Source organism: Streptomyces sp. NPDC093795 (assembly GCF_044764665.1).
In the GTDB taxonomy this organism is placed as follows: Bacteria; Actinomycetota; Actinomycetes; order Streptomycetales; family Streptomycetaceae; genus Streptomyces.
This window is the reverse complement of record NZ_JBIWIO010000001.1, coordinates 848000-941817: the sequence shown is the minus strand read 5'-3', so window position 1 is coordinate 941817 and position 93818 is coordinate 848000. Positions and strand designations below refer to the sequence as shown.

Here is a 93818-nt window from a genome sequence, read left to right as displayed (position 1 = left end):
CCGCGCTACCTGGTGACGGTCCGAGGCCTGGGCTACAAGTTCGAGCCGTAAACCGACCTGGGCCGAGGCGGCCGGGCGGAGTCCGGCACAGCGTCCTGAAGCCCGTGAGGCCCTCCGGGGCCGAGCGGTGCGAGGGGCGCACGCGGGAGGAGCTCGAACCGGACCCGGGCGCCCCGCGCTACCTGGTGACGGTCCGAGGCCTGGGCTACAAGTTCGAGCCGTAAACCGACCTGGGCCGAGGCGGCCGGGCGGAGTCCGGCACAGCGTCCCGAAGAAACCCTCGGCGTGTGTACGCGTGAAGGGGCGCCCCCGGCCGGGGGCGCCCCTTCACGCGTGTCTGCCCGGCGTCAGTGGCCGGCCGAGCCCGTGGCCTCGCCGCCGTGCTCGGCGCCGTGCTCCGCCTCGCCCGAGGGCGTCGCGGAGGCGCTGGGCTTGGTGCCCGGCGGGGCCGGGACGATGGACGGGCCGAAGTCCTTGAAGTAGCTCGACGCCGGGACGACGAAGGCGCTCAGGCCGACGTCGCCGGTCCGGCTCAGCTTGAAGACGACCTTCTGGGCGTCGCCCTTGCGGGTGGCCTCCGAGCCGTTCTCGATGGTGGCGGTGGCGTTGCCCGCGCCGCCGATCACGACCGAGCCCCTGGCCGGGATGCTGATCGGGCCGGTGCCCGTGGCCGGCTTCAGCGTCACGGTGGCGTTGCTGCCCGGGAGGCTGATGGCGTCGAGGGTCTGCGGCTTGTCCCCGTTGTTGAAGACGGTGGCCGAGACGACGGCCGGACCCTTGACCCCGGCCTCGGGCTGGGTGATCACGAGCGCGTTCTGGATCTTGACGTCGTCCACCGTGACGGCGGCGTTGTCGGGCCGGACACCGAGCGTCTGCGCGTCGTTGCCCGCCCCGCAGGCGGACAGCGCGGCGATGGAGAACACGAGGGCGGTGGCGGCGAGGGCGCCGCGTCGAAGGCTGCGGCTCACGGCGGCGGCTTCTCCTAGGACGTGAGGACGTGTGGACGGGCTGGGGAACCAGGGCCGACTAAAGGTGCGTCAGCGCGCTCAGGTTACCGAGCCGCACTCTCCGTCCCGCACCCGACCCGCCCCTAACCGGCCGCGGCCCTCTCCGGTACGCCTCCGCCGGGGCCGACCCGCCCTGACCCGCCCGCCCCGACCCGCCCCGGTCACCCCGACCCGCCCCGACCCACGCCGCCCCCCGCCCCGCCCCGACCCCGTCTTCCGTCGGAAGTCGGCCGGTGTGGCCGGATCGCGATCCATTGACCTGTTGTTCACATAACCGCCTTGATCAATTCGAGGACCGCCCCGCATTCCCCTGAGCCGTGCCTCCGGAAAATCCCCGACCCGCGTCGACTGATCAATTACGGAATCACCCCGCGATGCATCCGTACGGGTGAACGATCCTCGAACGGAGTAGGCGGAGAGACACGTTCCGAACCCGACAAATCGGGGCATCGCCCCTCCTCGGCGGTGCTCCGAGTAGGTGTAACGTGCGCGTTTCTCTCCGTCCGCGCAGCCGCTCCGACCTGCGAATACCGCCTTCCGGAAGCCCTCCGCAGCACGTTCGTGTTGCAGTTGTCAAGCCCCGAGATATGCCCTGACCTGCGAAAACGCCATTCAGAAGCGGCCGTTTCCGTGTTACCCTGGATAGCCACGGAAGGGGTACCTGTCACATGACGTTCAAGGTTGGCGACACCGTGGTCTATCCCCATCACGGGGCCGCGCTGATCGAGGCCATCGAAACTCGCCAGATCAAAGGCGTGGACAAGACCTACTTGGTGCTCAAGGTCGCGCAGGGCGACCTGACTGTTCGCGTGCCGGCGGACAATGCGGAGTTCGTCGGAGTCCGCGACGTGGTCGGTCAGGACGGGCTGGACCGGGTCTTCGAGGTGCTGCGCGCGCCGTACGCCGAAGAGCCGACGAACTGGTCCCGTCGTTACAAGGCAAATCTTGAGAAGCTCGCCTCCGGCGATGTCATCAAGGTCGCCGAAGTAGTCCGCGACCTGTGGCGGCGCGAGCGCGAGCGGGGTCTCTCCGCAGGTGAGAAGCGCATGCTCGCCAAGGCCCGGCAGATCCTGGTCAGCGAGCTGGCGCTCGCTGAGAACACGAACGAGGACAAGGCCGAGGCTCTCCTCGACGAGGTCCTCGCGTCCTGAGCGTGCTCTGACGACATCCGAGCGCGCTACCAAGTGAAGCAATGCCGTGGTGCCCGTTGGCGTGCTGTGATCCACACAGCGCTGCCGCCGGGCGCTGCGGCATGTTCGCGTACGCATGCGGACGTACGCGCGGCGAGCCCGCACACGGTCACGACGTCACGTGTGCCCACCGCCGAGAAGGAACCCGCACCCCCTGTAACGTCCGAACCCCTGTGCTCGGGCGGCACGCCTCGACCGTCGTCACGGAAAGGGCCCGGTCAAGGCGGAACGTCCGGCACGGTGGAGGCCATACCCATGTCGGCCGCGGAAACAAACCTGCCGGAGTGCAACCGATGTCAGACGAAGCGCGTCCTCCTCGTACCGCCGTGGTGATCCCGGCGGCCGGCCGGGGCGTACGCCTCGGGCCGGGCGCCCCCAAGGCGCTGCGCACGCTGAGCGGCACCCCCATGCTCATCCACGCCGTCCGCGCGATGGCCGCCTCCCGCGCGGTCTCGCTCGTCGTCGTGGTCGCACCCCCCGATGGCGCCACCGAGGTCAAGAACCTCCTCGACGCCCACGCCCTCCCCGAGCGCACCGACTACCTCGTCGTGCCCGGCGGCGAGACCCGCCAGGAGTCGGTACGCCTCGGGCTCGACGCGCTCCCCGAGGGCATCACCACCGTCCTCGTCCACGACGCGGCCCGCCCGCTCGTCCCCGTCGACACCGTGGACGCCGTGATCGGGGCCGTACGGGACGGGGCCGTCGCCGTCGTCCCCGCGCTCCCCGTCGCCGACACCGTCAAGGAGGTCGAACCGGCCGAGAAGCCGGGCGACCCCGAGCAGGTCGTCGCCACCCCCGTCCGGGCCCGGCTCCGCGCCGTCCAGACCCCGCAGGGCTTCGACCACGACACCCTCGTCAACGCCCACGCCACCATCGCCCTCACCGGCGAGGGCGCCACCGACGACGCCGGCATGGTCGAGAAGCTCGGCGCGCCCGTCGTCGTCGTGCCCGGCCACGAAGAGGCCTTCAAGGTGACCCGCCCCCTCGACCTCGTGCTCGCCGAGGCCGTACTCGCCCGCAGGAGGGCCAACGATGGCTTCTGAGAACCCGCTCATCCCCCGCACCGGCATCGGCACCGACGTCCACGCCTTCGAGAAGGGCCGCGAGCTCTGGTGCGCGGGCCTCCTCTGGGAGGCCACCGACAGCGACGGCTACGGCCTCGCCGGGCACTCCGACGGTGACGTCGCCGCCCACGCCGCCTGCGACGCGCTCTTCTCCGCCGCCGGCGTCGGCGACCTCGGCGCCCACTTCGGCACCTCACGCCCCGAGTACTCCGGCGCCTCCGGCGTCACCCTCCTCGCCGAGGCCGCCCGGATCGTCCGCGCCGAGGGGTACGAGATCGGCAACATCGCCGTCCAGGTCATCGGCGTCCGCCCCAAGATCGGCAAGCGGCGCGACGAGGCGCAGAAGGCGCTGAGCGAGGCGGCCGGCGCACCGGTCTCCGTCTCCGGCACCACCACGGACGGGCTCGGGCTCACGGGTCGCGCCGAGGGCCTCGCGGCGCTCGCCACGGCCCTCGTCTACCCCGTACGGCAACCGGATCCGTACCGCGACCGTTGAAAAACGTCATCGGAGACGGGCAACAGGTATCGGGGCACTACCACACGCCCACTACCCTGGAGTGGTGACTATTCGCCTGTACGACACCAGCGCCCGGCAGATCCGTGACTTCACCCCGCTCATGCCGGGCTGCGTCTCGATCTACCTCTGTGGCGCCACCGTCCAGGCGGCCCCGCACATCGGGCACATCCGGTCGGGGCTGAACTTCGACATCATGCGCCGCTGGTTCGCGTACCGCGGCTACGACGTCACGTTCATCCGCAACGTCACCGACATCGACGACAAGATCATCACCAAGGGCGCGGACCAGGGCCGCCCCTGGTGGTCCATCGGCTACGAGAACGAGCGCGCGTTCAACTCCGGTTACGACGCGCTCGGTTGCCTCCCGCCGACGTACGAGCCCCGCGCCACCGGGCACGTCCCCGAGATGATCGAGATGATGCGCGGGCTCATCGAGCGCGGCCACGCCTACGAGGCGGACGGCAGCGTCTACTTCGACGTGCGCTCCTTCCCGGGCTACCTGGAGCTGTCCAACCAGGACATCGACGACCTGCGCCAGCCGTCCGAGGACGGCATCACGGGCAAGCGCGACCCGCGCGACTTCGCGATGTGGAAGGCGACCAAGCCGGGCGAGCCCGACTGGGAGACCCCGTGGGGCCGCGGCCGGCCCGGCTGGCACCTGGAGTGCTCGGCCATGGCCCACAAGTACCTCGGCTCCGCCTTCGACATCCACGGCGGCGGCCTCGACCTGATCTTCCCGCACCACGAGAACGAGATCGCCCAGGCCAAGGCCTTCGGCGACGACTTCGCCTCGTACTGGGTGCACAACGCCTGGGTCACCATGGCCGGCGAGAAGATGTCGAAGTCGCTCGGCAACAGCGTGCTGGTGTCCGAGATGGTGCGGAACTGGCGGCCCATCGTCCTGCGCTACTACCTGGGCACCCCGCACTACCGGTCGATGATCGAGTACAGCGAGGAGTCCCTGCGCGAGGCCGAGTCGGCGTTCGCCCGTATCGAGGGCTTCGTCCAGCGCGCCACCGAGAAGGCCGGGGCGGCCGTCGCCCCCGCCGCCGAGGTGCCGCCGGCCTTCGCCGAGGCCATGGACGACGACCTGGGCGTGCCGCACGCGCTCGCGATCATCCACACCACCGTCCGCCAGGGCAACAGCGCCCTCGCAGCGGACGACAAGGACGAGGCCATCGCCCGCCTCGCCGAGGTCCGCGCCATGCTCGGCGTCCTCGGCCTGGACCCGCTCGACCCGCACTGGGCCGAGGAGACCGGCGGCGGCGAAGAGCTCCACGGCGTCGTCGACACCCTCGTACGGCTCGTGCTCCAGCAGCGCGAGTCGGCCCGTGAGCGCAAGGACTGGGCGACCGCGGACGCGATCCGCGACCAGCTCACCCAGTCCGGCCTCGCCATCGAGGACAGCCCCGACGGCCCCCGCTGGACGCTGGGCAACCGTTAGAAGACGTGCCGCTCGGGACCCCGGGCGGCACACTTCACTTACAGACCTTGTACGGAGGCCGAGTACGCCGACGTACGCAACACCCAGGATGAGAGTAGTCATGGCCGGGAACAGCCAGCGCAGGAACCGTCGCACGTCCAACAAGAAGGGTGCGACGGTCGGCAGCGGTGGCCAGCGGCGCAAGGGCCTGGAAGGCAAGGGCCCGACGCCCAAGGCCGAGAACCGCAAGGGTCACAAGGCGTTCCGCGTCTCCAACGCGATGACCCGGAACGCGGCCAAGCGCAAGCCCGTCGCCCGCCGCGGCGGCAAGGGCCAGTCGGAGATGGTCGTCGGCCGCAACCCGGTCTTCGAGGCCCTGCGCGACGGCGTGCCCGCCTCGACCCTGTACGTGCAGCAGTTCATCGACAACGACGAGCGCGTGCGCGAGGCCCTGAACCTCGCCACCGGCCGCGGCAACATCAACATCATGGAGGCGCCGCGCCCCGAGCTCGACCGGATGACGAACAACCTGAACCACCAGGGTCTCGTCCTCCAGGTCCCGCCGTACGAGTACGCGCACCCCGAGGACCTCGCGGCCACGGCCTACGACCACCAGGAGGAGCCGCTGATCGTGGCCCTCGACGGCATCACCGACCCGCGTAACCTCGGTGCGATCGTCCGGTCCGTCGCCGCCTTCGGCGGGCACGGCGTCGTCGTCCCCGAGCGCCGTGCCGCCGGCATGACCGCCGGTGCCTGGAAGACCTCGGCCGGCACCGCCGCCCGTACCCCGGTCGCCCGCGCCACCAACCTGACCCGCTGCCTGGAGGCGTACCAGAAGGCCGGTCTCGCGGTCGTCGGCCTCGCCGCCGACGGCGACCACGAGGTCCACGAGCTGGAGGCGCTGTCCGGTCCTGTCGTCATCGTCGTCGGCTCCGAGGGCAAGGGCCTGTCCCGTCTCGTCGGCGAGACCTGCGACTTCCTCGTCCGCATCCCGATGCCGGGCGGCGCCGAGTCGCTCAACGCCGGTGTCGCCGCCGGTGTCGTGCTCTACGAGGCGGCCCGCCGCCGAATGGCGTAACACCCGGGAGTGCCACCCCCGCGCACCACCCGGCCCCGGCCGTGGCGTTGATCTTGACGGGTCTCGGACATTTGCGAGCCGTCAAGGCAGTGTCCTAAACCCAGATCACTCGGTTAGATGAGTGTGGACACCAGAACGCCCCGGCCGGGGTTCGACGATCAGCCCGCGTTGAGCATGGTCAAGGTGGATTCCGATCCCGCCCAGGTGATCGTGAACCACGCCAGCTTCCGTGTGCGGCTCGCGCCGGCTCCGCAGCCGAAGTTCGGCGCCGGCGCCCGTACCGCAGCCCTCTCCGGGGCCGCGGCCGGAGCGGGCGGACCGCGCCGTCGTCCCGTCGTATGGACCGGAAAGTCCTCACCGGGCGCGACCGGCCTCCTCCAGGCCGTCCGCGAGTCCTCGGTCTCCACCCTGGAGCCGGGCACGGGCCACGGAGGCCGCCCGGGCCGCCCGGGCCACTCCGGTCTCGACGGGGGGGCCACCCAGGCCATCCCGCGCATCGACGACACCATGCCCGTCCCCGTCGTGCCCGCCGACTCGGGGCCGCTGCTGCCGCCGATGCGCCGCGCCGAGGGCGCGTACGACGAGCTGTACGAACTCCGTCCCGGGACCGGCGGACCCGGATCGTACGAGGGTGAGTACGGGAGCGCGTACGGGAACGCGTACGGGAACGCGTACGACGACGAGGAGACGGCGCAGGGCCGGCCCGCGCAGCGCCACGGGCAGGACAGCGTCCGGCACGCCTACTACCCCGGCCGCCGGATGAACCTCGGCGTGGTCCTGCTCCCGCTCCGCGTCTTCCTCGGCTTCATCTCCATCTACGCGGGCATGGGCAAGCTCTGCGACCCCGTCTACTTCGACGGCGGCGAGCGCGGCTCCATGGTGAAGTGGCTCAACTCCCTCCACCCGTGGGCCCTCGCCGAACCCCTCCGTGACTTCGCCCTCCAGCACCCCGTCGGCGCCGGACTCACCGTCGCCTTCCTCCAGGTCGTCGTCGGCGTCCTCACCGTCCTCGGACTCTGGCAGCGCGTCGCCGCCGTCGTCGGCGCCCTGCTCTCCGCCGCGCTCCTCCTGACCGTCAGCTGGAAGACCGTCCCGGTCTACGACTCCGCCGACATCATCTATCTGGCCGCCTGGTCGCCGCTGATCATCGCCGGAGCCCCCGTCTACTCCCTCGACGGCCGTCTCGCCGGAGAGGCCTGGCGGACCCTCGGCCCCCGCGCCGACCTCTGGGACCTGCGCCGCCGCGTCATGCGCCGCAGCATCCTCGTCGCCTCCGTCGTCGTCGGCCTCACCCTTCTCGTCGGCTCCGTCCTCGGCGGCGCCGTCCGTTCCACCGAGATGGTCACCGTCCCCGGCCCCAACGACGACCCGATCAACCACCTCCCCGGCCAGCCCCTCCCCGCCGAGCCGACGCGCAGGGCCCCCTCGAAGACCGTCGCGTCCACCGAGCCCGAGCCCACCGCGACCAGCGAGGCCCCGGCGGAGCGCGAGGAGACGCGGGAGGCGACCCGGCCGGCCGAGACGACCCGCGAGTCCACCAGGACCCAGGAGCGGCGCCCGACCGCCACCCAGGGCAGCGGCAGCACCGGCGGCACCAGCAGCCGTACTCCCACGCAGTCCAGGCCGGAGCCCCCGCCGACCACCAGCGACACGCCGACCACCACCGGCGGCACGACGAGCGGCGGCTCCACGGGCGGCTCGACCGGCGGCTCGACCGGGACCCCGTCCGAGAGCGGCTCGACGACGGGCGGCGCGAGGAACCCGATCGGCGGCCTGCTGGGCTGAGGCCGCGTAGACGTAGACAGAAGGGAAGGGCGGCACCGCTTCGGCGCGGTGCCGCCCTTCTTGTCGCGTCGTGTCTCAGCCCCTCTGGGCGGCGAGCTCCTTCGCGGCCTCGGTGAGGTCCTTGGCGGTGTCGATGGCCCTCCAGTAGGCGCCCTGGGGGAGCGGGAAGCCCGCCAGGCGCCGCTCCCGCGCGAGCCGGGGGAACGTGGTGCGCTCGTGGTCGCCCAGGTCCGGGAGGAGCTCCGTGAAGGCGGCGGAGAAGACGTACACGCCGGCGTTGATGAGGAACGGCGACGGCGGCGACTCGATGAAGTCGGTGATGTGCCCGAAGGTGTCGGTCTCGACGGCGCCCCACGGGATCCGGGGGCGGGCCAGGGCGAGCGTGGCGAGGGCGTCGCGCTCCGCGTGGAAGGCGGCCATCTCGCGCAGCGAGAAACGGGTCCAGATGTCGCCGTTGGTGGCGTACCAGGGCTGGTCCGGCGCGGGCAGGTGCGCGGCGGCGTACTTGAGGCCGCCGCCGCGGCCCAGGGGCTCGGTCTCGACGACCGTGGTCACCTTGAGGGGCAGTTCGGCGCTCTCCAGCCACTCCTGGAGCACCTCGGCGAGATGGCCGCAGGAGACGACCGCGTCGGTCACGCCCTCGGCGGCGAGCCAGGAAAGCTGATGGCCGATGATCGGGGTCCCGGTGCCCGGGATCTCGACCATCGGCTTGGGGCGGTCATCGGTGTACGGGCGGAGCCGTGAGCCCTGGCCGCCCGCCAGGACCACGGCCTGCGTCGGAGAGGTGGTGTGCATACGGGGAACGATAGGCGCCCCGTACGACCGACTGCCGGACGTGCGACGGCGGCCTCAGCCCGCGCGCATCACGCCGGTGGCGTACGAGGTGTCGCAGACCGGGCGGGAGAAGGACTGGGCGCGGGACGGGCCGTACTGCTCGACGGCGGCGCGGCCGAGGGAACGGGCGATGGACATGCAGTGCTTGGCGAGGGAGGGCCGGTTCTCCACCTCGCGCTGGAGGTGGGTGAGGGCCGTGCCGGGGTCCTTCTCCTGGAGTTCCGCGAGGAGCTGGTCGCGCAGGATGTCGTGCGGGGCACGGGACTTGGCACGGACGGAGACCTCGGAGGAGGACGCCGTGAGCTGGGTCTCGGCGTCCTGGCCGGCCCACGGAACGGCGGACACCGCGAGCGTTCCCGAGAGCACCAGGACGATGGGCAGGACGAGGGCGAGAGAGCGGCCGATTCGGCGGGCAGTGTGCGTCACGCAGGCGAGCGTAGCGGGCGGTAGTGATTTGGCGACATTTAGTCACTCTCGCGGGGGATGGTTCGAAGCGGCTTTTCGAATCCCGTGTTGACGCGGGGGGTGAGAGCCGCCCGGGAATGCCGGGATCTGCCGGGGTCTACCGGGATCTGCCGGGGTTTCGCGGGGTAAACCATCACTTAGACCAACGGCCCCGCATCTGCAAGAGACACGGGGCCGGGGAGAGGTCGTCGTAGCCGACCGGGGGCGGGGGCGGATCAGTCGCTGAGGCGCGCGCCCGTGGAGGTCGAGAAGACGTGGAGCTCGGAGGCGCGCGGCACGACGTGCAGCGTGGTGCCCTTGGCGGGGACGTCACGGCCGCCGACGCGGACGACCAGGTCCTTGTCCTCGCCGCCGACGCGGGTGGAGCCGTACACGAAGCCGTCGGAGCCGAGCTCCTCGACGACGTTGACGGTGACGGCGAGGCCGTCCTTGCTCGTGGCACCCGAGACGTCGAAGTGCTCGGGGCGGACGCCGACGGTGACGGTGGTGTCGCCGTTGGCGGACGCGGCGGCGATGGCGTCACGGGTGACCGGGACGACGCTGTTGCCGAACTTCACGCCGCCGTCGACGATCGGGACCTCGATCAGGTTCATGGCGGGGGAGCCGATGAAGCCGGCGACGAAGAGGTTGGCGGGCCGGTCGTACATGTTGCGCGGCGAGTCGACCTGCTGGAGCAGACCGTCCTTGAGGACGGCGACGCGGTCGCCCATGGTGAGGGCCTCGGTCTGGTCGTGGGTGACGTAGACCGTGGTGATGCCCAGACGGCGCTGGAGGCCGGCGATCTGCGTACGGGTCGAGACACGCAGCTTGGCGTCGAGGTTCGACAGCGGCTCGTCCATGAGGAAGACCTGCGGCTCACGCACGATGGCACGACCCATGGCGACACGCTGACGCTGACCGCCGGAGAGCGCCTTCGGCTTGCGGTCGAGGTACTCGGTGAGGTCGAGGATCTTCGCGGCCTCTTCGACCTTGGCGCGGATCTCGGCCTTGTTGACGCCGGCGATCTTGAGCGCGAAGCCCATGTTGTCGGCGACGCTCATGTGCGGGTACAGCGCGTAGTTCTGGAACACCATGGCGATGTCCCGGTCCTTGGGCGGCAGGTGCGTGACGTCGCGGTCACCGATGCGGATGGAGCCGGCGTTGACGTCCTCGAGACCCGCGAGCATGCGCAGGGAGGTCGACTTGCCACAGCCGGAGGGCCCGACGAGGACGAGGAACTCGCCGTCGGCGATCTCGATGTCGAGCTGGTCGACGGAGGGCTTGGTGGCACCGGGGTACACCCGGGTCGCCTTGTCGAAAGTGACGGAAGCCATGGTGATGTGTCCCTTCACCGGCAGGAACGTGCCGGACGATCCGAGTAAAGGAAGGATGGAGGTCTAGTCCACCAGGGTGAACTCCAGGCGACGCTACCTGGCGATCCGGCATCTGTCAGTACTCCGAAGCCAGTGAGATTTCCGACCGCCTCCCGGACGACGTTGGTTACACTGCACTCGCTGCCTCCTTAGCTCAGCTGGCCAGAGCACCGCTCTTGTAAAGCGGGGGTCGTCGGTTCGAACCCGACAGGGGGCTCCAGGTAGGACACGCGAAGACCCCCAACCGATCTTGGTTGGGGGTCTTTGACATCTACGGGTGACATCAACGGTGACGGTCAGGGGCGGTCGGACCTTGGATGCCGTCGTGTGAGAGGCCGCTCCATCGAGCGAACTCAGCGGCCATCCCGCGGTTCGTTCACTCCGCGATCCGGGAGGCGGCCATCTCCCACGGGGTCGGCTCCGCCACGTCTTCGTACTCGTCGGCGTCTTCCCGGTACCACCCTGTCCCGGCGAGCCAGGTTTCGAGCCACTCGGCCAGGCTTCCGGCATCGATGAACCAGGCGGCGGCTCCGTCGTCCGTCATGGCGTTCGGGTCGAAGAGGAGGACCGTGGCGGTCTCGCTGAGGCAGTCCACCGCGGCGTACATGGCGCAGCCCCAGTCGAGGATCGGCAGCACGCCCGCCGGCCAGTACGGTGCCTCGTCCTCGGCTGAGGCGGATCGTTCGGACTGGTACTCGCTCAGCGCCGTACGCCCTGGCCCAACCAGCGGAAGGAGCTGGTAATCGGGGCCGTAGCCACCGTTGGCGACCTCCCGATACAGGCTCGCCAGCAGGGGTGGGAGGGCGAAGCCGAGAACGGCCTCCGCCTCGGCAACCTCCTTGGCAGTGGCGGCGGGAGGCAAGGCCGTAGAAGTGGCCTTGGCCTTCGCAGCTACGCGGGCAACGAGATCTTCGATGGCTATCACGTTCGGGATCCTGTCAGGCACCTACGACAAGAGCGCCGTCCTGTCGGGTCTCGCCTTGCAGGTGCCATCAGACGCACAACGCCCTGATCAGGGGAGAGGCGCCAGGGAAGACGCGAAGACCCCCAACCGATGCTGGTTGAGGGTCTTGGCATGAAGCGTCATATCAACGGTGGCGATCGGGCCGCTTCCGCTTGAGGAGTCGGTCCATGTGGCTGATGGCCTCGCGCTGGGTGTCCTGGACGACGTGGGTGTACACGTCCATGGTCAGGCTGATCTGGCTGTGCCCGAGGATTTCCATCACGACGCGAGGCGCGACCCCGGCCGCGGTGAGGAGCGTCGCGCAGCCGTGCCGGGCGTCGTGGAGCCGGATGAGCCGGAGGCCGGCCGCCTCGCTGACGCGGACGAAGGAGCGGTGGACGTTGCGGGGCTCGACGGGACGACCGGTGCGGGTGGCGAAGACGTAGCCCGTGGCCGACCACTCCGTACCGGCCGCTTTGTACGTCGCCTTCTGACGTATCCGGTGCCAGCGCAGGGGAGCCAGGCACATGGCGGGAAGCGGGATAGCGCGGGAGCGACGTCCCTTGGTCTCGTCGTTGTAGAGCACTCCGCGGCGCCGCTGAACCTGCTGGCGGACCAGGAGGACGCGGTTCTCCAGATCGATGTCGCTCCAGCGAAGCGCCAGTACCGAGCCGAGCGCCAGCACTCAACGCGGTAAGAGTTTCCCTACTTCATCAAGCACCCGGCTGCGCTCCGCTCCGCCGGCGGGATTCCCGGCTCCGCTCGGGGCGCCGCTCCTGCCTTCGGCCCGCTCCGCCCCCGCTGCGCCGACGCCCGCCCCTGCAAGACGGGATAGGCCAAAGGGTATGAGTCCGAGCCCCAACGCCGTCGGTTTCTCAGGTCACCGACATGCCTCCGGCGGGGGCGCTCAGGCTCCGGGATGGGAGTTGGGGGGCGCGCAGGGAGGCTCCGACGGCATGACTCATAGGTGCCCATGGTGAAGGCATCCAGAGCGCAGCAACCTGATCGAAGCCAGGCGAACCCAGCCCTTGGGGGGCCATCATTCTGCCATGGCAACTACACCAAACCAGCTGACCGATCTGCGCAAAGTGTTCTACCAGTGCCGACTGGGACGAGATGACCTCGATCGCCTATTCGCTATGGCTTGCGAAGGAATAGAGACGCCCGACGTCAAGATCTCAACGGTTGCCAGCAGTACGCGGTACTGGGAACAATCCCTGGCTGACCTATTCTCGCTCGTCCAGTCCCATGCACCAGAAACTGATGACGGATGGTCCAACCTCAGCCTCGAAGCAAAAACACCGGGCGGCGAACGGCTCGTTTCTATAGTGATAGACACCGAGCGGACCGAGTTCAACGTCTCCGGTTCCGACGCGGTATGGGCTTACGGTCAATCTGCGCGACTCGAAAACTTCCTCTCAAAAAGAGGCGCCGTTACTCAGTCTCCGAGGTACGAAACCAAGGTATCACTGGTCTTCATCTCGTTCTTCTTGCTCCTAGGTGCATTTGTCTTCTTTGTCGATTCAGGCGAAGATACGGTAGCCGAATGCGTCAGACAGGCTCACAAGGCAAAAGAAAACGCCTTTATCGTAAATTCTATCATTGGCGCCCTGATGGCATTTGGACTTGGTGGCGCAATCATTCAAATACTGAAGAGGAGAGCACTCAGGGCACAATTGAAGGTTAACTCGACAATCCCTTCAGGCGGGTGGTGGTTTCGACTTTCCGCAGGAGAAAGGATCGCCGCCATCGGCATACCCGTTGCAATCCTTGCTGCAATTGGGGCTCTAATGTCTGGCTTCAGCGATGTCCTAGGAAAATAAAATGGGGGCTCCGAAGAGCCCCCATCCCTTGGCTGTTCGACTAACTCCGAGCCCTCAGAATCATCAGGATGATCCCGATGAGCATCAGAGAAATCGGTTCCATTGCGGACTCCCTCAAGTCGTGCCCCTCAGGGCGGTGTATGCAGGGAGCCGGCGCTGTTGCCAAGTAGGGTGATTATGCACCAACTAGCCTTGTCAGTCACAGGCTTCAGGAAGTTGCTGTGCTGATCATGCGGCAAGCTCGGATCAATCAAGGGAGCAGAGGGCCACGGAGACGGGCGGGCAACGGGACAGTGCATCGATCCACGCTGGACCTGCCGAGGCACACCTTGAGTGGGCACCTGCGTGATCCCAAGAGATTGTGGTAAGCCACGGGAGCCGACGTACCTGGCAGTGACCGACAGCGAAGCCCGTGTGCCCACATCGCTGTCGGATGAGGTCCAGCGGCGCCTCGGTTGGGTGCGGCCTATTTGTGGACCGGTCAGGTTCAGCCGCAGCCTCCTAGGCCTCTGACCTGCACAACTACTTCAGACGCACGGGGCCTCCGGAGCTGTGTGTCGTGAGCGGCATCATGGTCTCCATGAATTCCGGACCCGTACATGGCCCCATCGAGAGCACTCGCGTCACGGTGACGGATGGTGCCGCACTCATGTTCACGTGGGACGCGGACTCGCGGATCGAGGTGCGGAACCTTGGGGGCGAGGTTGTCATCGAGGCGAATGCCGCAGGCCTCAAGACGCTGGCTGGGCACCTGCTCGTACTGGCCGGCGACGGCGTCTCCGACGGAGCGCACCTCCACCTCGAAGACAGCAACGGTCTGGAGGACGGCTCCGTCGGCTTGGTGCTGGAGCGGAGCGATGAGGAGTAGCGCCTTCAGCGGGTAAGCCTCTCGGCCGGGTGGAGGTGATCGCCCCGCGGCGAGATGCGGTATGCCAAGTAGGGTGCCGCGCATGACCACTTCCCCGACGAGGGCCATCTCCTCGCCCGGGAGAAAGTCCATCCGGTCTTGGAGCTGCCCAAGGAGCAGCGTCAGTGCCTCGGACGGGTTGGGGTGGATGCGTGTCGGGCGGATGGGTTGTAACGCGTCGCGGTGCCGGGATGGTTGGGGGTACCGCTCTCTGGTGCGCGCGATGGCGTGGCGGATACGGTTGAACATGCTGATCAGCTCCTATCGCTGATGGCCAGGTCCCCAGACATCGCCTGTCGCGGGGACCGCTTTGTTCACGGCGGCCCAGAGGGTGCGGCCGCCCAGGCTGGTGGCGAGGAGACCGAAGCGGTCTGCCTCTGCCATGACTTCCAGGACCTCCCGCCATGTCTCGGTGGGGAGGGATCCCGGTACCTCCGCTTCGATCGATGTGTGTCTGGCGTGCTCCTCCACGCGTGTGGTGAGCCCGACGGCAGATAGCCGGGCGGCGAGGGTCTCCGCGCTTACTTCTGGAGCAGGCACAGGGAAGCCTCCGTCACCGGCGATCACTTTCAGTAAAGCTAGTTAACTAGATTAGAGCTAGTGGACTAGATTTTCCATATGTCTGAGCAGCCGCCCTATCTCCGCATCGCCGACGAACTGCGGCGGCGGATCGCGGAGCACGTGTGGACTCCTGGAGATCGGCTCCCCTCTCGGGCCCAGATCGGCCAGGAGTGCGGGGTGGGCGAGAACGTCGTTCGCCGCGCTCAGGAGCTGTTGATCTCCCAGGGGGTGCTGGAGGGGCGGGCGGGATCCGGGACCTACGTCGCCGAGCCCCGCCAGCGGGTGCGGGTGGTGCGGTCCGCGGCGCGCGAGCAGCCCGACGGGTCGCCGTTCCGGGCGGACATGAAGGCCGTCGGGCGGAACGGTGGCTGGGAGAGCCGGACCGATGCCAAGGTGCCCGCGCCGGCGGAGATCGCTGCGCGGCTCGGGATCGGTGAGGGCGAGATGTGCGTCCGGACCGTGTACGAGTTCCTCGCCGACGGGCGGCCGGTTCAGCTGTCGACGAGCTGGGAGCCGTACGACCTCACCGGCGGGACCCTCGTCGTCCTTCCCGAGGGCGGACCGCACGCGGGGGTCGGCGTCGTGAACCGGATGGCCGAGATCGGCGTCACGGTCAGCCACGCCGTCGAGCAACCCGAACCGCGGCAGGCCACCGCCGAAGAGGCGTCGCTTCTCGGGATCCAGAAGGTTGCTCTCGTCACGCACATCCGGCGGACGTACTACAGCGACCAGGGACGACCCGTCGAGACTGCGGACATCGTCGTTCCTGCCTCCCTGTGCGAGATCGTCTACGAGGTCCCCATCAGCCGTTGAGGGTGGTCAGGTCGCCCGAGCCGGGTCTCATGGCTGCCTACCATGGCGGCATGGATGAAGTACGGGGCCAAGGACCGTTGAACGACGCAGAGGTTCAGCAGATGAAGAATCTGCTGCGCCGTTACTGCGCTCATGACCTGGACCAGTGGGAGGCCCTTCAGACGGAGACACCCTTTGGGCCTGTCTACCTCTTCATGGCGAACGCTCTTCCGCAGGGGTGGGATCCAGCGATGTTCCGAGCGTTCTAGGCAGCCCTGCCCGCTGCGCGCGTCAGGGAGCGCCAACCTGTGCTTCCACCGCCACCCCTCTGCGCCCTCGCGGTGAGCCGGATTTGTGGGCACCGTGCGAGAGATGCCCACGGTGGGCCCTGGAGGGGAGACGGGATGACGCAGTCGAAGTGCGGAGCTCCTACACAGAGCGGCGGCCGGTGCCAGAACAAGGCGGTCGTCGGGACCTCGCGGTGCGCCAAGCATCAGGGACCGTGGTCCACGTACGGGGTGGAGCAGCGGAAGAAGAAGGAAGCCGAAGCGAAGATGCGGAAGCTCCGGAAGAAGCGATGACGGAGGCTGCTGACTCGCACGGCTGACATCTACGGCTGACATCAACGAGCCCGGACGTGGGCGGTGTCGGGCGGTCGGCAGTGGCCTGGTCGGAGACCCAGGCAGGCCCCGGACGGGCTGTCCGATCGAACTTGTAAAGCGGGGGTTGTCGGTTCGAACCCGACAGGGGGCTCTGTTTTTCCCGCTCGGACCTGGGGTTTATCGCCAGGGGGGACCTACTCGGCCTCGGACGTCCCGTCCGGGGCCGTTTGCGTGCGCGCGGGACGAGGCGGGCGGTGGCCTCCGCGATCGCGAGATCCGCTTAGGGGAGCAGGCTCGTGTACGTGTCTGCCGTGATGGCGATCGAGGAGTGACCGAGCATCTCCTGGATGGCCTTGAGGTCGGCGCCGGCCGCGTGGGCGAGCGTCGCCGCGCCGTGGCGCAGGTCGTGGAGCCGGACCGGCGGGAGGCCGACTCTCCTCGTACAGCTCGATGAAGCGGCGGGTGACGTTGGCCGGGTGGAGGAGCTCGCCGTTCGCGCGGGTGAAGACGCGGCCGGTCTCCACCCAGGCGGTCTCCCACTTCTCGCGGTCCGCGTCCTGCTGGGCCCGGTGGCGGCGCAGGACCTCGACGGTGTCGGAGTCCAGGGCGATGGTGCGTGCGCCCGCGTCGGTCTTGGGGCCGTCCTCGTACACCTCCCAGCCGTCGACGACGAGCTGCGTGGCGACGGTGATGAGGCCGGCGTCGAGGTGGGTGTCGGTCCACTTCTGCCCGCACGCCTCACCGCGCCGGAGCCCGCGGAAGGCGACGAGGTGGAAGAGGGCGTACAGCCGGTCGTCGGCGGCGTGGTCGAGGAAGAAGCCGGTGTGCTCCGGAGTCCAGACCATGACGGGCGACGGCCGCTCGCCGGTCCGCTGCCAGTGCAGGACGCGCTCCGCCGTCCAGACGAGCGCCTTGGGGCGCTTGCCCGCCTCCAGCTCGACGTGGGCAGCCGGGTTGAAGGTGATCAGCTGCTGGGCGATCGCGGAGTTCAGCGCGGCGCGCAGCGTGGAGCGGATGCGATGACGCGTGGCCGGGCCGACGATCCGGCGGTACGGCTCCATCTCGGAGATGGCCGCCTTCATCGCCTTGCGGCGGGCGCGGTGGTCGCGGCCCTTCCACAAAATTCGGGAGAGCTCCTCAATCGTCTTGCGGCGGGCGAGGTTCCCTTCGGCTATCTCGACGTATGCCTCGGCTATGGCCTCGAACATCCAGCGCATCTACGAGGACCTCGGCATCCCGCTGGAGAACATCGAGGTCTCCCACTGGCGCCTGATCGCCTGATGACCGGCGCGTGAGAGGGGCGGCCCGGGGCAGCTAGCGGCCCCGGGCCCGCCCGCTCGTGCCCGATCCGACGGGCTCCTGGCCGGGTACGGAACTGGCGGGAGCCCAGCGGACGGCGAGGACCGAGCCGAGAAGCCCGACAGCAACCAGGCCGAGGCCGGCCACGGCGAAGGCGAGGCCCGGACGGTGCGCGGCGAGCGCCGGCACGAACAACATCGAGGCCGTCCCGGCGGTACGGATGACCGTGAGATCCACGGACATCAACCGCAGCTGGTGGGCAGGTGGAAAACCCGATAGGTGAGTGACGAGAGCGACTTGGACGAACGGATTAACCGCCCCGAGCAGCACGGAGAGCGCCGGCAGCGCCGGGACCGAACCGGCGAGCGCGATCGACGCGAGGGCCGCGCCGGAGACCGCCCAGGCCACGCAGTAGAAGGCCGGCAGGTTCGGCGGCAGGCGGAGGTTCCCGGCGAAGCCGTTCGCCGCGAGCGCTCCGGCGCCGGTGGCGGCGAGTGCGGCTCCGTACGTTCCGGCGCCGGCGCCGAGGTGGAGGGTGATGAAGGCGGGCAGTGCGAGGGCGACGGTGTGGGCGGCGATGCCGAGACCATGGATGCCGATCGCGACCGCCGTGTCCGGCCGGCCTCGCAGCAGCATCCGGGCCTGGACCGGGCTCGCCTCCTTCTGCGGAACACGCTGCTGCCTCACCACGCTGCTACGACGACCCAGGACGGCGAGGGCGGCGGCGGAGACGAGGAAGGTGGCTCCGTCCAGCAGGAACAGCGAGCTCATCGGGATCACGGCGAGCAGCAGTCCGGCCGCGCCCGGTCCGGCGATCCGCGCGATCCGACCAGGTACGGCGGCGGCGCAGTTACTCGACGGCCCCCGACACCATGGTGACGGGCGCTAGTTCGGGCAGAGCGGCCGATCTCTCGGGCTGTGTGGATACGGGCCGCGGGTGCGGGCGACCATGGGCGTCCGTGAGGCCGAGCTGCGCGACCGCGTCCAGCAGCTCGCCGCCTCCGCCGGCGCAGCCATCGGCGACCGGATCGTCACCGAGAAGGTGTCCAGATTCGGACCGGACGAACTCCGCACGCTGGCCCACAAATCCACCGGCCTCACGAACGCCGTGACAGCGTGAGGACGATGCTGCCTATGATCGCGGCGACCAAGCAACCTTCACCGGTTGCTCACATGTAGCAGGTAGACAGGGGGAAGGACATGAGCACGAGATCTGGAATCGCTTCCATATCTACAGTGGTGTCTCTTGTTCTCGCTGTCCAAGTACCAGCCGTGACGGCTGACGCTCGGACACAAAACGCAGCTGTGGGGAACCATGCCGCTGCGGTGACGGAGGCTTCTGACCTCCAGGCGGCCCGTCTGGCCGCAGCCCTCGGGGGGCGTAGGGTCGAGGCACTCGCCGAACGGACGGCGGACTCTACGACGTGGGCCAATCCGGACGGCACCCTCACCACGGAAACTGCCTCCGCGCCCTTCCGGGTCAAGGAAGCAGGCGTGTGGAAGCGCCTCGACACCACACTCGCCGATACCGGAACCCAGGTCGAGCCCGAGACCGCAGTCGCCGACGTGACATTGTCCGACGGCGGCACAGAGGACTTCGCCTCGGTATCGCGAGGAAGCCGTACCTTCGGGCTTGACTGGCCCACATCGCTACCCGCGCCCCGGCTCGACGGCGACACTGCGGTCTACGCGAACGCCGTGCCCGGCGGCGATCTGCATGTGACCGCCCTGCCGCACGGGTTCTCGGAGTCGCTCATACTCCACGAGCGTCCGACCGCACCGGTGGAACTCCGGCTCCCGGTCACGCTCGACGGCATGCACCTGAGGAAGACGGAATCCCGCCACCTGCGCCTGGAGAGCGAGACCGGGGCCTTGGTCGCCAGCGCCCCGGCCCCACGGATGTGGGGGGAGGGCGTCGACCCCAAGTCCGGTGACCCTACGCACTCGATGGAGATCGCCACCTCCATCGAAGAAGGCGCTGACGGCACCGTTCTCGTGCTGAAGCCCAGCATGGAGTTCCTCACGGATCCCGATGTCGACTACCCGGTGAACATCGACCCCACCACCACGCTCGGCGCGTCCACGGACACCTGGGTGGCGACTAACTACCCCGATTCCCAGCGAGGTTCCACCGAGCTGAAGACGGGAACGTACGACGCCGGCACCACCAAAGCGCGCTCCTACGTGAAGTTCGACGTGGCGAGGTACGCGGGCAAGAACATCCTGAGCAGCGAATTCCGGCTGCACTCGTACTGGTCGTCGAGTTGCTCTGCCGCCGGTTCGGGCGTTGCCGTCAACCGGATCACTGCCAACTGGGACCCCAGCGGCGTGACCTGGGGAGCACAGCCGGCCACAACGGCTACCGGCGCCGCCGTGTCCAAGTCTGCCTACGGGTTCAGTTCCGCCTGTCCGGCCAACTTCATGCGCTGGAACGTGGGCGACATCGTGCAGGCATGGGCCGACGGCGCGCCCAACTACGGTCTGCAGGTGCGCGCGGTGAACGAGGCCGACTCGCTGAGCTGGCGGCGTTTCCGCTCGTCCAATTTCGTGGACGGTTCGCAGGGGCCCACGGAGCCTGCCCTCGTCGTGACCTACAACACCAAGCCGGGGGTGGCCACGCCGGTGTCACCGGCGAACGGGGCCGTGACTGCGGACACCACGCCCACCCTGCAGGGGAAGGCCACTGACGTGGACGGAAACCCCGTCCGGCTGACCTTCGAGGTATGGAACAAGGACGGCACCGCCAGGGTGACGACCGGCAACTCGGCCTTCGTCTCCCCAGGTGCCGTCGGTTCCTGGACCTCCGGAGCGCTTGCTCCCGGCGTGTACAAGTGGCGGATGTCCGCGTACGACGGCACGGACTGGAACGGAATCTGGAGTCCGTGGAGCGTGCTGACCATCGACACCTCGACGCCCGCCGCGCCGTCGGTCGCCTCCACTCTGTATCCCGCCGATGGACTGTGGCACGGAAACGCCGGCCAAGCAGGAGCGTTCGCCATCTCCGACCCCTTGGGTAAGGCGGTGACGGCGGAGTACTCCCTGGATGGTGGCGAGACGAACTCCACCGCGCTCACGGGCGGCAAGGGAACGGTCAGTCTCACACCGTCGACCCGAGGCGTCCACGTCCTTTCCGTACGGGTCAAGAACGCAGCCGGAACCTGGTCGGAATCAACCGCCCACACGTTCTATGTCGGTAACCTCACCGGAAGTCTCGACACGTCCTTCATCGCAGAGTTGGCTGAAACGCACTTCTCGCAGGCTTTGCACCCCGCGGACGACGCTGAATATGTCGAGCCTCCCGCCAGCGAGGAGTACCCTGCGGTCGACGACACCCCGGCAGGCTACACAGAAGAGCTCGATCCCGAAGTTGTCGAGACCGAGGAGTCTGCTCTCAGCCTTCCCGTGGTGGAACTTCCCGCAACGGCTGACGCAAGCATTGTCGGAACCGGCGTGCACGGTGATTCACAGACCGTGCTGGACATGCCGGCAGGGAGCGCGGCTCCTGCCGAGTTGAGCGAGACCGGCCTCATTGTGTATCCCAATACGCAAACTGACGCTGACACACTCGCGATTCGGACGTCAGTCAACTCTGTTGAGACGTTCCACCTTCTGCGCAGCCCTAATGCGCCGACGAGTTACTCCTACAAGTTGACCCTCGAGCCAGGCCAGAGCGTCATCGAGACCGGAGACAACGGCGTCCTTATATCGGACCCGACAGGGAATGTGACCTCGATCACCGCGCCGGCGGCACTGGACGCGAAGGGGCAGTCCATTCCGGTCTCCCTTCGGCTGGTCGAAGGAAACGTCACTGTCGCGCTGAATCCTGGTTCCGGTCAGGTTGTTTCGTACCCGGTGCTGCTGGACCCGGGCTACTCGACTGTTTACATGACGCCTGCGGAACAGCGGTACTGTGTACTGAATCCCATCGACTGCCTCTGGGTGAAGAGCTCTGCAACGGTTGCCCGTGACCAGGCGGAGAGGTGGTACCCGCGGCTTACCCTGTACCAGGGCACTGGCGACGCTTTCCGGCACTGCTACTGGAACGCGCGTATGGAGATTCGTATGAGCACGGACGACACCTATGAGTTCGCTACCCGTCATGAGTCGGATTCCTCCGGCAATGATAAGAAAATGGACATGTTCAACAATGCCGTCGGCCGCCAGATCGGCAGGAGGTATACGGGCGTGGTTGACTCCAATACAAAGGTTCGCGACGGGTGTCGGAATGCTCAGAAGCGCGGAGACCTGCAGATCATGAAATATGGCGTTCTCTTTAGGAGTAACAGTTGAAGATGAAGGCTCTTCGCTCGATCGCCGCAGGTGTGCTATTTCTGCAAGTGGCCTATGTGGTAGTAGCGAAAGTCCTTTTCGTCGTATTCGCAGAGGACACCTCAGAAATCGACCACACGGACCCGCCCGCAGCCGGAGGGGTACTCTATCTGCTTGCCGAAGTGGCGGTGATCGGGGTGCTGCTCGCTGGCGCCCTACTGCTCTCGGTGCCCGGTAAATTTAGCCGGGTTCCCCGATGGCTCAAGCGGGTTCTTCTCGGGCTCGCTTTCCTCGTGGAGTGCGTGATCATCGCGGCTGTCCTGCGGAACATCATCACGAACAGTTTCGGACCTGATGAGGTCCTGAACGTGATCATGATCATCCTCTCCGCCGCCGCAGCATTCGTTTCGGCGATTGAGGTGTTCCGGGCAGGTGCGGCGACCGCACGGAGCGGGGTCTAGGTCACTTCCTGAAAGACTGCCCCATGCCCTGCCCCACGCCTTGGTGATCTCGGTGTGGGGCAGGGAGTCTCCCTGGGGGGAGTGGGCGATGCTGGTGCGGCTGTTGACGGTTCCCCCTGGGCCCTCGCTTTTCCGAGTCGGGCGGTGGCCAGGGCAGGTGCCGCGGTGGAATCGCCGGGTTCCACACGCTGGATTTCATCCGATGGGATGCCTCGTCGGATCGACCTCGATCCGTGGACCGCGGTGCTGTCCGTGCGTGAGCAATGCGTGAGCGGACGGTCCGGCACGGTTCGGTTTCGTTTGGATCGCGCGGTACCGCTCGGCCCGTCTGACCAGGTGGTGCCGGACGGAACAACACCGTCCGGCACCACCCGTCCTGCCCCCGCCAGGACTTGTAAAGCGGGGGTCGTCGGTTCGAACCCGACAGGGGGCTCATGGCGAGGGCCGGCGCGGGGGAGGTTTCCCCGGCGCCGGCCCTTCTGCATGATCACGGCCGTGCCAAGCTAGCCATGTCGGCGACATGACTGCCATGACTTGGCGGAGCCGAGCAGGTCCGCAGGCCCTGATGTGGTTCACAGTGTCTGGGAGACCATCGGAAGGGACTTCGACCTTGACGCACACTGACCCGCTCACCGAGACCCTGGCGAACGCCCGCGTCCTCCTCTTCGACTTCGACGGCCCCGTCTGTGACGTGTTCGCGGGGCTATCGGCGCCCGAGGTCGCGAGGGAGCTGACCGTGCTCCTCTCCGCCCAGGACGAAGCCGCGGGCGCGAAGGCCGCCGAGACGGACGACCCGATCGAGGTCCTGCGCATCGCGCACGAGGCCGACACCGAGCTTGGCCAGAAGATCGAGCAGGCTCTGACAGCGGCCGAGGTGCGAGCCGTCGCGGTGGCGGGGCAGCCGACCCCAGGAGCGGCAGAAACACTCCAGGCTGCACGTGCGGCGGGTCGAGGGGTAGCGGTCGTGAGCAACAACTCGGCTGCGTGCGTACGGGCCTTCCTGGAGCTGCACGGTCTGGAGGAGTACGTCACGAAGATCGTGGGTCGCCCCTCGGAGCAGCCGCACTTGATGAAGCCGAACCCGTTCCCGCTCATCACGGCAGCCGAGCAGATGCACATCGACGTCACGAGCTGCACCCTGATCGGGGACTCCCTCACGGACATCCAGGCGGCTCACGCAGCCGGGGCGACGGTCATCGGCTACGCCAACAAGCCGCACAAGGCAGATCTGTTCGCCGAAGCACAGGCCGAGGTCATCACCGAGGACATGCACGCCATCGCCGACGCACTCACCACTGCGTAGCCGAGGAGCAGCGGGGGAGCTGTTACAAGTTTTCTCTACCTCATCAAGGCACCAGCCGCACACGGCGCGGTGCGCGCGGCCCGGCGCCCGGGCCTGCGCTCCTGTCTACGCCCCGCTCCAGCCCGGGCGCCGTTCGCGCGCCTGCGGCTTGGGTTGATGGGCAGCAGAAACAGTCGTACCCCCGCCGTCACGGATGACGGGAGCGTGAGGCGACCGCACCACCGGGAATGGGCGGGCGGGGAGCAGCTGTTGCCGCGATACGGGGAAGGCCGGTGTGGTCGCTCCGCGTCGGTACCGGTATCACCGTGGTTGATGAGCATGTCGTCTGGACACCAAGACCTGTACCCGCTCCACGACGTGTGGGTCGACGGCAGACGGGATGGAAGTTGGGGGAAGGTGGGTGCTGGCGCTTGTCAGTGCACCAACGAAGCCCGGATGCGCTCGATGGCCTGCAAGACCTCGGCTCGATTCTTCGCGCTCTTGATCCAGTCGGGCAGCCGGGCGACGAGTGTCATTTTCTTGTGGGCCTCCGCATCCGAGGGGGCTCGCTCGCGCAACGCTGCCTGTACGTACCGCTTGATCAGGTCCAGACGCTCGGGGTTGTAAGCCCACAGCCAGCCATGCCGCGTCTCAGCCTGCAACCACAGCGGCAGGCCGAAGTACGGGTCCGTGGCCTCCCCAGTTCCCCGGAAGAGACGGAGGCCGCCGGCGGCCTCACGCGTCATGCCGCACGCCCGACAGACGAGACGACGTTTTGCGAACATCGAAGAACTCGCGTCCCCGGACGCGGATGCAGTCGGGGCTACGTGCGCGATCCCAGCGCACTTCGGGCAACGCACGAGCACATGATCAATGAAGTGGTACTTCGTGTGCCGGGAGTCCCGGAACCGCTGCGGCGAGGACATGCAGCCAGTATGCGATCCCGCGTATGCCAGCGAGGGAGGACCGTGCCCCATCCGCGCCCGATCGGGCGGGAAACCAAGGGGAACAACGGTGGCGTTGCCCGGACCGAGTTCTCTGGTGGCACTGGGCTGACCGCCAGGACGAACCACTGGAGCGCTGCCCCATCCCTAACTTGTTTCGCTGACGCCCACTGTCGACAACAACGGGCTTCGGGCAGCAGACAATGGCGACATGACGTTGACGATCTGGGTCGATGACTGGCAGATGCAGTGCTGCGGAGGGAGCTTCGCGCCAGGGGATGTTGTCTCGTGGACGCTGCTGGAGGTCGATCCGGAGGACTATGCCGACGTTGTCGGTAGCGAACGTGCGGATGAGATCGACTTCCGCGAGGAGCATCACGGTCAGGGGGAGGGGCAGGCGCCCACCTCGGTTGAGGTGGTGTCGATCGTCGAGGTGCACTGCCGCTTCGGCGTACCCCCGGGCGCTACGGACAAGGTGAACTACCCCGTTCCGGGCACGACCGTTCTGGTGCCGGTCAAGGCGGCGGACGGGTGGGCGAAGGCCAGGCCGGACGTTGGCTTCGCGGGCTACCTGGTGACCGCGCGGCGTGCCTCTGACGAGCCCGAAGACGCGGCTATCCCGATCAAGCGGTAGCTCGCCTCAGCTCCGCAGGTCTGGCCAGCCGTCCCTGTTGGAGTAGCTCTCGACGCAGTACCGGGTGGAGCGGTCCCACTCCTTGCCGGTGGCCAGCTCGTACGCCTTGTCCGGTACGTACAGCAGCCACTCGCCGTTGCGCTCGCCGGCGGTGTACGGGGTGAACTTGTCGGCGTCGAAGAAGACGCTCTCCCACACGGCCTGACCCGCGGCCACCACAGCGCAGCGCGCGTACAGGAACACGTCCGATGACTGCGGGAACGGGCTGCCGAACCGGCCCGTCAGGTCGACCAGGGGCAGGGTGCCAAACTTCTCCTGGTCCAGGCGGTAGAGGGCCTCGGCGAGGCGTTCCGCGAAACCGCTGATGTCGGTCACGGGACGGCGGCTCAGCTCCTCAGCGAGGCGGTGGCAGCTCTCTTCAGTGGCTTCGCTGTTCAGGGTGGCTATCAGTGCCCAGAAGTCGGCCCATGACATTCTCACGGGCGCAGGATGTCAGGCCGGTCTGACATCCACGGGTGACATCAACGACGGCGGACGGGGCGGTCGCACCCGGCCAACCGCAAGAGCCGTCAACAGTGGACCTCGCCCACTCAAGACCCCACAATCGAACTTGTGGGCGGGAGGCGGCGGTTCGAACCCGACAGGGGGCTCATGGCGCGAGTGCTGATCGCGGTCGCTCGTCATGTGCTGGTAGATCAGTGAGGCCTGGCCAGCAGCCTCGTCGATGCCAAGCGGCTCCGTGACCGCATGCAGCACCGGGCGTCCGGGTCGTTCGTACAGTGGCGTGCTCCGCCTCGCGCCGCGCCCGCTCCACATACGTGTGGGTCGACGGCAGACGGGATGGGAGTTCGGGTGGTTGGTGGGAGGGGGCGCGGTATGCACCGCAAGCTCTGCTTGCACGGAGGCTTTGCTCCTCCTGGTATGCGTCGCAGCCACTCCTGCGGAAAGCGATCACAGAGCGCCTTCAGCCGTGGTCTCCTGCTGGGGTGGAAGCCATAATCGCCAGCGCCATCGCTGTCTTGGGCACGCTGCTTGGTTCAGGGATCACTCTGGGAGTTCAGCGGCGCACCACTGAGCGAGGTCAACAGTTCACACGTGACGAGAAACTGCGTCAGGAGCGACTGGACGCATACACGATCTATGCGGCGGCTTTGATCAACTACCGGCGGTGTCTTGTGCACCTTTGGTTCTGTACGCATGAGCAGCCTCCTCCTGAAGCCGCTGAGGTTGTGCAGATCCGGGCGTACGACCTCAGATCCAAGGCCCAGGAGGCTCTGTTCCGCATGCAGATGCTCACCGACGATGAAGAGCTGAGTCGCGAGGGCGAACGTTTGCTTGCTGAGATCACATCCGTGCACAAGACAGACAGCCGGTCGGAGCTGGTTGAGCGAAGGGTGTCCACGCGGGACGGCATCGCCCATCTGGTGAGGGCAGCAAAGCAACACCTCTGATGGGCAACTGCCGGGCGGCTGGGCCGTCTCCGGGGCCGTGAGGATGACCTGAGGTGGGCAATGGTGACAGGTCATGACCGCTGATCCCCAGGTCAGAGGCCCACAGTCGGATAACGTCCCAGGTCGGATCACGAACCAAGGCAAGAAGTAGCCGCAAGTTTCGGGAGAGCCACCGATCTGCCAAGTTCGGCGCGTTGGCGGTTTCTTCGCCTCGGGTGGCTAGCCCGCGATGACGAACCCGCGGGTGGGCCTTCTGCTCGCGGCGGCGGCCGCAGCGGCGACGGTGGCCTCGGTGATGTCCTGACCGGTGGGGCCGGCTACCCACCAGGGGCCCGCCGGGTTCTGTGGGTCCTCCGGTTTGAGGTGCCCGGAGATTCCGTACTTCCGCATCGAGTCGTGCAGGGACGAGACGTCGCGCGCGTCCATGGCGCTCTCCTTACGTCGGCGGGATGCCGAGCCTGTTCGTCCCCGCCGCCCGCCGTGGGTCGCGCGCAGTTGCCCGGCCGATCGTCGGCGTGTGTCTGGGGCGGGCGGCGTTGGTGTTCCGGTGTTCTGGAGGGGGGCTGTCCGGGACACTTGGGGTTACGGGGGTGTACCGGTGGTGTGGGGTGTTCGGTGGGAGGGGTGGGGCTGATGGTGCGGCGGGGCGGGGGGCTGATCGGGGTGTGGGCCGAGCAGCAGCGGGTGGCACAGCGGCAGCGGGAGGGGCAGCATCAGGCGGTGCTGCGGCAGCAGCGGGACGCCGAGCGGGCGCAGCGGGCGTACGAGCGGGATGTCGCCCGGATGCAGCGGGAGCAGCGGGCCGCCTATCGGCAGCAGCGGGACGCGGACGCGTTGCGGCGGACGCGGGAGGTGGAGCAGCGTGTCGCCCTGTTGGAGGGGCTGCTCGCGGCCGGGTGTCGGGCGCCCACCTTCTCCGTGGGGTCGCTGCGGCGGGAGGAGTCGGTACCGCCGTTCTCGCCCGGGCCCCTCGGGGAGCCGGTCGCCATGCCCGATCAGCGGTTCTATCAGCCCGTCTCCGGGCGGGCCCAGGCCGAGCGCGACGCGCGGGCGCGGTTCGAGCGGGACTGGTACGCGGCGCAGGCCGCCGAGGCCCGGCGCGTCGAGCAACTCGCCGCCTATCGCAGGCAGTACGAGGAATGGGCCTCCGCCCGTATCGCCGAAGTACGGGCGCACAACGCCGGGGTCGCCGGGACCGAGACGGCGCTGCGCGCCGGTGAGGCCGAGACCGTCGTGGAGTTCTTCTCCGCCGTGCTCTTCGCGTCCACCGGCTGGCCCGAGGGCTTTCCCCGGGAGGTGTCCGCCGCCTACGAGCGCGGCGCGCGCAGGCTCGTTCTCGATTGGGGCCTGCCCGGGTACGAGGTCGTGCCCGAGGCCAAGGGCGTCAAGTACCTGCCCAGCACCGACCAGGAGAAGGAGGTGCCCCGGCCGGTCACGCAGCGTCGCGCCCTCTACAAGGACGTGATCGCGCAGAGCGTCCTCCTCGCCGTGCGCGAGCTGTTCGCCGCCGACCGGTTCGGCGCCCTGGAGGCCGTCACCCTCAACGGGTACGTCGACGGGGTCGATCCCGCCACCGGGCTCGCCGGGAAGGTCTGCGTGGCCTCCGTCGCCGTCGAGCGGAACGTCTTCGACCGCCTGAACCTGGAGTTCGTCGCGGCCGTGGAATGCCTGACCGGGGCCCTCGGCGGCCGGCTCGCCGCCAAGCCCGACGAGCGCGTCTCCGTGGTGCCGTTGTTGACGCCCGATCAGGTCAGTCCGGACGTCGTCGTCCAGGGCGACGGCGAAGAACCCGATCTGCTCGCCATGGACCCCATCGCCTTCGAAGGGCTCGTCGCCGAGCTCTTCCGGGCCCGTGGGCTCCAGGCCCTCACCACCCGCCGCTCCAACGACGGTGGCGTGGACGTCGAGGCCCTCGACCCCGACCCCATCAGCGGCGGTTCCATCCTCGTCCAGGTCAAGCGGTACCGGAACACCGTGCCCCCGTCCGCCGTACGCGATCTGTACGGGACCGTGCAGGGCGCCGGCGCCAACAAGGGCGTCCTCGTCACCACCTCCAAGTTCGGGCCCGGCTCGTACACCTTCGCCAACGGCAAGCCCCTGACCCTCATCTCCGGGACCGAGCTCGTCGACCTGCTCCATCAGCACGGGCTCCGGGGGCGGTTGGGTCCCGGTACGGCACGGGCCGCCGCCGTGGACGCGCCCGTGGAGACCGACGCGCCCGCCGAGGCCGACACGTCGCCCGTCGAGGCCGACGCCGACTTCAACCTGCTCGGCATGGACTGGGCCGGCTCCGCCGCGCTCGACGTCTGCGCCCTGGTCTGCTCCGGCAACCAGGTCCTCGGCGACGAGTGGTTCGTCTTCTTCAACAACCGCTCCACGCCCGACGGTTCGGTCTCCATGGCCGCCGCCGCACCCGGCGACCGGGTCGCCGTACGCGTCGGCTTCGACGCGCTGCCGACCCGGGCCGACCGCCTCGTGCTCGTCGCCGCCGTCGACCCCGAGGTGAACCCCGACGCCGACCTCGGGGGGTTCACGGATGCCGGTATCCGGCTGCGTGACGACTCCGGGACCGAGCTCGACCGGCTCGTCGTCTCGGACGGGCGGCCCGGCGAGACGGCACTCGTCCTCGGCTCCTTCCGGCGGCGCGCCGGGGGCGACTGGGACTTCGTCCTCGGGGGGAAAGGGTACCGGGGCGGTCTCGAGGAGCTCGTGGGGGACTTCGGCATCCAGGTGGAGTGAGACTCCGGGGCTCTTCGGCGGGGCGGTGGCCCCAGCCGAAGAGCCCCGGCGGCGGACTGCCCCTCAGCGGCCGCTCAGGCGGTTCGCCAGCACCGCCACCCTGTCCGTCGTCGCCGCGTGCCCCGTCGCCTCGCGGTGGTCCGCGCCCCGGAAGGCCGCGTACATCGTCTGGACCCCGAGCCAGCGCAGCGGCTCCGGTTCCCACTTGCGGACCTTGTGGTTCACCCACGGGAGGGCCGTCAGGTCCGTGGGGCCCGACTGGCCCGAGTCCTCCTTGATGAGGTCGCGGAGGGTGCGGGCCGCGAGGTTGGCCGTGGCGACGCCCGAGCCGACGTAGCCGCCCGCCCAGCCGAGGCCGGTGGAGCGGTCGAGGGTGACCGTGGCGCACCAGTCGCGCGGGACGCCGAGGACACCGGACCAGGCGTGGTCCACCCGTACCCCCGCCAGCTGCGGGAAGAAGCGGGCGAGGATCTCGCGGAGGGCCTCGATCGTCTGCGGCTGGGTGCGTCCGTCGTTGTCCGTCTTCGAGCCGAAGCGGTACGGGACTCCCCGGCCGCCCAGCGCGATGCGGCCGTCGGCGGTGCGCTGGGCGTACATGTAGGCGTGGGCCATGTCGCCGAGGGTCTCGCGGCCCTCCCAGCCGATCGACTCCCACTGCGCGTCGTCAAGGGGCTCGGTGGCGATCATCGAGGAGTTCATGGGAAGCCAGGTGCGCCGCTGGCCGGCGAGGGAGGCGGTGAAACCCTCGGTGCAGCGCAGGACGTACGGAGCGCGGACCGTGCCGTACGGGGTGATCGCGTGCTTCGGCTTGATCTCGGTGACCGGGGTCGACTCGTGGATCACCACCCCCAGGGCCTCGACCGCGGCCGCGAGGCCCTTCACCAGCTTCACCGGGTGCAGGCGCGCGCCGTGCGGGGTCCAGGACGAGCCGACGGCGCCGGTGACGCGGATACGGTCCGCGGTCTCACGCGCCCCGTACAGGGCGCGGTCGGTCTCGCCGTACGCGAGCTCCGCTGCGTGGAAGGCCTTGAGGCGGGCGAGCTGGGCGGGGGAGAGGGCCACCTCCAGGACGCCGCCGCGGTGCTGGTCGGCCTCGATCTTCTCGGTCTCGCAGACGTCGAGGACCTCGGTGACGGTGGCGTTCATGGCCCGCTGGAGGCGGACGGCGGCCTCGTGGCCGTGGAGCTTCGCGTAGCGGTCGCGGCCGGCGATGCCGTTGTAGAGCCAGCCGCCGTTGCGTCCGGAGGCTCCGTACCCGCAGAACTTCGCCTCGAGGACGGTGATGTTGAGGAAGGGGACGGCCTTCTTCAGGTAGTAGGCGGTCCACAGACCTGTGTAGCCGCCGCCGACGATGCAGACGTCGGCGGTGGTGTCGCCGGGGAGCGGTTCGCGGGGAGCGGGGGTGCCGTCCTGCGCGTACCAGAACGAGATGCCGCCGTTGACCGTACTCATGTGTATCCCTCTTCCGGGTGCGTGGGCGGGACGTTACCCGGGGCCTCGCGCCGCTGGATACGGGTCCCTCGGCGGGGATTCCCGGAGGGGGACCGGACGGGGAGCGGCCGGGGTCCGGCCTGCGTTCGAGGGGGCTCGTGGGGGTCGGGTGCGCTGCGGATTTCGTTGTTCCGGAAAGGGGGGTGGCTAGGCTCGGGGCATGGTGCACGTACCCGAGGAACTCGCGGCGTCGCAGGCGAAGTACAACGGGGACGCCGGGCGGGCGTTCGTCGCCGGGCTGCCCGGTCTCGCCGAGGAGTTCCTCGGCCGGTGGGGGCTGCGGGTCACGGGCCCCTCGATGTACGGGGTGGCCTCCCTGGTGCTGCCCGTCGAGCGGACCGCGGACGGCACCCGCGCGGCACTGAAGATGCAGCTCCTCGACGAGGAGTCGGAGGGCGAGCCCGTCGGTCTGCGCGCCTGGGGCGGTGGCGGCGTCGTACGGCTCCTCGACCACGACCCGGGGACCGGCACGATGCTCCTGGAGCGGCTCGACGAGGCGCGGCCGCTGACGTCCGTCGCCGACACCCGGGCGGCCCTCGGCGTCGTCGCGGGGCTGCTCGCCCGGCTGACGGCGGTCCCGGCGCCGCCGGGGCTGCGCACGCTCGGCGACATCGCGGCCGGGATGCTCGCGGAGGTCCCCGCCGCGCTCGTACGCCTCGACGACGAGGACGCGGCGGTCCTGCGCGACTGCGCGGCGGCGGTACGGGAAGTGGCGGGCGAACCGGGAGACCGGCTGCTCCACTGGGACCTCCACCTGGGGAACATCCTGGCGGGCGGTCGCGAACCCTGGCTGGCGATCGACCCCAAGCCCCTCGCCGGCGACCCGGGCTTCGACCTGCTGCCGGCGCTGGTGGACCGCTTCGACCCGGACGCCGTCCTGTGGAGGTTCGACCTGCTCGCCGAGGTCGTCGGCGACCGGGGGCGCGCGGTGGCGTGGACGCTGGGACGGATCCTGCAGAACGGCCTCTGGGACGTGGCGGACGGCGAACCGGGCCTGGACGAGGAGCAGGTGGAGGTCGCGCGGATTCTGGTGGAGGGGAGGGGGTGAGGCGGGTGGGGTGGGCGGGCCTCGTGGGCGTGCGGATCTCGTTCGCCACGAGGGGGCCGGTCGCGGCAGGCTTGGTCCCATGATCCGTACAGCCACGCCCGCCGATGTCCCCGCCGTCCACGACCTGATCCGCGACCTCGCGGAGTACGAGAAGGCCCTCCACGAGGTCCGTACGACCCCCGAGCAGCTCCACGAGGCCCTCTTCGGCGCCCGGCCCGCCGCCTTCGCGCACGTCGCGGAGACGGAGGCCGGTGACGTGGTCGGCTTCGCGCTCTGGTTCCTCAACTTCTCGACCTGGCGCGGAGTCCACGGCATCTACCTGGAGGACCTGTACGTCCGCCCGGAGGCGCGCGGCGGCGGCCACGGCAAGGCGCTGCTGCGCGAGCTGGCCCGGATCTGCGTGGAGCGCGGGTACGAGCGTCTGGAGTGGTCCGTACTCGACTGGAACCAGCCCTCGATCGACTTCTACGAGTCCCTCGGCGCCCGCCCGCAGAGCGAGTGGTCCGTCTACCGCCTGACGGACGGGGCACTGGCCGAGCTCGGTGGGCCGGGGGTGCGGCCGGGGGTGTAGGAAAGGGGGCATGACTACGGACACGGATACGGACATTCAGCAGCGGTTCCAGCGGATCACGGCCTTCATCGAGGCGCGGTTGACTCCGCTCTTCGATCCCGCGAACGGGAGCGACCACGGGTTCGGCATGGACGACACCTCCCGGGCTCTGCGGGCCACGCGCTACACCGTGCAGGCCGCGGCGGCCGTCGGCGGGCTCGTCGAGAAGCGCGGGTCGGCGGAGCTGCGGCCCGTGGTGGACCAGGCGCTTGAGCAGAACTGGGACGTGCTGCGCTCCATCGCCCGGATGTGGGAGGACCACCCCGACTTCCTGAAGGAGTTCAAGGCCCACTCATGGGACGTCGTCGGGGTCTGAGCCCCGGGTCCGGGGTCCGGGGTCCGAGTCCCGAGTCCCGAGTCCCGGGTCCGAGTCCCGGGTCCGAGTCCCGGGTCCGAGGTCCGAGTCCCGGGTCTGAGCCCCGGGCCCCGGCCTCAGGGCTCCAGGACCACCTTGCCCGTCGTGCCCCTGGTCTCCAGGGCGCGGTGGGCGCCCGCCGCGTCCGCGAGCGGGAAGCGGTGGACCGCCGGGCGGAGGGTGCCGGTGATCGCCGCGTCGAGGGCGGCGAGTTCGAGGTTGCGGACGTCGCCGCCCGCCTTCTGGAGCATGGCCGGGCCGAGGACGGACTCCGAGGTGATGCCGCGCGCGGCGAGTTCCTCCGGCGTGAAGCTGAGCGCCTCGCCGTCGTGGAGCCCGGTGCTGGACCAGCCGAAGACGATGTGCTGGCCGCCCTTGCCGAGCAGGTCGACGGCGGCGCGTCCGGTGTCGCCGCCGACCGAGTCGTAGACGACGGTGGCGGTGCGCCCGGCCAGGTACGCGCGGACCTTCTCCGGCCAGTCGGGCTCCTTGTAGTCGACGGCCAGGTCGGCGCCGTTCTCCTGGACGAGGGCGACCTTCGCGGGGCCGCCGGCGAGGCCGATGACGGTGGCGCCGGCGTTCTTCGCGTACTGGACGAGCAGGGTGCCGATGCCGCCGGCGGCGGCGGGCACGATCGCCACCGATTCGGGGCCGAGTTCGGTGAACTGGAGGATGCCGAGGGTGGTGCGGCCGGTGCCGATCATGGCGACGGCCTCCGCCTCGCCGAGGTGGTCGGGCAGGGCGTGGAGGCGGGCGGCGTCGGTGACGGCGAGTTCGGCGTATCCGCCGGGGTTCATGCCGAGGTGGGCGACGACCCGCCGGCCGAGCCAGTCCGGGTCGGCGTCGTCGCCGAGGGCGTCGACGGTGCCGGCGACCTCGCGGCCGGGGACGGTGGGCAGTGTGGTGGGCGCCGGGAACGGGCCCTGCATGCCCTCGCGGAGGGCGGTGTCGAGGAGGTGCACGCCGGCCGCCGCGACCCGGATGCGGACCTGGCCGGGGCCGGGGACGGGGTCGGGCGTCTCCTCGTACGTGAGGTTCTCGGCGGGGCCGAAGGCGTGGAGGCGGATGGCGCGCATGGTGGTTCCCCTGTCGGTGTCGTGAGTTGTTGGCCGTTGGCCGTTGGCCGTTGGCCGTTGGCCGTTCGTCGTTCGTCGTTTGGCTATCAGTCATGTGACTGACGTGGCGACAAGGGCAAGCCTCCGACCTCAACCATGCTTGAGGTCAAGCATTCCTGAGGGCGAGGTGGTCCGCCCGCAGCGCCAGTGACACCGCCTCGACCGCGCTCGTGAACGACACCTCCGACAGCACGCCGGGCGCCGCCACCTGGTCGCCCACCAGGTACACGCCGGCGCCCCGGTCGACGGCCGGCCGGTCGCGCCAGGTCGTGCCCGGGTGGTCGACCGCTCCCGTACGCCCCTGGGACACCGACTCCCGCCGCCACACCGTCCTTTCGCGCCAGCCGCGGAAGCCGAGGTCGAGGAGGCGTTCCGCGTGGGCGACGCCGTCCGCCTTGGTCGCGCCGGGGCCGATGGGCAGCTGGGCCTGGATCAGCTGCTGTCCGGCGGGGGCGAGTGACGGGTCCTGGGCCGTGAACCGTTCGATCCAGCCGGGCGCGTCCAGGTCGGAGATCACGAACGGGTCGCCCTTCCGGCCGCGCAGCGCCAGGTCGAGCAGGACCGTACGGCCGCTCTCCCAGGTCAGCGAAGGGTCACCGAGGAGCCGGGCGGCGGCGGGCAGGGAGGTGGCGACGATCACCGGCCCGTCGCCGGCCGGAAGGTCGTCGAGGCTCTCGACGCGCGACGACGTCTCGATCCGTACGCCCGTCTCCCACGCGCGCGCGACCATCCGTTCGATCAACTCGCCCCAGCCACCGCGCACGTAGTGCGCCTCGGGCGGCACGGCGGCGGCTCGGTGCAGGCGTTCCTGCACGAAGCGGGCGGAGAGCGCGCCGGGGTCGTGGTGGAAGAGCGCGACCCCGGCGTACGCGGCGGCCTCGCGCGCCGCCCGCTCACCGGCGAGCCCGGCGGCCCAGGTGTGGAAGTCGAGGTCCACGGGGGCCTTCCCGGCGGTACGGAGGGACTGACGCAGGAAGCCGAGCGGCGGGGTGCGGCGCAGGGCGCCCGCGCGGTGGAAGCGGAACCGGAGGCCTTCGGTGGCCGGCAGCGGGGCGAGCGGGCCGAGGAGGCCGCGCTGCTTGAGCCAGGTCCAGTGGGGGCCGCCGGCGTAGAGCGCGTGCGGGCCTTCGTTGGTGCGGTACGGGCCCTCGGCCGTACGGGCCCGGCCGCCGAGGGTGCGGTGCGCCTCGTGCACGGTCACCCTGGTGCCGGCCTCGGCGGCCGTGATGGCCGCGGTCAGTCCGGCGAAGCCGCCGCCGATGATCGTGAGCTTCCGCATGTCCGTCTCCCTCGTGTCGGGTGCGTGACCGGTCCTGTACGGGGACGGGCGGCGGGGGCGGGTTCGTGACATCGGAGGCGTTGTCAGTGGCGTACATCACCATGGGGTCATGGCGACGACTCGGAAGAAGAAGGCGGCGGTGGCGGGGGCCCGGCGGCCGGAGGTGCGGCTCCCTCCCCTGGAGGCGTACGAGGGCGGGCTTGAGCCGGACGGGGACTACGACGGCCTCGAACTGGCCGGGCTCGACCTGGCGGGCCAGTCCGGGGAGGGCGCGCGGTTCCTGGACTGCGCGCTGCGCGAGTGCGGGCTCGACGAGGCGCGGCTGACGGGGGCGCGGTTCCTCGACTCGGTGCTGACGGGCGTACGGGGCGTGGGCACGGTCCTGGCGGGGGCGCAGCTGCGGGACGTGGAGGTCGTGGACGCGCGGCTCGGCGGGGCGCAGCTGCACGGGGCGGTGCTGGAGAGAGTCGTGGTGCGGGGAGGGAAGAGCGACTACCTGAACCTGCGGGCGGCGAAGCTGAAGGACGTCGTCTTCGAGGGGTGCGTGCTGAGCGAGCTCGACTTCGGGGGCGCGGTGCTGGAGCGGGTGGAGTTCGTGGACTGCGTGCTCACGGGGGTCGACTTCAGTGGGGCGCGGCTCAAGGACGTGGATCTGAGAGGCGTCCAGCGTCTGGAGATCGAGCGCGGGGTGGAATCCCTGGCGGGCGCGGTGATCTCGGCGGCCCAACTCTTCGACCTGGCACCGGTGCTCGCGGCGCGGCTGGGGGTGCGGGTGGAGGGGTGAGGCCTGGTGCCCTGCCCTAGGGCGGGTGTGGGGGTGCGGGTGGAGGCAGGTGGGTGGAGGGGAGGCCCGGCGACCCGCCCTCCGGCTGACCCGGCGGCACGCCCTCCGGTAGGCCCGGCGGCTCGCCCTAGGGCGGGTGTGGGGGCGCGGGTGGAGCGGTGAGGCCCGGCGGCACGCCCTCCGGCTGACCCGGCGGCCCGCCCCACGGCACGCCCCGCCCCGCGCCCTACGGCAGGCGGGGGAAGCGGGCCTGGAGGGACCAGATGACTGGGTTGTCCGCGAGGCCCTCGTGCATGTCGGTGAGGTCGGCGATCAGGTCGTGCAGGAAGTCGCGGGCCTCGCGGCGCAGCAAGGAGTGGCTGAAGGTGAGCGGCGGCTCGTCGCCCGGCATCCAGTCGGCCTCGACGTCCACCCAGCCGAAGCGGCGCTCGAAGAGCATCCGGTCCGAGGACTCGGTGAAGTCGAGTTCCGCGTACTGCTGCTTGGCGGAGCGGTTGCCGCGCGGGTCCTGGTCGAGCTGCTCGACGATGTCGCACAGCGCCCACGCGAAGTCGAGCACCGGCACCCATCCCCAGGCTGTGGACACCTCACGGTCCGACTTGGTGTCGGCGACGTACACGTCCCCGCAGAACAGGTCGTGCCGCAGCGCGTGGACGTCCGCGTGGCGGTAGTCGGTCTGCGGCGGGTCGGGGAAGCGACGCGAGAGGGAGTAGCCGATGTCGAGCACGGAACCGATGGTGTCACGGCGCCAGGCCGGCCTCGTACGCGAGGATCACCAGCTGCACCCGGTCGCGGGCGTCCAGTTTGGCGAAGAGGCGTGCCACGTGCGCCTTGGCGGTGGCCGCGCTGATGTGGAGCCGCTCCGCGATCTCGCCGTTGGACAGACCACGGCCGACGAGGGCGAGCACCTCGCGCTCCCGCGCCGTGACCCCGGCGAGCCCGCCCGGCGGGAGGGGCGCGGACGCGGCGGAGCCGGCGGTGGTCGGGGGCTCGGGGCGGGCCGCGAACTCCTCGATCAGCCGGCGGGTGACGCCCGGCGCGATCAGGGCGTCCCCGGCGGCGACCACCCGGATCGCCGCCAGGATGTCGTCGAGCGCCATGTCCTTGACCAGGAAGCCGCTCGCCCCGGAGCGGAGCGCGCCGTACACGTACTCGTCGTCGTCGAAGGTGGTCAGGACGACGACCCGGGGCGCGCCGGGGCCCGCCGTGATGATCCGGGTCGCTTCGATGCCGTCCATGCCGGGCATCCGTACGTCCATCACGATCACGTCGGGTCGTGGCCGGAGGTCCTCGGCGAGCCGGACCGCCTCGGTGCCGGTGCCCGCCTCGCCGACGACCACGAGATCCGGGCTGTCCGCCATCAGGACGCGCAGACCCGCTCGTACCAGCGGCTGGTCGTCGACCAGGAGGACCCGGATCGGAGTGCTCATGGGGTGGGGGTTCCCTTCTGGGGCGGGTGGGGCAGCGGTAGTTCGGCGGTCACGTGGAAACCGCCTCCGGCGCGCGGCCCCGCCGAGAAGCGGCCGCCGAGGAGCGCCGCCCGCTCGCGCATGCCGACGATGCCGTAGCCGTCTCCGGGGGTGGTGGGCGCGGCGGGGGTCGGCGGGCCCTCGTCCGCGATCTCGACGAGCAGGGCGTCCTCGCCCCGCTCCACCGTCACCCGGCAGGTGCGGGTGCCCGCGTGGCGTACGACATTGGTCAGCGACTCCTGGACGATCCGGTACGCGGCCAGGTCGACCTCCGGGGGCAGCGGCCGTTCCGGGTCTCCCAGCTGCCGCATCTCGACCCGTACCCCCGCGTCCGCCGTGGACGCGGCGAGCCGCTCCAGGTCGGCGAGGCCCGGCGCCGGGCCACGCGGTGCGGGGGCGTGCCCGGGGGCGTCCTTCGCGGAGGCCCGCAGCGCGCCCAGGGTGCGGCGCAGGCCGGCGAGGGTCTCCCGGCTGGTGGTCTCGATGGTGGCGAGCGCGTTACGGGCCTCGGCGGGCTGGGTCTCGATGACCCGGCGTCCCACCCCCGCCTGAATGGCGATGACGCCGATGCTGTGCGCGATCACGTCGTGCAGTTCGCGGGCGATCCGCAGCCGTTCGGCGGTGACGGCCTCGGCCGCCGTCCGGGCGCGCAGTTCCGCCGCGTGCGAGCGCCGCTCACGGGAGGAGTGGCCCAGCAAACCGGCGGTGACCATCGCGAGCGCCAGGGCGACGACCGTGGTGACGAAGACGTCCTGGCCCGAGGTCGTGTACAGCGCCGAACCGATCTGCACGGTGAGCGTCACCGCCGCGGCGGGCAGGGCGACCCGGAGCGGGCGGTGGGCCGTGAGGCGTCCGACGCAGGCGTCGGCGGCGAGGACCGGCAGGTACGTCAGCTCGGCGGACGGCCGGGTCGTCGACGCGGCGAACAGACCGACGAGGAGCAGCCCGAGCGCCACCTCGGGCCGGCGGCGCAGGAGGGGGAGCAGCAGGCCGATGGCGACGGCGACGAGGAGGAGCCGCAGCTCGGCGGCGGCGCGGAGGGGTCCCGCCTGGAGGCCCGCGAAGAGGACGAAGGGGTGCGCGGCGGCCGCGCACCAGGCCAGAACCACGGAGGTGCGCCCGCCGGGCAGGGCGTCGGTTGTGGGGGTGGCCGTGGGGTCGGCCGCCAGAGTGGCCGCAAGGTTGGCCGAGGGGTCGGTCGCGGGGTTGGCCGCGAGGGCATCGGCGGGCGGGGCGGTGGCGGGCATGCGCCGATCGTAGGTGCGGGCGGGTGGCCGGACATCGGCCCGTGGGCGTACGCCCACGGGCCACTGCCACCGGCCCGTTTGTGGCCGGTGGGCCGATGCCGGCGGGGGCGCCGCCGCGGCACCGTGGCCCGGGTGATCGAAGTAGAGGAACTGACCAAACGTTACGACCGCCGGACCGCCGGCTCCGGCCCCCGCCGCGGCCCCCTCGGGCGGAGGGTTGCCGCAGCCGTCCGCCCCGGCCCTGGCCCCGGCTCCGACTTCAGCCCTGGCTCCCGCCCCGGCCCTGGCCCCGGCCCCGGCCCTGGCCCCGGCCCCAGCGCCAGCCCCCGCCCCCTCGGGCAAAGAGCCGCCGCATCCGTCCGCCCCGCCGTCGACCGGCTCAGCTTTACCGTGCGGCCCGGGCGGGTGACTGGGTTTCTCGGGCCCAACGGGGCCGGGAAGTCCACCACTCTGCGGCTGGTTCTGGGGCTCGACGAGCCGACCTCCGGGAGCGCGACCGTCGGCGGGCGGCGGTTTCGGGAGCTGCCCCGGGGCCTGCGGCACGTCGGGGCGCTGCTCGACGCGCACGACGTCCACGGCGGGCGGACCGCCGAGGGGCACCTCGCCGCCCTCGCCCGGAGCAACGGCATCCCGCGCCGCCGCGTCGGCGAGGTCCTCGACGAGGTGGGCCTCGCCGACGCGGCCCGCCGCCGGATCGGCGCCTACTCCCTCGGCATGAAGCAGCGCCTCGGGATCGCCGCCGCCCTGCTCGGCGACCCGCCCGTGCTGCTCTTCGACGAGCCGGTCAACGGCCTGGACCCGGAAGGGGTCCGCTGGGCGCGGGAGCTGTTCCGGCGCCTCGCCGCCGAGGGCCGCACGGTGTTCGTCTCCAGCCATCTGATGAGCGAGATGGAGCACACCGCCGACGACCTCGTCGTCATCGGCCGCGGGCGGCTGATCGCCGCCGAGAGCCTGGCGGACTTCGCCGCCCGTGGCGCCCGCCGTGGCGTGACCGTACGGACCGCCGATCCGGCCGCGGGGCCGGGCCTCGCCGCCGCCCTGATCCGCGCCGGGGCGACCGTACGGCCCCCGGAAGGAAGGGAAGGGCCGCTCACCGTCACCGGGATGGCGGCGGACCGCGTCGGGGTGCTCGCCTTCCGGCACGGCGCCCCGCTCGCCGAACTGACGTCGCGCGCGGCGTCCTTGGAAGAGGCGTTCATGGAACTGACCGCCGACAGCGTCGAGTACCAGAAGAAGGAGGGAGGCCGGTGAACGCCCGCTTCCGTGATCTGCTCGCCGGCGAGTGGATGAAGCTGTGGTCCCTGCGCTCCACCCCCTGGGCGTTCGGCGCCGGCGCGATCGCCGTCCTCGGCGTCAACCTCAGCGCGGCCTTCGCCGACCACCGGAACTACCCGAACTACTCCGAGGGCATCCGCGAACTCTTCGTGCCGGTCTGGGCGATGCGGGACGCCTTCACGCTCGGCGGGGCCATGGTGTTCATGCTCACGACCGGCGCGATCGGCGCGCTCGTGATCGTCGGCGAGTACGGCACCGGGCAGATCCGTACGACCTTCGCCGCCGTCCCCGACCGGCGGGCCGTCACGGCGGCGAAGACGCTGGTCCTCGCGGGCGTCATGCTCGGGTACGGGGCCCTCGTCGCCGGGGTGTCGTTCGCCGCCACGCAGGCGGTCCTGTCCGGCCGGGACGTGGGCATGTCGATCGGCTACCCGGGCGCGGCGGCGGCCGTCACCGCGTCCGCGCTGCTCGCTCCCGTGTGCGCGCTCGTCGGCTTCGGGCTCGGCGCCCTCCTGCGGCACACGGCGGCCACGATCGTCACCCTCACCGGCGTCCTGCTGCTGCTCCCCGCGCTTGTCGACGGGCACAGCCGCTGGTCGGCGACGTTTCTGCACGCGCTGCCGCAGGGCGCGTGGAAGCGGCTCACGGAGGTGGGGGAGTCGCCGGTGCCGGTGGAGTTCCCGTGGACGACGGGAGGGGCCTGGACGGTGTACGCGGTCTGGTCGCTCGGCGCGGTGGCGGTGGCCCTGGTGGCGATCCACCGCCGGGACGTGTGACGCGGGGGTGTTCCAGCCCCGCCGGACGTGTGAAGCGGGGCGGTCACCCCGCCGGACGCACCCCCGCAGGACCTGTGACGCGGGGCGGTCAGCGGCGGCCGTGGACCGCGCGGGCCACCCGGGGGCCCAGCCAGCGCTTGAGGCGGCGGAGCGGTTCCAGTTGTTCGGCGGCCCGGTCGATGCGGTAGTACAGCTGCGGCGGGATGTGGGGGAGCAGCGGCGAGTGGCGCTGGCCGAGAAGCGCGAACATCCGGGCCGGCTCCAGGCGCATGTACCGCGGGAGGTTCTCGTACCACTGGGCGCTGTAGCGGGCCGCGCTCTGCGCGGAGACGAGTTCGGCGCGGCGCCGCTTCCCGTACGTCGTGAGGGCCGTGTCGAGGTCGGTGTGCGCGCGCAGGGCGTCCGCGAGGGCGAGTGCGTCCTCCAGGGCCAGGGTCGTGCCCGCGCCGATCGAGTAGTGGGTGGTGTGGGCGGCGTCGCCGAGGAGGACCAGGTTGCCGCGGTGCCAGACCCGGTTGGTGAGGGTGCGGAAGGTGAGCCACTGGGCGGTGTCGTCGACCCGGTCGCGGCCGATCAGCTCGTGCCCGTCGAGGAGGTCGTGGAAGAGCTTCTCCAGGAGGCGCAGGCCCTCGGTCTCGCCGCGCGTGTCGAGGCCGAGACCCGTCCACGTCTCGGGGGAGCACTCGACGACACAGGTGGAGCGCTCGCCGCTGAAACCGTAGGCGTAGCACCAGATCCAGCCGTGCTCGGTCTCCTTGAACGCGAAGCTGAACGAGTCGAAGACCTTGGTGGTGCCGAGCCAGATGTACTGGTTGCGGCCGCTCACGACCTCGCTGCCGAAGTGGTCCGCGTGCGCCTCGCGAAGGACGCTGTTCACGCCGTCGGCGGCGACGACCAGGTCCGCGTCGGCCAGTTCGGGCGCGTCCGCGCCGGGGATGTCGTGCTCGAACTCGACCCGTACGCCGAGTTCCCCGGCCCGGTCGGCGAGCAGCGCGAGCATCCGCCGTCGCCCGATGCCGAAGCCGGCGTCGCCGCGGTGGACGGTCCGCTCGTCGCGGACGATCGCGACGCCGTCGTTCCAGGTCACGGAGGCCTCCGCGACGGCCGCCGCGGACTCGGGGTCGCCCGCGCGCAGCTTGTCGAGGAGCCCGGCCCAGTACGTCACGCCCCAGCCGTACGTGGAGCCCGCCGGGTTCCGCTCGTACACGACGATGTCGTGGGCGGGATCCTGCCGCTTCAGCAGGATCGAGAGGTAGAGGCCGGCGGGGCCGCCGCCGACGATCGCGAGCTTCACGTGCGCTCCCACTGGGGCTGAGTTACTGACACGGTGCGGTTGAAGGGCAACGCAGAGTAGCAGCGGTGGGGTGTGCGTACGGGCGAGGCGCGGTGTCGCGTACGGGCGAGGCGCGGTCTACGGCAGCAGCCGTCGCTCCTTCGCCACCGACACCGCGCCCGCCCGCGTGTCGACGCCGAGCTTGGCGTAGATGCGGCCGAGGTGCGTCTTGACCGTCGCCTCGCTGATGAACAGGGCCCGCGCGATCTCCCGGTTGCCGAGGCCCCGCCCCAGCTGGCCGAGGATGTCCCGCTCCCGGTCCGTGAGGCTCGGGCCCGCCGCGCCCCGCATCCGGTCCATGACCCGGCTGGCGACCGGCGGGGAGAGGGCGGTGCGGCCCTGGGCGGCCGAGTGGATGGCGGCGAACAGCTCCTCGGGCCGCTCGGCCTTCAGGAGGTAGCCGGTCGCGCCCGCCTCGATCGCCCGGGTGATGTCGGCGTCCGTGTCGTACGTGGTGAGGACGAGGACGTGGACGCCGGTGGGCGCGATCAGCCGGGTCGCCTCCACGCCGTCGATGCCCGCGCCCAGCTGGAGGTCCATCAGGACGACGTCGGGCTTCAGCTTCGCCGCCATGGCGACGGCCTCCTCGCCGCTGCCCGCCTCGCCGACGACCTCGATGTCGGGGGTGCTGCCGAGCAGCGCGAGCAGGCCGGCGCGGACGACGACATGGTCGTCGCAGAGGAGGATCCGTACGGACATCACGACTCCAGGGAGAGCGGGATCGCGGCCGAGAGCACGGTGCCCTCGCCGGGGGTGGACTCGACCGTCAGGGTGCCGCCGAGCTGCTGGGCCCGCACGCGCATCGCGGGCAGTCCGTGGCCGCGTACCCCGCCCGGCGTCTCGACGGGGTCGAAGCCGCGGCCGTCGTCGGCGATGTCCAGGACCACCTGGTCGTCGAGGTACGTCAGGGTCAGGGCGGCGGAGTCGGCGGCGGCGTGCTCGCGGATGTTGGCGAGGGCGCCCTGCGCGATGCGGAGCAGCGCCGACTGCACCCGTTCGGGCAGCGGTACGGCCGTTCCGTCGACCCGGAAGGCCGCCGACTCGCGGGCGGCGAGACCGCGCAGGGCCTCTTCGAGGCCGCCGCCCTCGGCGAGGTCGGCGGGCGCGAGGTCGTGCACGAAACGGCGGGCCTCGGCGAGGTTGCGCTCGGCGATGGACTCGGCGGTACGGACGTGGCGGCGGGCGGTCGACGGGTCGCTGTCCCAGGTGCGGTCGGCCGCCTGGAGCAGCATCTGCTGACTCGACAAGCCCTGCGCCAGGGTGTCGTGGATCTCCATGGAGAGCCGCTGGCGCTCGGCGAGGGTGCCCTCGCGGCGCTCGATCGCGGCCAGTTCGCGGCGGGTGCGGATCAGGTCGTCGATGAGGGCCCGCTGACGGGTCGCCTGCCGGTCGGAGTACACGAACACGCCGGTGGCGATGGCGGCGACGGCCGGCGGGGCGACGATCAGGTTCGGGTCCCAGCCGCCGTGCGCGAGCTGCACCTGCGCGAACACCACGAACACGGTGAGCAGCGCGACCAGGCCGAGGGCGGCGCGCGCCGGGAGGGTGCGAAGGCCCGTGTAGAAGAGCGGCACCGCGCACCAGGCGAAGCTGGGCGCCAGGACGACGAGGAGGATCCAGACGGCGACGACCGTACTCAGCCAGGCGATGCGGCGGGGCGCGGCGCGGGTGCCGACGACGGGGCCGAGGAGGTAGAGGGAGGCGAGGGCGCCGGAGAGGGCGACGATCCAGGGGCTGCGGTCCTCCCAGGGGTGCCGCAGCAGGAAGCGGACGAGCGAGGCGCCGAGGAGGAGGAAGAAGGCGATGTGCATGACCCGCGCCAGCCAGGGGGCGTCGGGGTCGCGCTCGGGCGGTGACGGGTGGGCGGTGTGGCCGCGGTCCCGGTCGGCCTCGCCCGGGCGGGCCGTGTCCTGGCTGCGCTGCCCGGGCTGCGCCGGGCGGTCGGGCTTCTCGGGCTCCGCCGGGCGGGCGGGGTTCTCGGGCTCCGCCGGGCGGTCGGGCTTCTCGGGGTTCGTCGGCCGTGTCACGTTCCCACCTTCCTCCCGCCCTTCTGACCTGGGGATATCTGTCCATCCTGGCCCCGGGGGACCACGCGGGCATCAGCCGATCGGCTGACCCGGCCGTCCTCCAGTGTGCGCGAGGAGGGCAGCCGGACCGTGGACCGAACGGCCCGGGTTCCGGCCACAGGATGGATCTCGGAGCGAACGAGTCGAACTTCCCGAACCGCCCCGCCCCACCTCATCCCGGCCCGAGCCACCCCACCCGCCCCACCTCACCCTCACGGAGTTCCCCATGAAGAAGATCCTCTTCGGCGCCACCGCCGCCGCCGTCATCGCCGCCGGTACCTTCGGCGTGGTCTCCGCGAACGCCTCCGCCCCGGCCGCCGCCCCCGCCGCCGCGGTTCGCGCCGACGCCGGCAACGACAACCTCCAGCAGTCGACGCACCTGACGATCGAGGCCGCCACGAAGGCCGCCCAGGCGACCCTGGACGCCGCCGAGAAGGAGAACCAGCGCGTCTCCGTCGCCGTCGTCGACCGCAACGGCAACACCATCGTCACCCTGCGCGGCGACGGCGCGGGCCCGCAGTCCTACGAGTCCGCCGAGAAGAAGGCGTACACCGCCGTCTCCTGGAACGCCCCCACCTCCGAGCTCGCCAAGCGCCTCACCAACGCGCCCACCCTCAAGGACATCCCCGGCACCCTCTTCCTCGCCGGTGGCGCCCCCGTCACCGCCAAGGGCGCCCCCATCGCCGGCATCGGTGTCGCCGGCGCCCCCTCCGGCGACCTCGACGAGAAGTTCGCCCAGGCCGGCGTCGCCGCCCTCAACAAGTAGGGCGAGCAGCCCCTCAGCCGGTGACGGCGCCCGGATCCCCCGCCGGGCGCCGTCACCTTTTCCGTATCCGTCCTGCTTAGGATCGGTACGTGAACCTCAGCCGTACCCGAGCGGCCACGTCCCTGTCCGCCGCCCTCGCCGTCCTCACCGCCCTCGCGCTGCTCGCGGGCGGCTGCACCACGGCTCTCAGCGGTGTGCGGGGGACGCCCGGGGCCGCCGGGCTGCGCGACCCGTACTTCCCGAAGCTCGGCAACGGCGGCTACGACGTGGGGCACTACGCCCTGACCCTCGCCTACGACCCGCGCACCGGGCGGCTCGACGGCACCGCCGAGATCACCGCCCGCGCCGGCCAGGACCTCAGCGCCTTCAACCTCGACCTGGCCGGACTCACGGTCGGCCGTGCGTCCGTCGACGGTGAGCCCGCCGCGGTCAACCGGGCGGGGAACGAACTGACGCTCCGGCCGCGCGAGGAGATCCGCGAGGGCGCGGAGTTCCGCACCACCGTCACGTACACGGGCGTGCCCGAGGCGATCACCGACGCGGACGGCACCCGGGAAGGCTGGCTGCGCACCGACGACGGGGCCGTCGCGGTCGGCCAGCCGGTCGGCTCCATGACCTGGTTCCCCGGCAACCACCATCCCTCGGACAAGGCCGCGTACGAGATCACCCTCACCGTCCCGGCCGGTGTCGAAGCCGTGTCCAACGGCGTCAGGACCGCCCGCCGGGCGGCGCCGGACGGCCGTGTCACCAGCGTGTGGCAGGCGCCCGAACCGATGGCGAGCTATCTGGCGACGGTCGCGATCGGCCGGTTCCGGACGGACACGGCGACCGCCCTCGGCTCCGTGCCCGTCCTCACGGCCGCCGATCCGGCGGTCGCGGCGGGCAGCGCCGCGCTCCTCGACGAGATCCCGAAGATCCTCGACCGGCAGACCCGGCGCTTCGGCCCGTACCCCTTCACGGCCGCCGGGGCGGTCGTCACCGAGGACGGGACCCTCGGCTACGCCCTGGAGACCCAGACCCGGCCCGTCTTCCCCGCCGCCTCGTTCGACCGGACGACCCTCGTCCACGAGCTGGCCCACCAGTGGTTCGGCAACTCCGTGACGCCCGAGACGTGGCGGGACCTGTGGCTGAACGAGGGCTTCGCGACGTACGCGGAATGGCTGTACGCGGAGGAGTACGGGGGCGTCCCCGCGCGGACCAGCTTCGCCCGCGCCTTCGCCCAGCAGATCAACTGGACCTTCCCGCCGGCCGACCCGCCCTCCGCCGCCAACCTCTTCGACCCGCCCGTGTACCAGCGGGGCGCGATGGTCCTCCACAAGCTCCGCGAGACCGTCGGGGACAAGGTCTTCGGCGAGATCCTGCGCGGCTGGCCCGCGAAGTACCGTCACGCCAACGCCTCCACGGCCGACTTCACGGCCTACGTGGAGGCCGTCGCCGGACGGGACCTCGACGGCCTGTGGAAGGTCTGGCTGTACGGGGACGGGAAGCCGGACCGGCCGTAGAGCCGCGGCGGGGCTGTACGGGGGCGGGAAGCGGGATCGACCGTAGAGCCCCGGCCGAATGTTCCGCCCGGGGCTCTACGGTGTCACCGCGTCAGACGCGTCGGGCGTCGTCTCAGAGGTTGACGCCGAAGTCGCGGGCGATGCCCTCCAGGCCCGAGGCGTAGCCCTGGCCGACCGCGCGGAACTTCCACTCGGCGCCGTTGCGGTAGAGCTCGCCGAAGACCATCGCGGTCTCGACGGCGGCGTCCTCGGAGAGGTCGTAGCGGGCGATCTCGGCGCCGCCGGCCTGGTTGAGGATGCGGATGTACGCGTTCCGCACCTGGCCGAAGTTCTGCGAGCGGTTCACCGCGTCGTAGATGGAGACCGGGAAGACGATCTTGTCGACGTTCGGCGGGAGGGCCGCCAGGTTGACGTTGATCTGCTCGTCGTCGCCGCCGCCCTCGCCGGTGCGGTTGTCACCGGTGTGGACGATGGTCTGGTCCGGCGTCGCCTTGTTGTTGAAGAAGACGAAGTGCGCGTCGGACGCGACCTTGCCCGCGCCGTCCACGCCGATCGCGGAGGCGTCGAGGTCGAAGTCGGTGCCGGTGGTCGTACGGACGTCCCAGCCGAGGCCCACGGTGACAGCGGTGAGGCCCGGGGCCTCCTTGGTCAGAGAGACGTTGCCGCCCTTGGACAGGCTCACAGCCATGGAAAGTCCCTTTCATCGTGGTGTCTTCGCCTGGAGAAACGCGTACGCGCCTCCGGCGGTTCCCGGAGGCATTCGTACCTTGCGCGGCGTCCGGGCGAAAACAGGATGACTCCGATGGCCCCCTGCGGGGAACATGAGGGGCATGTCCGGTCCGTATCCCATCCGCGGCTCCGTCTCGCTCCCCGAGGCCGAGCTCCAGTGGCGTTTCTCGCGTTCGTCGGGCCCGGGCGGACAGCATGTGAACACCAGCGACTCCCAGGTCGAGCTCCGCTTCGACCTCGCCGCCACCGATTCGCTGCCCGAGGTGTGGAAGGCCCGCGCCCTGGAGCGCCTCGCCACCCGCCTGGTCAACGGGGTCGTGACGGTCCGCGCCTCGGAGCACCGCTCCCAGTGGCGCAACCGCGAGACGGCGGCGGTCCGCCTGGCCGCCCTGCTCGCCGAGGCGACGGCACCGCCGCCGAAGCCCCGCAGAGCGACGAAGATCCCGCGCGGTATCAACGAGCGCCGGCTGCGGGAGAAGAAGCAGCGCTCGGAGACCAAGCGCACCCGCCAGTCCCGCGACTGGGGCTGAGTCCCCCTCCCGCGTGTCCCGTCCCGCGCGCCCCGTCCCGCGCGCCCCGTCCGGTCAGGACAGGTGCCGGTACTTCCCCTGGTAGTACGTCAGCGGGCCGCCCTCCGCCGCCAGGGCACCCACCGTCAGGACCCGTCCCACGACGAGCGTGTGGTCACCGGCGACGACGCGGCTCTCCGTACGGCATTCCAGGGTCGCGAGCGCGCCGCCCATCAGCGGGGCGCCGCTCACCTCGCCGCGGGCGTACGGCAGGTCGGCGAAGAGGAGCCGGTCGCTGACGCGGTTCTTCATCGCGAAGCGCCCGGCGATGTGCCGCTGGCTCTCGGACAGGATCGACACCGCCCAGACGGGCACGTCGGTGAGCAGGTCGTCCATGCGGGAGCCGTTTCGGAGGCTCACCAGGACCAGGGGCGGGTCGAGGGAGACGGACACGAAGGCGGTGGCCGTCATGCCGACGTCCTCGCCGCGCGGGCCGTCGTCGGGGTCGTGCGCGGTCACGAGGACCACGCCCGCCGCGAGGCGGGACATCGCCGCCCGGAAGTCGTCGTTGCTCACCCCCTCAGCATGCGGGATGGCCAGATCGGACACGGGGGGCGAGGCGGGAGTCTTCTGCAGCACACTCGCACGCTAGTCCGGCCGCTCCGGGTGCCGCATCGGGCCGGGGGACCAGTCCGGCACCCCCGCCGGTCCTAGGACCCGGAGCCGGGCGCGGGCCCGATGCGGGATTGACCCGGGGCCCGGTGCGGCGCCGGTGCCGGGCCCGGTGCGGGCCTGAGCCGGGCCCGATGCGGGGCCATTTGCCGGACCCGTCGTGACCCGCCATGATCTGCTGTGACTTGAGTCACAGAGCCCAGTATTTGCTGACCCTGTGTACCTGGGGTGCAGCTCGCTGTGATTCAGTGGCGGTGATGGTGCAGCACGAAGCCGATGAGAACCCTGGAGTTGCTGTCGAGGTCTCGGGGAGAGCGAGCGATGGAGACCGAGTCGGAGCCGTACGTCCGTCTCTCGACCCTGCGGCAGCTGCATCAGGTCGTGGCGGACCTCAACACTGCGCGCAGCCTGGCGGACACCCTGCAGACCGTCGCCGACGGTGTGGTCGCCGGTCTCAACTACGAGCTGGCCTGCGTCAACCTCGTACGCCCCGACGGTGACCTCGTCGTCGCCGCCTTCGCCGGAAGCTCCGCCGCGGAGGCCCTGATCACCGGCCGGGTCGGCTCCCGCGCCTCCTGGGAGCGGCGCCTCGCCATGGCGGACGCCTGGGGCGACCTGCGGTTCATACCGCACACCGAGGGCTGGGTGCTCATGGAGGACGACGTCCCCCAGTGGCACACCGACGGCCCCGCGCCCCGCTTCGAGGACGAGTGGCACCCGCACGACCGCCTCTACGCCCCCATGTACGCCTCGGGCTCCGGCCGAGAGCTCCTCGGCGTCATATCCGTCGACCGTCCGCGCAACGGCCGGCACCCCGGCCCCTGGGGCCAGGAGGCGCTCCAGATGTACGCCTCCCAGTCGGCGATCGCCATCAGCAACGCCCGCCTCCGCTCCAACATGCAGCGCGCCCTCGTCCGGCTCGAACGCGAGCAGCAGGCCCTGCGCGCCAGCGAGGAGTCGTTCCGCCAGGCCTTCGAGTACGCGCCCTCCGGCATGGCCATCGCCGAGATGGGCGGCGACCAGCACGGCCGGCTGCTCCGCACCAACGACGCCCTGTGCAGACTCCTCGGCCGGCCCGCCTCCGTCATGCGGCGCTACTCCTTCGCCGACCTCGTCCACCCCGAGGACATAGGGACCCTCCTGCGGACCTCCGCCGAGGGCGGCCGGGCCGAGCTGCGGCTCGGGCGGCGCGACGGCACCTATGTGTGGGTGTCCCTCCGTAACTCGGTCGTCGCCGACACCGCCGACGGCCCCCGCTTCCTCCTCACCCACGTCGAGGACATCGAGGAGCGCAAGCGGCACGAGCTCCAGCTCGCCCACCGCGCCTCGCACGACGCCCTCACCGGCCTCCCCAACAGCGCCGAGCTGCGCTCCCGGCTCTCCGCCCGGATCTGCGAACGCCCGACGGCGGCACCCGCCGCGGCCGCGCAGGCCGGCGGGTACGACGGCGGCTACGACTCCGGGCGCGACGGCGGCTACGAGACGGGCCACGACCCGGGCCACTCCGGTTACGACCCCGGCCACTCCGGCTACGCCCCCGTGCCCGCCCCCCACCCCGGCTCCCCCGGCTCCTCCCCGTACGAGGTGCCGTACGAGCACGAACACGAGCACGGCTTCGGTTTCGAGCCGGCGGGCGTCGGCCCGTACGACCACCATGTGCACATGGTCGCTCCCACGGGGGGTGACATCGACGACGGCACCAAGGGCCTCGCCGTCCTCTTCTGCGACCTCGACGGCTTCAAGTCGATCAACGACCGCTTCGGGCACCACACCGGCGACGCCGTCCTCATCGAGGTCGCCCGCCGGCTCACCAGCGGCGTCCGCGACGGGGACACCGTCGCCCGGCTCGGTGGTGACGAATTCGTCGTCCTCGCCGACGGCCTCGGCGCGGCCGACGCCGCCGACCTGGCCGTTCGCCTCCGCAACGCGATCATCCCGCCGATCCGGGTGGACGGCCGGGCGGTCCGCGTGGGGGCCAGTTTCGGCATCGGCTGGGCCGAATGCGGGATGTCGGTGGAAGAGGTCCTGAACTCCGCCGACCAGCGGATGTACGTGGAGAAGCGCTCCCGCGCCAAGCTCCACCGACGCGCGGGCTGAGGCGCCGGACTCCGCCTCGGCAGCCCCCCGCCGGAGCCGGGGCCGATTCGGGGGTCTGCCCGTTCGAGGTAGGCTCGGCCGGTCGGCGACGGCTGGCGAGCATGGAGAGGAACCCGGATGGCTGCCGGTAACGACGGCGCGAACAAGCCCGAGAACGACGACCCGTTCGGCTACCTGTACGCGGACGGTCAGGCAGCGGGCGCCCAGCCCCCGGGGGGCGGTGGCTACGGCTACCCCGGCCCGGCGCAGGCTCAGCCCGGCGTGCCACGGACCTCGTACAACCAGGTCAGAACGGTCGGCGAGCGTCAGTACGGCGGGCAGACCCAGGGCCACGGGCAGGCCTACGTACCGCCGCAGCAGCAGGCCACGTACGGCCAGCCGCAGGCGCAGTACGCCGCCCCCGAGACCTACGGCGGCCCGCCGCGGCAGTCCCCGCCGCCGCAGCACCAGCACGGTGGCTCCGGCCGGGGTCCCAACACCAAGGGTCTGCTCATCGGCGCTGTCGCCGTCGTCGCGGTCGTCGTGATCGGCATCACGGCCGCCGTGATCAGCAACAGCGGCGGAGACGACAAGGACAAGCAGGCCGGCGGCGGCACGACCGCGACCGCGCCCGCGCAGGTCTCCGAGAAGCCCAGCGCCGAGCCGAGCGCCGACGAGACCCCGGTCGAGCTGCCGAAGCAGGACGCGGCCACCCTGAAGCTGGGCGGCACCGCGGGCCTCGCGAAGGACGTGAAGGGCGCGGAGGGCTCGGACGGCACGTACGTCGCGGGCTTCAACCAGGTCGGTTCCTCGGTGACCTGGAAGGCGAACATGCCGGTGGACGGCGACTACCGCCTGACCGTGCGCTACGCCATCCCGGCCGTCGACGCCAACGCGACCCTGACGGTCAACGGCAAGGTGAACTCCTCGCCGATAGGCCTCAAGAACTTCATCCACTCCTCCGACCCGAACCTGGAGAAGAACTGGCAGACCACCTGGGCGCCGGTCACCCTCCAGAAGGGCGAGAACGAGATCAGGATCTCGTGCGAGACGGGCAACCAGTGCGACGTGCTGCTGGACTGGCTGGAAGTCACGCCGCCCCAGTAGACCCGGAAAGCCGACCACGGTCGACGCCCTGGTCGGCACGGTCGGCATGACCTGCCCGGCTGCTACGGCCGGTCAGGTCCGGTTCCGGTTCCTCGGTGACCTTCACCTGGGGCCGCAGCTCCTCGTAGGCGGTGGCGTCGAACTCCCCGGCCACCGGGGACAGGACCGTCGCCGCCGACAGGGCGACCGCGCGGGCGAGCCGCTCCGGCCAGGGCGTCCCGTCGACCAGGCCCGACAGGAGGCCCGCGACGGCCGAGTCGCCCGCGCCCGTGGGGTTGCCCTTCACGGCGGCGGGCGGCGCCGCCCGCCACATGCCCTCGGGGGTGGCGGCGAGCAGGCCCTCGGGGCCGAGCGAGGAGACGACCGCGCGGGCGCCCCGCCCCCGTGCGTCGCGGGTCGCGCGCAGCGGGTCGCGGGAGCCGGTGAGCTGGGCGAGCTCGTCGGCGTTGGGTTTGACCAGGTCAGGCCGGGCGGCGATACCGCGCCGCAGGGGTTCGCCGCTGGTGTCGAGGAGGACGGGCACGGCGGCCGCGCGGGCGAGCCGGACGAGTTCCGCGTACGCCCCGACGTGGATGCCCGGCGGGAGGCTGCCGCAGAGCGCGACCGCCGCGGCGCCGTCCAGGAGCGTGGTGAAGAGGGTGCGGAACGCGGCCCACTCGGCGGGGGTGACGTTCGGCCCGGGTTCGTTGAGCTGGGTGGTGTCGCCGCTCGCGGAGTCGACGACGGCGACGGTACGGCGAGTGGGGCCCGCGGTCCCGACGAGTTCGTCCCGGACCGGGGTCGCCGCGAGCCGGTCGCGGAGCACGGCACCGGTCGCGCCGCCCGCGAAGCCGGTGGCGACGGTCTCGTACCCGAGGGCGGCGAGGACACGGGCCACGTTGAGGCCCTTGCCGCCGGGGCGTTCGACGACCTGGGTGACCCGGTGCGAGGCGTGCGGAGTGAGGGCGGGGACCCGGTAGGTCAGGTCCAGTGCCGTGTTGAGGGTGACCGTGAGGATCACCTGTCCACCCCCGTACTCCGTACACCGTGTGAAGTCCTGTGGAACGTACGTTCCGACGGGGACCGATCATGCCAAACGAAAGGCGGTTGGCCCAGTCCCCCGGCCGACCGCCCTCGCGTATGACTCCTGATCGGATGACTCCTGGTCAGGTGGCTTCTGAACAGGTGGCTTCTGATCAGGCCGTCGTCGGGTCCACGATCCACTCGCCCTTGCGCATGACGCCCTTGAGGTTGAACTCGGCGTCGAGGACGGCGATGTCGGCGTCCTTGCCGGGTTCGAGGGAGCCGACGCGGTCGTACACGCCGAGGAGGCGGGCGGGGTTGGCCGAGATGGCCTCGACGATCGCCGTGAGGGGGAGGCGGTCGACGGTGGCGGCGCGCTTGAAGGCGCGGTCCAGGGTGAGGGTCGAGCCGGCGATGGAGTCGCCCTCGACGAGGCGGGCGACGCTGTCCTTCACCTCGACCTCGAGGGTGCCGAGCATGTACCGGCCGTCGCCGAAGCCCGCCGCGTCCATGGCGTCGGTGATGAAGGCGACGCGCTCGGGGCCCGCGTGGTGGAAGGCGAGCTCCAGGGCGGCGGGGTGGAGGTGGGTGCCGTCGTTGATGAGCTCGACGGTGATCCGCTCGTCCTCCAGGAGGGCGGCGATGGGGCCGGGGGCGCGGTGGCCGAGGCCGGGCATCGCGTTGTAGAGGTGGGTGGCGACGGTGGCGCCCGCGTCGATGGCCTGGACGGTCTGCTCGTACGTCGCGTCGGTGTGGCCGATGGCGGCGATCACGCCGTGCTCGGCGAGGAGGCGTACGGAGTCGATGCCGCCGGGCAGCTCGGTGGCGAGGGTGACCATCTTGGCCTGGCCCCGGGCGGCGTCGATCAGCTTGCGCACCTCGGCCGGGTCGGGGTCGCGCAGGAGCGTCTCGTCGTGGGCGCCCTTGCGGCAGGGGGAGATGAACGGGCCCTCGAAGTGGAGGCCGGCGATCTCGCCCTGCTCGGCGAGCTCGGAGAGCAGACCGGCGCGCTGGGTGAGGAAGTCCATCTCGCCGGTGACGAAGGAGGCGACGACGGTGGTGGTGCCGTGCAGCCGGTGGGTGTCGACGCCCTTGAGGACCTCGTCGACGGTGCCGGAGGTGAAGGAGGCGCCGCCGCCGCCGTGGTTGTGCATGTCGACGAAGCCGGGGACGAGCCAGTGGCCGGTCAGGTCGACGACGGGGGCGCCCTCGGGGGCGCTGCCGGTGATGCGGTCACCCGTGACGATCACGCGTCCGTTCTCGACGATCCCGGTGGGCAGCACGACGTGTGCGCCGGCGAGAACCTTGTGATCGGCCATCAGGCGGAAACCTCCGAGTCGGTGGAGTGCGGATCGTGGTCGTCGTGCTGCTCGTGCTGGTCGTCGTGCTGGTCGGTCTGCTGGTCGTGCTGGTCTGCCTGCTGCTCGGCGAGCAGGTCCCAGGCGAGGAGGCCCGCGCCCAGGCATCCGGCGGTGTCCCCGAGGGCCGCCGGCACGATGGAGGGCAGCTTCTGGAACGTGACTCGCTCCTCCACCGCGGCCCGGAGTGGTGTGAACAAGGTTTCCCCCGCCTCGGCGAGTCCGCCACCGATGACGAGCGTGCGGGGGTCGAGCAGGGTGAGCGCGGTGACCAGACCGTCGGCGAGGGCGTCGACGGCGTCCTGCCAGACCCGGAGGGCCGTGGTGTCGCCGGACTCGACGGCCTTGGCGCAGTCGGCGGCGTCGGCGTCCGGGTCGCCGCTCGCCTCGGCCCAGGCCTGGGAGACGGCGGAGGCGGAGGCGTACCGCTCCAGGCAGCCGCGCTGGCCGCAGCCGCAGGCGGTGCCGCCGGGGCGGACGACGATGTGGCCGATCTCGCCGGCGTAGCCGTGGGCGCCGGCCTCGATGCGGTCGCCGATGCCGATGGCGCCGGCGATGCCGGTGCCGAGGGGCACGAAGAGGAAGCGGTCGGCGCCGTTGCCCGCGCCGATACGGCCTTCGGCGAGGCCGCCGGTGCGGACGTCGTGGCCGAGTGCCACGGGGATGCCGCCGAGGCGGCGGCTGAGGAGTTCGCGCATGGGAACGTCGCGCCAGCCGAGGTTGGCGGCGTAGACGGCGATGCCGTTCTCGGCGTCGACGATTCCGGGGACGGCGACTCCGGCGGCCGCGGCGGACTCTCCGTACCGCTCGTGGCCGAGGGTGCGGAGGTCTTCGGCGAAGCCGAGGATCGTCTCCACGACCGCCTCTGGACCGCGGTCGCGGCCGGTGGCGCGGCGGGCCTCGTGCAGCAGGGTGCCGTCCGCCCCGACGAGGGCGGCCTTCATGCCGGTGCCGCCCACATCCAGGGCGATGACGTGTCTCACGGAGGACAGTCTCGCGTGCTGGGACCCAAAAGGTCTAGTCCACTGTTGAGGATTGTTGCGTACGGATACAAATCCGGGGCCCGTCATGGGGTCATGATCCCGCCGGTGTTGCGGAAGAGAAACCGGACTGGTGTAGACCTCTAATCAGGCACGGGAGAGACTTGTCCCCTGCGCGGAGCCGACGACAGGGCTCCGAGCAGCTCAACGACGAGCAAAAGGTGGATGAAGCCGTGGAGCGGCGACGATTCCTTGGATTGACCGCGGCCGCCGCCGCACTCGGACTGACCGCCACGGTCGCCGGCTGCGGCTCCCTGGGGGGTGACTCCGGCGACGTGACCCTCAGACTGGTCGCCGCCGAGTACGACCTCAACGGCGGCGACAGCACCAAGAAGTACTGGACCGACCTCGTCGCCGCCTACGAGGCCGAGCACCCCGGCGTCAAGGTGGAGGTGCGGGTCGAGTCCTGGGACGACGTCGACCGCAAGGTCGCCGAGATGGTCAAGGCCGACGAGGCCCCCGACATCGCGCAGATCGGCTCCTACGCCGACTACGCGGCCGCCGGTGAGCTCTACGCCGCCGACGAGCTGCTCTCCATACCCGTCCAGGCCAACTTCCTCGCCCCGCTCGTCGACGCCGGCGAGTACAAGCGGACGCAGTACGGCCTGCCCTTCGTGGCCTCCACCCGGTCCCTCTTCTACAACAAGGCCCTCTTCAAGGACGCCGGTGTCGAGGCCCCCACCACGTGGGCCGAGCTCGCCGCCGCCGCCGAGAAGCTGAAGGACAACGGTGTCCGCACCCCGTTCGCGCTGCCGCTCGGGCCCGAGGAGGCCCAGGGCGAGGCCCTGATGTGGCTGCTCAGCGGCGGCGGTGGCTGGACCGACGGCACCGACCGGTACGCCGTCGACTCCGACGCCAACATCCGCACCTTCGAGTGGCTCAAGCAGAACCTCGTCGGCAAGGGCCTCACCGGGCCCGTCGCGCCCGGCAAGCTCAACCGCAAGGCCGCCTTCGCCGCCTTCGCGAAGGGCGAGGTCGGCATGCTCAACGGCCACCCCTCGCTCCTCCAGCAGGCCGCCAAGAAGGGCGTCGAGGTCGGACAGGTCCCGCTGCCCGGCGTCGACGGTCCGGCGGAGGCCGCCATGGGCGTCGCCGACTGGCTCATGGGCTTCAAGCAGAACGGTCACCGCAAGGAGATCGGCGACTTCCTCAACTTCGTCTTCAGCGACGCGAACGTCCTGAAGTTCGCCGGCGACAACGACCTCCTGCCGGTCACCGTCAGCGCCTCCACCCGGATGGAGACCGAACCCGAGCACGCCGACCTGCGGGTCTTCCTGAAGACGCTCCCGGACAGCCAGCTCCCGCCGGTCGGCAAGACGTCCTGGGGCCAGGTCAGCGAGCACATCAAGCAGAACATCGGCAAGGCCGTCTCCCCGGCCGGGCGCCCCGCCGACGTCCTCGGCTCGATCAGCCGGATGGCGACGGCGGCGGAGAACGCCGAGTAAGCCGAGTAATAGGTTGGTCTTATGACCGAGGATGGCCGTATGGCTGAGGATGGTCGTATGACCGAGGACGACGGCGTATGACCGAGGACGGCGTATGACCGAGGACGGTCGCGCGACCGAGGACCGGGAAGCGGTGGACCCCGGCGACGACGAGAGCGGGCTCGGCGCGCGCGAGCGGGCCCTCCTCGCCGTCGAGCGCCGCTCCTGGCCCGGCCCCGGCGCCAAGGAACGAGCGGTACGCGAGCGGCTCGGGCTCTCCCCGACCCGCTACTACCAGCTGCTCAACGCCCTCCTCGACGACCCGCGCGCCCTCGCCCACGACCCGGTGACGGTCAACCGCCTCCGCCGGGTGAGGGCGGAGAGGCAGCAGCGGCGCTGAGACGGGCGCGGAGGACCCGTACAGGGGCGCCGCGCTCGTCATGCGGGACGCCCCGCTGACGTGGGCGCCTCGCGTCGGTAGGGTCGGGGCATGGTCAGCAGCCTTCCGCACCCGACCACATCCGCCGGCCGCGACGGTCTGGCCGCGCTTCTCGCGCGGCCCGAGAAGGCCGTCGTCGCCCTCGACTTCGACGGCACACTCGCCGAGATCGTCGCCGACCCCGAACAGGCCCGCGCCCACCCCGGCGCCGTCGCGGCGCTCGCCGCGCTCGCCCCCAGGGTCGCCTCCGTCGCCGTCGTGACCGGCCGCCCCGCGGGGGTCGCCGTGCGGTACGGCGGCTTCGCCGGGGCGCCCGGCCTTGAGCACCTGGTGGTCCTCGGCCACTACGGCGCCGAACGCTGGGACGCCGTCACCGGCACCGTCCAGGCCGCCGCCCCGCACCCGGGGGTGGCCTCGGTACGCGCCGAGCTCCCCGGCTTCCTGGACCGGGCCGGGGCCTGGCCGGGCGTCTGGATCGAGGAGAAGGGCCGCGCGGTCGCCGTCCACACCCGCCGCGCCTCCGACCCCGAGCGGGCCTTCGAGGCGCTGAAGGGCCCGCTCGGCGAGCTCGCCACCCACCACGGCCTGGTGCTGGAACCGGGCCGCATGGTCCTGGAGCTGCGGCCGCCCGGCATGGACAAGGGCGTGGCGCTCGCCGAGTACGTACGGGAGGTGGGCGCCGGGTCCGTGCTCTACGCGGGTGACGACCTGGGCGACCTGCCCGCCTTCGCCGCCGTCGAGAAGCTCCGCTCCGACGGCACCCCGGGCCTCCTGGTGTGCAGCGGCTCCACCGAGGTGCCGGAACTCACCGACCGCGCGGACCTCGCGGTGGCCGGCCCGCCGGGAGTCGTGGACTTCCTCGCGGGGCTCGCGGCGGCGGTACGGGGGGACTGAGCGGCCGCGTCGAGTCGGGGGCTCACTTCACCAGCAGGTCGACGACGCCCGTCAGGTCCTCCTCGCCGCTGCCCACGGCGAGGCGGCGGCGCATGAGCTCGAAGTACGGCTGGATCAGCTCCGGGCTGACGCCCTGCTGCTCGGCCGTCGTCAGGAAGGTCGGCGTGCCGGCCACCTGCATCGCCAGGTTGGAGACCACGTCCCTGGTGTAGTCGCCGCTCTTCAGCTGGGCGGCGGTCTGCAGCACGGAGGGGCCCGCCATCGCCGCGATCCAGCCGGAGAGCAGCGGGGCGAACGCGGTCGGGTCGATGTCCTCCCTGCGGATCAGGGCGAAGGCGTGCGCGACGCCCCCGAACATGCCGTACATGGCGCTCAGCAGGGCCACGTCGTGCAGCGCCGCAAACCCGGCGTCCTCACCGACGTAGGTCGTGCCGACCGGGACGGCGAGGGTCTCGCGGTGGAGTTCGAACAGCTCCCGCGAGCCGCTGTAGAAGACGTACCCGCCGGCCTCCGGGACACCGACCATCGGCGGGACGGCCATGATGCCGCCGTCCAGGTAGCGGGCCCCGCGCTCCTCGGCCCACGCGGCACGGGCGCGGGCCTGGGCGGGGGTCGTGGTGGTGAGGTTGACCAGGTCCTTGCCGGTCAGGTCTACGCCGTCGAGGGCCGCGCCGACGGAGGCGTCGTCGAGGAGGCAGACGATCACGAGGGCGCCGGCCGAGACGGCCGCGGCGGCGCTGTCGGCGGCCTTCGCGCCCTCGGGGACGAGCGCCTCGGCGCGGGCCGGGGTGCGGTTCCAGACGGTGAGCGGGTGACCGGCTTCGAGCCAGGTACGGGCCAGGGCGGTGCCCATCGCACCGAGGCCGAGCAGGGTGACGGGGGACTTCTCAGCGGTGTTCTGTGTCATGTCCACAAGACTGCGGCAGGCCTCTGACCTGCTCAAGTACCCACTCTGGAGTGGGTGGTTACCCTGGGGTGAGCGAACAGGTCAGAGGGGTGGGCACATGACGACGCTGAACCGGCCGGGGGCCGAGGACGGGCACGTCTGCGGGATCGACACCGCGATGGAGGTGATCGGCGGCAAGTGGAAGGTCCTCATCCTCTGGGCCCTCCACCAACAGCCGCACCGCCGCTTCGGCGAGCTGCGCCGGATGGTCCCGGGCATCACGGAGAAGGTCCTCGCCTCCCACCTGCGCGAGATGGAGACGGACGGCATCGTGGACCGCGTCTCCTACGACGAGGTCCCGCCCCGAGTCGAATACGCCCTCACGAAGGACGGCATCCGCCTCAACGAGGCCCTGGAGCCGTTGGCGGCATGGGGGCGGGAGCGGGTTACCCCTACGCCCTGAGCGCCTCCAGCTGGTTCAGGAACCAGCGCTGTGGGGGCAGGGCCGTGGCCGCCGCCGCGAGGCGCTTCGAGCGGTCGGCGCGTTCGGACGGGGGCATCGACAGGGCCCTGTGGAGGGCCTCGGCGGTCTCCGAGACGTCGAAGGGGTTCACCGTGAGGGCGTCCTCCTTCAGCTCGTCGTAGGCGCCCGCGCCCGTCGACAGGACCAGGGCGCAGCCGGCCTCCGAGACGACCGGTATCTCCTTCGCGACCAGGTTCATGCCGTCGCGGACCGGGTTCACCAGGGCCACGTCCGCGAGCCGGTAGGCGGCGAGGGAGCGGGGGAAGTCGTCCTGGACGGAGACGATGACCGGCTCCCAGTCCGGCGTGCCGAACTCGGCGTTGATCTCGTCCGCGAGGGCCGCCACCGAGGCCGTGTACGCCCGGTACGACTCCAGGTCCTGCCGTGAGGGGTACGCCGAGGCCAGGTGGACCACCCGGTCCCGCCATTCGGGGTGGGTGGTCAGCAGCTCGCGGTAGGCGAGCAGGCCGCGCAGGATGTTCTTCGACAGCTCGGTGCGGTCCACCCGGACGATGGTCTTCCGGTCGCCGACATCAGCCCGGAGCCCGGCCAGCCGCTCGTCCACCACGGGCCGGTGCGCGAGCGCCCTCAGCTCGTCGGCGTCGACACCCAGGGGATACACCTCGACCCGGGTGCCCGCGGCTCCGTCGCCCGCGCAGTTCCGGAACGCCGTCGCCCACTCCTCCGTGTGGAAGCCCAGCTGGTCCGCGCCGAGCATCCCCCGCAGCAGCTCCTCGCGGATGTCGTCCGGGAGCATCCGCAGGTACTCCGGCGAGGCCCACGGCGTGTGCGTGAAGTGGGCGATCCGCAGGTCGGGGCGGAGCTCCCGGAGCTGCCCCGGCACCAGGGCCAGGTGGTAGTCCTGCACCAGGACCGCCGCGCCTTCGTCCGCCTCGGCGGCCAGCGCCTCGGCGAAGGCGCGGTTGTAGCTCTGGTACGACTCCCAGAGGCGCCGGAACTCCGCGTCGAAGACCGGCTCGCGCGGGACGTCGTACAGATGGTGGTGGAGGAACCACAGCACCGAGTTCGCGATGCCGTTGTACGCGTCGGTGTACGTGTCCGGGTCGATGTCCAGCATCCGTACGCCCGGCTCGCCCACCCCGCGCCTGACGGCCTCGCGGTCGCCCGCGCCGAGTGCCGCGCACACCCACAGGCTGTCCTGGGAGGAGACGGCGCTCAGGCCCGAGACCAGACCGCCACCGCCCCTGCGGGCGTCGAGCGAGCCGGCCTCGTCGAGCTTGTACGAGACCGGGCCCCGGTTGGATGCCACGAGCACAGTAGCCATGTGGCGAACCTAGCCCGTCCCGTAAACGCTCAAACGTACGTATACGAGATGGCTGGTTCCGGACACGCTCAGTTGCCGCAGGTCAGTCGCCTGTCCGTCGCCTGTCGGTCGCCTGTCAGTCGCGCCGGCCGCGCATCGCCGCCTTCGCCACCAGGCCCGTCGCCGCGAGCGCGAGGGCGAGCGCGCCCAGCAGCCACAGCCGCTCGCCGTTGCCGCCGGTCTCGGCCATCGAGCCGCTGTTCCCTTGGGGGCCGGGGGCGGGCGGGGCCGGGGGAGCGGGGAACGCCAGGGATGCGGGGGTCGGGTCCACCGGGGTCGGCGTCGGGGTGGGGGTCCGGGTCGGGGTCGGGGTCGGAGTGGGGGGCCGGGTCGGTGCCGGGGTCCGGGTCGGTGTGGGTGTCGGCTTCGGTTTGTCGGGGCTCGCCGCCTTCGTGGGCTCCGGATCCGGCAGCGGTACGGAGAAGGCGAGGGCCGAGGGCACGTAGGTGTCGCCGCTCGGGGAGAAGGTCAGGTCGGCCGAGGTCGCGCCGGCCGGGACGGCGCCGTCCGGGACGTCGAAGGCCTGGACGAAGCCGTCGGTGTCGCGGGTGCGGCTCTCGGTGACCCTCTTGCCGTTGACGAGGAACGACGCGCCCGGGGCGTTCCGGTCGCCCCCGTACGCGTTCACGCTCGCCCGTACCGTGCCCGGCCCCCGGTGGAAGCCGCCGACGGTGACCGTGGTCGCGGGGGAGGTCGAGCGCTGGAGGACGTGGCCGCCATGCACCTGGACGTTCCGCCGCTCGGGCGCGCGGACCGGGTCCGGGCCCGGGAACCGGTGGACGACCGTCAGGGACCAGCCCGCCACGCAGCCCTTGCCGTTCGCCGCCCAGATGTTGCCGACCGCGATCCGCGCGTCCGTCCCCTTGAGGCCCTTGAAGGCGGCGGTCACGTCGGACTCGCCCGTGTAGTAGTGCGGTCCTCCGGTGGCGGGCGGGTCCGTGACCATGCTGTCGATCGAGACGGGGGTCGCGGGGCCCGCGCCGACCCTGATCACCGGGGCGGTCGTCGAGGGGTCGCCGGGCGAGGGGACGACCTCCGGGCCCGAGAGGTCGCAGCGACTGAGGGGCACACCGCCCGGGCCCTGGTACGTGCCGTCGTTGCCGCCCCAGAAGAGCCGGGCGTACGCGACCTCGGCGCCCGCCGGGATCGCGAGACGCCCGGTGCCGGAGCCGTAGCCGCCCCCCGCGCCGGCGCAGCGGGCGGCCGGGCCGGCGGGGGCGATGGGGCAGCCCATGACCGTGTCGCCGATCGTGGTGAAGTCGCCGTACAGGGACTCGTCGTACCGCTTGCCGAAGGGCTCGACCACGTCCGCCGCGGCCGGTCCCGCCGTGGTGAGCGCGAGCGAGCCCGAGCCCGCCATCAGCACGACGGCCGCGAGCACCTTGCCCAGGTGATGTTGTCTGAAGCGCATAAAAGGGCAATGTAGGCAAAACACATCATCATGGGGCGTTACGCCACGCGGCGGCGCGCGTACTCCACGATCTCGGCCATCGGCGGCCGCTCCTCCGTGTCCACGGCGTACGTCCGCGGGGTGAACCCCGACTCGCCCCGCTCGAACTGGGTCAGCAGCGGCCGCACCAGATGCCCCCGCGACAGCCGCAGCTGCGCCGTCCGGTAGATCGCCGCCGCCATCCGGCCGAGCGCCTGCCCGTCCTGGTGCCGGTGCTTGCGCACCCCCACGTCCACCTGCGCGAGCGCGTCGAGGCCCACCGTGTGCAGGGCGTCGACGAGCAGCCCCAGCTCCACTCCGTAACCGACGGGGAAGGGCAGCCGTTCGAGCAGCGAGCGGCGCGCCGCGTACTCGCCGCCGAGCGGCTGCACGAAGCCGGCCAGCTGCGGCCAGTGCAGGTTGAGCAGCGGGCGCGCCACCAGCTCCGTGACGCGGCCTCCCTGACCAGGGGCGTCGCCGAGGGGTCGGTCGTACATCGCCTTCACGAAGTCCACGTCCGGGTCCGTGAGCAGCGGGCCCACGATCCCCGTCACGAAGTCCGCGGAGAAGTCCCGCAGATCCGCGTCCACGAAGCAGACGACGTCCCCGCTCGTCACCATCAGTGAGCGCCACAGGACCTCGCCCTTGCCCGGCACCGCCGGGATCCGGGGGAGGATCGCGTCCCGCGCGACCACCCGCGCCCCGGCCGCGGCCGCCACCTCCGCCGTACGGTCCGTGGAGCCCGAGTCGATCACCACCAGCTCGTCGACGAGCGGCACCGACTCGCTCATCAGCTCGCGCCGGATGACGGAGACGATGTCCCCGACCGTCGCCTCCTCGTTGAGCGCGGGCAGCACCACGCTGACCCTCGTCCCCCGCTTGGCGGCGAGAACCCGCTCAAGCGGACGGTCGGCCACGGACCAGGACCGCCGGTCCAGCCAGCGCTCCACCTCTTCCAGCACGTGATCTCCATCTCGCGGTTCGGACGACCATCTCAACCGTCCATGCCTTCGGTTACAGTCTTGAACAACGCGGATGCCCGATGCATGTCGGGGTGCCGCCCGCGTTACACAACCGAATACCGCTCATCCAGAGGGGCAGAGGGAAACGGCCCGTTGAAGCCCCGGCAACCCTCCAGTCGGTTACTTGTCCTCCAGGCGAGGTCCCCGACTAGGGAAGGTGCCAAATCCGTCTCATGGCGAAAAATTCGTCATGGGAAAGATGAGGAGAAAGGGCCTCCCCTCCATGGCTGTACAGACCGCCACCCCCGCGACCTCCGCGAACACCGCGAGCACCGTCGACCTCGGTCCCGCGTCCGGGCTTTCCTGTCGCGAATGCGGTGAAGTCTTCGCACTCGGTCCGATCTTCGCCTGCGAGCTCTGTTTCGGACCTCTCGAAGTCGCGTACGAGCTCCCCACCGGCGACCCCGAGGCGCTGCGCAAGCAGATCGAGGCCGGCCCCGCCAACATCTGGCGCTACGCCCCTCTGCTGCCCGTCCCCGCCGACGTCGCCGACAAGCCGAACCTGAACCCGGGCTGGACCAAGCTCGTCCAGGCCGACAACCTCGCCCGCGAGATCGGCGTCGCCCCCGGCAAGCTCTTCGTCAAGGACGACTCCGGCAACCCGACCCACTCCTTCAAGGACCGGGTCGTCGCCCAGGCCATCGAGGCCGCCCGCGCCTTCGGCTTCACCACCCTCTCCTGCTCCTCCACCGGCAACCTGGCCGGCGCCGTCGGCGCCGCCGCCGCCCGCGCCGGCTTCCGCTCCTGCGTGTTCATCCCGCACGACCTGGAGCAGGGCAAGGTCGTCATGGCCGGTGTCTACGGCGGTGACCTCGTCGCCATCGAGGGCAACTACGACGACGTCAACCGCTTCTGCTCGGAGCTCATCGGCGACCCGCTCGGCGAGGGCTGGGGCTTCGTGAACGTCAACCTCCGCCCGTACTACGGCGAGGGCTCCAAGACGCTCGCGTACGAGATCTGCGAGCAGCTCGGCTGGGTCATCCCCGACCAGCTCGTCATCCCGATCGCCTCCGGCTCCCAGCTCACCAAGATCGACAAGGGGCTCCAGGAGCTCATCAAGCTGGGCCTCGTCGAGGACAAGCCGTACAAGATCTTCGGCGCCCAGGCCGAGGGCTGCTCCCCGGTCTCCGTCGCCTTCAAGGCCGGCCACGACGTCGTCCGCCCGCAGAAGCCGAACACGATCGCCAAGTCGCTCGCCATCGGCAACCCGGCCGACGGCCCGTACGTCCTCGACATCGCCCGCCGCACCGGCGGCGCCGTGGAGGACGTGAACGACGAGCAGGTCGTCGACGCGATCAAGCTGCTCGCGCAGACCGAGGGCATCTTCGCCGAGACCGCGGGCGGCGTGACCGTCGGCGTCGCGAAGAAGCTCGTCGAGAACGGGCTGATCGACCCGAACCTCACCACCGTCGTCCTCAACACCGGCGACGGACTCAAGACCCTGGACGCGGTGGCCGACACCTCTCAGGCGACCGTCACCATCCGCCCGAGCCTGGACGCGTTCCGCGACGCCGGCCTGGCGCTCTGAGCCGGCCCGCTTTCCTGGCCCACTGAAAGGTTACGAAGACACATGGCCGTGAACGTCCGCATCCCCACCATCCTCCGCACGTACACGGGTGGGCAGTCCGAGGTCCAGGCCGAGGGCGCGACCCTCGCCGAGGTCATCGCGGACCTGGAGAAGAACCACACGGGCATCGCCGCCCGCGTCCTGGACGACCAGGGCAAGCTGCGCCGCTTCGTCAACGTGTACGTCAACGACGACGACGTGCGCTTCGAGCAGGGCCTGGAGACGGCGACGCCGGCGGGCGCGGGCGTCTCGATCATCCCGGCGGTCGCCGGCGGCTGCTGAGCGCCGGGGCCGCTGAGTCCTCTCGGCTGTCCCGTCTTTCTCGAAGATCTCGAATTGCCCCTTCCGCGCCATAAAGCGGAGGGGGCAATTCTGCATGGTTGAGCGGGGTAGAGTTGGGGAAGTCCCCTCCGCTGCTCATGCCGGACGCATATGAGAATGCGTCCCCGCGCGACAAGAAGCAGCCAAAGTGTGTGCGCCTTGTGTACCTTCTGCGTACTTTGCCGGGCCCGACTTGCCCTGGAATTAAAGGGATTCTCCCCGATTCACCTTTCCGTGACGCCCAGAAATCTCGCTCGATTGACCTGTTGCAGAGGGCAGTTGGGCAGATACATTCAGCCGCGGTCGACGCGTTCCGGCGCAGGGTCTGACCCGGGACCCGCGAAGTGCGGGCCCCGCGCAAGGGCCAGTAATAGGGGAGTTAGGCATGGCTCAGGGCACCGTCAAGTGGTTCAACGCGGAGAAGGGCTACGGCTTCATCGCGGTCGACGGTGGTGCGGATGTTTTCGTCCACTACAGCGCGATCCAGATGGATGGTTACCGCAGCCTCGAAGAGGGACAGCGAGTCGAGTTCGAGATCTCGCAGGGCCAGAAGGGTCCGCAGGCGGACATGGTCAAGCTCGCCGTCTGAGCGCGGCGCGATCGGCCACCGACGCAACGCCGTCGAGGGGCCCGCATCCCTGAGGGGATACGGGCCCCTCGTGCGTTCCCGGGGGCGTCGACCCTTCTCGAAAACCGAGAGTCGCTTGCACTCGCATGGGTCGAGTGCTAATCATTGGCGTTAGCACTCGGCACGTGAGAGTGCTACGAGGATCGGGCACGACGAGGTCGCCGGCCGGGTGGGGCAAGGAACCACACGGAGCTCCGGAGGCCGTCCGTCGCGGGCGTCGGCGCGGTCCTGGAGCGTTATCCACCCCATGTCCGGGAGGACCACTTCACATGGCCAAGATCATCGCGTTCGACGAGGAGGCCCGGCGCGGTCTCGAGCGCGGCATGAACCAGCTCGCTGACGCCGTCAAGGTCACCCTCGGCCCCAAGGGTCGCAACGTCGTCCTCGAGAAGAAGTGGGGCGCCCCCACGATCACCAACGATGGTGTCTCCATCGCCAAGGAGATCGAGCTCGAGGACCCGTACGAGAAGATCGGCGCCGAGCTGGTCAAGGAAGTCGCCAAGAAGACGGACGACGTCGCCGGCGACGGTACGACCACCGCCACCGTTCTCGCCCAGGCGCTCGTCCGCGAGGGCCTCCGCAACGTCGCCGCCGGTGCCAACCCCATGGCCCTCAAGCGCGGCATCGAGAAGGCCGTCGAGGCCGTCTCCGGCGCCCTCCTCGAGCAGGCGAAGGATGTCGAGACCAAGGAGCAGATCGCTTCGACGGCCTCCATCTCCGCCGCCGACACCCAGATCGGCGAGCTCATCGCCGAGGCGATGGACAAGGTCGGCAAGGAAGGCGTCATCACCGTCGAGGAGTCGCAGACCTTCGGGCTCGAGCTCGAGCTCACCGAGGGCATGCGCTTCGACAAGGGCTACATCTCGGCGTACTTCGCCACCGACATGGAGCGCATGGAGTCGTCCCTCGACGACCCGTACCTCCTGATCGTCAACTCCAAGATCTCCTCCGTGAAGGACCTGCTCCCGCTCCTGGAGAAGGTCATGCAGTCGGGCAAGCCGCTGCTGATCATCGCCGAGGACGTCGAGGGCGAGGCCCTGTCGACCCTGGTCGTCAACAAGATCCGCGGCACCTTCAAGTCCGTCGCGGTCAAGGCCCCGGGCTTCGGCGACCGTCGTAAGGCCATGCTGAACGACATCGCCATCCTCACCGGCGGCACGGTCATCTCCGAGGAGGTCGGCCTGAAGCTGGAGAACGCGGGCCTCGACCTGCTGGGCCGCGCCCGCAAGGTCGTCATCACCAAGGACGAGACCACCATCGTCGACGGTGCCGGTGACAGCGAGCAGGTCGCCGGTCGCGTGAACCAGATCCGCGCCGAGATCGAGAACAGCGACTCGGACTACGACCGTGAGAAGCTCCAGGAGCGCCTCGCGAAGCTGGCCGGCGGCGTGGCCGTCATCAAGGCCGGTGCCGCGACCGAGGTCGAGCTCAAGGAGCGCAAGCACCGCATCGAGGACGCCGTTCGCAACGCGAAGGCGGCCGTCGAGGAGGGCATCGTCGCCGGCGGCGGCGTGGCCCTGCTCCAGGCCTCCTCGGTCTTCGAGAAGCTCGAGGCCGACCTCACGGGTGACGAGGCCACGGGCGCGAACATCGTGAAGCTGGCCCTCGAGGCCCCGCTGAAGCAGATCGCGGTCAACGCCGGCCTCGAGGGCGGCGTCGTGGCGGAGAAGGTCCGCAACCTGCCCGTCGGTCACGGCCTGAACGCCGCGACCAACGAGTACGTCGACCTCATCGCCGAGGGCATCATCGACCCGGCGAAGGTCACGCGCTCCGCGCTGCAGAACGCCGCGTCGATCGCCGCGCTGTTCCTCACCACCGAGGCCGTCATCGCCGACAAGCCGGAGAAGTCGTCCGCGCCGGCCGGCGGCGGCATGCCGGGCGGTGACATGGACTTCTGATCCTTCGGGATCGGTGGTTCATCGCTGAACGCGAAGAACAGAACGAGGGCGGTACCCCCACGGGGGTGCCGCCCTCGGGCGTTTCCCGGCAGGAAGTGCCCCGAGGGGTGGGCGGGGCGATCCTGGAATGGTCTCTTCGGGAAGGGATCGAAGCCATGGTCACCCTGCTCACCACGCCGGCCGACCGCGAGCTGGTCATCACCCGCACCTTCGACGCCCCGCCGGCGCGCCTCTGGGAGGCGTGGACGGACCCCGCGCACGTACGGGAGTGGTACGGGGTGTCCGGGCTGACCACCACGGTCGTCGACATCGACCTGCGGGTGGGCGGCGCGTGGCGCTGGGGCCAGACCGCCCCCGACGGTCAGGAGATCGTCTTCTCCGGTACGTACGAGGAGGTCGTCCCGGCGGAACGGCTCGACTACACGGAGGTCTTCGAGCAGATGCCGGACGGGGAACCGGTCCGGGTGACGCTCAGCTTCGACGCCACCCCGGACGGCGGCACGGCCCTGACCAGCACGTCCTTCTGGCCGTCGAACGAGATCAGGGACCAGGCGCTGGAGGCGGGCATGGAGGCGGGGGTGAGGGAACAGTACGACCGGCTGGCGGAGCACCTGGCGTCGATGTGACCCGGCCCCGGGTCAGCGGCGGCGGAAGAGGGCCGTCCAGAGGAAGGATTCGCCGAAGGAGGGGGAGTCGGCGGGTTCGGCGCGCATGCGGCGGAGGGCGACCTCCGCGAGGCCCGGCTCGCCCGGGCCGGTGAAGATCGCGCGCAGCTCGGCGTCGGTGTAGGCGAGTCCGCCGTCCAGCATCCCCTGCCGGTAGAAGTCGGCGTCCGGCAGTTCGGAGCCCATGCCGCCCTGGCCGGCCGCGAACGCGGTGAGCGCGAAGTGGCCGCCGGGGGCGAGGGCGCGGTGCAGGAGCGCGAGGTGGCTGACGCGGCGGTGCGGGGGCAGGTGGTGGAAGCAGCCGGAGTCGTAGATCAGGTCGTACGGCCCGTCCGGGGCGGCGCCCTTGAAGGCGTCGCCGCACGTGAACCGGATGTTCGTGACCCCCGCGTCCCGGGCCCGTTCCTCCGCCCAGCGGATGGCGGTGGGGGAGAGGTCGACGGCGTCCACGTCGTAGCCGAGCGAGGCGAGGTACAGGCTATTGCGGCCGGGCCCGCAGCCGAGGTCGAGGGCCCTGCCGCCGGCGGTCGGGAGCAGGCCCCGCTCGACGTACGAGACGAGGTTCTCGTCGGGCTTCGCGACGAAGAACGGCACGGGCTTGTCGCGGTCGGCGTAGAACCCGTCCCACCAGTCGGCCCCGCCGCTCTCGGTCCACCGGTCGGCGGCGGGCGCGAAGAGGCCGTCGAGCAGGGTGAGGACGTCTTCGGTGGTGCGGATGGTGCGGGCGGTGTCGCTCAAGTGACCTTCCCTCCGAGTCCCTCAAGAATACGGGGAGTTGAGGTGAAAGCCCAGGTCGCGAGTCCGGGAAGGGGCCTTTCGCATCCCGCCGGGGAAAGTTTCTGGCGTCTTCGGCTCGCGTGAATGTACGATCCGGCTGCCGACAGGGGGGGTCCCGCCGGCCCCGTCCGGCGCGGTCCACAGTCCGCCCCGTGCCCTGCCCGCCGTGCCCGCCCTCCCTCGTCGTACCCGCTTTCGCACCCGTACGAGGGGACACGTACTTGTCCGTCCGAAGAGCCGTCGCGCTCGCACTGACCGCGGCCCTCGGCGCCACAGGCCTGACGGCCGCCACGACCGGACCCGCCGCCGCTACCACGTCCGGCGACGCCGTTGTCGTCAGCCCGGGCGCCCGTTTCGTGCCCCGCGCCACCATCGTCCTGAACGCCGGGGAGACCGGCTTCCTCACCGCACAGGAGGGGGACGACCGGGTCCGCTGGATCGACTACGCGACCGGCGCGACCACCGTCCTCGACCACCGCCTGCCGAAGCCGCTCGCGTACGACGTCGACCAGTACCGCTTCACCGAGTACCCGGCGGACTTCGGACACGGCTCCGACACCGTCGCCGTCCATTCCGAGAGTCCCACCCCGCACGTGACGCTCCAGCAGCGGGCGGGCGGCGGTGCGACGACCACGGTCCCGATCCCGGAGGGGCAGACGTACGTCGCGACGTACGGCGACACCGTCATCACCCGGACCGGCACCGAGAGCGCCGTGACGAGCCTGCACCTCCTGCACCCGGAGGACGGAGGGGTACGGGAACAGAAGCTGGAGGGCCTGCCCGAGGGCTGGAACCTCTCCATCAGCGAGGGTGACGCCCGATCGGTCGCCGTCCGTGGCATCAAGTGGGAGAACAGCACGATGTCCCAGGGGTGGTGGGTCGTCGACCTCGCCGCCGGGAGCATCAAGACGCTCTCCACCCATGGCGAGAGCGTCTCGTTCGACCGGGACACGGTCTTCCACATGGGTGCCCCGTCCGGCAGCGACGCCCAGGTGTACCGCCGCGACGACCTGGACGCGGCCCCGACCACCCTCGACATGCGCGACATCGCCTCCTACGACGACGTCGTCCGGCGGCTCGGCGACGACTTCGTCACCGTGACGCCGCCCAGCTCCGGCAACGACGGCGGGTACCGGGGCAACCATCTCGTCCTACGGGACGCCTCGGGGTCCTGGAAGTCACTGCTGGCCGTCGCCTCCCCCTCGGTGCACCGCACGCCCGACGGCTCGCTCCTGGTCGCCGGCGCCGAGCAGAACACCACCTACGGTGCCCTCGACTGGGGGTACTACCTCTTCTCCGAGGCCGCCGACGGCACGATCGCCCGCAAGCGCCTCGCGGACATCGAGGACATGGAGGCCAAGCCCTACGGCATCTCCCTCGGCAGCGGCATCCTCACCACGGCCGACGACTCGAACCTGTACCAGCCGGGCGGCATCATCGGCGGCTACCGGAGCACCTGGCTGAAGACCTCCGGGCGGCCCGAGGAGCTGCGCTCGACCGTCGACGGCCTGGTGCAGGGCAGGGACGACGACTGCAGCCCCACGTGGCTCGTCTACTGCGTCAGCATGTTCGCGAGCGGCGACGGCCACCACGGCCGCAAGGCGGGCACCGAGCAGGATCTGACGATGCTCTACCGGAACGGGTCCGCCGCGGCCGGCCCGAGGCTGACGACCGGACTGGGCAGTCCGCAGCTCGTGGACCTCTCCGGCCGGTTCGGCGTGGTGAACCAGGGCTGGGACGGCAGCCAGGCCGTCGTCGAGTTCCGTGGCACCGACTCCGGCGCCGTCCTCCAGAAGCGCACGCCAGTCGCCTCGGCCGTCTGGGGCAACACGCTGTGGAGCGCCCTCGGTCGCCAGGAGGGCAGCGAAAACCCGTCGACCACCGTGGTCTCCAAGACGCTTCCGGCGGCGGCCGCCACGGTGCAGTCCTTCGACGCGGGCTGCGTCCCCGGCCAGCTCCAGGCCGTGGGCCGCCTCGTGTACTGGAAGTGCACGAACTTCTGGGGCGACGACTTCAAGGGCGCCGGCCTGTACGACCAGGCCAGCGGGCGCACCCTGCGCCTCGGCCAGGACGACGTCCTGCTCGGCGACGGCTACTTCGTCTCTCGCTCGGACGTCACCGGCCTCACCCTCTACGACGTGCGCAGCGGTCTCCCGACGAGCGGGAACCTTGCCGACGCGCCGCACCGCGTGGTGGCCACCCCCGCTGACCTCGGCGGGAACACGGCCCGTCGCGCCGGCTGGACCGTTGACCGCTTCGGCGGGCACGTCGCCTACACCGGTCCCGACCGCCGCGTGCGGATCGTCCCGTCCGGCGTCCCGGCCTCCCGGATCTCCGTCATCGACGCGGACGCGGCGGCCGGCGTGAATCTGAGGACGGGCACATGGAAGCCCCGCTGGTGGCTGTCCAAGCCCGCCGCCTCCTGGTCCTTGACGCTCAAGCACAAGGCGACCGGCAAGGTCGTCAGGACGCTGAGCGGGGGTGAGGCACGCGGCATCGTCAGCACCACCTGGGACGGGAAGGACGCGGCGGGGCGCCTCGTCGTGAACGGTTCCTACACGTGGACGCTGACCGCGAAGGCCGCCGACGGCGTTCAGGCGGACCTGTCCTCGTCCGGGACGGTGTCGGTGTCCGGTGGCGCGGCCGTGTGGCGTGATCTCGCCGGGGACGACGGTTTCGGTGATCTGCTGGTGATGGACACGGCGGGGCTCGTGTCGATGTACCGGGGGACCGGTACGGGCGCGGTGTCGGCGCGGATCGCCGGTTCGGGGGCGAAGTTCGCGACCTCGTCGGTGTTCGTGCCGGTGGGTGACCTGAACGGGGACCGTTGCGCGGATGTGTACGTCCGCGTGGGCGACCAGCTGCGGGCGTACCGGCCCGGGTGCGGGAAGGTCGTCTCGGCCTCCTCGCCGTACACGCTCGTCGGCTCCGGCTGGGGGCAGTACGACGTGCTGACGTCGCCGGGTGACGTGAACGGTGACGGGTACGCGGACCTGATCGCGCGCCAGGCGTCGACGGGCGATGTGTACTTCTACGGCGGCACGGCCGATCACCGGGTGAAGCCCCGGGTCCGTTTCGGCGCCAACTGGAAGCTGTACAAGAAGCTCGTGGGTGCCGGTGACCTGAACGGTGACGGCCGTGGTGACCTGCTGGCCGTCGACGCGGCGGGTGTGCTGTGGCGGTACTACGGCACGGCGACCGGTGGTGTGTCCGCGCGGGCGCAGGTCGGCGTCGGCTGGGGCGGGTACACCTCGCTCGTCGGCGTCGGTGACCTCTCCGGGGACGGTCGCTCCGACCTCGTGGCGCGTGACGCGGCCGGGAAGCTGTGGCGGTACAGCAGCACCGGGACGGGTGCGTACGGCACGCGGGCGCTGATCGGCGCGAGCGGCTGGCACACCTTCAAGGGTCTCTACTGAGCCTCCCGCTTCCCCCGAGGGCCCGGCCGTCGTGACGGCCGGGCCCTCGGGCGTTCCCGCTCGCCGTCCGACGGGGGCGGCGGCGTTCCCACCGTCATGCCCTCGCCGTCCTGGAACTCGATCAGGATCCCGCTGTCCGTCAGGAGGATCCAGCACGCGTAACCCTCGTCGAGGATCGCGCCCGCGTGCCGTGCCGCCGACGCGGCCGGCAGGGCGATCGACGGGACCACGAAGTTGTCCCAGAAGACGACCACGAGTTCGTCGGGTCCCGCGTGGACGCCGAGGAGGGAGGCCAGGGCGGCCCCGTCGTAGGCCTCGCACCGCTCGACGACGTGGGCTCCCCGCCAGTCCAGCCGGGCCGATCCGATGGTCCGGAAGCGGTTCAGGCTCGCCGCGGCGAACTCCCGCTGGTCCTCGTACGAGAGGAGCAGTACGTCCTCGCCCAGGAGCCCCAGGACCTTGCCGATGTACTCCGGGTGGCTCCCGTACCCTCCGCGCGCGTTCACCCGGCCAGTCAATCAGGCCCGGGCGGCCGGGGGTTGGCCCCACCCCTGACCGGCGTGCCTGCCGGATGGGGTGGCGGGGGTGGATTCGGGAGGCTGTGCGCATGACAACGAATCGTGGACGTAAGGCCCTGGTGCTCGCCCTCTCCGCCGCCGCCGTCGCCGGGGTCGCCGTCAGTGGGGGAGGGGCCGCCCCCGCCGTTGCGGCCGGGCTTGACTGGGGGGACTGTGACCCTGCCGTGAAGCCGCTTTCGGGGCAGCGGTGCGCCACGCTCTCCGTACCACTGGATTACACCGATCCGGGCGGCGAGCAGATCGAGCTCGCCGTGTCCCGGCTGCCCAGTACGCGGCCCGAGGCGCGGCGCGGGACGCTGATGGTGATTCCCGGTGGGCCCGGGGGTTCCGGTGTGCAGCGGCTCGCGCAGAAGGGGGCCGCGCTGGCGGGCGAGATGGACGGGGCGTACGACCTGGTGGCCTTCGATCCGCGCGGGGTCGGCGGTTCCGCGAAGGCGCGGTGCGGGCTCGCCGAGGAGGACCGGTGGATGGTGACCCTGCGGTCCTGGCCGGGCGCGGACGGCGGGATCGACGAGAACGTGGCCCGTTCGAAGCGGATCGCGGAGGCCTGCGCCCGTAACGGCGGCGCGATGCTGCGCGGCCTGTCGACGGCGAACCAGGTCCGGGACCTGGAGCGGCTGCGGCAGGCGCTCGGCGAGCGGAAGCTGTCGGCGTGGAGCACCTCGTACGGGGCGTATGTGGCGGCCGCGTACGCCGAGAAGTACCCCGGCCGCACCGACCGCTGGGTTCTCGACAGCAGCAACGACCCCGACCCGCGGCGGGTCGCCCGGGGCTGGCTCGAAGGCATGGCGTGGGGGGCCGAGGACCGGCTCCCGGACTTCGCGGCCTGGGCGGCGCACCCGGACAGGGCGGCGGAGGGCCTGCGGCTCGCGGAGCGGCCCGGGGACGTACGGCAGGTCGTCCTCGATCTGGCGGCCCGGCTCGACCGGGAGCCGCGCGCCACGACGACGCCGGGGGCGCCGCTGACGGGGACCGTGTTCCGTCAGGCGTTCCAGCTCGCGCTCTACTCCGACGCGGCCTTCCCGTCCTTCGCCCGCCTGGTGACGGAGGCGCTCGACCCGGCGGGGCGGCCGGCGCTGCCGCGGGAGCTCTCCGGGTCGATGCCGGACGCCGACGCCGCGATCACCGTGGGCGTCATCTGCAACGACGTGGACTGGCCCGCGTCCGTACCGGCGTACGAGCGCGCCGTCGCCGCGGACCGGGCGCGGTATCCGCTGACGGCGGGGATGCCGGCGGGCATCACGCCCTGCTCCTTCTGGAAGGGCGGGGCCGTGGAGAAGCCCGTCCGCATCACCGACCGCGGCCCGTCGAACATCCTGATGATCCAGAACCTGCGGGACCCGGCGACGCCGTACGCCAAGGGGCTGCGGATGCGGGCGGCGCTCGGCGAGCGGGCACGGCTCGTCAGCGTCGACCGCGGCGGCCACGGGGTCTACCTGGGCAACGGGAACGCGTGCGGCGACGGGGCGGTGACGCGGTTCCTGACAGAGGGGGTGCGGCCGGCGGAGGACGTTCTCTGCGGGTGAGGGGCGGTGGTTACGCGGTGGGCTCGGGCGCGTGCAGTGCCGCGCGCAGGTGGCCCTGGGATTCCCGCAGCCGGCGTTCGGCCGTCGGGGCGTCGATGTCGGCGAGGAGCATGAGGATCGCGTTCTTCACCTCCCCGTCGGCGGCGGCGAGTGCGGTCTCGATCTGCTCGTCCGGGGCGCCGGTGGCCAGGGCGACGATGCGTCGCGAGCGGGCCTGGAGCTTGTCGTTGGAGGCGCGGACGTCGACCATCAGGTTCCCGTAGGTCTTGCCGAGCCGGATCATCGTGATCGTCGAGATCATGTTGAGGACGAGCTTCTGGGCCGTGCCCGCCTTGAGCCGGGTCGAGCCGGTGAGCAGCTCGGGGCCGGGGACGACCTCGATGCCGTGTTCGGCGGCGGCGGCGAGCGCGCTGTCCTCGTTGCAGGACAGGCCGATGGTGAGCGCGCCGAGCGCGCGGGCGTGTTCGACGGCGCCAATGGCGTACGGGGTGCGGCCGGAGGCGGAGACGCCGACGACGGTGTCGTCGGCGGTGACGCCGAGCGCGGTGAGGTCCCGCGCCGCGAGCTCCTTCGAGTCCTCGGCACCCTCGACGGCCTTGACCATGGCGGACGGGCCGCCCGCGATGATGCCGACGACCTGGGACGGGTCGGTGTTGAAGGTGGGCGGGCACTCGCTGGAGTCGAGGACGCCGAGGCGGCCCGCGGTGCCGGCGCCGAGGTAGATGAGACGTCCGCCGCGGGCCATGCGGGCGGCGGTGGCGTCGATGGCGGCGGCGATGGCGGGGAGCTGCCGGGCGACGGCGGCGGGGACGGTGGCGTCCTCGCCGTTCATGAGCGCGGCGATCTCGGCGGTGGGGAGCTGGTCGATCTCGGCCAGTTCCGGACGGAACGCTTCCGTGGTGAGCGTGGCCAGCTGGGCGCGGAGTTCGGAGTAGGTAGCAGACACGTGCGGCTCTTTCGGCTCTTGCGGTGCTGTGGTCGCTTTGGTCAGCGCATGGGCGTCAGCGGGTGCGGGGGGCGTGACGGTGGGCGAGGGCCTCGTACGAGGCGGCGAGGGCAGGGGCCGCGGTCTCGTACGTACGCTGGGTGACGCAGGTGAACAGGCAGTCCACGACCAGGAGTTGACTGGTCCGGGACGACATGGCCGCCGGACGCAGTTCGCTCTCGCGGGCGGTGGACGTGGTGAGGATGTGGTCGGCGTACTGCGTGACGGGCCCGTCCGGGCGGCCGGTGATCGCGACCGTGGTGGCGCCGTGGTCGAAGGCGACCCGCAGCGGTTCTATGACGTCGCCGGTGGAGCCGGAGTGGGTGATGGCGATGGCCACGTCGCCGGAGCGGAGCTGCACGGCGTTGGTGACGGCGAGGTGCGGGTCGCTGTGGGCGTGCGCGATGAGGCCGATGCGGAGGAGTTTCTGGCCGAGGTCCTGGGCGACGAGGCCGGAGGCGCCGATGCCGTAGATGTCGATGCGGCGGGCGGTGGCGAGGGCGGCGACGGCGGCGCCGAGCTGCACGGTGTCGAGTCCGGCGGCGGTGTCGGCGAGGGTCTGCTGCTCGTCGTAGGCCAGTTTGGCGACGACGTCGGCGATCGGATCGTCGACGGCGATGTCGGCGGTGACGGCGGGCGCGCGGCCGGACTGCTGCTGGGCGGCGAGCCCGGCGAGTGCGAGGCGCAGGTCGCGGTAGCCGGGGTAGCCGAGGAGGCGGGCGGTGCGGACGACGGTCGCCTCGCTGGTGCCGGTGAGTTCGGCGAGGCCGGTGACCGTGAGCGCGGCGCAGCCGGCCGGGTCTCCGGCGACGGCCTCGGCGACCCGCTGCATGGAGCGGGTCATGGACGGCGCGAGGGTCCGCACCTTGGCCGCGAGGGCGGCGGGCGCGGGCGGCGCGCCGCTCGTGAAACTTTCCTTCACATCATTGGTCACCTTTGAAAGATACTTTCGGGAGCGTGGGGGCGACAAGACCCCGCCGGTCCCGGATCCGGCCGGCGCCTTCGCCCTGTCTCGTGTGGTGGGCGCGTGGCGGGTGACAATGACTGCATGGACGACATCGACTCCGTGGAGCAGGCGCTGCACGCCGCTCGCGCGCTGGTACTGGCCGACCTGGCGGCCCGGGAGGTCGCCGCCGCGCAGGTCGTGTCGATGGTGGAGGACGCGGTGACCCACCGGCGCTGGTGGGTCGAGCAGTGGCCCGAGGGCGTGGCGTACGTCGCGGGTCTCGTCGCCCAGGACGTCCAGGACGCCCTGCTCGAACGGTACGGCCGCTGGCCGCTCTGCCCGGTCTGCTCGGCGGGCGACCCGCACGCCCTGGACGTGGAACCGGAACTGGGCCCGGACCCGCACTGGGTCTGCGGCAAGCAGGGCGTGGTGGTCGCACCGGTGGGCGGCCTGACGTGAAGGGGCGGTACGAGCACGAGGTGAAGGCGGTCCGGGCGTGACGCTCTACATCGACCCGCCGACCTGGCCCGGCCACGGCCGCATGTGGTCGCACCTGGTCAGCGATGTCTCCTTCGAGGAGCTGCACACCTTCGCCGCCTCGATCGGCGCGCCGCCCCGCGCCTTCGAGCGCGACCACTACGACATCCCCTCCGACCGCTACGCGGACGCGGTGGCGGGCGGCGCGGTCGAGGTCGGCTCCAAGGAACTCCTGCGCCGCCTCACGGAGGCGGGGCTGCGGCGACCGAAGAGCCGGCCGGCGCAGGGGGAGGCGTCGCCGCGCTACGACGGGTGACCGCCGCCTCCTCGGAGGAGGACCACCCCGACAACCCGGCGTCCGGCCGGGTCCTGGCGAGGTCGGGTTTCACGCGGCTCGGGTTGCGCGACGGAATGATCGAGTACTGCCTGGTCGCAAGCCGCTGAGTGCCGGACTCAGCCGGAGGCCGCCACGTGGGCCGCGATCGTGCGCGCGCAGGCCAGGGACTCGGTGTGGGTGGTGTCGATCGTGAGGTCGTACGCGACGCCCTCGTGGACGATCCGGGCCTGCTGGGCGGCCATGCCGGGCGTGCGGTCGCCCCGGGCGATCTCGCGGCCCGCCGCCACCGAGGGGTCGCAGTGGACGCCGACCCACAGGGCGGGCAGGTCGCCGAGGGTGTCGCGCCAGCGGGTCTGGGAGGCCGCGCCGCCCAGGAAGACGTCGTCGATGATGATCCGGGCGCCCGCGCGGGCCATCGTCACCACGCCCTGCGCCCAGGCCGCCTCAAGGGCCCGGAAGTCCTCGCCGACGCTGACCCCGCCGTCCGCGCCGAACACGATCCCGCCGTCCGCGTCCCGCATCCTCGCGGGCAGGGCGTCGACGAACGAGTCGCAGCCGAACGTCAGCCACGGGTCGGGCAGTACGGACTGCAGGCACCGTACGATGCCGGACTTTCCCGAGCTGGAGGCGCCGTTGAAGATGATCATCCGAGTCGTCACCGCGCCACAGTAGGGCGGTGACGGTCCCGGACGAGCGGAATTTCAGCGGGTCGACGACAGGGTCGCCGGTTCCACCGGCGCGCCGGACGTCACCACGCGGGACGTGGAGCTGTGGAGCTTCAGTGCCACCGCCGCCGTCGCCAGGCCCACCACCGTCATCGCCGCGCCCGCCCAGGCCGTGGAGGCGAAGCCGAGGCCGGCGTCGATGACCGTGCCGCCGAGCCACGGGCCGCCCGTGTTGCCGAGGTTGAAGGCGGCGGTGGTGGTGGCGCCGGCGAGGGTGGGGGCGGCGCCCGCGACGTTGAACATGCGGGCGTTGAGGGCCGGGGCCGTGTAGAAGGCCGAGACGCCCAGGAGGAAGGTCAGGACGATCGTGGCGGTCGGGCTCGTCGCGAAGAGGGCCAGGGCGACGAGGAAGACCGTGGAGGCGGCTATGCCCGTGAGCATCACGCCGAAGAGGTGGGCGTCGGCGACGCGGCCGCCGATCGTCGTACCGACGACGGCGCCGATGCCGAAGAGCCCGAGGACGCCCGAGACCCAGCCCTTGTCGAGGCCGGAGACGTCGGTGAGGAGCGGGGCGAGGTAGGAGAAGGCGCAGAAGACGCCGCCGGCCGCGAGTGCGGTGACGACGACGGAGAGGAGGACCTGGCGGTCGCGGTAGATGGCCAGTTCCCGTTTGAGGCGGGGCTTCGTCGCGGGGAGCGGGATGTGCGGGATACGGGTCGCCACGCCGACGAGCGCGATGGCCGAGGCCGCGCCGACCGCCCAGAACGCGGAGCGCCAGCCGAGGTGCTCGCCGAGGAACGCGCCGGCCGGGACGCCGAGGACGTTCGCGATGGAGAGGCCGCCGATCATGACCGCCATGGCCCGGGCGCGCGAGCCCACCGGGACCATCGCGATGGCCACCGCCGCGCCGACCGCCCAGAAGCCCGCGCAGGCGAGGGCGCTGATCACGCGGGAGGCGAAGAGGACGGCGTAGTTGGGGGCGAGCGCGCCCGCTATCTGGCCCAGGCCGAAGACGGTGATCAGGGCGATCAGGGTCGTCTTGCGGGGGAGCCGGAGCGTCGCCACCGCGAGGAGCGGTGCGCCGACGACCATGCCGATCGCGAAGGCCGAGATGAGCAGTCCGGCGCGGGGGATGGAGACGTTCATGTCCTCCGCGATGGGCGGCAGCAGGCCGGAGAGCATGAACTCGCTCGTCCCGAGCGCGAAGACGGAGAGGCCGAGGATGTAGACGGCCAGGGGCATGCGGGTGCCTGGCGTGCCGGGGGAGGCGGGCTCGGTGGCGGGTGTCGTGGGCTCGGCGGGCATGGACGGCATGACATGCGTCAACCGGTTGTTCGTACCTGTCATTCCGGGCGTCCGGGTTTTTCTCGCGATGCGAGACGGGGGCAGCGGTCGAGATCCGTCAAGCCGGCCACGGAGCCCCCGGGTCCCCTGAGCGGACCAAAGGAGAGCTCCCCGAGGGAGTGCTCGACTTGGAGCGGTACGGTCATCGGCCGGACATGTCCGTCAATTCCTTGAGTTCCCGCTCCATGTTCTCCCGCGCCCTTTCCTCCCACACCGCGGCGCCGTACGGGGTACGGAAGAGCCGGGGGAGGCCGAGGAGCTGGCGGAGGACGGCGGCGCGGCCCGTGCGGAAGGCGTCGTCGGGGACGAAGCCGTACTCCTCGCGTACCGCGTCCACGTACCCCCGGTAGGTATCGGGCTCCGTCGCCAGGATCGCCAGGTCGGCGTCGCACAGCGTCTCGCCGTTGAGGTCGCCGGGTTGGGGGTCGTGGGTGACGGTGAGGCGGACGAGGCGGGCCACCTCGGCCACCTCGTGCGGGGTGAGGCCGGTCTCGGTGAGGGCCTTCTCGGCCAGGACCGCCGAGCGTTCCTCGTTCTCCGAGCGGTCCGGGCGGTAGACCGCGTCGTGGAACCAGGCGGCGAGCCGTACGAGCTCCAACTCGCCTCCCTCGCCACCCTGGTCGGCCAGTTCGTCGATGCGGTCGAGGACCGCCCTGAGGTGGCCGACCGTGTGGTAGCGGCGCTGCGGCTCGGCCCAGCGGGAGAGCAGGTTCCGGCCGTACGGGGCGGGGTCGGGGCCCTCGCGGCCGGCGCGGGCGGCGAGCAGGGTGGCGTTCCAGCGCGGGAGCAGCTCGTGGTCTTCCTCTGCGGTCATGGGGGCATTCTGCCCGGCGGGCGGTGCGGAAGGGGTGCTTCCCACGCGCCCTCATCTCTCCCTTACATACCCCCCATGGGTATGCTACGGTGCTCCGCGAAGGTACCCCCTAGGGGTATACCCCGAGCCCCGGAGGAAGGGCCGCTCGGGGCTCGTCGCGAGCGAAGGGTCAGGGCAATGTCAACCGTCAATCCCCGGCGCTGGTGGGCACTTGTCGTGCTCGCCGCCGCACAGTTCATGGTCATCATGGACACCTCGATCATCGGGGTCGCACTCCCCGAGATGCAGAAGGACCTCGGCTTCACGCAGAGCGAGCTCTCGTGGATCTTCAACGCCTACGTGATCGTCTTCGGCGGTCTGCTGCTCCTCGGCGGACGCCTCTCCGACCTCGTCGGAGCCCGCAAGATCTTCGTCTCCGGCTGGGTCGTCATGATCGCCGGATCCGTCGTGGCCGCAGCCGCGCAGACCGCCTGGGTCGAGATCGTCGGCCGCGCCGTCCAGGGCGTCGGCGGTGCGCTCATCGCGCCCTCCGCCATGACCCTCCTGATGATGCTCTTCATGCACGACCCGAAGGAGCTCGGCAAGGCGATGGCGCTCTACGGCACCGCCGCTCCCGCGGGCGGCACCGCGGGCGTCTTCCTCGGCGGTGTCTTCACCGAGTGGATGAGCTGGCAGTGGGTCTTCATCATCTACATCCCGATCGGCCTCGCCACCCTCGCCGCCACCAAGCTCCTGCCGAACGTCGAGTCCCGCCGCGGCTCCGTCGACGTCCTCGGCGCCGTCGCCGTCACCGCGGGCCTGGCGCTCGCCGTCTTCGCCGTGGTCCGCGCCCCCGAGGTCGGCTGGGGCTCCACCGGCACGATCCTCCAGCTGGTCGGCGCCGCCGTCCTCCTCGGCCTCTTCTTCGTGATCCAGAAGAGCATCAGCGAGCCGCTCATGCCGCTCAGCGTCTGGCGGGTCCCGCGCCTCGGCTCGGCCAACCTCGCGATGACGCTGCTCGGCGCCGCGTGGATCCCCATGTGGTACTTCCTCAACCTGTACCTCCAGCAGGTCCTCGGCTACGGCGCCTTCGAGTCCGGTGCCGCGCTGCTCCCGATGACCGTGCTCCTCATGATCTTCATGACGGCCATCACCGCCCGCCTCATGGGCAGGTTCGGCGCCAAGCCGCTCATCGCCGGCGGCCTCCTCGTCCTCGCGGCAGGACTGGTCTGGCTGGCGGCCGTCCCGCCGACCGGCACCTTCCTCGTCGACGTCCTGCCGGCCTCGCTCGTCGCCGCGCTCGGCATGTCCCTCGCCTACATCCCGGCGATGATCGCCGCCATGTCCGGCGCCCCGCAGGAGCAGGCCGGTCTCGCCTCCGGCATCGTCAACACCACCTACAACGTCGGCTCCGCGCTCGGCCTCGCCGCGCTGACCGCCGTCGCCATGTCCCAGGGCGCCGACCAGCTCGGCAACCTGCCGAAGCTGACGGACGGCTTCTCCGCCGCCTTCATCGGCGCCGCGATCGTCGCCGCCCTCGGCGGTGTCATCACCCTGCTCGTGATGAAGAGCGACAAGACGGTCGCCACCGAGGCCGCCACCGCTCCCACCGCCCAGGGCGAGAAGGTCAGCGCCTGAACCGCCCCGAAGGGGCCGCCCGATGTCCTTCCCCGGACGTCGGGCGGCCCCTTTTCCGTATCGCGGACCCTTTTCCGTACCAGGGAAGGAAAGCCATGGAACTGAACACCCGTGCCGTGCACGTCTTCAACGAGCCCTTCCAGGGCGGTAGTTGGCCGCTCTCCGTGCCCCTCGTGCAGTCCTCCGCCTTCGCCTTCGACTCCGCCGCCGAGCTCGCCGAGGCCATGGCCGGGCCCGACGGGCAGTACGTCTACAGCCGCCGCGGGAATCCGACCGTACGGGCCCTGGAGCAGACCCTCGCCGGGCTCGAACAAGGCGCCGGGGCCATCGCCTTCGCCTCCGGGATGGGGGCGATCAGCGGGGTGCTGCTCGCGCTCCTGCGGCCCGGTGACCGGGTGGTGGCCCAGCGCTGCCTGTACGGGGGCACTCACGCCGTCCTGTCGGACCTGGCCGAGCGGTACGGGATCGAGGTCGTACGGATATCGGGCGACGACCCGGCCGAGGTCGAGGCCGCCGCCGTGCACCCCGCGACCCGGCTGCTCGTCCTGGAGACCATCGCCAACCCGACCGGCCAGGTCCCCGACCTGCCGGGGCTGCTCGCCGCCGCCCGCGCGCTCGGGGTGACGAGCGTCGTCGACAACTCGCTCGCCTCACCCGTCCTGTGCCGCCCCCTGGAGCACGGCGCCGACATCGTCGTCCACTCCACCACCAAGTACCTCTCCGGGCACTCCGACGTCCTCGGCGGCGCCGCCGTGTTCGCCGACGACGCCCTGCGCCACCGCGTCTGGCCCCGCACGGTCGAACTCGGCGCCTGCGCAGACCCGTTCGCGGCCTGGCTGACCCTGCGCGGGATACCCACCCTGCCGCTGCGGATGCGGGAGCACTGCGCCAACGCCGCCGCCCTCGCCGAGCGGCTCGAAGGCCACGCCGGCGTCACGGCCGTCCACTACCCCTGGCTCGCGGGCCACCCCTCGTACGCCGTCGCCCGGAAGGTGCTGTCGGGCGGTGGCGGGCTGCTCTCCTTCGAGCTCGCGGGCGGCCGGGAGGCCGGCCGGGACCTCATCGAGCGGGTACGGGTGGCCCGGCTCGCGCTCTCCCTCGGCGGGGTGGAGACGCTCGTGACGCACCCGGCGTCCACCTCGCACCGGGAGCTGGACGGGCCGGCGCTCGCCGCCGCCGGGATAGCGGCAGGCCTGGTGCGGATGTCCGTCGGCATCGAGGACGTCGAGGACCTCTGGTCCGACCTCGAACAGGCCCTCGCCCGAAGGTAGTCGGGGCTTCTTTTGGGTTGACAAAATAAATGGTCAATTCGTAGATTGGATGTCGCCAGGGAAAGACCACTCCTAGGTCAAGGGGGGCGCGTGATGCGTTACTTCGAGGACTTCCGGCCCGGCGACGTCCACGAGCTGGGCACCGTCACCGTCACGACGGAGGAGGTGCTGGAGTTCGGCAGGCGCTTCGACCCGCAGCCCTTCCACACGGACCCCGCGCGCGCGGAGCTGTCGCAGTTCCGCGGCCTGATCGCGAGCGGGTTCCACACCCAGGCGATGTTCATGCGCCGCTACGTCGACGGACTGCTCGCCTACAGCGCCTGTATGGGCTCGCCGGGCATCGACGAGGTCCGCTACCTGCGGCCCGTCCGCCCGGGTGACGTCCTCACCGCGCGCGTCGAGATCCTCGGCGCCACCCCGTCGCCGTTCAATCCCGCCACCGGCACCGTCAAACCGCGGTGCACGCTCGTGGCCCCCGACGGGACGGCCGTGTTCAGCATGATCCTGCACAGCATCTTCCGCCGGCGCCCCGCCGACGCCGAGGCCGGCCATCTGTCGTCGATGCCCGCGGCCGAGGATCCCGTCGCCTGTGCGCGACCGGCGAAGAGCTGTGTCCCGGTCATGAGCGCCTGACGGAGCCGTCCTTCCGTCAGGCCGCTGAACACGGCCGTCCGTATCACCGGAAACCAAACCGAAGGGGGACCTCCTGTGGAGGCCGTATCCCGCACCGCCCAGTGGACCGCCGCCGCGCGCGCCCTGGAGACCGAGCGCGAGGACCGGCTGTTCGCCGATCCCTACGCGCGCACCGTCGCCGACAGCATCGGCTTCGAACTGCTCGAGCGCTACGCGGGGGGCGGCACCGTGCCGTTCCTCGCCATCCGCACCACCTACCTCGACCGCGCCATCGTCCGGGCCGTGGAGGAGCGGGGCATCCGCCAGGTCGTCTTCCTCGCCGCCGGCATGGACACCCGCTTCTTCCGGCTGCCCTGGCCGGACGGCGTCACCGTCTACGAGCTCGACCGCCCGGCGCTCCTGGAGGCCAAGGCCGAGATGCTCGCGAGCGAGCCGCAGCCGGCCGGCCGCACCCGGATCACCGTCCCCGTCGACCTCACCCAGGACTGGACGGGCCCCCTGAAGGAAGCGGGCTGGAAGAGCGACGAGCCCGTCCTGTGGGTGGTCGAGGGCCTGCTGTTCTTCCTGCCCGAGCACGCCGTACGCACCCTGATCTCGACGCTCTCCGCGCACGCCGCCCCCGGCTCCGTGCTGCTCGGCGACGTCATCTCCAAGGCAGCCCTGGACAACCCGCTCGCCCGCGGCTTCATGAAGGCCCTGGACGAGGACGGCAACCCGTGGCTGTTCGGCACCGAGGAGCCGGAGGCGCTGCTCGACGACTGCGGCTGGGCCGTACGCGAGGTGAAGCAGCCCGGTGAGCCGGGCGCCGACTTCGACCGCTGGCCCTACCCGGTCCCGGCCAGGTCCGTCCCCCGCGTCCCCCGCTCCTTCCTCTTCACGTGCGACCTGCCCGGTGCGACCGGCGCCGGTTCGAGGGTGGCCGCGTGACCGCCCACCGGAGGTCCGGGGGTCGCCCCCCGGGCCGGCACAGCACGTGCGACCTGCCCACCCATCGACAGGAGGAGGCGGCATGAGCGCCCACGACTTCCACCAGCGGGTCATCACCGACGCCGGCGCGGCCGTGCGCGGTCTGACCGTCGCCCTCGGCGAGCGCCTCGGTCTGTACAAGGCGCTGGCCGCCGACGGGCCCCTCACCGCGGGGCAGCTCGCGAAGGCGACCGGCACGAACGAGCGGTACGTCGAGGAGTGGCTGCACGCCCAGCTCTCCGCCGGGTACGTCGAGCGGCACCCCAGTTCCCTCACGTACACGCTCCCCGCCGACCACGTCGAGGTGCTCGCCGACCCGAAGGCCGTGACGTACGCCGCCGGGTTCTTCACCGCCCTCAAGGCGCTGTACGCCACCGAGGACCTGCTCGTGGAGGCGTACCGCACCGGTGACGGCGTCGGCTGGGCCGAGCACGACGCGGCCCTCGACACCGGCATGGGCTCCTTCTTCCAGCCGACGTACGAGCACAAGCTCGTCCCCGACTGGCTGCCCGCGCTCCACCACGTCACCGACAAGCTCACCGCAGGCGGCACGGTCGCGGACGTCGGCTGCGGCGTCGGCCACACCACCCTCCTCATCGCCCGCGCCTTCCCGAACGCCACCGTCCACGGCTTCGACTACTCGGAGGAGGCCATCTCGATCGCGCGGGAGCTCGCCGAGGAGGCCGGTCTCTCCGACCGGGTCGTCTTCGAGGTCGCCTCGGCCGACGACTACCCGGGCTCCGGGTACGACCTGGTGTGCTTCTTCAACGCCCTGCACGACATGGGCGACCCGGTCGCCGCCGCCCAGCACGTCCACAAGTCCCTGGACGCGGACGGCACCTGGATGCTCGTCGAGTCGAACGTGTCCCCGCAGGACATCGACGTCCAGACGCCCGCCGCCCGCATGTTCATGGCCCTGTCGGCCGTGATGTGCCTGCCCGTCGCGGTCGCCCAGCGCGGCCCGCACGCGCTCGGCAACCACTCCGGTGAGAAGGCCTTCCGGGCCATCGCGGAGGAGGCCGGCTTCACCCGCTGGCGGCGCGCGACGGAGACCCCCGTGAACGCGGTCTACGAAGTCCGCCCGTAACCGACCAAGAGGAGCCTGACCATGGGCGTGACCGCCCCCCTGCCCGTCACCGACCGGTTCATGGAGGTCCTGGAGCGGCTCAGCGAGCGTTCCGTCGAGGACTACTACAACCCGTACCAGACCTTCCAGTGGCCCGAGACGCTGGAGGAGAACCGTTTCTGGATGACGCCGGAGCTGCTCACCGTCCACGGCACCGAGCACTACGACACCCTCGGTGAGGAAACGCTTCAGCGCCTGTCGAAGTGGGAGTCCATCAACTTCTACAGCCTCAACGTGCACGGCATCCGCGAGCTGCTCATCGAGGTCGTCGGCCGGATCCACATGCCCGGCTTCGAGGTGCCGTCGGACTTCTTCCACCACTTCATCGGTGAGGAGAACGAACACATGTGGTTCTTCTCCGAGTTCTGCCGCCGCTACGGCAACAAGATCTACGGCTCCACCGCGATGCGCGCCGACGCCGCCTGGGAGCCCGAGGTCGAGAACTTCCTCGTCTTCACCCGCATCCTCTTCTTCGAGGAGCTCGTCGACCACTACAACGCCCGGATGGCGAAGGACGACGCCCTCTGCCACACCATCCGCGAGGTCAACCGCATCCACCACCAGGACGAGTCCCGCCACATCGCCTTCGGGCGCGAGCTGGTCTCCCTCCTGTACGGCCGGATGTGCCAGGCCGTGAGCGCCGGGCGGGTCCGCGAGGTGGAGGCGTACCTCAAGCGGTACGTCGTCTACAGCATCAACTCCCTCTACAACCCGCACGTCTACCGCGACGCCGGCATCCCCGACCCGCTGGCCCTGCGCAACGCGCTGGTCGCCGACGAGAGCCGCCGCCCCCACGAGCGCAAGGCCATCCGCAAGCCGCTCGCCTTCTTCCTGAAGACCGGGATCTTCTCCGACGACACCCTGCCCGTCGTCTGAGTCCCCGGGAACCTCCCACCTGAGAGGTGCACCCACCATGAGTGTGACCACCCCCGAGACCGTCGGGGCGACACGGGGCCTTCCCTCGCTCGGCCCGGAGGCGACCCGCCTGCTGCGGCTCCTCGACGACACCTTCGAGAGCTGGGGAGTGACCGCGGGCGCCCGCCCGATGACCATGCCCCCGCTCCTGCCGGCCGCCGACCTGGCGAAGCTGGACTACTACGACAACTTCCCGCACCAGGCCGTCCTCGCCGCCCCGCTCGACCTGGAGGGGCGCCTCACCGCCCCCTTCGACGCCGAGCGCGGCGAATGGCCCGCCGCCGCCCTCGAACCGGCCGGCCTCGGACTGCCCTCGGCGTCCTGCTACGCCGTCTACCTCGACCACCAGGGCACCCGGGTCGCCGACGACACCCTCGTCACGATCTGTTCCTGGTGCTTCCGCAAGGAGACCCACTACGAGGGGATGCGGCGCCAACTCGGCTTCCGCATGCGGGAGATCGTTGCCATCGGCGCCCGCGAGCACGCCGAGACCCACCTCGCGGACTTCACGGAGAGGATCCAGGCCTTCGCCACCGCCCTCGACCTGCCGCTGAGCAGGGAGGCCGCCTGCGACCCGTTCTTCGACAAGGGCGGCTCGAAGGCGCTCCTCCAGCGGCTCACCCCGGTGAAGTACGAGTTCCTGTACGAGGACCTGGCGATCGCCTCGGTCAACACGCACCGGAACTTCTTCGGCGACCGCTGCGACATCACGCTCGCGTCGACCGGCGGACCGGCCTTCACCAGCTGTGTCGCCTTCGGCCTCGAACGGTGGCTGTCCGCGCTGACCCGCCGCCACGGCGGCTGGGAGGCCGCCACGGCGGCGGTGCTCGACGCGAACGCCCGCCTGGAGTCCGACGCGAACGCCCGCCTGGAGTCCGACGCGAACGCGCGCGTGCGGGACGGCGCGAGTGGCGCGGCCGGGCCGGTGATCTGACGTGCCGGCCCGTCCCGCCGCCCCGCCGGCGGGCGGCCTGGGGTGGGCGAACCTCGGCATGGACATCGTGTCCGTCAACCGTGTCCGCAGGCTCCTCGCCCAGTACGGGGAGCGGTTCTTCGAGCGGATGCTCACCCCCGGCGAGCTCGCCGACTGCCGTACCTCCTCCGGGCTCGACGTACTGAGCCTGTGCGGGCGGATCGCGGCCAAGGAAGCGGCCTTCAAGACCTTACGGGTCAGGGGCAGGTTCCTGCCCTGGCCGGACATCGTCGTGCGGCGCTCCGAGGGCGGCTGGCCGCTCGTGGAGCTGCACCGGTCGGCCGCCGAGATGGCCGCCGCGTCCGGCATCACCGAGATCACCGTGTCCATCAGCCACGACGTGGACTACGCGGTGGCGGTGGCCGCCCCGATCATCGCCCCCGCCCCACCCATCCAGTAGCAGCTAAAGGAGAGCAACCATGGCCGACGGCCTGCAGACGGTGAAGAGCTGGATCCTCGAGCGTCACCCGGAGCGCGAGGACATCGCGCCCGACCTCGACCTGATCGAGAACCGGCTCATCGACTCGCTGTCCTTCGTCGAGTTCGTCTTCCTCCTGGAGCAGGAGAGCGGCACTGCCATCCAGATGGAGACCCTGGAGGTCGAGTCCATCCGCACCCTCGGCGCCATCGAGCAGCACTTCTTCAAGGCCCCGGTGGAGGTCCAGGCATGAGCCGCCGCCTCTTCACCTCGGAGTCGGTGACCGAGGGCCACCCCGACAAGATCGCCGACCGGATCAGCGACACCATCCTCGACGCGCTCCTCGCCGAGGACCCGTCCTCGCGGGTGGCGGTGGAGACCCTGATCACCACGGGTCTCGTGCACATCGCCGGCGAGGTCACCACGACGGCGTACGCGCCGATAGCGAAGCTGGTGCGCGAGGCCGTCCTCGACATCGGTTACGACTCCTCCGCCAAGGGCTTCGACGGCGCCTCCTGTGGCGTGTCGGTGTCCATCGGAGCGCAGTCGCCGGACATCGCCCAGGGCGTCGACACGGCGTACGAGTCCCGGGTCGAGGGCACGGGTGATGAGCTGGCCGCGCAGGGCGCCGGCGACCAGGGCCTGATGTTCGGCTACGCCTGCGACGACACGGCCGAGCTGATGCCGCTGCCGATCGCACTGGCCCACCGCCTCTCGCGCCGCCTCACCGAGGTCCGCAAGAACGGCACCGTGCCGTACCTGCGCCCGGACGGCAAGACGCAGGTCACCATCGAGTACGTCGGTGACCGCCCGGTCCGCCTCGACACGGTCGTCGTCTCCTCGCAGCACGCCGCCGACATCTCCGTCGAGGGCCTGCTCGCGCCCGACGTGCGCGAGTACGTCGTCGAGCACGTCCTCAAGGAGCTGGTCGAGGAGGGCGTCAGCCTGGAGTCCGACGCCTACCGGCTCCTGGTGAACCCGACCGGCCGCTTCGAGGTCGGCGGCCCGATGGGCGACGCAGGGCTCACCGGCCGGAAGATCATCATCGACACGTACGGCGGGATGGCCCGGCACGGCGGCGGCGCCTTCTCCGGCAAGGACCCGTCGAAGGTGGACCGGTCGGCGGCGTACGCGATGCGCTGGGTCGCGAAGAACGTCGTCGCGGCCGGTCTCGCCCGCCGCTGCGAGGTGCAGGTGGCGTACGCGATCGGCAAGGCCGAGCCGGTCGGTCTCTTCGTGGAGACCTTCGGCACGGGCACCCTGCCGGACGAGCGGATCCAGGAGGCGGTCAGCGCGGTCTTCGACCTGCGCCCCGCGGCGATCATCCGCGACCTGGACCTCAAGCGGCCCATCTACGCGAAGACGGCGGCGTACGGCCACTTCGGCCGCGAGCTCCCGGAGTTCACGTGGGAGCGCACCGACCGCGTGGAGGCCCTCAAGAAGGCAGTGGAGGCGTAGGTCATGCGTATCGCTGTCACGGGATCCATCGCGACCGACCATCTGATGACCTTCCCCGGCTGGTTCAGCGAGCAGCTGCTCGCCGACCGGCTCGACCGGGTCTCCCTGTCGTTCCTCGCCGACAACCTGGAGGTCAGGCGCGGCGGAGTGGCAGCGAACATCGCCTTCGGACTCGGTGTCCTCGGTCTGCGTCCCGCCCTCGTGGGCGCGGTCGGCGCCGACTTCGAGCCGTACCGGGTCTGGCTGAAGGACCACGGTGTGGACACCGACTCGGTGCGCGTCAGCGAGTCGCTCCACACCGCCCGGTTCGTCTGTACGACCGACCGGGCCCAGAACCAGATCGCCACCTTCTACGCGGGGGCGATGGCCGAGGCGCGCGAGATCGACCTGCGGGACGTCGTCGCACGCACCGGCCGCCTGGAGCTCGTCCTGGTCTCCCCGGACGACCCCGAGGCGATGCTCCGGCACACCCGCACCTGCCGTGACCTGGGGATTCCCTTCGCCGCCGATCCGTCGCAGCAGCTGGCGCGGCTCGACGGGCAGCAGGTGCGGGAGCTGGTGGACGGGGCCCGGTTCCTGTTCACCAACGAGTACGAGACGGCTCTGCTCCTGGAGAAGTCCGGCTGGGCGGAGGCGGAGGTGCTGCGCCGGGTCGGCACCTGGGTCACCACCCACGGCGAGGCGGGCGTCCGCATCCGGGGCGAGGGCCGGGAGCCGCTGGCCGTGCCGGCGGTGGAGGTCCCGGCCGTCGTCGACCCGACGGGCGTCGGTGACGCCTTCAGGGCCGGGTTCCTCGCCGGGACGCTGTGGGGCGTGCCGGAGCGGTGCGCGGCGCAGCTGGGCTGCGCGGTCGCCGCGACCGTCCTCGACTACGTGGGGACGCAGGAGTACCGGCTGCACCGGGAGTCGCTCCTGGACCGGATCAGGACGACATACGGGGTGGGCTGCACGGCGACCCTCGTCACGCATCTGAAGGGGCTGACATGAGCGTGTCCCGGCGGTCCCTGCGGGAGGAGTTCGCGACGCGGGTCGTGGTGGCCGACGGGGCGATGGGCACGATGCTCCAGGCCGCCGACCCGACGATGGACGACTTCCGGAACCTGGAGGGCTGCAACGAGATCCTCAACCTCACGCGCCCCGACATCGTCGCCTCCGTCCACGACGCCTACTTCTCGGTCGGTGTGGACTGCGTCGAGACCAACACCTTCGGGGCGAACCTGGCGGCGCTCGCCGAGTACGGCATCGAGAACCAGGTGTACGAGCTGTCCGAGGCCGGCGCCCGGATCGCCCGCACCACGGCGGACGCGCACACGGCCGCCGACGGCCGCCCCCGCTGGGTCCTCGGCTCCATGGGCCCCGGTACGAAGCTGCCGACCCTGGGCCATGTCACGTACGAGCCGCTCCGCGAGGCCTTCCAGCAGAACGCGGAGGGCCTGATCAGGGGTGGCGCGGACGCCCTGCTCATCGAGACCTCGCAGGACCTGCTCCAGACGAAGGCGGCCGTCATCGGCGCCCGCCGGGCCCTGGACCGGGCCGGCCTGGACCTCCCGGTGATCGTGCAGGTCACCGTGGAGACGACGGGCACGATGCTGCTCGGCACGGAGATCGGGGCGGCCCTGACCGCCCTGGAGCCGCTGGGCATCGACATGATCGGCCTGAACTGCGCCACGGGCCCGGCGGAGATGGCCGAGCACCTGCGGCACCTGTCACGGCACTCCCGTATCCCGATCTCCGTCATGCCGAACGCGGGTCTGCCGGTCCTCACCTCCGACGGCGCCCACTACCCCCTCTCCCCGGCCGAACTGGCCGACGCCCAGGAGGCGTTCGTACGGGACTACGGCCCCTCCCTGGTCGGCGGCTGCTGCGGTACGACCCCGGAGCACCTGCGGCAGATCGTGGACCGGGTCCGGGGCGCGGCCGTCCTGGACCGGCGGCCGACGCCCGAGGCGGGCGCGTCCTCCCTGTACAGCCATGTGCCGTTCCGGCAGGACACCGCGTACCTGGCGATCGGGGAGCGCACCAACGCCAACGGTTCGAAGAAGTTCCGTGAGGCGATGCTCGACGGGCGCTGGGACGACTGCGTCGAGATGGCGCGGGACCAGATCCGCGAGGGCGCGCACCTGCTCGACCTGTGCGTGGACTACGTGGGCCGGGACGGTGTCGCCGACATGGCGGAGCTGGCCGGCCGGTTCGCGACCTCCTCCACGCTCCCGATCGTCCTCGACTCGACCGAGGTCCCGGTCCTGCGGGCGGGCCTGGAGAAGCTGGGCGGCCGGGCGGTGGTCAACTCCGTCAACTACGAGGACGGCGACGGCCCCGAGTCGCGGTTCGCGCAGGTCACGGCCCTCGCGAAGGAGCACGGCGCGGCGCTGATGGCGCTGACGATCGACGAGGAGGGCCAGGCCCGGAGCGTCGAGCACAAGGTGGCGGTGGCCGAGCGGCTCATCGCGGACCTCACGGGGAACTGGGGGATCAGGGAGTCGGACATCCTGATCGACACCCTCACGTTCACGATCTGCACCGGCCAGGAGGAGTCGCGGAAGGACGGCGTCCACACGATCGGGGCGATCCGCGAGCTGAAGCGGCGCCACCCCGACGTGCAGACGACGCTCGGCCTCTCCAACATCTCGTTCGGTCTGAACCCGGCCGCGCGGATCGTCCTCAACTCGGTCTTCCTCGACGAGTGCGTGAAGGCGGGCCTGGACTCGGCGATCGTCCACGCGAGCAAGATCCTCCCGACAGCGCGCCTGGAGAAGGAGCAGGTGGAGGTGGCACTCGACCTGATCCACGACCGCCGCAGGGAGGGCTACGACCCGCTCCAGAGGTTCCTGGAGATGTTCGAGGGCGCCACGGCGAAGTCCCTGAAGGCGGGGAAGGCCGAGGAACTGCTCGCGCTGCCGCTCGACGAGCGGTTGAAGCGCCGGATCGTCGACGGCGAGAAGAACGGCCTGGAGAAGGACCTCGACGAGGCTCTGACGGCCCGGCCGGCCCTGGAGATCGTCAACGAGATCCTGCTCGACGGCATGAAGACGGTGGGCGAGCTGTTCGGCTCGGGCCAGATGCAGCTGCCGTTCGTGCTCCAGTCCGCCGAGGTCATGAAGACGGCCGTGGCGCATCTGGAACCGCACATGGAGAAGACGGACGCGGACGGCAAGGGCACGATCGTCCTCGCCACGGTCCGCGGCGACGTCCACGACATCGGCAAGAACCTCGTCGACATCATCCTGTCCAACAACGGCTACAACGTCGTCAACATCGGCATCAAGCAGCCGGTCTCCGCGATCCTCGAAGCGGCCGAACAGCACCGGGCCGACGTCATCGGCATGTCGGGCCTGCTGGTCAAATCCACCGTCATCATGAAGGAGAACCTGGAGGAGCTGAACGGCCGCGGCCTGGCCGCCCGCTTCCCCGTGATCCTCGGCGGCGCGGCCCTCACCAGGGCGTACGTCGAGCAGGACCTCCACGAGCTGTACGGGGGCGAGGTCCGCTACGCCCGGGACGCCTTCGAGGGCCTGCGCCTCATGGACGCGCTCATGGGCGTCAAGCGCGGCGTCCCCGGAGCCGTACTCCCGCCGCTCAAGCAGCGCAGGGTGGCCCGGCAGCCGGTGGTCGAGGAGGTGGCACGGGAGCCCGAACCGGCCGGCCGCTCCGACGTGGCCACCGACAACCCCGTACCCGAGCCCCCCTTCCTAGGGACCAGGGTCGTGACGGGCATCCCGCTCGCCGAATACGCCCCCTGGCTCGACGAGAACGCCCTCTTCAAGGGCCAGTGGGGCCTCAAGGACCCCGCGACGATCGAGACGGAGGGCAGGCCGAGGCTGCGGGCGCTGCTCGACCGGATCGAGCGCGAGAACCTGGTCGAAGCGGCTGTGGTCCACGGCTGGTTCCCCTGTGTGTCCAAGGGCGACGACCTGATCGTCCTGGACGAGGACGGAGGCGAGCGGACCCGCTTCTCCTTCCCCCGCCAGCAGCGGGGCCGCCGCCTCTGCCTGGCCGACTTCCACCGCGCCGAGGACTCCGGCGAGGTCGACGCCGTCGCCCTCCAGGTGGTGACGGTCGGCTCCCGCATCGGAGAGGAGACGGCGAGGCTCTTCGCGGCCGACGCCTATCGGGACTACCTCGAACTCCACGGCCTCTCGGTCCAGTTGGCGGAAGCGCTGGCGGAGTACTGGCACGCCCGCGTCCGCGCCGACTGGGGCATCGCCCAGGGCGACCCGACGGCCCTAGAGGGCATGCTCCGCACCGAGTACCAGGGCTGCCGCTACTCGCTCGGCTACCCGGCCTGCCCCGACCTGGAGGACCGGGCGAAGATCGCCGCCCTCCTGCGCCCGGAGCGCATCGGGGTCGTGCTGTCGGAGGAGTACCAGCTGCACCCCGAGCAGTCGACGGACGCGATCGTCGTCCACCACCCGGAGGCGAGCTACTTCAACGCGGGAGGGCGGCGATGAGTCCCACGTACTCGTTCGAGTTCTTCCCGCCGAAGACCGACCGCGGGGAGCGGACCCTGTGGGAGGCGATCCGCCGG

Annotated in this window: 89 protein-coding genes, 1 tRNA gene, 1 pseudogene and 1 riboswitch (1 of these 92 cut by a window edge); of the genes and pseudogenes, 54 read left to right on the top strand and 37 right to left on the bottom strand. The window is 71.1% G+C overall.

The window, feature by feature from the left end:
• Positions 1–347: 347 nt before the first annotated feature.
• A complete protein-coding gene (locus tag ACIRB7_RS04540; protein WP_403592176.1) occupies positions 348–968 on the bottom strand; it encodes a DUF461 domain-containing protein in 621 nt (206 codons plus the stop codon).
• Between the two features lie 707 nt (positions 969–1675).
• On the opposite strand from ACIRB7_RS04540, the gene ACIRB7_RS04535 reads away from it, so the two are divergent.
• From ACIRB7_RS04535 to ACIRB7_RS04510, 6 genes are all read left to right on the top strand, one after another.
• Positions 1676–2158 carry a CarD family transcriptional regulator gene (locus tag ACIRB7_RS04535; RefSeq protein ID WP_003953493.1) on the top strand — a complete coding sequence of 161 codons (483 nt, stop codon included), beginning with the start codon at positions 1676–1678 and terminating at the stop codon, positions 2156–2158.
• 332 nt (positions 2159–2490) lie between these two features.
• Complete coding sequence (gene ispD, locus ACIRB7_RS04530; RefSeq protein ID WP_403592173.1) at positions 2491–3240, top strand: 2-C-methyl-D-erythritol 4-phosphate cytidylyltransferase; 750 nt, start codon at positions 2491–2493, stop codon at positions 3238–3240.
• Positions 3230–3757 (top strand): 2-C-methyl-D-erythritol 2,4-cyclodiphosphate synthase, encoded by a 528-nt coding sequence (ispF, locus tag ACIRB7_RS04525; RefSeq protein WP_403592170.1) that lies wholly within the window; start codon positions 3230–3232, stop codon positions 3755–3757. Before ispD ends, ispF begins: the two co-directional genes overlap by 11 nt.
• A 64-nt stretch (positions 3758–3821) precedes the next feature.
• A complete protein-coding gene (cysS, locus tag ACIRB7_RS04520; RefSeq protein ID WP_403592167.1) occupies positions 3822–5222 on the top strand; it encodes a cysteine--tRNA ligase in 1401 nt (466 codons plus the stop codon).
• Between the two features lie 100 nt (positions 5223–5322).
• Positions 5323–6279: a 23S rRNA (guanosine(2251)-2'-O)-methyltransferase RlmB gene (rlmB, locus tag ACIRB7_RS04515; RefSeq protein ID WP_403592164.1), complete on the top strand. Its 957-nt coding sequence runs from the start codon at positions 5323–5325 to the stop codon at positions 6277–6279.
• 117 nt (positions 6280–6396) lie between these two features.
• A complete protein-coding gene (locus ACIRB7_RS04510) occupies positions 6397–8064 on the top strand; it encodes a DoxX family membrane protein (RefSeq protein ID WP_403592162.1) in 1668 nt (555 codons plus the stop codon).
• 75 nt (positions 8065–8139) lie between these two features.
• On the opposite strand, the gene ACIRB7_RS04505 is transcribed toward ACIRB7_RS04510, so the two are convergent.
• From ACIRB7_RS04505 to ACIRB7_RS04495, 3 genes are all read right to left on the bottom strand, one after another.
• Positions 8140–8859, bottom strand: coding sequence for an NDP-sugar synthase (locus ACIRB7_RS04505; protein WP_403592159.1), 720 nt, complete (start codon positions 8857–8859; stop codon positions 8140–8142).
• A 54-nt stretch (positions 8860–8913) separates the two neighbouring features.
• Positions 8914–9324 (bottom strand): hypothetical protein, encoded by a 411-nt coding sequence (locus tag ACIRB7_RS04500; RefSeq protein ID WP_403592156.1) that lies wholly within the window; start codon positions 9322–9324, stop codon positions 8914–8916.
• A gap of 254 nt (positions 9325–9578) precedes the next feature.
• The gene (locus ACIRB7_RS04495) at positions 9579–10676 is read right to left on the bottom strand and encodes an ABC transporter ATP-binding protein (protein WP_403592153.1); all 1098 of its coding nucleotides are present in this window, start codon (positions 10674–10676) and stop codon (positions 9579–9581) included.
• A gap of 182 nt (positions 10677–10858) precedes the next feature.
• Between ACIRB7_RS04495 and ACIRB7_RS04490 the strand changes: the two genes are divergently transcribed.
• Positions 10859–10935, top strand: a tRNA-Thr gene (locus tag ACIRB7_RS04490).
• A gap of 156 nt (positions 10936–11091) precedes the next feature.
• Here ACIRB7_RS04490 and ACIRB7_RS04485 read toward each other — a convergent pair.
• Both ACIRB7_RS04485 and ACIRB7_RS04480 read right to left on the bottom strand, forming a co-directional pair.
• Entirely contained in the window at positions 11092–11640 is a 549-nt protein-coding gene (locus ACIRB7_RS04485; protein WP_403592150.1) for an SMI1/KNR4 family protein, read from the bottom strand.
• 163 nt (positions 11641–11803) lie between these two features.
• A pseudogene (locus ACIRB7_RS04480) lies at positions 11804–12322 on the bottom strand (tyrosine-type recombinase/integrase); the annotation flags it as partial.
• A 385-nt stretch (positions 12323–12707) separates the two neighbouring features.
• On the opposite strand from ACIRB7_RS04480, the gene ACIRB7_RS04475 reads away from it, so the two are divergent.
• Both ACIRB7_RS04475 and ACIRB7_RS04470 read left to right on the top strand, forming a co-directional pair.
• A complete protein-coding gene (locus ACIRB7_RS04475) occupies positions 12708–13481 on the top strand; it encodes a hypothetical protein (protein ID WP_403592147.1) in 774 nt (257 codons plus the stop codon).
• A gap of 559 nt (positions 13482–14040) precedes the next feature.
• Positions 14041–14349 (top strand): hypothetical protein, encoded by a 309-nt coding sequence (locus ACIRB7_RS04470; RefSeq protein WP_403592144.1) that lies wholly within the window; start codon positions 14041–14043, stop codon positions 14347–14349.
• Between the two features lie 300 nt (positions 14350–14649).
• On the opposite strand, the gene ACIRB7_RS04465 is transcribed toward ACIRB7_RS04470, so the two are convergent.
• On the bottom strand, positions 14650–14928 hold the full coding sequence (locus tag ACIRB7_RS04465; protein WP_403592516.1) for a hypothetical protein: 279 nt from the start codon (positions 14926–14928) through the stop codon (positions 14650–14652).
• A gap of 78 nt (positions 14929–15006) precedes the next feature.
• Between ACIRB7_RS04465 and ACIRB7_RS04460 the strand changes: the two genes are divergently transcribed.
• Positions 15007–15762, top strand: coding sequence for a GntR family transcriptional regulator (locus ACIRB7_RS04460; protein ID WP_403592141.1), 756 nt, complete (start codon positions 15007–15009; stop codon positions 15760–15762).
• A gap of 861 nt (positions 15763–16623) precedes the next feature.
• Here ACIRB7_RS04460 and ACIRB7_RS04455 read toward each other — a convergent pair.
• Together ACIRB7_RS04455 and ACIRB7_RS04450 are read right to left on the bottom strand one after the other, a co-directional pair.
• Positions 16624–17085, bottom strand: coding sequence for a tyrosine-type recombinase/integrase (locus ACIRB7_RS04455; protein WP_403592513.1), 462 nt, complete (start codon positions 17083–17085; stop codon positions 16624–16626).
• A 572-nt stretch (positions 17086–17657) separates the two neighbouring features.
• Positions 17658–18413, bottom strand: coding sequence for a hypothetical protein (locus tag ACIRB7_RS04450; RefSeq protein WP_403592139.1), 756 nt, complete (start codon positions 18411–18413; stop codon positions 17658–17660).
• A gap of 178 nt (positions 18414–18591) precedes the next feature.
• On the opposite strand from ACIRB7_RS04450, the gene ACIRB7_RS04445 reads away from it, so the two are divergent.
• From ACIRB7_RS04445 to ACIRB7_RS04430, 4 genes are all read left to right on the top strand, one after another.
• The gene (locus tag ACIRB7_RS04445; protein WP_403592137.1) at positions 18592–18762 is read left to right on the top strand and encodes a hypothetical protein; all 171 of its coding nucleotides are present in this window, start codon (positions 18592–18594) and stop codon (positions 18760–18762) included.
• Positions 18763–19136: 374 nt separating this feature from the next.
• Positions 19137–21932, top strand: a complete 2796-nt coding sequence (locus ACIRB7_RS04440) for a DNRLRE domain-containing protein (protein ID WP_403592134.1) — start codon at positions 19137–19139, stop codon at positions 21930–21932.
• Positions 21929–22372, top strand: a complete 444-nt coding sequence (locus ACIRB7_RS04435) for a hypothetical protein (protein WP_403592131.1) — start codon at positions 21929–21931, stop codon at positions 22370–22372. The genes ACIRB7_RS04440 and ACIRB7_RS04435 overlap by 4 nt, the downstream gene beginning before the upstream one ends.
• A 610-nt stretch (positions 22373–22982) precedes the next feature.
• The gene (locus ACIRB7_RS04430; protein WP_403592128.1) at positions 22983–23675 is read left to right on the top strand and encodes an HAD family hydrolase; all 693 of its coding nucleotides are present in this window, start codon (positions 22983–22985) and stop codon (positions 23673–23675) included.
• Between the two features lie 413 nt (positions 23676–24088).
• Here the strand turns inward: ACIRB7_RS04430 and ACIRB7_RS04425 are convergent, their stop codons facing one another.
• Positions 24089–24400: a hypothetical protein gene (locus ACIRB7_RS04425; protein ID WP_403592125.1), complete on the bottom strand. Its 312-nt coding sequence runs from the start codon at positions 24398–24400 to the stop codon at positions 24089–24091.
• 409 nt (positions 24401–24809) lie between these two features.
• On the opposite strand from ACIRB7_RS04425, the gene ACIRB7_RS04420 reads away from it, so the two are divergent.
• Positions 24810–25232 (top strand): DUF6578 domain-containing protein, encoded by a 423-nt coding sequence (locus ACIRB7_RS04420; protein WP_403592122.1) that lies wholly within the window; start codon positions 24810–24812, stop codon positions 25230–25232.
• Positions 25233–25238: 6 nt separating this feature from the next.
• Here ACIRB7_RS04420 and ACIRB7_RS04415 read toward each other — a convergent pair whose 3' ends face one another.
• On the bottom strand, positions 25239–25706 hold the full coding sequence (locus ACIRB7_RS04415; RefSeq protein ID WP_403592511.1) for a DUF4240 domain-containing protein: 468 nt from the start codon (positions 25704–25706) through the stop codon (positions 25239–25241).
• 512 nt (positions 25707–26218) lie between these two features.
• Here ACIRB7_RS04415 and ACIRB7_RS04410 point away from each other — a divergent pair.
• A complete protein-coding gene (locus ACIRB7_RS04410) occupies positions 26219–26683 on the top strand; it encodes a hypothetical protein (RefSeq protein WP_403592119.1) in 465 nt (154 codons plus the stop codon).
• Positions 26684–26902: 219 nt separating this feature from the next.
• Here ACIRB7_RS04410 and ACIRB7_RS04405 read toward each other — a convergent pair whose 3' ends face one another.
• Positions 26903–27109, bottom strand: coding sequence for a hypothetical protein (locus ACIRB7_RS04405; RefSeq protein ID WP_403592116.1), 207 nt, complete (start codon positions 27107–27109; stop codon positions 26903–26905).
• Positions 27110–27316: 207 nt separating this feature from the next.
• Between ACIRB7_RS04405 and ACIRB7_RS04400 the strand changes: the two genes are divergently transcribed.
• Positions 27317–29422: a restriction endonuclease gene (locus tag ACIRB7_RS04400; RefSeq protein ID WP_403592508.1), complete on the top strand. Its 2106-nt coding sequence runs from the start codon at positions 27317–27319 to the stop codon at positions 29420–29422.
• Positions 29423–29485: 63 nt separating this feature from the next.
• On the opposite strand, the gene ACIRB7_RS04395 is transcribed toward ACIRB7_RS04400, so the two are convergent.
• Entirely contained in the window at positions 29486–30874 is a 1389-nt protein-coding gene (locus ACIRB7_RS04395; protein WP_403592113.1) for an NAD(P)/FAD-dependent oxidoreductase, read from the bottom strand.
• A 199-nt stretch (positions 30875–31073) separates the two neighbouring features.
• On the opposite strand from ACIRB7_RS04395, the gene ACIRB7_RS04390 reads away from it, so the two are divergent.
• From ACIRB7_RS04390 to ACIRB7_RS04380, 3 genes are all read left to right on the top strand, one after another.
• Complete coding sequence (locus ACIRB7_RS04390; protein ID WP_403592111.1) at positions 31074–31961, top strand: aminoglycoside phosphotransferase family protein; 888 nt, start codon at positions 31074–31076, stop codon at positions 31959–31961.
• 79 nt (positions 31962–32040) lie between these two features.
• A complete protein-coding gene (locus ACIRB7_RS04385) occupies positions 32041–32532 on the top strand; it encodes a GNAT family N-acetyltransferase (RefSeq protein WP_403592108.1) in 492 nt (163 codons plus the stop codon).
• Between the two features lie 10 nt (positions 32533–32542).
• On the top strand, positions 32543–32887 hold the full coding sequence (locus ACIRB7_RS04380) for a hypothetical protein (protein WP_403592105.1): 345 nt from the start codon (positions 32543–32545) through the stop codon (positions 32885–32887).
• Positions 32888–33003: 116 nt separating this feature from the next.
• Here ACIRB7_RS04380 and ACIRB7_RS04375 read toward each other — a convergent pair whose 3' ends face one another.
• Together ACIRB7_RS04375 and ACIRB7_RS04370 are read right to left on the bottom strand one after the other, a co-directional pair.
• A complete protein-coding gene (locus ACIRB7_RS04375) occupies positions 33004–34002 on the bottom strand; it encodes a zinc-binding dehydrogenase (RefSeq protein ID WP_403592102.1) in 999 nt (332 codons plus the stop codon).
• A 145-nt stretch (positions 34003–34147) separates the two neighbouring features.
• A complete protein-coding gene (locus ACIRB7_RS04370) occupies positions 34148–35320 on the bottom strand; it encodes an NAD(P)-binding protein (RefSeq protein ID WP_403592100.1) in 1173 nt (390 codons plus the stop codon).
• A 109-nt stretch (positions 35321–35429) separates the two neighbouring features.
• On the opposite strand from ACIRB7_RS04370, the gene ACIRB7_RS04365 reads away from it, so the two are divergent.
• Entirely contained in the window at positions 35430–36104 is a 675-nt protein-coding gene (locus ACIRB7_RS04365; protein WP_403592097.1) for a pentapeptide repeat-containing protein, read from the top strand.
• A gap of 226 nt (positions 36105–36330) precedes the next feature.
• Here the strand turns inward: ACIRB7_RS04365 and ACIRB7_RS04360 are convergent, their stop codons facing one another.
• From ACIRB7_RS04360 to ACIRB7_RS04350, 3 genes are read right to left on the bottom strand one after another with little or no spacing between them, the layout of a single operon-like run.
• Complete coding sequence (locus tag ACIRB7_RS04360) at positions 36331–36831, bottom strand: hypothetical protein (protein ID WP_403592094.1); 501 nt, start codon at positions 36829–36831, stop codon at positions 36331–36333.
• 13 nt (positions 36832–36844) lie between these two features.
• The gene (locus ACIRB7_RS04355; RefSeq protein WP_403592092.1) at positions 36845–37534 is read right to left on the bottom strand and encodes a response regulator; all 690 of its coding nucleotides are present in this window, start codon (positions 37532–37534) and stop codon (positions 36845–36847) included.
• Positions 37531–38820, bottom strand: a complete 1290-nt coding sequence (locus ACIRB7_RS04350) for a sensor histidine kinase (RefSeq protein ID WP_403592089.1) — start codon at positions 38818–38820, stop codon at positions 37531–37533. Before ACIRB7_RS04350 ends, ACIRB7_RS04355 begins: the two co-directional genes overlap by 4 nt.
• Positions 38821–39210: 390 nt before the next feature.
• Between ACIRB7_RS04350 and ACIRB7_RS04345 the strand changes: the two genes are divergently transcribed.
• Together ACIRB7_RS04345 and ACIRB7_RS04340 are read left to right on the top strand one after the other, a co-directional pair.
• On the top strand, positions 39211–40071 hold the full coding sequence (locus ACIRB7_RS04345) for an ATP-binding cassette domain-containing protein (RefSeq protein WP_403592086.1): 861 nt from the start codon (positions 39211–39213) through the stop codon (positions 40069–40071).
• The gene (locus ACIRB7_RS04340) at positions 40068–40871 is read left to right on the top strand and encodes an ABC transporter permease (RefSeq protein ID WP_403592084.1); all 804 of its coding nucleotides are present in this window, start codon (positions 40068–40070) and stop codon (positions 40869–40871) included. The genes ACIRB7_RS04345 and ACIRB7_RS04340 overlap by 4 nt, the downstream gene beginning before the upstream one ends.
• Positions 40872–40959: 88 nt before the next feature.
• Here the strand turns inward: ACIRB7_RS04340 and ACIRB7_RS04335 are convergent, their stop codons facing one another.
• The 3 genes from ACIRB7_RS04335 to ACIRB7_RS04325 all read right to left on the bottom strand — a co-directional run bounded on the left by ACIRB7_RS04335 (position 40960) and on the right by ACIRB7_RS04325 (position 44015).
• Positions 40960–42165, bottom strand: a complete 1206-nt coding sequence (locus ACIRB7_RS04335; protein ID WP_403592082.1) for an FAD-dependent monooxygenase — start codon at positions 42163–42165, stop codon at positions 40960–40962.
• 117 nt (positions 42166–42282) lie between these two features.
• Positions 42283–42903, bottom strand: a complete 621-nt coding sequence (locus ACIRB7_RS04330; protein WP_403592081.1) for a response regulator — start codon at positions 42901–42903, stop codon at positions 42283–42285.
• Positions 42903–44015: a sensor histidine kinase gene (locus ACIRB7_RS04325; protein ID WP_403592506.1), complete on the bottom strand. Its 1113-nt coding sequence runs from the start codon at positions 44013–44015 to the stop codon at positions 42903–42905. Before ACIRB7_RS04325 ends, ACIRB7_RS04330 begins: the two co-directional genes overlap by 1 nt.
• A gap of 481 nt (positions 44016–44496) precedes the next feature.
• Here ACIRB7_RS04325 and ACIRB7_RS04320 point away from each other — a divergent pair, with 481 nt between their 5' ends.
• Positions 44497–45036 (top strand): heme-binding protein, encoded by a 540-nt coding sequence (locus ACIRB7_RS04320; RefSeq protein ID WP_351217495.1) that lies wholly within the window; start codon positions 44497–44499, stop codon positions 45034–45036.
• 89 nt (positions 45037–45125) lie between these two features.
• Positions 45126–46538, top strand: a complete 1413-nt coding sequence (locus ACIRB7_RS04315) for a M1 family metallopeptidase (RefSeq protein ID WP_403592078.1) — start codon at positions 45126–45128, stop codon at positions 46536–46538.
• Positions 46539–46650: 112 nt separating this feature from the next.
• Here ACIRB7_RS04315 and ACIRB7_RS04310 read toward each other — a convergent pair whose 3' ends face one another.
• The gene (locus tag ACIRB7_RS04310; RefSeq protein ID WP_403592075.1) at positions 46651–47226 is read right to left on the bottom strand and encodes a TerD family protein; all 576 of its coding nucleotides are present in this window, start codon (positions 47224–47226) and stop codon (positions 46651–46653) included.
• A 133-nt stretch (positions 47227–47359) separates the two neighbouring features.
• On the opposite strand from ACIRB7_RS04310, the gene arfB reads away from it, so the two are divergent.
• On the top strand, positions 47360–47797 hold the full coding sequence (gene arfB / locus ACIRB7_RS04305; protein WP_403592072.1) for an alternative ribosome rescue aminoacyl-tRNA hydrolase ArfB: 438 nt from the start codon (positions 47360–47362) through the stop codon (positions 47795–47797).
• Positions 47798–47851: 54 nt separating this feature from the next.
• On the opposite strand, the gene ACIRB7_RS04300 is transcribed toward arfB, so the two are convergent.
• Positions 47852–48415 (bottom strand): flavin reductase family protein, encoded by a 564-nt coding sequence (locus ACIRB7_RS04300; RefSeq protein WP_403592069.1) that lies wholly within the window; start codon positions 48413–48415, stop codon positions 47852–47854.
• A 354-nt stretch (positions 48416–48769) separates the two neighbouring features.
• Here ACIRB7_RS04300 and cdgB point away from each other — a divergent pair, with 354 nt between their 5' ends.
• Together cdgB and ACIRB7_RS04290 are read left to right on the top strand one after the other, a co-directional pair.
• Positions 48770–50545: a diguanylate cyclase CdgB gene (cdgB, locus tag ACIRB7_RS04295; protein ID WP_403592066.1), complete on the top strand. Its 1776-nt coding sequence runs from the start codon at positions 48770–48772 to the stop codon at positions 50543–50545.
• Positions 50546–50662: 117 nt separating this feature from the next.
• Entirely contained in the window at positions 50663–51631 is a 969-nt protein-coding gene (locus tag ACIRB7_RS04290) for a CBM35 domain-containing protein (RefSeq protein WP_403592063.1), read from the top strand.
• Here the strand turns inward: ACIRB7_RS04290 and ACIRB7_RS04285 are convergent.
• The 3 genes from ACIRB7_RS04285 to ACIRB7_RS04275 form a co-directional block, all read right to left on the bottom strand.
• Positions 51615–52631, bottom strand: coding sequence for a 1-phosphofructokinase family hexose kinase (locus ACIRB7_RS04285; protein ID WP_403592060.1), 1017 nt, complete (start codon positions 52629–52631; stop codon positions 51615–51617). The two genes, ACIRB7_RS04290 and ACIRB7_RS04285, sit on opposite strands and share 17 nt — an antisense overlap.
• Positions 52632–52806: 175 nt before the next feature.
• Positions 52807–53952, bottom strand: a complete 1146-nt coding sequence (nagA, locus tag ACIRB7_RS04280) for an N-acetylglucosamine-6-phosphate deacetylase (protein ID WP_403592057.1) — start codon at positions 53950–53952, stop codon at positions 52807–52809.
• Entirely contained in the window at positions 53952–54974 is a 1023-nt protein-coding gene (locus ACIRB7_RS04275) for an ROK family protein (protein ID WP_403592054.1), read from the bottom strand. Before ACIRB7_RS04275 ends, nagA begins: the two co-directional genes overlap by 1 nt.
• Positions 54975–55192: 218 nt before the next feature.
• Between ACIRB7_RS04275 and ACIRB7_RS04270 the strand changes: the two genes are divergently transcribed.
• The 3 genes from ACIRB7_RS04270 (at position 55193) to otsB (ending at position 57788) form a co-directional block, all read left to right on the top strand.
• The gene (locus ACIRB7_RS04270) at positions 55193–56476 is read left to right on the top strand and encodes an extracellular solute-binding protein (RefSeq protein WP_403592051.1); all 1284 of its coding nucleotides are present in this window, start codon (positions 55193–55195) and stop codon (positions 56474–56476) included.
• Positions 56477–56570: 94 nt separating this feature from the next.
• The gene (locus ACIRB7_RS04265) at positions 56571–56855 is read left to right on the top strand and encodes a DUF3263 domain-containing protein (protein ID WP_403592048.1); all 285 of its coding nucleotides are present in this window, start codon (positions 56571–56573) and stop codon (positions 56853–56855) included.
• Between the two features lie 90 nt (positions 56856–56945).
• Positions 56946–57788, top strand: coding sequence for a trehalose-phosphatase (otsB, locus tag ACIRB7_RS04260; RefSeq protein WP_403592045.1), 843 nt, complete (start codon positions 56946–56948; stop codon positions 57786–57788).
• 22 nt (positions 57789–57810) lie between these two features.
• Here otsB and ACIRB7_RS04255 read toward each other — a convergent pair whose 3' ends face one another.
• Positions 57811–58695 carry an NAD(P)-dependent oxidoreductase gene (locus ACIRB7_RS04255; protein ID WP_403592042.1) on the bottom strand — a complete coding sequence of 295 codons (885 nt, stop codon included), beginning with the start codon at positions 58693–58695 and terminating at the stop codon, positions 57811–57813.
• A gap of 97 nt (positions 58696–58792) precedes the next feature.
• Between ACIRB7_RS04255 and ACIRB7_RS04250 the strand changes: the two genes are divergently transcribed.
• Positions 58793–59137, top strand: coding sequence for a winged helix-turn-helix transcriptional regulator (locus ACIRB7_RS04250; RefSeq protein WP_403592039.1), 345 nt, complete (start codon positions 58793–58795; stop codon positions 59135–59137).
• On the opposite strand, the gene ACIRB7_RS04245 is transcribed toward ACIRB7_RS04250, so the two are convergent.
• The 3 genes from ACIRB7_RS04245 to ACIRB7_RS04235 all read right to left on the bottom strand — a co-directional run bounded on the left by ACIRB7_RS04245 (position 59127) and on the right by ACIRB7_RS04235 (position 62912).
• A complete protein-coding gene (locus ACIRB7_RS04245; protein ID WP_403592036.1) occupies positions 59127–60482 on the bottom strand; it encodes a trehalose-6-phosphate synthase in 1356 nt (451 codons plus the stop codon). The genes ACIRB7_RS04250 and ACIRB7_RS04245 overlap by 11 nt on opposite strands.
• A 115-nt stretch (positions 60483–60597) precedes the next feature.
• Positions 60598–61932, bottom strand: coding sequence for a hypothetical protein (locus ACIRB7_RS04240; protein WP_403592034.1), 1335 nt, complete (start codon positions 61930–61932; stop codon positions 60598–60600).
• A 38-nt stretch (positions 61933–61970) separates the two neighbouring features.
• Positions 61971–62912, bottom strand: coding sequence for a glucosyl-3-phosphoglycerate synthase (locus ACIRB7_RS04235; RefSeq protein WP_403592032.1), 942 nt, complete (start codon positions 62910–62912; stop codon positions 61971–61973).
• Positions 62913–63032: 120 nt separating this feature from the next.
• A riboswitch (SAM riboswitch) is annotated at positions 63033–63178 on the top strand.
• Positions 63179–63195: 17 nt separating this feature from the next.
• Between ACIRB7_RS04235 and thrC the strand changes: the two genes are divergently transcribed.
• The 5 genes from thrC (at position 63196) to ACIRB7_RS04210 (ending at position 68012) form a co-directional block, all read left to right on the top strand.
• Positions 63196–64500 carry a threonine synthase gene (gene thrC / locus ACIRB7_RS04230; RefSeq protein ID WP_403592029.1) on the top strand — a complete coding sequence of 435 codons (1305 nt, stop codon included), beginning with the start codon at positions 63196–63198 and terminating at the stop codon, positions 64498–64500.
• Between the two features lie 42 nt (positions 64501–64542).
• Positions 64543–64821, top strand: a complete 279-nt coding sequence (locus tag ACIRB7_RS04225; RefSeq protein WP_017238235.1) for a MoaD/ThiS family protein — start codon at positions 64543–64545, stop codon at positions 64819–64821.
• 424 nt (positions 64822–65245) lie between these two features.
• A complete protein-coding gene (locus tag ACIRB7_RS04220) occupies positions 65246–65449 on the top strand; it encodes a cold-shock protein (RefSeq protein ID WP_015035246.1) in 204 nt (67 codons plus the stop codon).
• 308 nt (positions 65450–65757) lie between these two features.
• Positions 65758–67386, top strand: coding sequence for a chaperonin GroEL (gene groL, locus ACIRB7_RS04215; protein ID WP_403592026.1), 1629 nt, complete (start codon positions 65758–65760; stop codon positions 67384–67386).
• A 155-nt stretch (positions 67387–67541) separates the two neighbouring features.
• The gene (locus ACIRB7_RS04210) at positions 67542–68012 is read left to right on the top strand and encodes an SRPBCC family protein (RefSeq protein WP_403592023.1); all 471 of its coding nucleotides are present in this window, start codon (positions 67542–67544) and stop codon (positions 68010–68012) included.
• 12 nt (positions 68013–68024) lie between these two features.
• Here the strand turns inward: ACIRB7_RS04210 and ACIRB7_RS04205 are convergent, their stop codons facing one another.
• Positions 68025–68789, bottom strand: coding sequence for a class I SAM-dependent methyltransferase (locus ACIRB7_RS04205; protein ID WP_403592020.1), 765 nt, complete (start codon positions 68787–68789; stop codon positions 68025–68027).
• Positions 68790–69049: 260 nt separating this feature from the next.
• Here ACIRB7_RS04205 and ACIRB7_RS04200 point away from each other — a divergent pair, with 260 nt between their 5' ends.
• A complete protein-coding gene (locus tag ACIRB7_RS04200; protein WP_403592018.1) occupies positions 69050–72244 on the top strand; it encodes an FG-GAP-like repeat-containing protein in 3195 nt (1064 codons plus the stop codon).
• On the opposite strand, the gene ACIRB7_RS04195 is transcribed toward ACIRB7_RS04200, so the two are convergent.
• Positions 72238–72750, bottom strand: coding sequence for a hypothetical protein (locus ACIRB7_RS04195; protein ID WP_403592015.1), 513 nt, complete (start codon positions 72748–72750; stop codon positions 72238–72240). The genes ACIRB7_RS04200 and ACIRB7_RS04195 overlap by 7 nt on opposite strands.
• Before the next feature lie 101 nt (positions 72751–72851).
• On the opposite strand from ACIRB7_RS04195, the gene ACIRB7_RS04190 reads away from it, so the two are divergent.
• Entirely contained in the window at positions 72852–74348 is a 1497-nt protein-coding gene (locus ACIRB7_RS04190; protein WP_403592012.1) for an alpha/beta hydrolase, read from the top strand.
• A gap of 10 nt (positions 74349–74358) precedes the next feature.
• On the opposite strand, the gene murQ is transcribed toward ACIRB7_RS04190, so the two are convergent.
• Together murQ and ACIRB7_RS04180 are read right to left on the bottom strand one after the other, a co-directional pair.
• The gene (murQ, locus tag ACIRB7_RS04185) at positions 74359–75294 is read right to left on the bottom strand and encodes an N-acetylmuramic acid 6-phosphate etherase (protein ID WP_403592009.1); all 936 of its coding nucleotides are present in this window, start codon (positions 75292–75294) and stop codon (positions 74359–74361) included.
• 55 nt (positions 75295–75349) lie between these two features.
• Entirely contained in the window at positions 75350–76267 is a 918-nt protein-coding gene (locus ACIRB7_RS04180; protein WP_403592006.1) for a MurR/RpiR family transcriptional regulator, read from the bottom strand.
• A 114-nt stretch (positions 76268–76381) separates the two neighbouring features.
• On the opposite strand from ACIRB7_RS04180, the gene ACIRB7_RS04175 reads away from it, so the two are divergent.
• Positions 76382–76738 carry a hypothetical protein gene (locus ACIRB7_RS04175; RefSeq protein ID WP_403592003.1) on the top strand — a complete coding sequence of 119 codons (357 nt, stop codon included), beginning with the start codon at positions 76382–76384 and terminating at the stop codon, positions 76736–76738.
• A 37-nt stretch (positions 76739–76775) separates the two neighbouring features.
• The gene (locus ACIRB7_RS04170; protein ID WP_403592000.1) at positions 76776–77072 is read left to right on the top strand and encodes a DUF4031 domain-containing protein; all 297 of its coding nucleotides are present in this window, start codon (positions 76776–76778) and stop codon (positions 77070–77072) included.
• Positions 77073–77209: 137 nt separating this feature from the next.
• Here the strand turns inward: ACIRB7_RS04170 and cpt are convergent, their stop codons facing one another.
• The 3 genes from cpt to ACIRB7_RS04155 all read right to left on the bottom strand — a co-directional run bounded on the left by cpt (position 77210) and on the right by ACIRB7_RS04155 (position 79916).
• Complete coding sequence (gene cpt / locus ACIRB7_RS04165) at positions 77210–77740, bottom strand: chloramphenicol phosphotransferase CPT (RefSeq protein ID WP_403592503.1); 531 nt, start codon at positions 77738–77740, stop codon at positions 77210–77212.
• Positions 77741–77794: 54 nt separating this feature from the next.
• Positions 77795–79000: a Cmx/CmrA family chloramphenicol efflux MFS transporter gene (locus tag ACIRB7_RS04160; protein ID WP_403592501.1), complete on the bottom strand. Its 1206-nt coding sequence runs from the start codon at positions 78998–79000 to the stop codon at positions 77795–77797.
• 244 nt (positions 79001–79244) lie between these two features.
• Positions 79245–79916 carry a hypothetical protein gene (locus ACIRB7_RS04155; RefSeq protein WP_403591997.1) on the bottom strand — a complete coding sequence of 224 codons (672 nt, stop codon included), beginning with the start codon at positions 79914–79916 and terminating at the stop codon, positions 79245–79247.
• A gap of 177 nt (positions 79917–80093) precedes the next feature.
• Between ACIRB7_RS04155 and ACIRB7_RS04150 the strand changes: the two genes are divergently transcribed.
• The 13 genes from ACIRB7_RS04150 to metF form a co-directional block, all read left to right on the top strand.
• On the top strand, positions 80094–81533 hold the full coding sequence (locus tag ACIRB7_RS04150; RefSeq protein WP_403591994.1) for an MFS transporter: 1440 nt from the start codon (positions 80094–80096) through the stop codon (positions 81531–81533).
• Positions 81534–81628: 95 nt separating this feature from the next.
• On the top strand, positions 81629–82804 hold the full coding sequence (locus ACIRB7_RS04145) for a trans-sulfuration enzyme family protein (RefSeq protein ID WP_403591991.1): 1176 nt from the start codon (positions 81629–81631) through the stop codon (positions 82802–82804).
• Between the two features lie 93 nt (positions 82805–82897).
• Positions 82898–83437 (top strand): MaoC family dehydratase, encoded by a 540-nt coding sequence (locus ACIRB7_RS04140; protein WP_403591988.1) that lies wholly within the window; start codon positions 82898–82900, stop codon positions 83435–83437.
• A gap of 75 nt (positions 83438–83512) precedes the next feature.
• Positions 83513–84364, top strand: coding sequence for a class I SAM-dependent methyltransferase (locus tag ACIRB7_RS04135; RefSeq protein WP_403591985.1), 852 nt, complete (start codon positions 83513–83515; stop codon positions 84362–84364).
• 82 nt (positions 84365–84446) lie between these two features.
• A complete protein-coding gene (locus tag ACIRB7_RS04130) occupies positions 84447–85490 on the top strand; it encodes a class I SAM-dependent methyltransferase (protein WP_403591982.1) in 1044 nt (347 codons plus the stop codon).
• A gap of 21 nt (positions 85491–85511) precedes the next feature.
• The gene (locus ACIRB7_RS04125) at positions 85512–86405 is read left to right on the top strand and encodes a diiron oxygenase (protein WP_403591979.1); all 894 of its coding nucleotides are present in this window, start codon (positions 85512–85514) and stop codon (positions 86403–86405) included.
• 37 nt (positions 86406–86442) lie between these two features.
• A complete protein-coding gene (locus tag ACIRB7_RS04120) occupies positions 86443–87378 on the top strand; it encodes a hypothetical protein (protein ID WP_403591976.1) in 936 nt (311 codons plus the stop codon).
• A 1-nt stretch (position 87379) separates the two neighbouring features.
• Positions 87380–87817 carry a holo-ACP synthase gene (gene acpS, locus ACIRB7_RS04115; RefSeq protein WP_403591973.1) on the top strand — a complete coding sequence of 146 codons (438 nt, stop codon included), beginning with the start codon at positions 87380–87382 and terminating at the stop codon, positions 87815–87817.
• A 19-nt stretch (positions 87818–87836) separates the two neighbouring features.
• Positions 87837–88088, top strand: coding sequence for a phosphopantetheine-binding protein (locus ACIRB7_RS04110; protein ID WP_403591970.1), 252 nt, complete (start codon positions 87837–87839; stop codon positions 88086–88088).
• Complete coding sequence (metK, locus tag ACIRB7_RS04105; RefSeq protein ID WP_403591967.1) at positions 88085–89293, top strand: methionine adenosyltransferase; 1209 nt, start codon at positions 88085–88087, stop codon at positions 89291–89293. Before ACIRB7_RS04110 ends, metK begins: the two co-directional genes overlap by 4 nt.
• A 3-nt stretch (positions 89294–89296) precedes the next feature.
• Positions 89297–90280: a carbohydrate kinase family protein gene (locus ACIRB7_RS04100; RefSeq protein ID WP_403591964.1), complete on the top strand. Its 984-nt coding sequence runs from the start codon at positions 89297–89299 to the stop codon at positions 90278–90280.
• Positions 90277–93741, top strand: a complete 3465-nt coding sequence (metH, locus tag ACIRB7_RS04095; protein ID WP_403591961.1) for a methionine synthase — start codon at positions 90277–90279, stop codon at positions 93739–93741. Before ACIRB7_RS04100 ends, metH begins: the two co-directional genes overlap by 4 nt.
• Positions 93738–93818: the start of a methylenetetrahydrofolate reductase [NAD(P)H] gene (gene metF / locus ACIRB7_RS04090; RefSeq protein ID WP_403591958.1), read on the top strand. It continues 780 nt past the right edge of the window; only the first 81 of its 861 coding nucleotides appear in the window; the start codon lies at positions 93738–93740; the stop codon falls past the right edge of the window. The genes metH and metF overlap by 4 nt, the downstream gene beginning before the upstream one ends.

What these genes read in the sequence shown, in the direction of transcription:
- ACIRB7_RS04325 (WP_403592506.1), bottom strand. Translation starts at nt 44,015, where the DNA reads ATGCACATCGCCTTCTTCCTCCTCCTCGGCGCCTCGCTCGTCCGCTTC.
- ACIRB7_RS04505 (WP_403592159.1), bottom strand. Translation starts at nt 8,859, where the DNA reads ATGCACACCACCTCTCCGACGCAGGCCGTGGTCCTGGCGGGCGGCCAG.
- cdgB (WP_403592066.1), top strand. Translation starts at nt 48,770, where the DNA reads ATGGAGACCGAGTCGGAGCCGTACGTCCGTCTCTCGACCCTGCGGCAG.
- ACIRB7_RS04210 (WP_403592023.1), top strand. Translation starts at nt 67,542, where the DNA reads ATGGTCACCCTGCTCACCACGCCGGCCGACCGCGAGCTGGTCATCACC.
- ACIRB7_RS04445 (WP_403592137.1), top strand. Translation starts at nt 18,592, where the DNA reads ATGGGCGTCCGTGAGGCCGAGCTGCGCGACCGCGTCCAGCAGCTCGCC.
- ACIRB7_RS04290 (WP_403592063.1), top strand. Translation starts at nt 50,663, where the DNA reads ATGGCTGCCGGTAACGACGGCGCGAACAAGCCCGAGAACGACGACCCG.
- nagA (WP_403592057.1), bottom strand. Translation starts at nt 53,952, where the DNA reads ATGGCCGATCACAAGGTTCTCGCCGGCGCACACGTCGTGCTGCCCACC.
- ACIRB7_RS04145 (WP_403591991.1), top strand. Translation starts at nt 81,629, where the DNA reads ATGGAACTGAACACCCGTGCCGTGCACGTCTTCAACGAGCCCTTCCAG.
- ACIRB7_RS04390 (WP_403592111.1), top strand. Translation starts at nt 31,074, where the DNA reads ATGGTGCACGTACCCGAGGAACTCGCGGCGTCGCAGGCGAAGTACAAC.
- ACIRB7_RS04120 (WP_403591976.1), top strand. Translation starts at nt 86,443, where the DNA reads ATGAGTGTGACCACCCCCGAGACCGTCGGGGCGACACGGGGCCTTCCC.
- ACIRB7_RS04110 (WP_403591970.1), top strand. Translation starts at nt 87,837, where the DNA reads ATGGCCGACGGCCTGCAGACGGTGAAGAGCTGGATCCTCGAGCGTCAC.
- ACIRB7_RS04420 (WP_403592122.1), top strand. Translation starts at nt 24,810, where the DNA reads ATGACGTTGACGATCTGGGTCGATGACTGGCAGATGCAGTGCTGCGGA.
- ACIRB7_RS04365 (WP_403592097.1), top strand. Translation starts at nt 35,430, where the DNA reads ATGGCGACGACTCGGAAGAAGAAGGCGGCGGTGGCGGGGGCCCGGCGG.
- ACIRB7_RS04100 (WP_403591964.1), top strand. Translation starts at nt 89,297, where the DNA reads ATGCGTATCGCTGTCACGGGATCCATCGCGACCGACCATCTGATGACC.
- ACIRB7_RS04125 (WP_403591979.1), top strand. Translation starts at nt 85,512, where the DNA reads ATGGGCGTGACCGCCCCCCTGCCCGTCACCGACCGGTTCATGGAGGTC.
- ACIRB7_RS04375 (WP_403592102.1), bottom strand. Translation starts at nt 34,002, where the DNA reads ATGCGCGCCATCCGCCTCCACGCCTTCGGCCCCGCCGAGAACCTCACG.
- ispF (WP_403592170.1), top strand. Translation starts at nt 3,230, where the DNA reads ATGGCTTCTGAGAACCCGCTCATCCCCCGCACCGGCATCGGCACCGAC.
- ACIRB7_RS04535 (WP_003953493.1), top strand. Translation starts at nt 1,676, where the DNA reads ATGACGTTCAAGGTTGGCGACACCGTGGTCTATCCCCATCACGGGGCC.
- ACIRB7_RS04130 (WP_403591982.1), top strand. Translation starts at nt 84,447, where the DNA reads ATGAGCGCCCACGACTTCCACCAGCGGGTCATCACCGACGCCGGCGCG.
- ACIRB7_RS04190 (WP_403592012.1), top strand. Translation starts at nt 72,852, where the DNA reads ATGACAACGAATCGTGGACGTAAGGCCCTGGTGCTCGCCCTCTCCGCC.
- ACIRB7_RS04395 (WP_403592113.1), bottom strand. Translation starts at nt 30,874, where the DNA reads ATGAGTACGGTCAACGGCGGCATCTCGTTCTGGTACGCGCAGGACGGC.
- ACIRB7_RS04370 (WP_403592100.1), bottom strand. Translation starts at nt 35,320, where the DNA reads ATGCGGAAGCTCACGATCATCGGCGGCGGCTTCGCCGGACTGACCGCG.
- ACIRB7_RS04475 (WP_403592147.1), top strand. Translation starts at nt 12,708, where the DNA reads ATGGCAACTACACCAAACCAGCTGACCGATCTGCGCAAAGTGTTCTAC.
- ACIRB7_RS04400 (WP_403592508.1), top strand. Translation starts at nt 27,317, where the DNA reads ATGGTGCGGCGGGGCGGGGGGCTGATCGGGGTGTGGGCCGAGCAGCAG.
- groL (WP_403592026.1), top strand. Translation starts at nt 65,758, where the DNA reads ATGGCCAAGATCATCGCGTTCGACGAGGAGGCCCGGCGCGGTCTCGAG.
- ACIRB7_RS04460 (WP_403592141.1), top strand. Translation starts at nt 15,007, where the DNA reads ATGTCTGAGCAGCCGCCCTATCTCCGCATCGCCGACGAACTGCGGCGG.
- ACIRB7_RS04330 (WP_403592081.1), bottom strand. Translation starts at nt 42,903, where the DNA reads ATGTCCGTACGGATCCTCCTCTGCGACGACCATGTCGTCGTCCGCGCC.
- ACIRB7_RS04405 (WP_403592116.1), bottom strand. Translation starts at nt 27,109, where the DNA reads ATGGACGCGCGCGACGTCTCGTCCCTGCACGACTCGATGCGGAAGTAC.
- ACIRB7_RS04310 (WP_403592075.1), bottom strand. Translation starts at nt 47,226, where the DNA reads ATGGCTGTGAGCCTGTCCAAGGGCGGCAACGTCTCTCTGACCAAGGAG.
- ACIRB7_RS04220 (WP_015035246.1), top strand. Translation starts at nt 65,246, where the DNA reads ATGGCTCAGGGCACCGTCAAGTGGTTCAACGCGGAGAAGGGCTACGGC.
- cpt (WP_403592503.1), bottom strand. Translation starts at nt 77,740, where the DNA reads ATGATCATCTTCAACGGCGCCTCCAGCTCGGGAAAGTCCGGCATCGTA.
- ACIRB7_RS04450 (WP_403592139.1), bottom strand. Translation starts at nt 18,413, where the DNA reads ATGAGCTCGCTGTTCCTGCTGGACGGAGCCACCTTCCTCGTCTCCGCC.
- metK (WP_403591967.1), top strand. Translation starts at nt 88,085, where the DNA reads ATGAGCCGCCGCCTCTTCACCTCGGAGTCGGTGACCGAGGGCCACCCC.
- ACIRB7_RS04255 (WP_403592042.1), bottom strand. Translation starts at nt 58,695, where the DNA reads ATGACACAGAACACCGCTGAGAAGTCCCCCGTCACCCTGCTCGGCCTC.
- ACIRB7_RS04240 (WP_403592034.1), bottom strand. Translation starts at nt 61,932, where the DNA reads ATGCGCTTCAGACAACATCACCTGGGCAAGGTGCTCGCGGCCGTCGTG.
- ACIRB7_RS04425 (WP_403592125.1), bottom strand. Translation starts at nt 24,400, where the DNA reads ATGACGCGTGAGGCCGCCGGCGGCCTCCGTCTCTTCCGGGGAACTGGG.
- ispD (WP_403592173.1), top strand. Translation starts at nt 2,491, where the DNA reads ATGTCAGACGAAGCGCGTCCTCCTCGTACCGCCGTGGTGATCCCGGCG.
- ACIRB7_RS04495 (WP_403592153.1), bottom strand. Translation starts at nt 10,676, where the DNA reads ATGGCTTCCGTCACTTTCGACAAGGCGACCCGGGTGTACCCCGGTGCC.
- ACIRB7_RS04225 (WP_017238235.1), top strand. Translation starts at nt 64,543, where the DNA reads ATGGCCGTGAACGTCCGCATCCCCACCATCCTCCGCACGTACACGGGT.
- ACIRB7_RS04245 (WP_403592036.1), bottom strand. Translation starts at nt 60,482, where the DNA reads ATGGCTACTGTGCTCGTGGCATCCAACCGGGGCCCGGTCTCGTACAAG.
- ACIRB7_RS04350 (WP_403592089.1), bottom strand. Translation starts at nt 38,820, where the DNA reads ATGCCCGCCACCGCCCCGCCCGCCGATGCCCTCGCGGCCAACCCCGCG.
- ACIRB7_RS04250 (WP_403592039.1), top strand. Translation starts at nt 58,793, where the DNA reads ATGACGACGCTGAACCGGCCGGGGGCCGAGGACGGGCACGTCTGCGGG.
- otsB (WP_403592045.1), top strand. Translation starts at nt 56,946, where the DNA reads ATGGTCAGCAGCCTTCCGCACCCGACCACATCCGCCGGCCGCGACGGT.
- metH (WP_403591961.1), top strand. Translation starts at nt 90,277, where the DNA reads ATGAGCGTGTCCCGGCGGTCCCTGCGGGAGGAGTTCGCGACGCGGGTC.
- ACIRB7_RS04385 (WP_403592108.1), top strand. Translation starts at nt 32,041, where the DNA reads ATGATCCGTACAGCCACGCCCGCCGATGTCCCCGCCGTCCACGACCTG.
- ACIRB7_RS04150 (WP_403591994.1), top strand. Translation starts at nt 80,094, where the DNA reads ATGTCAACCGTCAATCCCCGGCGCTGGTGGGCACTTGTCGTGCTCGCC.
- ACIRB7_RS04265 (WP_403592048.1), top strand. Translation starts at nt 56,571, where the DNA reads ATGACCGAGGACGGTCGCGCGACCGAGGACCGGGAAGCGGTGGACCCC.
- ACIRB7_RS04175 (WP_403592003.1), top strand. Translation starts at nt 76,382, where the DNA reads ATGGACGACATCGACTCCGTGGAGCAGGCGCTGCACGCCGCTCGCGCG.
- rlmB (WP_403592164.1), top strand. Translation starts at nt 5,323, where the DNA reads ATGGCCGGGAACAGCCAGCGCAGGAACCGTCGCACGTCCAACAAGAAG.
- ACIRB7_RS04415 (WP_403592511.1), bottom strand. Translation starts at nt 25,706, where the DNA reads ATGTCATGGGCCGACTTCTGGGCACTGATAGCCACCCTGAACAGCGAA.
- ACIRB7_RS04355 (WP_403592092.1), bottom strand. Translation starts at nt 37,534, where the DNA reads ATGAGCACTCCGATCCGGGTCCTCCTGGTCGACGACCAGCCGCTGGTA.
- ACIRB7_RS04140 (WP_403591988.1), top strand. Translation starts at nt 82,898, where the DNA reads ATGCGTTACTTCGAGGACTTCCGGCCCGGCGACGTCCACGAGCTGGGC.
- ACIRB7_RS04510 (WP_403592162.1), top strand. Translation starts at nt 6,397, where the DNA reads ATGAGTGTGGACACCAGAACGCCCCGGCCGGGGTTCGACGATCAGCCC.
- ACIRB7_RS04160 (WP_403592501.1), bottom strand. Translation starts at nt 79,000, where the DNA reads ATGCCCCTGGCCGTCTACATCCTCGGCCTCTCCGTCTTCGCGCTCGGG.
- ACIRB7_RS04155 (WP_403591997.1), bottom strand. Translation starts at nt 79,916, where the DNA reads ATGACCGCAGAGGAAGACCACGAGCTGCTCCCGCGCTGGAACGCCACC.
- thrC (WP_403592029.1), top strand. Translation starts at nt 63,196, where the DNA reads ATGGCTGTACAGACCGCCACCCCCGCGACCTCCGCGAACACCGCGAGC.
- ACIRB7_RS04320 (WP_351217495.1), top strand. Translation starts at nt 44,497, where the DNA reads ATGAAGAAGATCCTCTTCGGCGCCACCGCCGCCGCCGTCATCGCCGCC.
- ACIRB7_RS04380 (WP_403592105.1), top strand. Translation starts at nt 32,543, where the DNA reads ATGACTACGGACACGGATACGGACATTCAGCAGCGGTTCCAGCGGATC.
- arfB (WP_403592072.1), top strand. Translation starts at nt 47,360, where the DNA reads ATGAGGGGCATGTCCGGTCCGTATCCCATCCGCGGCTCCGTCTCGCTC.